This window comes from Pseudomonas sp. S2_F07 (assembly GCF_054668325.1).
Map to the genome: position 1 here is coordinate 5471921 of NZ_CP162758.1, position 115343 is coordinate 5587263.

General features: G+C 60.7%; 101 protein-coding genes and 1 pseudogene (2 of these 102 running past the window's edge). 59 read left to right on the plus strand and 43 right to left on the minus strand.

From position 1 onward, the window contains the following. The 4 genes from AB4O40_RS24800 to AB4O40_RS24815 form a co-directional block, all read right to left on the minus strand. On the minus strand, positions 1–1209 hold the 5' portion of the coding sequence (locus tag AB4O40_RS24800; protein ID WP_409079343.1) for an ABC transporter ATP-binding protein. The gene continues 624 nt to the left of window position 1, outside the view; only the first 1209 of its 1833 coding nucleotides appear in the window; its start codon is at positions 1207–1209; the stop codon falls past the left edge of the window. Between the two features lie 94 nt (positions 1210–1303). Then, positions 1304–1861, minus strand: a complete 558-nt coding sequence (locus AB4O40_RS24805) for a peptidylprolyl isomerase (RefSeq protein ID WP_056721389.1) — start codon at positions 1859–1861, stop codon at positions 1304–1306. A gap of 3 nt (positions 1862–1864) precedes the next feature. After that, complete coding sequence (locus AB4O40_RS24810) at positions 1865–2668, minus strand: alpha/beta fold hydrolase (protein ID WP_056721391.1); 804 nt, start codon at positions 2666–2668, stop codon at positions 1865–1867. A gap of 14 nt (positions 2669–2682) precedes the next feature. Beyond that, positions 2683–3606, minus strand: a complete 924-nt coding sequence (locus AB4O40_RS24815) for a LysR family transcriptional regulator (RefSeq protein WP_008018223.1) — start codon at positions 3604–3606, stop codon at positions 2683–2685. A gap of 49 nt (positions 3607–3655) precedes the next feature. On the opposite strand from AB4O40_RS24815, the gene AB4O40_RS24820 reads away from it, so the two are divergent. The 3 genes from AB4O40_RS24820 to AB4O40_RS24830 all read left to right on the plus strand — a co-directional run bounded on the left by AB4O40_RS24820 (position 3656) and on the right by AB4O40_RS24830 (position 5945). Continuing rightward, positions 3656–3970: a hypothetical protein gene (locus AB4O40_RS24820; RefSeq protein ID WP_056721393.1), complete on the plus strand. Its 315-nt coding sequence runs from the start codon at positions 3656–3658 to the stop codon at positions 3968–3970. A gap of 165 nt (positions 3971–4135) precedes the next feature. After that, positions 4136–4735, plus strand: a complete 600-nt coding sequence (locus tag AB4O40_RS24825) for an FMN-dependent NADH-azoreductase (protein WP_046043697.1) — start codon at positions 4136–4138, stop codon at positions 4733–4735. Between the two features lie 343 nt (positions 4736–5078). After that, on the plus strand, positions 5079–5945 hold the full coding sequence (locus AB4O40_RS24830) for a carboxylate/amino acid/amine transporter (protein ID WP_056721395.1): 867 nt from the start codon (positions 5079–5081) through the stop codon (positions 5943–5945). A gap of 51 nt (positions 5946–5996) precedes the next feature. Here AB4O40_RS24830 and AB4O40_RS24835 read toward each other — a convergent pair whose 3' ends face one another. After that, positions 5997–6884, minus strand: a complete 888-nt coding sequence (locus AB4O40_RS24835) for a LysR family transcriptional regulator (protein WP_056721397.1) — start codon at positions 6882–6884, stop codon at positions 5997–5999. A 158-nt stretch (positions 6885–7042) separates the two neighbouring features. Here AB4O40_RS24835 and AB4O40_RS24840 point away from each other — a divergent pair, with 158 nt between their 5' ends. Continuing rightward, positions 7043–7687 (plus strand): hydrolase, encoded by a 645-nt coding sequence (locus AB4O40_RS24840; RefSeq protein WP_008018228.1) that lies wholly within the window; start codon positions 7043–7045, stop codon positions 7685–7687. A 131-nt stretch (positions 7688–7818) separates the two neighbouring features. On the opposite strand, the gene AB4O40_RS24845 is transcribed toward AB4O40_RS24840, so the two are convergent. Next, on the minus strand, positions 7819–9117 hold the full coding sequence (locus AB4O40_RS24845; RefSeq protein ID WP_056721399.1) for a mechanosensitive ion channel family protein: 1299 nt from the start codon (positions 9115–9117) through the stop codon (positions 7819–7821). Positions 9118–9308: 191 nt separating this feature from the next. On the opposite strand from AB4O40_RS24845, the gene AB4O40_RS24850 reads away from it, so the two are divergent. After that, positions 9309–10649: a DEAD/DEAH box helicase gene (locus AB4O40_RS24850; protein WP_046043701.1), complete on the plus strand. Its 1341-nt coding sequence runs from the start codon at positions 9309–9311 to the stop codon at positions 10647–10649. Between the two features lie 64 nt (positions 10650–10713). Here AB4O40_RS24850 and AB4O40_RS24855 read toward each other — a convergent pair whose 3' ends face one another. The 3 genes from AB4O40_RS24855 to AB4O40_RS24865 form a co-directional block, all read right to left on the minus strand. Then, positions 10714–10989: a hypothetical protein gene (locus tag AB4O40_RS24855; RefSeq protein ID WP_056721400.1), complete on the minus strand. Its 276-nt coding sequence runs from the start codon at positions 10987–10989 to the stop codon at positions 10714–10716. A 177-nt stretch (positions 10990–11166) separates the two neighbouring features. After that, positions 11167–11922: a class I SAM-dependent methyltransferase gene (locus AB4O40_RS24860; RefSeq protein ID WP_162252401.1), complete on the minus strand. Its 756-nt coding sequence runs from the start codon at positions 11920–11922 to the stop codon at positions 11167–11169. Positions 11923–12106: 184 nt separating this feature from the next. Next, positions 12107–12841: a DUF899 domain-containing protein gene (locus tag AB4O40_RS24865; protein ID WP_414913234.1), complete on the minus strand. Its 735-nt coding sequence runs from the start codon at positions 12839–12841 to the stop codon at positions 12107–12109. A gap of 194 nt (positions 12842–13035) precedes the next feature. Between AB4O40_RS24865 and AB4O40_RS24870 the strand changes: the two genes are divergently transcribed. Continuing rightward, positions 13036–13428 (plus strand): hypothetical protein, encoded by a 393-nt coding sequence (locus AB4O40_RS24870; RefSeq protein ID WP_056721407.1) that lies wholly within the window; start codon positions 13036–13038, stop codon positions 13426–13428. Between the two features lie 69 nt (positions 13429–13497). Here the strand turns inward: AB4O40_RS24870 and AB4O40_RS24875 are convergent, their stop codons facing one another. From AB4O40_RS24875 to AB4O40_RS24885, 3 genes are all read right to left on the minus strand, one after another. Beyond that, positions 13498–14367 carry a DUF6279 family lipoprotein gene (locus AB4O40_RS24875; protein WP_056721408.1) on the minus strand — a complete coding sequence of 290 codons (870 nt, stop codon included), beginning with the start codon at positions 14365–14367 and terminating at the stop codon, positions 13498–13500. Positions 14368–14444: 77 nt separating this feature from the next. Beyond that, positions 14445–15167: a TorF family putative porin gene (locus AB4O40_RS24880; protein WP_056721411.1), complete on the minus strand. Its 723-nt coding sequence runs from the start codon at positions 15165–15167 to the stop codon at positions 14445–14447. A 207-nt stretch (positions 15168–15374) separates the two neighbouring features. After that, positions 15375–15563 (minus strand): hypothetical protein, encoded by a 189-nt coding sequence (locus AB4O40_RS24885; RefSeq protein WP_015096330.1) that lies wholly within the window; start codon positions 15561–15563, stop codon positions 15375–15377. A gap of 351 nt (positions 15564–15914) precedes the next feature. Between AB4O40_RS24885 and AB4O40_RS24890 the strand changes: the two genes are divergently transcribed. Both AB4O40_RS24890 and AB4O40_RS24895 read left to right on the plus strand, forming a co-directional pair. Next, entirely contained in the window at positions 15915–16751 is an 837-nt protein-coding gene (locus tag AB4O40_RS24890) for a CvfB family protein (RefSeq protein WP_056721413.1), read from the plus strand. A gap of 221 nt (positions 16752–16972) precedes the next feature. Then, positions 16973–17905 carry a DMT family transporter gene (locus tag AB4O40_RS24895; RefSeq protein WP_056721415.1) on the plus strand — a complete coding sequence of 311 codons (933 nt, stop codon included), beginning with the start codon at positions 16973–16975 and terminating at the stop codon, positions 17903–17905. Here AB4O40_RS24895 and AB4O40_RS24900 read toward each other — a convergent pair. Then, a complete protein-coding gene (locus AB4O40_RS24900) occupies positions 17850–19031 on the minus strand; it encodes an MFS transporter (protein WP_460057568.1) in 1182 nt (393 codons plus the stop codon). The two genes, AB4O40_RS24895 and AB4O40_RS24900, sit on opposite strands and share 56 nt — an antisense overlap. A 104-nt stretch (positions 19032–19135) precedes the next feature. On the opposite strand from AB4O40_RS24900, the gene ptrR reads away from it, so the two are divergent. Beyond that, entirely contained in the window at positions 19136–20029 is an 894-nt protein-coding gene (gene ptrR / locus AB4O40_RS24905; RefSeq protein WP_056721418.1) for a putrescine utilization regulator PtrR, read from the plus strand. A 135-nt stretch (positions 20030–20164) separates the two neighbouring features. After that, a complete protein-coding gene (locus AB4O40_RS24910; RefSeq protein WP_007914492.1) occupies positions 20165–20293 on the plus strand; it encodes a PA1414 family protein in 129 nt (42 codons plus the stop codon). 86 nt (positions 20294–20379) lie between these two features. Here the strand turns inward: AB4O40_RS24910 and AB4O40_RS24915 are convergent, their stop codons facing one another. The 6 genes from AB4O40_RS24915 to speB all read right to left on the minus strand — a co-directional run bounded on the left by AB4O40_RS24915 (position 20380) and on the right by speB (position 26004). After that, a complete protein-coding gene (locus tag AB4O40_RS24915; protein WP_056721421.1) occupies positions 20380–20631 on the minus strand; it encodes a phosphopantetheine-containing protein in 252 nt (83 codons plus the stop codon). Between the two features lie 70 nt (positions 20632–20701). Continuing rightward, entirely contained in the window at positions 20702–21427 is a 726-nt protein-coding gene (locus AB4O40_RS24920) for an MBL fold metallo-hydrolase (RefSeq protein ID WP_056721423.1), read from the minus strand. Between the two features lie 85 nt (positions 21428–21512). Then, a complete protein-coding gene (locus tag AB4O40_RS24925; protein WP_056721425.1) occupies positions 21513–22892 on the minus strand; it encodes a sodium:solute symporter family protein in 1380 nt (459 codons plus the stop codon). Positions 22893–23054: 162 nt separating this feature from the next. Further along, a complete protein-coding gene (locus AB4O40_RS24930; protein ID WP_056721427.1) occupies positions 23055–24566 on the minus strand; it encodes a purine-cytosine permease family protein in 1512 nt (503 codons plus the stop codon). A 55-nt stretch (positions 24567–24621) separates the two neighbouring features. Then, the gene (locus AB4O40_RS24935; RefSeq protein ID WP_056721429.1) at positions 24622–25044 is read right to left on the minus strand and encodes a YybH family protein; all 423 of its coding nucleotides are present in this window, start codon (positions 25042–25044) and stop codon (positions 24622–24624) included. A 9-nt stretch (positions 25045–25053) separates the two neighbouring features. After that, complete coding sequence (speB, locus tag AB4O40_RS24940; protein ID WP_056721431.1) at positions 25054–26004, minus strand: agmatinase; 951 nt, start codon at positions 26002–26004, stop codon at positions 25054–25056. Between the two features lie 344 nt (positions 26005–26348). On the opposite strand from speB, the gene AB4O40_RS24945 reads away from it, so the two are divergent. Beyond that, a complete protein-coding gene (locus AB4O40_RS24945; RefSeq protein WP_007972518.1) occupies positions 26349–27242 on the plus strand; it encodes a LysR family transcriptional regulator in 894 nt (297 codons plus the stop codon). 5 nt (positions 27243–27247) lie between these two features. Continuing rightward, complete coding sequence (locus AB4O40_RS24950; RefSeq protein ID WP_223541617.1) at positions 27248–27844, plus strand: tRNA-uridine aminocarboxypropyltransferase; 597 nt, start codon at positions 27248–27250, stop codon at positions 27842–27844. A 145-nt stretch (positions 27845–27989) separates the two neighbouring features. Here the strand turns inward: AB4O40_RS24950 and AB4O40_RS24955 are convergent, their stop codons facing one another. The 3 genes from AB4O40_RS24955 to AB4O40_RS24965 all read right to left on the minus strand — a co-directional run bounded on the left by AB4O40_RS24955 (position 27990) and on the right by AB4O40_RS24965 (position 33018). Continuing rightward, the gene (locus tag AB4O40_RS24955; protein WP_056721436.1) at positions 27990–29345 is read right to left on the minus strand and encodes an HlyD family type I secretion periplasmic adaptor subunit; all 1356 of its coding nucleotides are present in this window, start codon (positions 29343–29345) and stop codon (positions 27990–27992) included. 9 nt (positions 29346–29354) lie between these two features. Continuing rightward, a complete protein-coding gene (locus AB4O40_RS24960; RefSeq protein WP_056721437.1) occupies positions 29355–31514 on the minus strand; it encodes a type I secretion system permease/ATPase in 2160 nt (719 codons plus the stop codon). A gap of 139 nt (positions 31515–31653) precedes the next feature. Next, entirely contained in the window at positions 31654–33018 is a 1365-nt protein-coding gene (locus AB4O40_RS24965) for a TolC family outer membrane protein (protein WP_056722286.1), read from the minus strand. 588 nt (positions 33019–33606) lie between these two features. On the opposite strand from AB4O40_RS24965, the gene AB4O40_RS24970 reads away from it, so the two are divergent. Beyond that, on the plus strand, positions 33607–44553 hold the full coding sequence (locus tag AB4O40_RS24970) for a retention module-containing protein (RefSeq protein WP_460057557.1): 10947 nt from the start codon (positions 33607–33609) through the stop codon (positions 44551–44553). Positions 44554–44662: 109 nt separating this feature from the next. Here AB4O40_RS24970 and lapD read toward each other — a convergent pair whose 3' ends face one another. The 4 genes from lapD to AB4O40_RS24990 form a co-directional block, all read right to left on the minus strand. Further along, positions 44663–46603: a cyclic di-GMP receptor LapD gene (gene lapD / locus AB4O40_RS24975; RefSeq protein ID WP_409078512.1), complete on the minus strand. Its 1941-nt coding sequence runs from the start codon at positions 46601–46603 to the stop codon at positions 44663–44665. 22 nt (positions 46604–46625) lie between these two features. After that, complete coding sequence (gene lapG, locus AB4O40_RS24980) at positions 46626–47333, minus strand: cysteine protease LapG (protein ID WP_056721447.1); 708 nt, start codon at positions 47331–47333, stop codon at positions 46626–46628. 101 nt (positions 47334–47434) lie between these two features. Continuing rightward, positions 47435–47830, minus strand: coding sequence for a YbaN family protein (locus tag AB4O40_RS24985; protein ID WP_056721448.1), 396 nt, complete (start codon positions 47828–47830; stop codon positions 47435–47437). 10 nt (positions 47831–47840) lie between these two features. Beyond that, complete coding sequence (locus tag AB4O40_RS24990; protein WP_056721450.1) at positions 47841–48428, minus strand: UPF0149 family protein; 588 nt, start codon at positions 48426–48428, stop codon at positions 47841–47843. Between the two features lie 386 nt (positions 48429–48814). Between AB4O40_RS24990 and recQ the strand changes: the two genes are divergently transcribed. From recQ to AB4O40_RS25010, 4 genes are all read left to right on the plus strand, one after another. After that, positions 48815–50941 (plus strand): DNA helicase RecQ, encoded by a 2127-nt coding sequence (gene recQ / locus AB4O40_RS24995; protein ID WP_056721452.1) that lies wholly within the window; start codon positions 48815–48817, stop codon positions 50939–50941. Between the two features lie 118 nt (positions 50942–51059). Next, positions 51060–51494 (plus strand): MarR family transcriptional regulator, encoded by a 435-nt coding sequence (locus tag AB4O40_RS25000; protein WP_007984163.1) that lies wholly within the window; start codon positions 51060–51062, stop codon positions 51492–51494. A gap of 127 nt (positions 51495–51621) precedes the next feature. Next, the gene (locus AB4O40_RS25005; protein ID WP_409078510.1) at positions 51622–52860 is read left to right on the plus strand and encodes a type IV pilus assembly protein FimV; all 1239 of its coding nucleotides are present in this window, start codon (positions 51622–51624) and stop codon (positions 52858–52860) included. A 33-nt stretch (positions 52861–52893) separates the two neighbouring features. Then, complete coding sequence (locus AB4O40_RS25010) at positions 52894–53181, plus strand: Rdx family protein (RefSeq protein ID WP_056721456.1); 288 nt, start codon at positions 52894–52896, stop codon at positions 53179–53181. Here AB4O40_RS25010 and AB4O40_RS25015 read toward each other — a convergent pair. Both AB4O40_RS25015 and AB4O40_RS25020 read right to left on the minus strand, forming a co-directional pair. After that, a complete protein-coding gene (locus tag AB4O40_RS25015) occupies positions 53175–54068 on the minus strand; it encodes a DMT family transporter (protein WP_460057549.1) in 894 nt (297 codons plus the stop codon). The two genes, AB4O40_RS25010 and AB4O40_RS25015, sit on opposite strands and share 7 nt — an antisense overlap. 77 nt (positions 54069–54145) lie before the next feature. Beyond that, positions 54146–54904 (minus strand): AraC family transcriptional regulator, encoded by a 759-nt coding sequence (locus tag AB4O40_RS25020; protein ID WP_056721460.1) that lies wholly within the window; start codon positions 54902–54904, stop codon positions 54146–54148. 134 nt (positions 54905–55038) lie between these two features. Between AB4O40_RS25020 and AB4O40_RS25025 the strand changes: the two genes are divergently transcribed. Beyond that, complete coding sequence (locus AB4O40_RS25025; RefSeq protein WP_056721462.1) at positions 55039–55854, plus strand: UDP-2,3-diacylglucosamine diphosphatase; 816 nt, start codon at positions 55039–55041, stop codon at positions 55852–55854. A 158-nt stretch (positions 55855–56012) separates the two neighbouring features. Here AB4O40_RS25025 and AB4O40_RS25030 read toward each other — a convergent pair whose 3' ends face one another. Next, entirely contained in the window at positions 56013–56603 is a 591-nt protein-coding gene (locus AB4O40_RS25030) for an HD domain-containing protein (RefSeq protein ID WP_056721464.1), read from the minus strand. A gap of 27 nt (positions 56604–56630) precedes the next feature. Beyond that, on the minus strand, positions 56631–56942 hold the full coding sequence (locus AB4O40_RS25035; RefSeq protein WP_008051185.1) for an Mpo1-like protein: 312 nt from the start codon (positions 56940–56942) through the stop codon (positions 56631–56633). Positions 56943–57101: 159 nt separating this feature from the next. Between AB4O40_RS25035 and AB4O40_RS25040 the strand changes: the two genes are divergently transcribed. Further along, a complete protein-coding gene (locus AB4O40_RS25040; RefSeq protein WP_082562887.1) occupies positions 57102–58163 on the plus strand; it encodes an AraC family transcriptional regulator in 1062 nt (353 codons plus the stop codon). Here AB4O40_RS25040 and AB4O40_RS25045 read toward each other — a convergent pair. Then, positions 58120–59574 carry a TrkH family potassium uptake protein gene (locus tag AB4O40_RS25045; RefSeq protein ID WP_056721468.1) on the minus strand — a complete coding sequence of 485 codons (1455 nt, stop codon included), beginning with the start codon at positions 59572–59574 and terminating at the stop codon, positions 58120–58122. The two genes, AB4O40_RS25040 and AB4O40_RS25045, sit on opposite strands and share 44 nt — an antisense overlap. 120 nt (positions 59575–59694) lie before the next feature. Here AB4O40_RS25045 and AB4O40_RS25050 point away from each other — a divergent pair, with 120 nt between their 5' ends. Continuing rightward, positions 59695–60261: an NAD(P)H nitroreductase gene (locus AB4O40_RS25050; protein WP_056721470.1), complete on the plus strand. Its 567-nt coding sequence runs from the start codon at positions 59695–59697 to the stop codon at positions 60259–60261. A 143-nt stretch (positions 60262–60404) separates the two neighbouring features. Here the strand turns inward: AB4O40_RS25050 and AB4O40_RS25055 are convergent, their stop codons facing one another. The 6 genes from AB4O40_RS25055 to AB4O40_RS25080 all read right to left on the minus strand — a co-directional run bounded on the left by AB4O40_RS25055 (position 60405) and on the right by AB4O40_RS25080 (position 64635). Continuing rightward, positions 60405–61748, minus strand: a complete 1344-nt coding sequence (locus AB4O40_RS25055) for a sensor histidine kinase (protein WP_460057540.1) — start codon at positions 61746–61748, stop codon at positions 60405–60407. A gap of 111 nt (positions 61749–61859) precedes the next feature. Then, a complete protein-coding gene (locus tag AB4O40_RS25060) occupies positions 61860–62309 on the minus strand; it encodes a Spy/CpxP family protein refolding chaperone (protein ID WP_056721474.1) in 450 nt (149 codons plus the stop codon). A 207-nt stretch (positions 62310–62516) separates the two neighbouring features. Continuing rightward, a complete protein-coding gene (locus AB4O40_RS25065; RefSeq protein ID WP_056721476.1) occupies positions 62517–63194 on the minus strand; it encodes a response regulator transcription factor in 678 nt (225 codons plus the stop codon). Between the two features lie 7 nt (positions 63195–63201). Beyond that, the gene (locus AB4O40_RS25070; protein ID WP_056721478.1) at positions 63202–63615 is read right to left on the minus strand and encodes a hypothetical protein; all 414 of its coding nucleotides are present in this window, start codon (positions 63613–63615) and stop codon (positions 63202–63204) included. 122 nt (positions 63616–63737) lie between these two features. Then, positions 63738–64037 (minus strand): YciI family protein, encoded by a 300-nt coding sequence (locus tag AB4O40_RS25075; protein ID WP_056721480.1) that lies wholly within the window; start codon positions 64035–64037, stop codon positions 63738–63740. A gap of 1 nt (position 64038) precedes the next feature. After that, positions 64039–64635 (minus strand): septation protein A, encoded by a 597-nt coding sequence (locus AB4O40_RS25080; RefSeq protein WP_056721482.1) that lies wholly within the window; start codon positions 64633–64635, stop codon positions 64039–64041. An 87-nt stretch (positions 64636–64722) separates the two neighbouring features. Between AB4O40_RS25080 and AB4O40_RS25085 the strand changes: the two genes are divergently transcribed. The 7 genes from AB4O40_RS25085 to arfB all read left to right on the plus strand — a co-directional run bounded on the left by AB4O40_RS25085 (position 64723) and on the right by arfB (position 72486). Continuing rightward, positions 64723–65586, plus strand: coding sequence for a PHP domain-containing protein (locus AB4O40_RS25085; RefSeq protein ID WP_056721484.1), 864 nt, complete (start codon positions 64723–64725; stop codon positions 65584–65586). A gap of 13 nt (positions 65587–65599) precedes the next feature. Next, a complete protein-coding gene (locus AB4O40_RS25090) occupies positions 65600–66229 on the plus strand; it encodes an L-threonylcarbamoyladenylate synthase (protein ID WP_156385711.1) in 630 nt (209 codons plus the stop codon). 60 nt (positions 66230–66289) lie between these two features. Beyond that, entirely contained in the window at positions 66290–67048 is a 759-nt protein-coding gene (locus tag AB4O40_RS25095; protein ID WP_460154730.1) for a segregation and condensation protein A, read from the plus strand. A gap of 11 nt (positions 67049–67059) precedes the next feature. Further along, positions 67060–68049: an SMC-Scp complex subunit ScpB gene (gene scpB / locus AB4O40_RS25100; protein ID WP_056721491.1), complete on the plus strand. Its 990-nt coding sequence runs from the start codon at positions 67060–67062 to the stop codon at positions 68047–68049. Positions 68050–68342: 293 nt separating this feature from the next. Then, the gene (rluB, locus tag AB4O40_RS25105; RefSeq protein WP_007984125.1) at positions 68343–69563 is read left to right on the plus strand and encodes a 23S rRNA pseudouridine(2605) synthase RluB; all 1221 of its coding nucleotides are present in this window, start codon (positions 68343–68345) and stop codon (positions 69561–69563) included. Positions 69564–70419: 856 nt separating this feature from the next. Beyond that, positions 70420–71832: an amino acid permease gene (locus tag AB4O40_RS25110; protein WP_223541125.1), complete on the plus strand. Its 1413-nt coding sequence runs from the start codon at positions 70420–70422 to the stop codon at positions 71830–71832. A gap of 240 nt (positions 71833–72072) precedes the next feature. After that, a complete protein-coding gene (gene arfB, locus AB4O40_RS25115; RefSeq protein ID WP_056721500.1) occupies positions 72073–72486 on the plus strand; it encodes an alternative ribosome rescue aminoacyl-tRNA hydrolase ArfB in 414 nt (137 codons plus the stop codon). Here the strand turns inward: arfB and AB4O40_RS25120 are convergent. The 6 genes from AB4O40_RS25120 to phhA form a co-directional block, all read right to left on the minus strand. Continuing rightward, the gene (locus AB4O40_RS25120) at positions 72483–73682 is read right to left on the minus strand and encodes an MFS transporter (RefSeq protein WP_056721502.1); all 1200 of its coding nucleotides are present in this window, start codon (positions 73680–73682) and stop codon (positions 72483–72485) included. The genes arfB and AB4O40_RS25120 overlap by 4 nt on opposite strands. A gap of 99 nt (positions 73683–73781) precedes the next feature. Beyond that, on the minus strand, positions 73782–73967 hold the full coding sequence (locus AB4O40_RS25125) for a hypothetical protein (protein ID WP_046037768.1): 186 nt from the start codon (positions 73965–73967) through the stop codon (positions 73782–73784). A 71-nt stretch (positions 73968–74038) separates the two neighbouring features. Continuing rightward, on the minus strand, positions 74039–74170 hold the full coding sequence (locus tag AB4O40_RS25130) for a hypothetical protein (protein WP_256220589.1): 132 nt from the start codon (positions 74168–74170) through the stop codon (positions 74039–74041). 274 nt (positions 74171–74444) lie between these two features. Continuing rightward, complete coding sequence (locus tag AB4O40_RS25135) at positions 74445–75638, minus strand: amino acid aminotransferase (protein WP_223541123.1); 1194 nt, start codon at positions 75636–75638, stop codon at positions 74445–74447. Beyond that, a complete protein-coding gene (locus AB4O40_RS25140) occupies positions 75638–75994 on the minus strand; it encodes a 4a-hydroxytetrahydrobiopterin dehydratase (RefSeq protein WP_056721506.1) in 357 nt (118 codons plus the stop codon). Before AB4O40_RS25140 ends, AB4O40_RS25135 begins: the two co-directional genes overlap by 1 nt. A 104-nt stretch (positions 75995–76098) precedes the next feature. Beyond that, positions 76099–76890, minus strand: coding sequence for a phenylalanine 4-monooxygenase (phhA, locus tag AB4O40_RS25145; RefSeq protein WP_056721507.1), 792 nt, complete (start codon positions 76888–76890; stop codon positions 76099–76101). Between the two features lie 417 nt (positions 76891–77307). Here phhA and AB4O40_RS25150 point away from each other — a divergent pair, with 417 nt between their 5' ends. The 32 genes and pseudogenes from AB4O40_RS25150 to AB4O40_RS25305 all read left to right on the plus strand — a co-directional run. Further along, complete coding sequence (locus AB4O40_RS25150) at positions 77308–78870, plus strand: sigma-54-dependent transcriptional regulator (RefSeq protein WP_056721509.1); 1563 nt, start codon at positions 77308–77310, stop codon at positions 78868–78870. A 263-nt stretch (positions 78871–79133) separates the two neighbouring features. Beyond that, positions 79134–79874 carry a flagellar basal body rod protein FlgF gene (locus tag AB4O40_RS25155; RefSeq protein WP_056721511.1) on the plus strand — a complete coding sequence of 247 codons (741 nt, stop codon included), beginning with the start codon at positions 79134–79136 and terminating at the stop codon, positions 79872–79874. Positions 79875–79919: 45 nt separating this feature from the next. Further along, positions 79920–80705, plus strand: a complete 786-nt coding sequence (gene flgG, locus AB4O40_RS25160; protein ID WP_056721513.1) for a flagellar basal-body rod protein FlgG — start codon at positions 79920–79922, stop codon at positions 80703–80705. Positions 80706–80757: 52 nt separating this feature from the next. Continuing rightward, the gene (flgH, locus tag AB4O40_RS25165) at positions 80758–81453 is read left to right on the plus strand and encodes a flagellar basal body L-ring protein FlgH (RefSeq protein ID WP_056721514.1); all 696 of its coding nucleotides are present in this window, start codon (positions 80758–80760) and stop codon (positions 81451–81453) included. Between the two features lie 27 nt (positions 81454–81480). Further along, positions 81481–82569: a flagellar basal body P-ring protein FlgI gene (locus AB4O40_RS25170; RefSeq protein WP_056721516.1), complete on the plus strand. Its 1089-nt coding sequence runs from the start codon at positions 81481–81483 to the stop codon at positions 82567–82569. Between the two features lie 11 nt (positions 82570–82580). Beyond that, positions 82581–83870 (plus strand): flagellar assembly peptidoglycan hydrolase FlgJ, encoded by a 1290-nt coding sequence (flgJ, locus tag AB4O40_RS25175; RefSeq protein WP_056721518.1) that lies wholly within the window; start codon positions 82581–82583, stop codon positions 83868–83870. Positions 83871–83893: 23 nt separating this feature from the next. Next, positions 83894–85939, plus strand: coding sequence for a flagellar hook-associated protein FlgK (flgK, locus tag AB4O40_RS25180; RefSeq protein ID WP_056721519.1), 2046 nt, complete (start codon positions 83894–83896; stop codon positions 85937–85939). A gap of 13 nt (positions 85940–85952) precedes the next feature. Beyond that, positions 85953–87524 (plus strand): flagellar hook-associated protein 3, encoded by a 1572-nt coding sequence (locus AB4O40_RS25185; RefSeq protein ID WP_056721521.1) that lies wholly within the window; start codon positions 85953–85955, stop codon positions 87522–87524. Positions 87525–87640: 116 nt separating this feature from the next. After that, positions 87641–91233 (plus strand): annotated as a pseudogene (locus tag AB4O40_RS25190) (glycosyltransferase). A 279-nt stretch (positions 91234–91512) separates the two neighbouring features. Further along, positions 91513–92286, plus strand: coding sequence for a glucose-1-phosphate cytidylyltransferase (gene rfbF / locus AB4O40_RS25195; RefSeq protein WP_056721524.1), 774 nt, complete (start codon positions 91513–91515; stop codon positions 92284–92286). After that, the gene (gene rfbG, locus AB4O40_RS25200) at positions 92268–93350 is read left to right on the plus strand and encodes a CDP-glucose 4,6-dehydratase (RefSeq protein ID WP_460057520.1); all 1083 of its coding nucleotides are present in this window, start codon (positions 92268–92270) and stop codon (positions 93348–93350) included. The genes rfbF and rfbG overlap by 19 nt, the downstream gene beginning before the upstream one ends. Further along, entirely contained in the window at positions 93347–93907 is a 561-nt protein-coding gene (locus AB4O40_RS25205) for a dTDP-4-dehydrorhamnose 3,5-epimerase family protein (protein ID WP_460057517.1), read from the plus strand. Before rfbG ends, AB4O40_RS25205 begins: the two co-directional genes overlap by 4 nt. Further along, positions 93904–95130 (plus strand): methyltransferase domain-containing protein, encoded by a 1227-nt coding sequence (locus tag AB4O40_RS25210; RefSeq protein ID WP_460057514.1) that lies wholly within the window; start codon positions 93904–93906, stop codon positions 95128–95130. Before AB4O40_RS25205 ends, AB4O40_RS25210 begins: the two co-directional genes overlap by 4 nt. After that, entirely contained in the window at positions 95127–96248 is a 1122-nt protein-coding gene (locus tag AB4O40_RS25215; protein WP_460057511.1) for a DegT/DnrJ/EryC1/StrS family aminotransferase, read from the plus strand. The genes AB4O40_RS25210 and AB4O40_RS25215 overlap by 4 nt, the downstream gene beginning before the upstream one ends. Further along, the gene (locus AB4O40_RS25220) at positions 96245–96910 is read left to right on the plus strand and encodes an acetyltransferase (RefSeq protein ID WP_409078502.1); all 666 of its coding nucleotides are present in this window, start codon (positions 96245–96247) and stop codon (positions 96908–96910) included. The genes AB4O40_RS25215 and AB4O40_RS25220 overlap by 4 nt, the downstream gene beginning before the upstream one ends. A 30-nt stretch (positions 96911–96940) precedes the next feature. Beyond that, on the plus strand, positions 96941–97669 hold the full coding sequence (locus AB4O40_RS25225; protein WP_223541117.1) for a cephalosporin hydroxylase family protein: 729 nt from the start codon (positions 96941–96943) through the stop codon (positions 97667–97669). A gap of 52 nt (positions 97670–97721) precedes the next feature. Further along, entirely contained in the window at positions 97722–100643 is a 2922-nt protein-coding gene (locus AB4O40_RS25230) for a TIGR00180 family glycosyltransferase (RefSeq protein WP_460057507.1), read from the plus strand. 125 nt (positions 100644–100768) lie between these two features. Continuing rightward, on the plus strand, positions 100769–101959 hold the full coding sequence (pseC, locus tag AB4O40_RS25235; protein ID WP_460057504.1) for a UDP-4-amino-4,6-dideoxy-N-acetyl-beta-L-altrosamine transaminase: 1191 nt from the start codon (positions 100769–100771) through the stop codon (positions 101957–101959). Next, positions 101959–102579: a pseudaminic acid biosynthesis-associated methylase gene (locus AB4O40_RS25240; RefSeq protein WP_056721545.1), complete on the plus strand. Its 621-nt coding sequence runs from the start codon at positions 101959–101961 to the stop codon at positions 102577–102579. Before pseC ends, AB4O40_RS25240 begins: the two co-directional genes overlap by 1 nt. After that, positions 102576–103283, plus strand: a complete 708-nt coding sequence (gene pseF, locus AB4O40_RS25245; protein ID WP_056721546.1) for a pseudaminic acid cytidylyltransferase — start codon at positions 102576–102578, stop codon at positions 103281–103283. Before AB4O40_RS25240 ends, pseF begins: the two co-directional genes overlap by 4 nt. Continuing rightward, positions 103280–104785 (plus strand): UDP-2,4-diacetamido-2,4,6-trideoxy-beta-L-altropyranose hydrolase, encoded by a 1506-nt coding sequence (gene pseG, locus AB4O40_RS25250; RefSeq protein WP_409078499.1) that lies wholly within the window; start codon positions 103280–103282, stop codon positions 104783–104785. Before pseF ends, pseG begins: the two co-directional genes overlap by 4 nt. Then, a complete protein-coding gene (pseI, locus tag AB4O40_RS25255) occupies positions 104778–105830 on the plus strand; it encodes a pseudaminic acid synthase (RefSeq protein ID WP_056721551.1) in 1053 nt (350 codons plus the stop codon). The genes pseG and pseI overlap by 8 nt, the downstream gene beginning before the upstream one ends. Before the next feature lie 226 nt (positions 105831–106056). Then, a complete protein-coding gene (locus AB4O40_RS25260; RefSeq protein ID WP_056721553.1) occupies positions 106057–106983 on the plus strand; it encodes a ketoacyl-ACP synthase III in 927 nt (308 codons plus the stop codon). A gap of 90 nt (positions 106984–107073) precedes the next feature. Next, on the plus strand, positions 107074–108366 hold the full coding sequence (locus AB4O40_RS25265; RefSeq protein WP_223541112.1) for a motility associated factor glycosyltransferase family protein: 1293 nt from the start codon (positions 107074–107076) through the stop codon (positions 108364–108366). Continuing rightward, a complete protein-coding gene (locus AB4O40_RS25270; protein WP_056721556.1) occupies positions 108363–108629 on the plus strand; it encodes a hypothetical protein in 267 nt (88 codons plus the stop codon). The genes AB4O40_RS25265 and AB4O40_RS25270 overlap by 4 nt, the downstream gene beginning before the upstream one ends. A gap of 244 nt (positions 108630–108873) precedes the next feature. Continuing rightward, on the plus strand, positions 108874–109725 hold the full coding sequence (locus AB4O40_RS25275; RefSeq protein ID WP_056721558.1) for a flagellin domain-containing protein: 852 nt from the start codon (positions 108874–108876) through the stop codon (positions 109723–109725). A 73-nt stretch (positions 109726–109798) separates the two neighbouring features. Further along, positions 109799–110152: a flagellar protein FlaG gene (locus tag AB4O40_RS25280; protein WP_056721560.1), complete on the plus strand. Its 354-nt coding sequence runs from the start codon at positions 109799–109801 to the stop codon at positions 110150–110152. 83 nt (positions 110153–110235) lie between these two features. Beyond that, a complete protein-coding gene (fliD, locus tag AB4O40_RS25285; RefSeq protein ID WP_056721561.1) occupies positions 110236–111672 on the plus strand; it encodes a flagellar filament capping protein FliD in 1437 nt (478 codons plus the stop codon). Between the two features lie 129 nt (positions 111673–111801). Further along, positions 111802–112197 (plus strand): flagellar export chaperone FliS, encoded by a 396-nt coding sequence (gene fliS / locus AB4O40_RS25290; protein WP_460057492.1) that lies wholly within the window; start codon positions 111802–111804, stop codon positions 112195–112197. Between the two features lie 10 nt (positions 112198–112207). Further along, positions 112208–112504, plus strand: a complete 297-nt coding sequence (locus AB4O40_RS25295; RefSeq protein ID WP_056721566.1) for a hypothetical protein — start codon at positions 112208–112210, stop codon at positions 112502–112504. 172 nt (positions 112505–112676) lie between these two features. After that, positions 112677–114152 (plus strand): sigma-54 dependent transcriptional regulator, encoded by a 1476-nt coding sequence (locus AB4O40_RS25300; RefSeq protein ID WP_046037712.1) that lies wholly within the window; start codon positions 112677–112679, stop codon positions 114150–114152. A gap of 110 nt (positions 114153–114262) precedes the next feature. After that, positions 114263–115343 carry the 5' portion of a sensor histidine kinase gene (locus tag AB4O40_RS25305; protein ID WP_056721567.1) on the plus strand. It continues 131 nt past the right edge of the window, so 1081 of the gene's 1212 nt are visible here — the first part of the coding sequence; its start codon is at positions 114263–114265; its stop codon lies off the right edge, out of view.

Genomic DNA, 115343 nt, shown 5'->3' on the forward strand with positions numbered 1-115343 from the left:
GGTCGATTTGCCGGCGCCGGACGGGCCGATCAGGCCGATTTTCTCGCCAGCCTTGATGGTCAGGTTGAGGTCGCCGATGATCCCGCTCTGCTTGCCGTAGTGGAAATCCACCTGTTCGAATCGCACTTCGCCACGGGCCACCGCCAGGGGTTTGGCCTGGTCGCGGTCGGTGATGCCGACCGGTTGCGAGATGGTCTGCAGACCGTCCTGCACCATGCCGATGTTTTCGAAGATGCCGGTCACCACCCACATGATCCAGCCGGACATGTTGACGATGCGGATCACCAGGCCGGTGGCCAGGGCAATCGCCCCGACGCTGATCAACGACTGTGTCCACAACCACAGGGCCAGGCCGGTGGTGCAGACGATCAGCAAGCCGTTCATGCTGGTGATGACCACGTCCATGCTGGTGACCACGCGGCCGGCCAGTTGCGCTTTTTCGGTCTGCTCCTTGATGGCTTCGCGGGCGTATTGCTGTTCGAAGTTGGTGTGGGCGAACAGTTTCAGGGTGGTGATGTTGGTGTAGCCGTCGACAATCCGCCCCATGAGTTTGGAGCGCGCATCGGACGCCACCACCGAGCGATCCTTGACCCGTGGCACGAAATAGCAAAGGGCGGCGATGAAGGCGAAGATCCATGTCAGCAGCGGGATCATCAGGCGCCAGTCGGCTTCGGCGAACAGCACCAGGGAACTGATGGCGTAGATCAGCACATGCCACAACGCATCCACCGCCTGCACGGCGGAATCGCGCAGTGAGTTGCCGGTTTGCATGATGCGTTGGGCGATGCGCCCGGCGAAGTCGTTCTGGAAGAAATTCAGGCTCTGCTTGAGCACGTAGCTGTGGTTTTGCCAGCGGATCATGCTGGTCATGCTGGGACTCAGGGTCTGGTGCACCAGCAGGTCATGCAGGCCGACAAATATGGGGCGCAGCACCAGCGCAACCACCACCATCCAGGTCAGTTCGAGGGCATGATCCTGGAACAGACTGACGTTTGGCGTGCCTTGGGCCAGGTCGATGATGCGGCTCAGGTAGCTGAACAGCGCCACCTCGATCAAGGCACCAATCAGGCCGACGATCAGCAGGGCGGCGAAGCTCGGCCAGACCTGCTTGAGGTAATAAGTGTAGAAAGGGAAAACCCGGTCCGGCGGAGACGCCGTCGGTGCTTCACGGAAAACATCGATCAGTTTTTCAAAGCGGCGATAAAGCATTGGTTGTTCACCCGCGAACGGGCTCTCCTTTTAACGTGTTGAGCGTTGCCGGCAGACACCGGCAACGGCTCGGACATCCTTGTCCAGCTTAGTCTCAGTCGATGCGCTTGGCCGACTTGATGAACACCGGGTCCGCCGGCACGTCTTTCATGCCGCCACGGGCGGTGGTTGGCGAGTTGACGATGATGTCCACCACGTCCATGCCTTTGACCACTTTGCCGAACACCGCGTAGCCGTCGCCCTGGTCAAGGAAGTCGTTGTCCTTGACGTTGATGAAGAACTGGCTGGTGGCCGAGTCAGGCACCGACGTACGGGCCATGGACAAGGTGCCGCGCACGTTATGCAGGCCGTTCTTCGATTCGTTCTTGATCGGTGCGTTGGTGTCTTTTTGCTGCATCTGTTGAGTGAATCCGCCGCCCTGGACCATGAAGCCCGGGATCACCCGGTGGAAAATCGTGTTGTTGTAGAAGCCTTTGTCGACGTACTCAAGAAAATTCTTGGTACTGATCGGGGCCTTGACCGCGTCCAGTTCGATTTCGATCTGGCCGTTGGTGGTGTCCAGCAGCACATGCGGTGCCTTTTCCGGCGTCGCGGCCATCAGGTTGGCGGCAAACAGGACGGAGCCTGCGGCGAGGGCGATTTTTTTCAGCATGGGTCAGTGATCCTGAGTGGTGGTATCGACTGCGGTCAGAAACTCCAGCAGTGTTTGGTTGAAGTGTTCCGGCTGGTCCAGCGGCGTGGCGTGGCGTGAATCGGCGATCACCACCAGCCGCGCGTCGGGCAGCAGTTTTACGTAGTTTTCCTTCAGCGCCACCGGCGTGTAGTCACGGTCGGCGCTGACGATGAGGGTTGGACAGGTGACCTTCGAAAGTCGTTCCTGAACCCCCCAGCCGACAATGGCGTTGAAGCTGGCGAGATAAGCATGTTTGTCGTTTTTTGCCCAGCGCTCGGCCATTTTTTGTCGCAAGTCGGCCTGCTCGGGTTTCGGGAACAGCTTGCCGCCCAGCGCCTTGCCGATGGTACCCAGGCTAAGGGCGCGCATCAGGCTCCAGCGCTTGAACCACTGCCAGTAATCGTCGCGGCTGCGCAGTTTGACCTCTGGCGCGCTGTTGACGATGCATAGGCTTTTGAGCAGTTGTGGCTGATCCACGCCCAGCTGGAAGCCGATCATGCCGCCCATGGACAGGCCGACATAATGTGCCGGACCGAGATTGAGGTGTTCGATCAATGCAATCAGGTCGGCGCTGAATCCGGCAATGCTGTAGCGCTCCCGGGGTTTGTCCGAACGGCCGTGACCGCGCACATCCGGGACGATCACCCGGTAGCGGGTGGCCAGTGTCGGGATCTGTTTTTCCCAGTCCAGGGTGCTGGAGCCCAGGCCATGGACCAGCAGCAGCGGCGTGCCGTGGCCATATTCCTCATAGTGCAGGTTGCAACCTTCGTGTTCGAAATAGGCCATGCATACACTCCGTGTCAGGCTTGTTCGGGGGCGGCGAACGGTGCGTCCAGTGGTGCGGTGTCAAAGGTACGCAGCAGTTCGATGAGAATCTGCGTGGCCGGCCCCAGCGGTTTGTCCTTGTTCGAATACAGGTAGAAGCTCGGGTTACGGCTGCCGCCCTGATCCAACGGTAGCAGCTTGAGCGTGCCTTCCTTGAGTTCCCGTTCGATCATGTGCCTGGGCAGCCAGGCAAAACCCAGGCCGCTGCTGACGAAGGTCGCGGCGGTGGCCAGGCTGCCGACGGTCCAGCGCTGTTCGGCGCCGAGCCAGCCGACGTCCCGCGGTTGCTGGCGGCCTGAGTCGCGGATCACCACCTGCATCTGGCTTTCCAGGTCCTGGAAGCTCAGTTCGCGGTTGAGGCGGTGCAAGGGATGCTCCGGGTGGGCGACTGCGACGAACTCGACGTCGCTCAATTCCGCGCCCAGGTAACCGGGAATACTGAAGCCCGTGATGGCCAGGTCGGCCACGCCTTCGAGCAAGACTTCCTCCACCCCCGACAGCACTTCCTCACGCAGGCGCACCCGGCAGCCACGGCTTTGCGGCATGAACGCGGTCAAGGCGCGGACGAGGCGGGCGCTTGGGTAGGCGGCATCGACCACCAGGCGCACTTCGGCTTCCCAACCCTGCTCCATGTGATGGGCCAGGTCTTCGAGTTGGCTGGCCTGTTTCACCAGTTGCCGGGAGCGGCGCAACAGCACCCCGCCGGCTTCGGTCAGTACGGCTTTGCGTCCGTCGATGCGCAGCAACGGCACGCCAAGTTGATCCTGCATGCGGGCCACGGTGTAGCTGACTGACGATTGCGAGCGATGCAGCGCCTCGGCGGCCTGGGCGAAACCACCGTGATCGACCACGGCCTGCAGCGTTCGCCATTGATCGAGGGTCACGCGGGGCGCTTTCATGTTGAGCTCCTCTTGTCCTAAGCTGGCAGCCCTTATTGGAGGCTGCCGAATGAAAAAAATCTGTTGTGTGCTGCTGGCGCTGCTGCCGCTGACGGCGTTTGCTTATCCGATTGATGTGCAGAAGAACCTCAACGGAATGAAGATAGACTTTGAAACCTTCGACACCGACAGCGATATCGGCTCCATCCGGGTCGCCAACTACGGCGACGTCGATGCGAGCTGCAAGGCGGTTTTCAGCAATGGCCCGGAAGCCCCCCGCACTCGCAAGATCGATGTACCGGCCGGCAAACACAAAAACGCCACGGCCAAATTCAGCCGCAACATCATCAAATTGCGCATCGAGCTGACCTGCACCCCGAAATGACGCCAGGCTCTTCTGTGGGAGCGAGCCCGCTCTCACAGGGTATGCAGAGCTTATAAACGAATTTCTTGATGGGTTATAGCAGTTATTTGCGCTTTTTCATCGATATGACTCTGTTTAACCTTCACTCCATCGACCTACCGCATTCTCAGATGGAGGCTACATCCCATGTCCCGCGTTCTGATCATCGAAAGCAGTGCCCGTCAGCAAGACTCGGTTTCCCGCCAGTTGACCCAGACCTTCATCAGCCAGTGGAAAGCCGCTCACCCGAATGACCAGATCACCGTCCGGGACCTGGCCGTCAAGCCCGTGCCGCACCTGGACATCAACCTGCTGGGTGGCTGGATGAAGCCCGCCGAGCAGCGCAGCGACATCGAGCAGGCGTCCCTGGAGCGTTCCAACCAGTTGACCGATGAATTGCTCGCTGCCGACGTACTGGTCATGGCCGCGCCCATGTACAACTTTGCGATCCCCAGCACCCTGAAAGCCTGGCTCGACCATGTGCTGCGTGCCGGCGTGACCTTCAAGTACACCGAGACCGGTCCGCAAGGCCTGCTCAGCGGCAAGCGTGCCTATGTGTTGACGGCTCGCGGCGGCATCTATGCCGGCAGCACCGCCGATCACCAGGAACCGTACCTGCGCCAGGTCATGGGCTTCATCGGCATCCACGACGTGACGTTCATCCACGCCGAAGGCATGAACCTGGGCGGCGACTTCCAGGAGAAAGGCCTGAACCAGGCGAACGCCAAGCTTTCGCAAGTGGCCTGACCGGTTAATCGCCAGATAATCGCTGGATGGTCTAGTGACCTGGCGCAACCCTTCAAGCCTGTACGCGCATCGAACCTCCCTTCGCACTTGTTGCTCCTGAGTGCCCTGGCCCGATTGAACGCTTTAGCGAGATCGGGCTTTTTTTTGCCTGCGATCTGACGAACACCTGCAAAACCCTGTGGGAGCGAGCTTGCTCGCGATTGCGGTGTGTCAGACAAGGTGTTGTCGACTGACACTCAGTCATCGCGAGCAAGCTCGCTCCCACAAGGAATTTGTATTATTTGGGTGTTCGCGATCAGCAGCAAAAACCGCTATCGTCGCCGCCATTCGAAATGAGGCGAGCATGGGCTATCTACTTTTTGTCACGCTGATCCAGGCGTTTTCCTTCAGTTTGATCGGCGAATACCTGGCCGGTCATGTCGACAGTTACTTCGCCGTGCTGGTACGCGTGTTGCTGGCGGGGCTGGTGTTCATCCCGCTGACCCGCTGGCGTTCGGTGGAGCCGGCATTCATGCGCGGCATGCTGTTGATCGGCGCGTTGCAGTTCGGCGTGACCTATGTCTGCCTGTACCTGAGCTTTCGCGTACTGACGGTGCCGGAAGTGTTGCTGTTCACCATCCTCACGCCGCTGCACGTGACCCTGATCGAGGATGCGCTCAATCGTCGTTTCAATCCATGGGCCCTGGTCGCGGCTCTGGTGGCGGTGGCGGGGGCGGCGGTGATTCGCTTTGACCGGATCAACCCGGACTTCTTCATGGGCTTCCTGTTGCTGCAACTGGCCAACTTCACCTTCGCTGCCGGGCAGGTGCTCTACAAACATCTGGTCGCGCGTCATCCGAGCGATCTGCCGCATTACCGTCGCTTCGGCTTCTTCTACCTCGGTGCTCTGGCGGTGGTGTTGCCGGCGTTTCTGCTGTTCGGCAAACAGGACTTCCTGCCTGAAGCACCGTTGCAATGGGGCGTGCTGCTGTTCCTCGGACTGGTCTCGACCGCTTTGGGTCTTTACTGGTGGAACAAGGGGGCGTGTCTGGTCAGCGGCGGGACCCTGGCGGCGATGAACAACCTGCATGTGCCAGTGGGGCTGCTGATCAATCTGCTCATCTGGAATCAGCACGAAGAACTGGGGCGGTTGTTGCTCGGCGGTTCGGTGATTTTGCTGGCGGTGTGGATCAGTCGGTTGGGCGTACGCCAGTCGTTGGTGGCACGCTGAACCCTGTGGGAGCAAGCCCGCTCCCACAATAGATTGTGTGATCTTCGAAAATCACTTCGGCGCCAGTTGCCCCACCAGAAACTCGATAAACGCCCGGGTCTTCTGTGGCACCCGCCGCGCCGACGAATACACCGCATTGATGGTGATCGCCGGGGCCTGCCATTCACACAGCACTGGCACCACTCGCCCGGCCGCCAGCGCATCCTCGACGATGAAGTCGGGCAGCAGGGCGATGCCCATGCCGGCTTCGGCGGCCTGGGCGAGCAGGTCGCCGTTGTTGGCGTGGAGTGGGCCGGTGACGTTCACCCGTTGGGTATCCTTGCCATTGCACAGTTGCAGGCTGACACCGCTCTGCAGATACCCGTAGTTCAGGCATTGATGGGCGCGCAGATCCTGCGGAGTCTGCGGAACGCCCGCGCGCTCGAGATAAGCCGGGGATGCCACCATGATGCGTGGTGCGGGTGCCAGTTGCCGGGCGATCATCGTCGAGTCGGGCATGCTGGCGATACGGATGGTCACGTCAAACCCGCCCCGCACCGGGTCGACCTGCTGGTCGCTGAGCACCAGTTGCAACTCGATGTTCGGGTGCTGTTCGTGAAACAGCGGAATCAATGGCCCCAGCCGCCGAAGACCGAACGACATCGGCGCATTGACCCGCAACACACCGCGTAACTCACCGATGCCGTCACGGGCGCGTTGCTCGGCCTCGTCCAGTGCCGCCAACACCTCCCGTGCAGCATCGAAATACTCGGCCCCGGCTTCGGTCAGGTGCAGGCTGCGGGTGGTGCGTTGCAGCAATTGCACACCGATGGCTTCTTCCAGCGCCTGAATCTGTTTGCTGACTTTCGAGCGCGGCACATCCATGGCCCGGGCGGCTGCGGCGAAGCCGTTCTCGCCGACCGTGACGACGAAGGCGCGCATGCATTCGATGCGATCCATATTGTCCCTTTTTTAGAATCAATGTTTCTCGATTTTAGGTAATTGTCCCTTTTATCGCCAGCCCCTAAAGTGACATCCAAGCCGACAACAACGCCGCAGAAGGCACGGTCGACTACCCCCTCACCCATTCGAAGTATCGACATCAAAAGGAACGCGCCATGTCTATTCGTGAACTGCTCAACCCAACCAACTCCGCCCTGATCCTGATCGACCACCAGCCGCAAATGGCTTTCGGCGTGCAGTCCATCGACCGTCAGACCCTGAAGAACAACACCGTGGGCCTGGCCAAGGCGGCGAAGATCTTCAACGTGCCGACCATCTACACCTCGGTCGAAACCGAAAGCTTCAGCGGTTACATCTGGCCCGAATTGCTGGCTGTGCACCCGGATCAAAAGCCGATCGAACGCACTTCGATGAACTCCTGGGAAGACAAGGCACTGGTAGACGCGGTGAAAGCCACCGGTCGCAAGAAGCTGATCATTGCCGCGCTGTGGACCGAGGTGTGCCTGACTTTTCCGGCATTGGAAGCCCTGGCTGAAGGCTATGAGGTGTACATCGTCACCGACGCCTCCGGCGGCACCAGCAAGGAAGCCCATGACATGTCGGTGCAACGGATGATTCAGGCCGGCGCGGTGCCGGTGACCTGGCAACAAGTGTTGCTCGAATACCAGCGTGACTGGGCGCACAAGGATACTTACGAGGCGGTGATGGAACTGGTGCTGGAACACAGCGGCGCGTACGGCATGGGCGTGGATTACGCCTACACCATGGTGCACAAGGCACCGCAGCGGCAGGTGAAGTAACCCGCAAATTCTGAAAATGATGTAACCCCTGTGGGAGCGAGCTTGCTCGCGATTGCGGGCTGTCAGACGACACATATGTTGACTGACACGCCCTCATCGCGAGCAAGCTCGCTCCCACAGGTTTTGTGGTGTTACACCCTGCGCTTTTCAGCTTCGGGAATATGGCTCGCCCCCAGCACCGCCGGCAATACTCCCGCACGCAAATCCATACCGCTCGGCTGCTGATACAGGCTCAAGCCAAACTCCGGCAGCACCGCCAGCAGGTAGTCGAAAATATCCCCCTGAATCCGCTCGTAATCAGCCCACGCCGTGGTGCCGGTAAAACAGTAGATTTCCAGCGGAATACCCTGGGCCGTGGTCTGCATCTGACGCACCATGCAGGTCATGTTCGGCTGGATCCCCGAATGACTCTTCAGGTAGGCCAGCGCATAGGCGCGGAAAGTGCCGATGTTGGTCATCCGCCGACGGTTGGCCGACATGGCCGCGACGTTGCCCTGGGCTTCGTTCCAGGCCTTGAGTTCGGCCTGTTTGCGGGTCATGTAGTCGGTGAGCAAGTGCACCTGGGACAGCTTCTGTTCTTCGTCGTCACGCAGAAAGCGTACGCCGCTGGCGTCGATGAACAGGCTGCGTTTGATTCGGCGGCCACCGGAAGCCTGCATGCCGCGCCAGTTCTTGAACGACTCCGACATCAGGCGCCAGGTCGGGATCGAGACAATGGTCTTGTCGAAGTTCTGCACCTTGACCGTGTGCAGCGTGATGTCCACCACATCGCCGTCGGCGCCCACCTGGGGCATCTCGATCCAGTCGCCGACCCGCAGCATGTCATTGCTGGTCAGTTGCACGCTGGCGACGAACGACAGCAGCGTGTCCTTGTAGACCAACAGGATCACCGCCGACATGGCGCCCAGGCCTGACAGCAGCAACAGCGGCGAGCGATCGATCAGTGTGGCGACGATGATGATCGCGCCAAACACGTACAGCACCATTTTCGCCAATTGCACATAGCCTTTGATCGAGCGGGTGCGGGCGTGCTCGGTGCGGGCGTAGATGTCCAGCAGGGCGTTGAGCAGGGCGCTGACCGCCAGCAGCAGAAACAGGAAGGTGAAGGACAGTGCGACGTTGCCGAGGAAGTTCAGGCTGGTTTTGCTCAGGTCCGGCACCAGATTGAGGCCGAACTGGATCACCAGTGAAGGGGTGATCTGCGCCAGGCGATGGAACACCTTGTTCTGTAGGAAATCATTGACCCAGTGCAGGGCCGGCTGGCGGCTGAGCATTTTTGCCGCGTGCAGAATGAGGTAACGCGCCACCCGTCCGAGGAACAGCGCAATCGCCAATAGTAGCAACAGCGACAGGCTGGAGTGCACGAGCGGGTGCTGGTCGAGGGCACCCCAAAGGTCCAGGACGTTGGTCCAGAGCTGTTTGATATCCATGGTTGAAACGATTCTTCTATAAGGCACGAGAGGGGATTAGAGCATTTAAGACGCTTTGTATTACGTTTCGGGAAAAATCAGGCAACAAAAAACCAACTGTTTACCGCCATTTGTATAAAGAAACTCGGCCTGAGCGCTCGAAACCGTTACCCTATGCAGCTGTTTTTTTGCATTTCTTCGAGGTAGCACCCGTGTTTTCCCAATTCGCCCTGCACGAACGCCTGCTCAAAGCCGTGGCCGAGCTGAAATTTGTCGAGCCAACGCCTGTGCAAGCCGCGGCCATCCCGCTGGCGCTCCAGGGGCGTGACCTGCGGGTGACGGCGCAAACCGGTAGCGGTAAAACCGCTGCATTCGTTTTGCCGATTCTCAACCGTCTGATCGGCCCGGCGAAAATCCGCGTCAGCATCAAGACCCTGATCCTGCTGCCGACCCGCGAACTGGCCCAGCAGACCTTGAAGGAAGTTGAACGCTTCTCGCAGTTCACCTTCATCAAGTCCGGCCTGATCACCGGCGGTGAAGACTTCAAGGTCCAGGCCGCCATGCTGCGCAAGGTACCCGACATCCTGATCGGTACCCCGGGCCGGATGATCGAGCAATTGAACGCCGGCAACCTCGACTTGAAAGAAGTTGAAGTGCTGGTGCTCGACGAAGCCGACCGTATGCTCGACATGGGCTTCGCCGACGACGTTCAGCGTCTGGTGGACGAGTGCACCAACCGTCAGCAGACCATGCTGTTCTCCGCCACCACCGGTGGTTCGGGCTTGCGCGAGATGATCGCCAAGGTCCTGAACAACCCTGAGCACTTGCAGCTCAACGCGGTCAGCCAGCTGAACGAAACCACTCGCCAGCAAATCATCACCGCTGACCACAACCAGCACAAAGAACAGATCGTCAACTGGTTGCTGGCCAACGAGACCTACCAGAAAGCCATCGTGTTCACCAACACCCGGGCCATGGCCGACCGCATCTACGGCCGCCTGGTGGCGCAGGAATACAAGGCGTTCGTGCTGCACGGCGAGAAAGACCAGAAGGATCGCAAGCTGGCGATCGACCGCCTGAAGCAGGGCGGCGTGAAAATCCTCGTGGCCACCGACGTCGCAGCCCGTGGTCTGGACGTGGACGGCCTGGACCTGGTGATCAACTTCGACATGCCACGCAGCGGTGATGAGTACGTGCACCGTATCGGTCGTACCGGTCGCGCCGGCAACGATGGCCTGGCCATCTCGCTGATCTGCCACGGCGACTGGAACCTGATGTCGAGCATCGAGCGCTACCTCAAGCAGAGCTTCGAGCGCCGCACCATCAAGGAAGTCAAAGGCACCTACGGCGGACCGAAAAAGGTCAAGGCCTCGGGCAAGGCTGTTGGCGTGAAGAAGAAAAAGACCGACGCCAAGGGCGACAAGAAAAAAACTGCCGCCAAGACCCCGACCAAGCGCAAGAGCGCCAACCGGCCCAAGAGTGATTCCCTGGTCAGCAAGGACGGCATGGCCCCACTCAAGCGCCGCAAGCCGGAAGCACCGGCGGCTGAGTAAGTCGTTGTAGACGATCAGTGAAAAACCCGGACAGTGTCCGGGTTTTTTTATCCCTGGTGTTTTATCAGCCTTCGGCTTTCTTCTCGGCAGACTCCAGTTCCTTCAAGCGCTGGTCGATCAACTGGCACTTGTCCGGCAGGTCCTTGGCGGCAGTGCCCAGATCCATCTTCTGCAACTCATCATTGATCTCCTTGGCCTTGGTCGGATTTTGCTCGGTGAGCCTTGCCACTTCCCGGGCCAGTTGCTCGCGCTTGGCAGTGGCTTCGTCGGGGGTGCAGGCCCAGGCGGGCAGGGCGCAGGCGAGGGTGATAGCGAGGGTCAGCTTGCTCAGGGTTTTCATAAGCGTCCTCTGTTCCGGCAACGGCAGATATCCGGTTGAGGGGACAACGGCAAGAAAAGTTCAGCCGAGGTGGCGGATAAGTCTGGTATAGGGTGGCCAACAAAAAACCGGACAATGTCCGGTTTTTCTACACTCGGCAAAGTGATGAAAGAGTCGTTCCGTTTACTCAAGCCTCGATCACTTGACCGCAATGAATCCTCTTTCCATCGAGATATGCTTGTTTCCATATTTATGAAAAATCGGTACTACCCGTGCCGAGGCACTGCAGACTTTCTGTAACAGATCGATGGGACGCTGGCCCATGGCCGCAATCTCCCACTCAGCGCCTTTCAAGAACGGCACGCCATAATGGAAGCTTCCAACTGTTGAGAAGCCGATCTCATGTAATGTTTTTTCGATGAGTTCCCTGGAGTGAAATACGTGTTTCGACCAGTTTTCAGGGCACCAGTTTTTCCACAGTTGCGCGCCAACAGCTTCCATGTTCGGCATCGAAAAAAGCAGCCTGCCGTTACTCTTCAAGGCGGAAAATGATTTCTCAAGCATAGGCCTTGGATCAATGAAATGTTCCAGGACACCCCAGTGAACGACGGTGTCGTATTGCTGGTCGGGTGTCCAGTTGCATATGTCGGCGTTGAGGAAGTGGCCTGAGCATTGATTGATATCAAACAGCTCCTTGACTACTTTCAGACCTTCATCGGAGAAATCGAGCGCAGTGACGTCTGCGTCCATCCATTTATTCATGGACAAGAGGCGTTTGTTTTCACCGCCACCTCCCAGTTCCAGAATACGAGTGCCCTTGATCGAGCCAAGCCGCGCATGAATCAACCTGGCGAAGAGGCCATTTTTCCCGTAGTAGAAATCTGAACCGCTCAATGCAGACAGCGAGGACTGTGCAGGGGACCACACACTGTCCCAATAGCTTTCGTCAGTCACTTTATTCTGGTCTTGTCGTCCTGACACAGTTCTCTCCAATAGTTTTTTTAGTGTTGTAACTGTCAGAAAGTCTTGAGCGTAGCTTAAAGAAATGACAGTTCACCGGTCATTTCATCGGCTGAGCACTATTTCTTTTCGGGCGGATCGGGCGCTCTTCGCGAGCGGGCCCGATTCAGTTTCAAGGCTAACCCCCATGGCAGCAACCAGGGTTAGCCTGTTCTTCGTACCGGTCGTGATGCCGCACCCACTCCATGATCTCGTCCTCGTTGCGGCCCTTGGGCGTCAGGTCGAGGTAGTTGTAGGCGCCGACCAGCATGTCCAGGCCCCGGGCATAGGTAGAGTAGGTATGGAAAATTTCTCCGGCGTCATTGCGATAAAACACGCTGAGACCGGGGAGTTCTTCTTCGGCGCCGTCGGTTTTTTCGTAGTTGTATGTAGCCTTTCCGGCGGCGACGTCTTCAGCTCGGGCGGTGACGCCAAAGTCGTAGTTGAAATCGCAGCCTTCGGACGACACCCAGTCGAACTTCCAGCCCATGCGCCGTTTGAAAGCCTGGAATTCGGCGAACGGTGCGTGGGAAACCACTACCACGGCCACGTCATGGTGGGCCAGGTGCTGGTTGGCGCCGTCGATGTGATCGCTCAGGTACGAGCAACCAGGGCAGCCTTCATCCCAGCCCTCGGCGAACATGAAGTGGTAGATCACCAACTGGCTGCGCCCCCCGAACAGGTCCGCCAGTTTCAGTTCGCCGTCGGGCCCCTGGAAATGGTAGTCCTTGTCGATTTTCACCCAGGGCAGGGCGCGGCGTTCGGCGCTGAGTCTGTCCCTTTCCTTGGTGAAGGCTTTTTCGTGGGCCAGGTGCTGTTTGCGGGCGGCGAGCCATTCTTCCCGCGATACGACGGGATGGTTCTGAATGTTCATGTTGTTTTCTCCTGCATGGGGCGGGGAGGTGACTTACACAGACTAGTCGTTTGGCTTGCGTGGATTTCGACATGCCGTCGGTCGGTCGTCTGCAAACGCCCGGCTGAACGGCGGGCGGGCGTACCGGTCACAACCTGTAAGGTCCGTGCAATTGCACGGGCATCAATCGAACGGGCACCGGAGGTTGAATCAGGATGACGACTTACAATTGGGACTTGATTGAGCGCTTGCTGCATGAAGTGCAAAACAGTGCGGGCCACAGTTTTACGCCGCGGCCTTACGCCGAACAGCATGCCGCGCAGAAGGCTGCGGAAGGTGAGCCGATTGAAAATCTTGATCACTTGAAAACGGTGGCTGGAGAGTACGAAAAGTTACTGCTGGCGCGTGGCTATATCGAACCGCGACCGGAGGACGAAGGTGGTACGGGCACCAATTACATTCTGACGGCGCGGGGTTCGCGTTTGTTGAGCCTGATCGACAGCAGCATCCCCGGCAATGATCACCCGCGGCAGGTGCTGGACGAACAGGAGGATGCGCTGGATGAGGTGACGTTCGATGAGGTGGCGTCGAGGGCGCAGATTGCCTGATGTTCTCATGCAATCCTGTGGAATCACCCTGTGGGAGCAACTCGCTCCCACATTGGTCTTGTGTTGTCCTCAGCCTTGTTTCCCGGCTTTCAGGCACTTCAAGTCGCTGAAGTCTTTCCTCACACCCTCGATTTTCTTCAGCAACCGTGCGCGTTGGCTCGGCGTGCTTTCAGCCATCAGATCCACGAACAGTGAACGCGCCTGGGCTTCGGTGTTGGCAAAGGCCTGCCGATAGGCGGGTGTCCACAAGCTCTCACGATTGACCAGAAGTGTCTCGATGCGTTGTGGGAATTCGGGGCTCTGGCGTTGGGCAACAGCTGCACTGAACTGTTTCTGCCAATGGACGCGGTTGGCAAGCCACTGGGTGTTCTGCTCGCCCAGGGTCCTGGACCATGTGGCTACCCGTTGTTGCTGGGTAGTGTTCAGAGGCCCGAGCCAGTCGTTCAGGCGCTTCTCCATGCGCGCGCCGCGTTCCTTGATCTGCTGGTCGAGGGAAGGTTTGAGGTATTCCTGCTGGCGTTTGCGCTGGTCCTTGGCAAAGGCGTCGTTCATTTCGGCGACTTGCTTGTCATCCAGCCCTTTCAGCAACTCGATGGCCGACGGGGTGATTTCCCGCGCGGTCTCGGCGATCGCCTGTTCGGCTTCGTGGGCGCGGGCTTGCAAGGCTGCATCGGTGACCTGGTTGGTGGTGATCATGGTTTGCAGACGGTCCAGCCAGTCGAGGTAGCCGGGCAGTTGGGTGGTGCAGTGCCAGCTCAGGTGTTCCTTCAAGCGTTCGTCCAGCCAGCTTTTTTGCTCGCCGTTCATGTCCAGGTAGTCACTGAGCGTCCACGGGATGATCACATCGAGATTGCGGTAGGCCAGGCCCACGCGGCTGCACGCGCCGAGGGCAAGGGCAACTATCAGCATAAAGGCGATATGTTTGAACCAGCGGGACATGGGCGAGTCCTTGCGAAAGCCAGTCTTCGGTGTCTGATTCTCATGTGAACCCAAGAGGAGCCCGGCAGTTCAGCCGATCAATAGAACGCGTGTTCGGCCTTGAGCGTCACCAGCCCGTCGCACTGGTTGTTGTGCCCGGCATAGGCCGAGCAACCGCTGCCGCTCAGGTTGGAGTCACTGTAGATCAGGTCGAGGTCGATGCCCATGAACGGGCGGGACAATTTCAGCGACCAATCGGTAAAACTGCCTACATACCCGCCATCCACCGCCACTGGCGTATTGAATTGGTGGGTGGTGTATTTCAGGCTGATGCCTACACCGAAAGGTTGATTGCCGCTCAAGTCAGCGAACAGAGTGTTGTTCTGTTTGTCCGGGTCATTGCTGAAGGCGATGCCGAATCGGCTGCCGAGCAAGGTCAGGCCGCCGAACAGTTCCTGGCTGTCAGGGGTCGTGACTTCGGGGTAGCTGTAGCGGATCAGGCCCACTTCGTAGCCGAGGGTTTGGTCGAAGGGTTGTTTAAAACCCATGTAGGAATCGATCTCGAGGTCTTTCCCCGGGCTGATCCCCACGCTGGGCGACCATTGGCCCACGTAGAAACCGCTGTCGTGGCTCAGATCCAGGCCGCCGTGGAACGAACCGACGGCCGACGGTTTGACCAGGCCCTGGGCCATGCTGCGGGTGGGGGTGGTGCCGAGCTTGAGGTCGAAGCCCCCCAGCTCACGCTGAAAGATTTGTGCGTGTGCCACGGAGCAGGCCAGCAGGCTGGCGAGCAATGCCGATAGATAGAAAGGTTTGAACATGCGTCACTCCATGAACAGCGAGGACAGGCTGGCGGGCCCGCTGAAACGCTTGATCCAGACGTGTGCAAGAATACCGGCGAATGATCGGCAATGAAGGCCGTTCGTCGATTTCCGAACGATTTGAAGGAGTGGCGGGGGGAATAACGAGGGTTCCAGTCCAAGCGCTTCGAAGCTCAAAGCGCTTTGGGACCAGGTGACGCGGGGGGATTACTTTTTGCCCAGGGTGATCTGCTTGGACGGGCCGAACGTCTGGCCGCTGACGCCTTTGGCAATTTGCTGGATTTCACCGCCGGACTTGAGGAACGCAGCGATCTGGCTGTTGATCGATTCGCTGGTTTCGACGGCTGGAGCTGGCTTTGCTTTGCTGGTGGATGCTTTTACGCGCATGGCGGCCATTAACCTGTAGAAAATTAACTTGGCCAGGCATCGTACAGGAATTACCTGATAATTGCTTGGCAAATATCCCCTCGGCATATTCTTGAGGACGGGGTAATCAGTCACCGGACAATATCCGAAATATGCACCTAAGCCGCTGTTTTAACTAAAAACATTGCCCGAAAAAATATCGTGTTGCGCTTGCCTGGGCATGGCGTAAATGCCCGGAACGGCCTGACGAGCGGCCAGACGCGGGATGAAACCCCGGGAAAATTAAGGGTTTCAGAGGATTTTCTCGCGCCACCGGGCCGGCTGCCGAACGCAGCGCTTAAAACCGGGTAGAATGCCGCCCACGCAATGAGGGTATTGGACATGGCTTTAGTCGGGCGTTACAACAGTTTGCAAGTGGTTAAACACACTAACTTCGGTTTATATCTGGACGGTGGCGCGGATGGCGAAATCCTTCTGCCTAATCGTTATATTCCAAAAGATATTCCTACCGAAGATGAAGACTGGCTCAACGTTTTTATTTATCTGGACAGCGATGACAAACTCATCGCAACTACTGAAAAACCGAAAGTTCAAGTCGGTGAATTCGCCAGTTTGAAAGTTGTTGAAGTCAACAGCATCGGCGTATTCCTGGACTGGGGCTTGCCGAAAGACCTGTTGCTGCCGTTCTCCGAAGAGAAGCGCCAGATGACGGCGGGTGAGTATGTGGTGGTGCACGTCTATCTCGACAAGCACACCCGTCGCATCACCGCGACCGCGCGCCTGGACCGCTACCTGGACAAGACCCCGGCCAACTACACCGCGGGCCAGGAAGTGGATCTGCTGGTGGCCGAAGCCACGGACATGGGTTTCAAGGCCATCATCAACAACAAGCATTGGGGCCTGATCCACAAGAACGAAATCTTCAAGTTCATGCGCGCCGGTAAAGAAGAAAAGGGCTTCATCAAGGAAGTTCGCGCCGACGGCAAGATCAGCCTGAGCCTGCAACCGGTCGGCCAGGAAGCGGCCACCAGCCTGAACTCGAAGATCCTCGCCAAGTTGCGCGAAAACAACGGCAGCCTGGCGGTGAGCGACAAGAGCGATCCGGCATTGATCAGCAGTCTGTTCGGTGTCAGCAAGGGCAACTTCAAGAAGGCCATCGGTGCGTTGTACAAGAACGGCCAGATTGTCATTCATGCCGATCGTATCGAGCTCAGTTGACCCCACTCTGACGTGTAGGAGCTGCCGAAGGCTGCGATCTTGATTTTTAGAGATCAAAAGATCGCAGCCTTCGGCAGCTCCTACAGGGGCATTTTCTGGCCTTCTGGTTAATAATCGACAACATGATTCATCGCCCCGGTGATTTCTTTTCAACGAGAAGGCCGGGGTTTTGCTTTTTTCTGCCGAGTCTTTGCCATGGATTGTGTCTTCGAGGTGTTCCGGTGAGCGCCACCCGGCGCAGCACCGACGGGTTTGCCCTGCAAGTGATGGTCGGGTTGTGCCTGGTCTGGGGCGTGCAGCAGGTGATGATCAAGTGGGCGGCGGCCGATATCGCGCCGGTGATGCAGGCGGCCGGACGTTCCGGCATGTCGGCGTTGCTGGTCGGGCTGCTGATCTGCTGGAAGGGTGGCTGGAACCAGGTGGGGGCGACCTGGCGCGGCGGTCTGTTGGCCGGTGCCTTGTTCGGCCTGGAGTTCTTCTTCATTTCCGAAGGCCTGCAACTGACCACGGCGGCGCACATGTCGGTGTTCCTCTACACGGCGCCGATCTTCACCGCCTTGGGAGTGCACTGGTTGCTGCCCAGTGAGCGATTGCGGCCGCTGCAATGGCTGGGGATTGTCCTGGCCTTTATCGGGATTGCCATTGCGTTTGCCGGCGGGGTGTCCTGGGACAACCTTGATTACCGCATGTTGATGGGCGATGCCCTGGGCGTGCTGGCGGGTGCCGCCTGGGGCGCGACCACGGTGGTGGTGCGCGCCTCGCGCCTGTCGGAAGCGCCGGTGACCCTGACGCTGTTCTATCAGTTGATTGTCGGCTTCTTCGGCTTGTTGTTGATTGCGCTGCTCAGCGGCCAGATCACCCATGTCAGCCTGACTCATGTGGCGGTGGCCAGTGTGCTGTTTCAGGGCGTGGTCGTGTCGTTCTTCAGTTACCTGATCTGGTTCTGGCTGCTGCGCCGTTACCTGGCGGCCAACCTCGCGGTGTTTTCGTTCATGACGCCATTGTTCGGCGTCACCTTCGGCGTGGTGCTGCTCGGCGAGGAACTGAGCCTGAACTTCGTCATCGGTGCCGTACTGGTATTGGCGGGCATCACTTTTGTCAGCGCCGAGCAGTGGTTGCGCCGTCGTTTGCGCAAAGCTCTTGGGCAGCACTGACCGGCGCGAGCAACAGACCGCCGGCGAGCAACAAGCCGCAGCCAGCGACTACCAGTGCCGGCTGCAAACCGCCACTGAAATGACTGCTCAGCGCCGCCAGCAATGGTCCGCTGAGCTGGCCCACGGCAAAGCAGGCTGTCAGCAGGCCGGCATTGCGCTGGGTGGCATGGGGCGCCAGTTCCCGGGAGCGTTGCATCACCAGTTGCATGCAGGCCAGGAACGGCGTGCCGCACAGGATCACACCCAACGCCAGGCCTGGCCCGTTACCCAGCAGGCAAGCGAACACGCCAGCGGCTTGCAGCCATAACGTCGCCATCAACCAGTGACCGGTGGCGCGAGGTTTTTGCCGCCGCAGACACACCAGCACCACACCGGTTGCCGCCGCCAAACCAAAGCATGGCCAGAACAGGTCGGCCTGCCATTGGCCATGGAATTGCGCATTGGCCATTTGCGACAAAAAAGTCGCCGGAATGATGTAGCCCAATCCGTACAAGGCATAGATCCAGCCCAGGCGAGCGATACCTTGATTACCCGAGGCGCTGGCGCTGGGCGCAGCAGTCGCGGTGGCACCCGGTTGTGGCAGGAACGGCAGGAACCCCAGCAGCATCGCCAGCCCTGCGGCGGCGTACACCAGCCACAAGGTGGCGGAAGTCTGGCCCAGCAGATTAGAGCCCAGGGCCAACAGACCTGTCAGGAAAATCCCCAAACCCGGCCCGGCGAAGACCAGGGCGCCGAGCCGAGGTCGACCGGCCTCTGCTGCGAGTGGCTGGCTCAGGGCGGTAATCATCACCAGCACCCAGGCGCTGGCCACGCCGGTGCCAAAACGCAGCAGCAGGTGCGACCAGAAACCATTGGCCCAGAACGACGCCAGGGTCAACAGCACGCAGAGCCACAATCCGCCGAGCAAGCGCCGGTGCACTTGCGCCGGACGCCGGGAAAACATGGCGTCCACCGCACCAATGAAATAACCGAGGTAGTTGGCGGCGGCAATCAGTCCGGCGGCGGTCAGGTCGATCTGGCCTTCGCTGAGCAGGTGCGGCAGTTGCGGTGTCAGGGCAAAACGGCCGATGCCCATGGCCATCATCAGGGCAACGAAACTGGCGGATAAGCGGATCAGGGGAGACATGGTCTGGATTCCGTCTGGAGGATCAATGACCGTCAGGCTAGGACTGATTGACTTTCTTTAAAAATGAATAATAGTGAGTAACTTGTTCTTTTTTGGAGAATATCGTGGAGTTCAGCCAATTGCGCATCTTCCAGGCAGTGGCGGAAGAAGGGTCCATCACCCGGGCCGCAGAACGGTTGCATCGAGTGCCGTCGAACCTGTCGACCCGGCTCAAACAGCTGGAAGAGCAACTGGGCGTCGAACTGTTCCTGCGCGAACGTCAGCGCTTGCAGTTGTCGCCTGCGGGAAAAGTCCTGCTGGACTACACCGCCAGGCTGTTTGCCTTGCACGATGAGGCCAGCGCGGCAGTGCAGGGCGGTCAACCGGCGGGCGACTTCGTGCTCGGCACCATGTACAGCACGGCAGCGATTCACCTTCCGGGGCTATTGGCGCACTACCACCGCTTGTATCCGGCAGTGAACCTGCAAGTACAGTCCGGGCCCAGCGGTGAACTGCTCGAAGGCCTGCTCACCGGCCGGCTCGATGCGGCGCTGGTGGATGGCCCCCTGGAGCTGGCCGGTCTCGACGGGGTGCCCTTGTGCGACGAGCGCCTGGTCCTGATCAGCGAGGCCGACCATCCGCCCGTGCGCAGCGCGCTGGATGTGCAAGGTCGTTCGGTGTTCACCTTTCGCCAGGGCTGCTCCTACCGCATGCGCCTGGAGGCCTGGTTCGCCCATGACCACGCGGCCATGGGCCGGGCGATGGAGATCGAGTCCTATCCGGGGATGCTGGCATGTGTGATTGCCGGTTCCGGTGTGGCGCTGATGTCGGAGTCGATGCTCGCCAGTCTGCCGGGCCGCGAGAGTGTGGCCGTGCATCCGTTGGCCGAGCCGTTCGCCAGTGCGACCACCTGGCTGATGTGGCGCAAGGGCATGGTCGGGGCCAACCTGAATGCCTGGATCGAGCAGCAACAGGTGGTTTTTCCGCCGACACGGGTGCGGGCACAGGACATTGCCTGAACACAGGCTGATTGTGATGGATTCAGTAACAGATCATTGTGACTTTGCGCGAGCATTGCGTAGGACTTCGGACTATTATCTGTACGAAGGGGCTACAGAACTTTGGCCGCTCGGCACTACCCTGAAGGGGGCACCATGAAAGAGAAAATCCAAAACTGGCTGCATGACCTGGGCGTCGCTCTCGGCTTGATCGAGCCGCCTCTGCAACCCGTGCCAATTCGTACTGACGACGAACAACGTCGACGCCAGCAACGACGCCGGTAATGGCAGATATCATCTGACAGGTGATAGGTTTCCAGTGGCGAGGGAGCAAGCTCCCTTGCCGCTTCGTGTACGTTTGATCACCAGCCTTAGTACCGCCCGATCTCCAGCAAAAACCGGCTCAAATCATTCGCCGTCCTGGCGGTCTTGAGCATCCGGTCTTCCTCCACGGTAAACGCCGTGACACCCAGTTCATCTTCCAGATGGAAGATCAGCTCTTCGATATCATTTTTATCCAATCCCAACTGCGCCAGGCTGGCGTTGTCGTCGAAGTCGTCCCGACCTTCCAGCAGGCGGCTGATGTAGCGATGTACGACAGCACGAAGGGCGGCTTCTTTCATGATCGTTCTTCGAGGAGGCGGGTGTCGTTCTTCCTGCCGGTGCAGTTCCTGTCGTTGAGTACAGCAGGCTTTAGCCGTGTGAGCGCTGCCATTGGTCAATCATGTTGCGTAAGTGCTCCCCGGAAAAACTCCCGAAATGCCCGCCATGCACCGTGCGGATTGACAGCCCGTGCAAGCGTTGCAGGCTGCGGGCGTAGTCATCGAGGTTGGAGTGGTAGGCGTCTTCGATCAGCGGGCCGTCGTAGATGATGTCGCCACTGAACAATGTTTCGGTGGCGGCTTCGTACAGGCAGATGCCGCCCGGCGAGTGTCCCGGTGTGTGCACGACCTGCAATACCCGGTTGCCCAGGTCCAGCACATCCCCATCTTCGACAAACCCTGTGGCCGGTGCGGCCTTGACCCGGTATTCGGCGTAGCACAGCGGGCAATCGGGGTGCGCCTCGAACATGTCGTCGCCGACGAAGGCTTTACTCAGGTCGTTGTCGCCATCGGGCGCCGCGAGAATGTCCGCCTCGGCCGGATGCACCAGGCGTTCAGCGAACTCGTGATGACCGGCGATGTGATCGAAATGGCAGTGGCTGGCCACGGCCACCAGTGGCCGTTCGGTGATCCACGGCAGTTGCTCGCGCAGGCTGACCAGGCCCGAGCCGCTGTCGAGCAGCAGGTCTTTGTCGCGGCCCTGGATGTGCCAGAGATTGCAGCGGTAGAAAGGCCGGATGTAGGGCTCGTGAATCAGGCGGATGCCGTCGCTGAGATGTTTGACTTCGAACCACTGGTCACGGCTGACGATCTTCATGAGCAGTTTTCTCCAGACGAAAAAAAACGAGTGTGGCAACCGACGCCACACTCGTCGAAGAAAGCATCAAGTCGTTATGTTCAGCTTAGGCCGCGCTGGCCACAGTCACCGGGCGACGGGACAGCAGGCTGACAGCAACAAAGCTCACCAGGCCTACACCGAGGCTGTAGTAGATCGGGGTGTTGGCGTCCAGTCCGTCCTTGAACATGAACAACAGCGCGGTGGCGAAGCCCATGCCCATGCTGGCGATAGCGCCGGCGGTGGTGGCGCGCTTCCAGAAAATCGCACCCATCAGCGGGATCAGCATGCCGCCTACCAACAGGTTGTAGGCCAGGGTCAGGGCGCTGATCACGTCGTTCACGATCAGGGCGATGCCCAATACCACGATGCCGGTCAACAGGGTGAACAGGCGGTTGATCGCCAGGCTCGACTGTTTACCGCCACGCAGTTTCGGCAGCAGGTCTTCGGTCAGGGTGGTTGCAGCGGCCAGCAGGCCGGCGCTGGCGGTGGACATCATGGCGGCCAGTGCGGCAGCGATCACCAGGCCACGGATACCGTCCGGCAGGGACAGTTTCACAATCGCGGCGAAGGCGTTGTTGACGTTGTCCAGGTCCGGGATCAGAACGTGGGCAGCCATGCCGATCAGGGCGCAGGCCAGGCCGTAGAGGATGCAGTAGATACCGGCAGCGGTACCGGCAACCTGAGCCACTTTGGCGGTCTTGACGGTGAACACTCGTTGCCAGATGTCCTGACCGATCAGGATGCCGAAGAAGTAGATCATGAAGTAGGTGATGATGGTGTCCCAACCGATGGTGGTGAAGCTGAAGCTCGCCGCCGGCAGTTTCAGCACCAACTCATCCCAGCCGCCGACGCGGTACAGGCAGATCGGCAACAGGATGAACATCAGGCCGACAGTCTTGATCACGAACTGGACGATGTCGGTCAGGGTCAGGGACCACATGCCGCCGATCGCCGAGTAGACCACCACCACGCCGCCGCCGAGCAGTACCGAGATCCAGAACGGCAGGCCGAACAGCACTTGCAGCACGGTGCCGATTGCCAGGATCGAGGTCACGCCGATCATCAGCGCGTAGGCCAGCATGATTACCGCGCTCGCGGAGCGGGCCATCGGGTTGTAGCGTTTTTCCAGGACCTGGGTAACGGTGTAGATCTTCAGCTTCAGCAGCGGTTTGGCGAGGAACAGGTTCAGCGCCACGATCCCGCAACCCAGGGCCGCACACAGCCAGAAACCGGAGATGCCATGCACATAGCCCAGACGCACGGTGCCCACGGTGGACGCACCGCCCAGGACGGTGGCAGCCATGGTGCCCATGTACAGGCTTGGGCCGAGGTTACGACCGGCGACCAAAAAGTCTTCGTTGGTCTTGGCCTTGCGCATGCCGTAGTAGCCGAGTATCAGCATCGCGGCGGCGTAGATGAGTACGACGAATAAATCCAAAGCCATTATGGCGTGTCTCCGATTGTCTTTTTTATGTGAGGCTGAAAATCAATCCCTGTGGGAGCGGGCTTGCTCGCGAAAGCGGTCTGTCAGTCACATCAATGTTGGATGTGCTGCCGTCTTCGCGGGCAAGCCCGCTCCCACAGGTAGTGCGTTTAGTTCATTGAATCAGGCGGCTTGACGCATCGCCGGTTTAGCGAGCGAATCCGTGCTCTTGCTGCGAGGGTCGTTCGGACCGAACACAGCGCTCGATTCCGGGAACAGGCTCAGCAGCGCCAGGTACACCAGCGAGGCCAGGCCCAGGGTCACCGGCAGGCTGATGTCGATACCACCGGCCATTTCGCCCAGCGGCCCGACAAACTGGCCCGGCAGGTTCACGAAGCACAGGCCGACGGCCGCGCTCGGGATCCAGGCGCCCAGGCCACGCCAGTTCCAGCCGTGGGTGAACCAGTAGCGGCCACCTTTCTCGCCACGGGTGAACACTTGCAGGTCATCCGGGCAGTAGAAGCCGCGACGCACCAGCAGGCCGATGATCATGATCACCATCCACGGGGTGGTGCAGGTGATGATCAGCACGGCGAAGGTCGACACGCTCTGCACCAGGTTGGCCGCGAAGCGCCCGATGAAGATGAACGCAATCGACATCACACCGATCAGCAGCGTGGCCTTGACCCGCGACAGCACCCGAGGAAACACGCTGGACATGTCCAGGCCGGTGCCGTAGAGCGAGGTGGTGCCGGTGGACATGCCGCCGATGACCGCGATCAGGCACACCGGCAGGAAGAACCAGCTCGGCGATACCGCCAGCAGGCCGCCGACATAGTTGTTGGCCGCAATGTAGTCCGGCGCCTTGACCGCTACGATGGTGGCGGTGACGAGGCCGAACAGGAACGGAATCAGCGTGGCGAGTTGCGCGGCAATCACCGATACCATGATCCGGCCTTTGGGCGTATCGCGCGGGATATAGCGCGACCAGTCACCGAGGAACGCACCGAAGGAGATCGGGTTGCTCATGGCGACCAGTGCTGCCCCGATGAACGCAGCCCAGAAACCGGCCTGGCCCATGGCGACGGTGCCGGCGTACTGGCTGTCGAATGCAGGGGCGAACGCGAAAACCCCCAGCAGGAACAGCAGGCTGGCCGCCCACACCGCAATGCGGTTGACCCACAGCATGAAGCGGAAGCCATAGATGCACACGGTCAATACCAGCAGCGCGAACAGACCGTAGGCCAGGCCCAGGGTCAGATCGGTTTCCGGCAGATCGATCAGGCGCTTGGCACCGCCCACCAGCGCATCGCCCGAACTCCAGACGGAGAGCGAGAAGAACGCGATTGCGGTCAGCAACGACAGGAAGGAGCCGACGATTCGCCCGTGCACGCCGAAGTGTGCGCCGGAAGAGACGGCGTTGTTGGTGCCGTTGATGGGGCCGAACAGGCCCATCGGCGCCAGGATCAGCGAACCGAGTACCACGCCCAGCACAATCGCCCAGACGCCCGCCTGAAAGGACAGGCCGAACAGTACCGGGAAACTGCCGAGCACGGCGGTGGCAAAGGTGTTGGCGCCGCCGAAGATCAGGCGAAACAGATCGCTGGGCTTGGCGTCACGCTCATTGTCCGGGATCTGTTCGACCCCGTTTGTTTCGATGCTGCTAAGGCTTTTTTCGTTGTTTTTGTTATTCATGACCAGCTCCGATCATAAAGGCGCGCTCATCGTGCGTGAGCATCACCTGTGTTGGCTAAGGGGGTGGCAGCCCTTCCGGCATCGCGGACAAATGTTCGTGGCAGGCCAGCCATAGGCCTTGTTGTTCTTGGCCAGACGCTTGTTTCTTGAAAACAATCGTCTCGCGCTCCTGGCTGAAGTGTTGCTCCCCTTGCATGCGCAACTCGGTGGCCACGTCATGGATGAAAATCGCCACGTCACCCTGCAGGCTGACGAAAGCGTTGCTTGAGGTGCACGAGAGCACCTCGAAGCCATCCTCGGAGCGCCAGCCGTCCCACATCGCCTGATAGGCGTCGCGCGACAGCAGGGGCTGTTCGAGGGTGTAGAAGACGAAGCTGGCTTCAACGCTGAACGCGCCGAAGTAGGCTTCGCGATCGTTACGGGCAAAAGCGGACACCAGATCGGCGGCGGCTTTGAGCACCTGATCACGTTCGTTCATGACCGATCCTCAGCGGTGGACTACGCCAGGCAGTACGCAGAGCATTTCGTACAGCAGGTTGGCGGCCAGCAGCGAGGTGTTGCCGGTGGTGTCGTAAGCGGGCGAGACTTCTACCAGATCGCAACCGACCAGGTCGAGGCCTTGGCAGCCACGAACGATCTCGATCGCCTGAATGGTCGTCAGACCGCCGATTTCCGGGGTACCGGTACCCGGTGCCCAGGCCGGGTCGATGCCGTCGATGTCGAAGCTCAGGTACACCGGGCCGCCGCCGACTTTCTCGCGGACTTCAGCCATCAAGGGCTCCAGCGATTTGTGCCAGCACTCTTCAGCCTGAACCACACGGAAGCCCTGGTTGCGGCTCCAGTTGAAGTCGTCAGCGGTGTAGCCCTGGGCGCGCAGGCCGATCTGCACGACGCGGTCCGGATCCAGCAGGCCTTCTTCGACAGCGCGACGGAAGGTGGTGCCGTGGGCGATCTTCTCGCCGAACATGTGGTCGTTCACATCGGCGTGGGCGTCGATGTGCACCAGGCCGACCTTGCCGTGCTTTTTATGAATGGCACGCAGGATCGGCAGGGTGATGGTGTGGTCGCCGCCCAGGGTCAGCGGGATCACGTCGTGTTCAAGGATGTTGTTGTAGGATTCTTCGATGATCCGTACGGCATCCAGCAGGTTGAACGTGTTGATTGCGATGTCGCCGATGTCGGCAACCGACAGCGAGTCGAACGGGGCAGCGCCGGTGGCCATGTTGTACGGGCGGATCATCACCGACTCGGCGCGGATTTCGCGAGGTCCGAAACGGGTGCCGGGGCGCAGGGAGGTACCGATGTCCAGGGGCACGCCTACAAAGGCAGCGTCCAGGCCGGCAGCGGTATTCAAATGGGGGAGTCGCATCATGGTGGCGATGCCGCCGAAGCGCGGCATTTCGTTGCCGCCCAGTGGTTGGTGAAGAATCTTGTCCACGGGTAGGGCCTCATCGTCGTTGTTTTATTTATGTCGGTTGCCGTTAACGGGAGTACGGGCGAACCTTGTGGCGCCGATTCTGCGAAATGTAGTGACCGGGAAGAATCGCTACGGGCAAATACTTAGTTCAGATTTTTCTAAACTAATGCGCGAGAGATCGATAGACTTCACCGCAACACGAAAGCTGCAGATAAACCTGTAGGAGCTGCCGCAGGCTGCGATCTTTTGATTTCCAGCGGTCTCAGATCGCACAGAGTCAAGATCAAAAGATCGCAGCCTGCGGCAGCTCCTACTGGGCTGTAGCCAGAGCCAGCTGAAATTCGAGCGGTGTTTGGAGAGTCCCAATGGCCAACGCTTTACCCGACCTGAAACTATTGCGCATCTTCGTCAGCGTGGTGCGCCATCAGGGGTTCGCCAACGCCCAGCAGGAACTCAATCTCTCGACGTCGGCCATCAGCACCTACATGAGCCAGCTCGAAGCCGCCCTCGGCCTGGTGCTGTGCCATCGCGGCCGTGGCGGTTTCAGCCTGACCAGCAAGGGCGAGCTGTTCCATCAGGAAACCCTGCGCCTGTTGGGCGAACTCGAAGGCTTCGAGCAGTACGCCGCCGCCCTCAAGGGAGAGTTGCGCGGTACCTTGAACCTCGGGGTGATCGACTCCACCGTCAGTGACAAGGCCCTGCCGTTCGCCGAAGCCATCGGCGCCTACAGCCAGGAGCACCCGGCCGTGCACTTGCACCTGTCGGTGATGAGCCCTTATGAATTGCAACTCGGGGTGCAGGACAACCGTCTCGACCTGGCCATCGGCGCGTTTTCCACGCGCATGAGCGGCCTGGTGTACATGCCGCTGTACCGTGAACAACACTGGTTGTATTGCAGCACGCGGCATCCTCTGTTCAACGAGCGGCGCATCCCCGAGCAAGTCATCACTCAACAGCGCATGGTCGGTCGTGGCTACTGGAGCCAGGCCGAACTGGCGCGCCACGGGTTCAAACACAGCGCAGCGACGGTAGAAAGTATGGAGGCCCAGTTGATCCTGGTGCTGTCCGGCGCCTACATCGGCTACCTGCCGGAGCACTACGCCCAGGCCTGGGCCGACAAGGGTGATTTGCGGGTGTTGCTGCCGGCGACCTTCGGTTATCAGGCGCCGTTCTCGATGATCGTGCGTCGGGGGCGCAGCCGCGAGCCGCTGATCCAGACATTCCGTGATTTGCTTAAAGCCCAACTGAATCAGGCATAAAGACGATGTCCAGAGTTCAATGTCCGCGCTGCCTGCGCCCGCAAAGCCACTGCCTGTGCCCGTTGATCCCAAGCCTCGACAGCCGCACCCGGGTACTGTTGTTGCAGCATCCGAGCGAAGTGAATCATGCGTTGAACACCGCGCGTCTGGCGGCGCTTGGGTTGAAGAATGCCGAGTTGATCGTCGGCGAGGTGTTCGAGGATTTGCCGACGCTGTTGAATCAGCCGGGGTATCGGGCGCGGTTACTGTTTCCCGGCGAAGATGCCCAACCGATGCAGGCGTGTGCCGCGACGGACGAACCCTTGTTGCTGGTGGTTCCCGACGGCACCTGGCGCAAGGCGCGCAAGATGTTGCACCTCAATCCGCTGCTGGCGGCGTTGCCGAGGGTGACGCTGGCCGAGGGCGGCGTGTCCCGCTATCGCCTGCGCAAGGCGCCGGGACCGGGGGCGTTGTCGACGGTGGAGGCGATTGTGCAGGCGCTGGAAACCCTCGAAGCGCCGGCGACGTTTGCGCCGTTGTTGAAGCCGTTCGAGGCGTTGATCGAGGGGCAGATTGCGGCGATGGGGGAGGAGGTTTACCAGCGTAACCATGGACCGAAATAGTCGGTGCCTGTCATGGCCCCATCGCGAGCAAGCTCGCTCCCACAGGGTTACTGGCGTTCTCAGAATTTGCGTTCGACGCGGACACTGTGGGAGCGAGCTTGCTCGCGATGGCGGCAGATCAGTCACCGCAGATTCTGGATACTGCCTACCGCTCCCGCATCGCCTCGGTCCGCGCTTTCAACACCGGTTTAAGCAAGTAATCCAGCACCGTTTTCTCCCCGGTAATAATGTCCACCGTCGCCACCATCCCCGGAATGATCAGTAGCGGTTTCACATCCCCGCCCAAATGGTTTTTGTCAGTACGCACCTGAATCAGATAGAAACTGTTGCCCTTGTCGTCGGTGATGGTGTCGGCGCCGATCAGTTCCAGCTTGGCGCTCAGGCCGCCGTAAATGGTGTAGTCGTAGGCACTGAACTTGACCATGGCTTTCTGGCCCGGATGCAGGAATGCAACGTCCTGCGGGCGGACCTTGGCTTCGATCAGCAGGTTGTCTTCCAGCGGCACGATTTCCACCATGTCACTGCCGGGCTGGACCACGCCGCCGATGGTGTTGACCTTCAATACCTTGATGATGCCGTGCACCGGCGAGACCACGGTGGTGCGGGTCACGCGGTCGTCGATGGCGATGCTTGATGCCGTTATTTTCGACAGGTCGGTGCGTTTCTCATTCAGCTCTTTGGCGGCTTCCGAGCGGAAGGTTTGCTCCGACTCGTCGATCTTGCTTTTGATCTCGTTGATCGCCGATTCCGCCCGGGGAATCGCCAGGGTGGTGGCGTTCAGCGAGCCGCGAATCTCCACGGCGCTGCGTTTGAGCCGGAGGATTTCCACCGGTGACACCGCGCCGGTGCCCACCAGCGGTGTGGACATGTTCATCTCTTGTTGCAGCAGCGCCAGGCTCGAACTGAATTGGCCCTGTTTCGAGCGAAACTCCGCCAATTCCTGGGTTTTTTGCCGAAGTTGTTCGCTGAGAGTACGCTGCTCGCTGGCCAGTCGCCGTTGCCGTTGCTCGTAAAGTGAGCGCTCGTCTTCGGCCACTTGCGGGGCCTTGGCGATCACTTCTTCTGACAGCTTGAACGGCCGGCCTTCGGCTTCGGCCGAAAGCCGTTCGACCTGCGCGGTCAAGGCGTAGCGATCGGCTTCGCTTTCACCCTTGTTCGACAGGTAGCGGGTGTCATCCAGACGCAGCAATGTATCGCCCTTGTTCACCATTTGCCCTTCGCGGACGAAAATTTCAGTGACGATGCCGCCCTCCAGGTTCTGGATCACCTGGACCTTGCTCGACGGAATCGCCTTGCCTTCGCCCATGGTCACTTCCTGCAACACGGCGAATTTGGCCCAGACCAGCGCGCTGACCAGCAGCGCGGCGGCCAGCCACACGGTGATTCGCGACCAGCGCGGTGAGTCCTGCAATGAGGCGCCGGCGGTTTCCGGCATGAACTCGGTCTCGGCACTTTTGTTGAAACTGTCGAAGTAGCCACGGGATCCTTGATCGGCAGACATGGGCTACTCCTAGACGGCCGCAGAGCCGACACGGCCCTTGCGCAGTGCATCGATGACAGCTTCCTTCGGACCGTCGGCGACGATCCGTCCGCTGTCCAGTACCACCAGCCGGTCCACCAGGCTCAGCATCGAGGTTCGGTGGGTCACCAGCAGGATGGTTTTGCCCTGGACCCAGTCGTGAAGTTTTTGCCGCAGGACGTCTTCGCTGCTGTTGTCCATGGCGCTGGTGGGTTCGTCGAGCAGCATGATGGGCGGGTCGAGCAACATCGCCCGGGCCATCAATACGGCCTGACGCTGGCCGCCGGACAACAGTTGCCCGCGTTCGCCCACGGGCCGGTCGAAGCCTTGCGGGTGTTGCCGGGCCAGCTCGGTAACGCCGGTCATTTCCGCCACTTCGAGCATGCGTGAGTCGCTGATATAGCGCGCGCCGAGGGTCAGGTTATCGCGCAGGCTGCCGGCCAGAAGCGGCAGGTCGTGGGCGACGTAACCGATTTGATGGCGCAGGTCGGCGACGTCCAGTTGCCGCAGGTCCAAGCCATCGAGCAGCAGTTGGCCTTCATCCGGTTCGTAGAAGCCCATCACCAGGCGCGCCAGGGTGCTTTTGCCTGAGCCGCTGCGACCGATGATGCCGACGCGCTCGCCGGGTTTCACACTGAAGCTGACATTGGCCAGGGCGGGAGTACTCTGGCCGTTATAGTGGAAGGTCACGCCGACAACATCCAGCGCGCCTTGCAGTTGGGTGCGCTCCAGCGGCCGTTGTCTGGCATCGCGCTCCTGGGGCAGGCCCATCAGCGCATCGGTGCTTTTCATGGTCAGTTGCGCTTGCTGGTAGCGGGTGATCAGGCCGGCGATTTGCCCCAGTGGCGCCAGTACCCGACTGCCGAGCATGTAGCTGGCCACCAGGGCACCGACGCTCAGGTTGCCGGCGATGATGCTGTAGACCCCGGCGACGATGGTGGCCATGCCGGACAGTTGCTGGATGAACAACGTGCCGTTGGTGGCCAGGGCCGAGAGGTTGCGTGCGTGGCTGTCGAGACGGGTGAGGGCGCCGTGGGTGCTTTCCCATTTGTGCTGGCGTTCGCTTTCGGCGCTGCAAGCCTTGAGGGTTTCCAGGCCACTGAGGGTTTCGATCAACAGTGCCTGGCGTTCGGCGCCCAGGCTGAGGCTTTTCTGCACGGTATCGCGCAGGCGCACCTGGATCACCATGGCGAAGATGATGGTGAGGGGGAACGCCAGTATCGGGATCACCACCAGCCAGCCACCGAGCAGGCCGATCACCAGCAGCATCAGCAGGCAGAAGGGCAGGTCGATCAGGCTGGTGAGGGTCACGGCGGTGAGAAATTCCCGCAGGCCCTGGAAGTCATGAATGCTTTGGGCGAAGCCACCGATGGTCGCCGGCCTTGCCTTCATCGCCATGCCGGTGATGCGCTCGAACAGGGTGGCCGACAGGATCACATCGGTTTTCTTGCCGGCGGTATCCAGCAAGTGCGCACGCACGACCCGCAGCACCAGTTCGAAAGCGGTGCCGATCAGCAAGCCGATCGCCAGCACCCACAAGGTCGAAGTGGCCTGGTTCGGCACCACGCGATCGTAGGTTTGCATCACGAACAGCGGCACCATCAGGCCCAGCAGGTTGATCAGGAAACTCGCCAGGATTGCATCGCTGTACAGCCATTTCGACAGCTTCAGCGTATCGCGAAACCAGGCCTGCACCCGAGGCACCAGTGGCGAGCGCAAGTCTTCGAGTTCGTGGCGTGGCCGGGCAAACAACGCCTGGCCACTGTAGTGTTCGGCCAGCTCCTCGGGGCTGAGCCATTGTTCGCCACCGTCGGCTTCGCTGGGCAGGATCAGCACCTTGCCGTCCTCGCCATAACGGCGCAGCACGGCCGTGCGGCCGTTGTTGAGCAACAGCAGCACGGGCAGGTTGAGTGGGGAGATGTCCTTGAGGTCGCGGCGCAGCAAGCGCGCCTGCAAACCGGCCCGGGCCGCTGCACGGGGCAGCAGGTCCAGGCTCAGGCGTTGGTGTGCCATGGGCAGCCCGGCACTGAGGCTGGCGCGACTGACCGTCGCGCCGTGGAGTTTGCAGAGGATCAACAGACCGTCCAGAAGCGGGTCATCGAAGCTCAGGCGCGGATCGACACCAGTGTTGCCGGGTTCCATGCTGGTCACATTGATTGCTCCCGTTGCTCTGCGGCAATCGACAGATATCTGCATATCTCACTGTAGGAGCTGCCGCAGGCTGCGATCTTTTGATCTTGATTGCTCAAAAGCAAAGTCAAAAGATCGCAGCCTGCGGCAGTTCCTACGGTTATTTCATTTCAGGCAGACGAGCTTCGTTTTTCACTTCGGTCTGGGCGATCGCGTCGGCGGGCAGTACGACCCGTTGCTTGCTCAGCAACTGGCCCATGTTCGCCAGGACACGGTACATAGAGAACTCTTCGGTATAGCGCACTTCGGTGTAGCGACGGTTGGCGTTGTAGAGCTCGTTTTCACTGTCGAGCAGGTCCAGCAGGGTCCGTTGGCCGAGGCCGAACTGATCCTGGTAGGCGATGCGTACACGCTTGCTGGTGTCGGCGTACTCACGGGCGGTCGGGGTTTGTTTCTTGGCATTGACCATGGCGTTCCAGGCCAGGTGAATGTTCTCGTTGAGCTGGCGCAAGGCATTGTTACGGATGTCCATGGCCTGGTTGATCTTGTGCGAGTCGGAGGCCAGGCGCGCCTTGTCGCTGCCTCCACGGAACAGGTTGTAGTTCATCACCACGCCAACCCGCCATTCGTTGTCGTGACCTTCGTCACCCTGCACGTTGTTGTTCGCGCCTACTGCCGCCTCGGCGTCCAAGCGCGGGTAGAACGGTGACTTGGCGACTTCGTACTGGCTTTCGGCCGATTGCACGTCGGCCTGGGCGGATTTCAGGTAAGGGTTGTTTTCCACCATGCTCTGCTGGGCTTCGGGCAGGGTGGGGGGGACTTCGCCGCGAATCGACGGCGGGGTTTCGAGCTCATCGGGCATGCGCCCCACAACGGCATAGAAGTTCGACTCGGCGTCGGCCAGATCGACTTCGGCGGTGTCGAGGTTGTTTTCCGCCAGTGCCCGGCGAGCGCTGGACTGGTCGGCATCGGCGTTGCTGCCCACGCCGCGCTGGGTGCGCAGGCCGATCTGGTCGTTGACCCGCAAGTGCGCTTGCAGGTTGTTCTTGGCCAGTGTCACCAGTTCGCGGCGCTTGAGGACTTCCAGGTAAACCTCGGTGGTGCGCAGGGCCAGATCCTGAGCCGTACCCTGAGCGTAATAGGCTCGCGAGTTGACCACGCCTTTGGTGCGCTGGACTTCATTTGAAGTGTTGAACCCGTCGAAGAGCATTTGCCGCAGGCGTAATTCCGATTGGGTGTAGTTCAAGGTTTCTGTGTTGTGTCCGCCGGGAGTGAGCGCCCGGGTATTGGTGTTATCGCTGTACCCGCGCCCGTAAGCGGCGTTCAGATCAACCGATGGATAAAAGCCCCCTTTGGCGACCTTTACGTCCTCATCCGCCGACAGTCGGCTGTCTACACGGGATGCCAGTTCCGGGTGGGTCGCAATGGTGCTCTGGATCGCTTCGGTCAGCGTCATGGCCTGAGCCTGGGACGAGCAGGCCATGGCCAAAAGAACCGCGCTGCAGAGGGGGGTTAATAGGCGCATGTACATCTCCCTGATTCCTGATGGTGCTTATCTGTCGCCAATTATTTGACGACATTTATAGGTAAAGTTGTTTCACATCTTTAACAAAAGAGCTAAGAACATTCTGGAGCGTAGCTAAGAAATTTTTTTCATAACGCTTATGCCAAAAAAAACTTATGCGCTCTGCGAAATCCAGCACATTGTTCAACTCGAAAGCCCTTGTTTTACGAGCTCTCTGGCGCTTATCGAGGGTTTGAGGAAAGTTCCAATCCACTTATCGACAAAGAGCGGAGAAGTGCTGGAGGGGAGGGACGCGAGCGATCTGGTGGTGACGGTTTTTTGTCACTTGAGTGATTCAAGATCGTTACGCATCGCTCACAGGCAAGGTTGTTGCGCACAGGGATCCGATGCCATTGATTGCAGAGGGGTTTTCCCGAAATCGTAAACAGCGCCGCGAGCGACTGGCTGGGCGAGATCGGTGCCGGGGCCACGGCTTACTCAAGTAATCCGGCACCCGGTGCACGATCCGCCAGACAACCCGCTCGAGCCATGAGCACGTTCTTCGCACAATCAAGGTGCCGACAGCGGTTGGCAGCGGAGGAAGTGCACATGGCAACGCTCATCGGAATCGTCAGTAAGGTCATCGGTCAGGTATTCGCGGTTGCGAGCGACGGCACCCGGCGTGCTTTGGTCGAGGGGGACCGGCTGTTCGCTGGCGACCAACTGACCACTGGCGCTGAAGGCGCGGTGGCGGTGCATCTGCAAAATGGCCAGGAACTGACCCTCGGGCGCGACAGCAGCATGCAGATGACACCGCAGTTGCTCGCCAATCAGATTCCCCATGTGGACTCACCTGAAGCCCTGACGCCGAGCGAAGCGCAACTGACCGATGTCGAACAGCTGCAAAAAGCCATCGCGGCGGGCGACGACCCGACCCAAACCGCCGAAGCCACCGCTGCCGGGTCCGCCACGACTACCGGTGTACCGGGTGGCATCCCGGGCAGTGGCCATAGTTTCGTCATGCTCGAGGAAGTGGGTGGGCGAGTTGATCCGGTCATCGGCTTCCCCACTGCCGGGTTCAATGGCATTCCCGAACTTCCCGAAGAACGCCTGAACGCTAATCCGGACAATGCTGTAGCGGAGCAAGCCCCTGTTGTGCCGCCGGTGGTTGCGCAGGTGCCGAACAATCCGGTCACTTTCGAAGACCTGTCGGAACAGAACGGCGAGCGGACTGTCAACGAGGCCAACCTGGCCGATGGTTCGGCGAGGAACGAAGGCTTACTGACGCGAAGCGGCACCTTCACCATCAATGCGCCAGACGGGCTGAGCAGCCTCAGCATCGGCGCGATCAACTTGATCAGCGGCGGCGTTGCGGCAGGTTTCCCGCAGTCGCTAACCTCCCCGTTGGGCGGCACGCTGACCGTCACCGGTTTCGACCCGGCCACGGGCGTGGTCAGTTACAGCTACACCCTCAACCGTGCCGAATCCCACGCGAGTGGCGAGGGTGCCAATAGTCTTGTCGAACACGTCACCGTGGTGGCCAGCGACAGCAATGGCGACAGCACTACCGGCACAGTGACAATCAACATCATCGACGACGTACCGCAAGCAGTCGATGACAACAATGGCACCGCCTCGGAAACCCTGCTGACCCTCAATGGCAACGTGCTGGGCAACGACGTGCAAGGCGCCGACCGCGTGACGGTTGGGGAGAATAGCGGCCCCATCACCCCCGGCACCTTCACCGGCACCTATGGCACCCTGGTGCTGAATGCCAATGGCACTTACACCTACACGCTGAACACCAGCGATGCCGATTTCAAGGCGTTGCACGGCGGTGGCGACGGCACCGAAACCTTCACCTACACCCTCACCGATTCGGACGGCGACAGCAGCACCGCGAACCTGGTGCTGCAGATCCACAACAACGATGACCCAGTAATCCTCAACGGCCTCAACGTGTATGGCGGTGAACTGACGGTCTACGAGAAAAACCTCAGCGACGGCAGCAACCCGGATGCACCGGCGCTGACCCAGAACGGCACTTTCACCGTGACGGCCCTCGACGGCGTGACGACCCTGACCGTGGGCGGTATCGCCGTGGTCACCGCTGGTGTGGCGGCGGGCTTCCCGCAATCGATCACTACGCCGCTGGGCAGCACCCTGACCATCACCGGATTCAACGCGGCGACCGGCGTGGTGAGCTACAGCTACACACTGGTCGATAACGAAGCCCACTCGACCGCCAACGGCGCCAACACCTTGCCCGAACAGCTCGCCGTGACCGTGGTGGATGACAACGGCACCACTGCCACGGGCAACCTCGACGTGAACATCGTCGACGACCTACCCAACGCCGTGGGCGACAGCAACGCCAGTACCGCTTCGGAAACCCTGCTGACGTTGAACGGCAACGTGCTGAGCAACGACGTGCAAGGCGCCGACCGGGTAACGGTTGGTGAAAATGCCGGACCGGTCACCCCCGGCACCTTCACCGGCACCTACGGCACTTTGGTGCTCAATGCCAACGGCACTTACACCTATACCCTCAACACCAGCGATGCCGATTTCAAGGCGTTGCACGGCGGTGGCAACGGCACCGAAACCTTCACCTACACCCTCACCGATTCGGACGGCGACAGCAGCACCGCGAACCTGGTGCTGCAGATCCACAACAACGATGACCCGATCACGATTGGCGGTTTGAATGTTGGGGGCGGCGAGCTCACCGTCTTCGAGAAAAACCTCAGCGACGGCAGCAACCCGGATGCACCAGCCCTGACCCAGAGCGGCACTTTCACCGTCACGGCCCTCGACGGTGTAACCACCCTGACCGTGGGCGGTATCGCCGTGGTCACCGCTGGTGTGGCGGCGGGCTTCCCGCAATCGATCACTACGCCGCTGGGCAGCACCCTGACCATCACCGGATTCAACGCGGCGACCGGCGTGGTGAGCTACAGCTACACACTGGTCGATAACGAAGCCCACTCGACCGCCAACGGCGCCAACACCTTGCCCGAACAGCTCGCCGTGACCGTGGTGGATGACAACGGCACCACTGCCACGGGCAACCTCGACGTGAACATCGTCGACGACCTACCCAACGCCGTGGGCGACAGCAACGCCAGTACCGCTTCGGAAACCCTGCTGACGTTGAACGGCAACGTGCTGAGCAACGACGTGCAAGGCGCCGACCGGGTAACGGTTGGTGAAAATGCCGGACCGGTCACCCCCGGGACCTTCACCGGCACCTACGGCACTTTGGTGCTCAATGCCAACGGCACTTACACCTATACCCTCAACACCAGCGATGCCGATTTCAAGGCGTTGCACGGCGGTGGCAACGGCACCGAAACCTTCACCTACACCCTCACCGATTCGGACGGCGACAGCAGCACCGCGAACCTGGTGCTGCAGATCCACAACAACGATGACCCGATCACGATTGGCGGTTTGAATGTTGGGGGCGGCGAGCTCACCGTCTTCGAGAAAAACCTCAGCGACGGCAGCAACCCGGATGCCACGGCGCTGACCCAGAACGGCACCTTCACCGTCACGGCCCTCGACGGCGTGACGACCCTGACCGTGGGCGGTATCGCCGTGGTCACCGCTGGCGTGGCCGCCGGCTTCCCGCAATCGATCACTACGCCGCTGGGTAGCACCCTGACCATCACCGGATTCAACGCGGCGACCGGCGTGGTCAGCTACAGCTACACCTTGGTCGATAACGAAGCCCACCCAACTGCCAATGGTGCCAACTCACTCCCTGAGCAGTTCGCCGTCACCGTGGTCGACGACAACGGCACCACCGCCACCGGTTCACTCGACGTCAACATCGTCGACGACCTGCCCAACGCCGTGTACGACAGCAACGCCAGTACCGCTTCGGAAACCCTGCTGACCCTCAACGGCAACGTACTGAGCAACGACGTGCAAGGCGCCGACCGCGTGACGGTTGGTGAAAATGCCGGCCCGATCACCCCCGGTACCTTCACCGGCACCTACGGCACTTTGGTGCTCAATGCCAACGGCACCTACACCTATACCCTCAACACCAGCGATGCCGATTTCAAGGCATTGCACGGCGGCGGCAACGGCACCGAAACCTTCACCTACACCCTCACCGATTCGGACGGCGACAGCAGCACCGCGAACCTGGTGCTGCAGATCCACAACAACGATGACCCAGTAATCCTCAACGGCCTCAACGTGTATGGCGGTGAACTGACGGTCTACGAGAAAAACCTCAGCGACGGCAGCAACCCGGATGCACCGGCGCTGACCCAGAACGGCACCTTCACCGTCACGGCCCTCGACGGCGTGACGACCCTGACCGTGGGCGGCATCGCCGTGGTCACCGCTGGTGTGGCGGCGGGCTTCCCGCAATCGATCACTACGCCGCTGGGCAGCACCCTGACCATCACTGGGTTCAACGCGGCGACCGGCGTCGTGAGCTACAGCTACACCCTCAATGATAACGAAGCCCACCCAACTGCCAATGGTGCCAACTCACTGCCCGAGCAGTTCGCCGTGACCGTGGTCGACGACAACGGCACCACCGCCACCGGTTCACTCGACGTCAACATCGTCGACGACCTGCCCAACGCCGTGTACGACAGCAACGCCAGTACCGCTTCGGAAACCCTGCTGACCCTCAACGGCAACGTACTGAGCAACGACGTGCAAGGCGCCGACCGGGTAACGGTTGGTGAAAATGCCGGCCCGATCACCCCCGGCACCTTCACCGGCACCTACGGCACCCTGGTGCTGAATGCCAACGGCACCTACACCTATACCCTCAACACCAGCGATGCCGATTTCAAGGCATTGCACGGCGGCGGCAACGGCACCGAAACCTTCACCTACACCCTCACCGATTCGGACGGCGACAGCAGCACCGCGAACCTGGTGCTGCAGATCCACAACAACGATGACCCAGTAATCCTCAACGGCCTCAACGTGTATGGCGGTGAACTGACGGTCTACGAGAAAAACCTCAGCGACGGCAGCAACCCGGATGCACCGGCGCTGACCCAGAACGGCACTTTCACCGTGACGGCCCTCGACGGCGTGACGACCCTGACCGTGGGCGGCATCGCCGTGGTCACCGCTGGTGTGGCGGCGGGCTTCCCGCAATCGATCACTACGCCGCTGGGCAGCACGCTGACCATCACTGGGTTCAACGCGGCGACCGGCGTCGTGAGCTACAGCTACACCCTCAATGATAACGAAGCCCACCCAACTGCCAATGGTGCCAACTCACTGCCCGAGCAGTTCGCCGTGACCGTGGTCGACGACAACGGCACCACCGCCACCGGTTCACTCGACGTCAACATCGTCGACGACCTGCCCAAAGCCGTGTACGACAGCAACGCCAGTACCGCTTCGGAAACCCTGCTGACCCTCAACGGCAACGTACTGAGCAACGACGTGCAAGGCGCCGACCGGGTAACGGTTGGTGAAAATGCCGGACCGGTCACCCCCGGCACCTTCACCGGCACCTACGGCACTTTGGTGCTGAATGCCAACGGCACCTACACCTATACCCTCAACACCAGTGATGCCGATTTCAAGGCGTTGCACGGCGGTGGCGACGGCACCGAAACCTTCACCTATACGCTGACCGACGCCGACGGCGACAGCAGCACCGCGAACCTGGTGCTGCAGATCCACAACAACGACGATCCGGTGGTCATCAACGGCCTCAACGTGTATGGCGGTGAACTGACGGTCTACGAGAAAAACCTCAGCGACGGCAGCAACCCGGATGCCACGGCGCTGACCCAGAACGGCACTTTCACCGTGACGGCCCTCGACGGCGTGACGACCCTGACCGTGGGCGGCATCGCCGTGGTCACCGCTGGTGTGGCGGCGGGCTTCCCGCAATCGATCACTACGCCGCTGGGCAGCACGCTGACCATCACCGGATTCAACGCGGCGACCGGCGTGGTCAGCTACAGCTACACCTTGGTCGATAACGAAGCCCACCCAACTGCCAATGGTGCCAACTCACTCCCTGAGCAGTTCGCCGTCACCGTGGTGGATGACAACGGCACCACCGCCACCGGTTCACTCGACGTCAACATCGTCGACGACCTGCCCAACGCCGTGTACGACAGCAACGCCAGTACCGCTTCGGAAACCCTGCTGACCCTCAACGGCAACGTACTGAGCAACGACGTGCAAGGCGCCGACCGCGTGACGGTTGGGGAAAATAGCGGCCCGATCACCCCCGGGACCTTCACCGGCATCTACGGCACCCTGGTGCTGAATGCCAACGGCACTTACACCTATACCCTCAACACCAGCGATGCCGATTTCAAAGCCCTGCACGGCGGCGGCAATGGCACCGAAACCTTCACCTATACGCTGACCGACGCCGACGGCGACAGCAGCACCGCGAACCTGGTGCTGCAGATCCACAACAACGATGACCCGATCACGATTGGCGGTTTGAATGTCGGGGGCGGCGAGCTCACCGTCTTCGAGAAAAACCTCAGCGACGGCAGCAACCCGGATGCACCAGCCCTGACCCAGAGCGGCACTTTCACCGTCACGGCCCTCGACGGTGTAACCACCCTGACCGTGGGCGGTATCGCCGTGGTCACCGCTGGTGTGGCCGCCGGCTTCCCGCAATCGATCACCACCCCGCTGGGCAGCACGCTCACGATCACCGGCTTCAACGCGGCGACCGGCGTGGTGAGCTACAGCTACACCCTCAATGACAACGAAGCCCACTCGACCGCCAACGGCGCCAACACCTTGCCCGAACAGTTCGCCGTGACCGTGGTGGATGACAACGGCACCACTGCCACGGGCAACCTCGACGTGAACATCGTCGACGACCTACCCAACGCCGTGGGCGACAGCAATGGCACCGCTTCGGAAACCCTGCTGACGTTGAACGGCAACGTACTGAGCAACGACGTGCAAGGCGCCGACCGGGTGACGGTTGGTGAAAATGCCGGACCGGTCACCCCCGGCACCTTCACCGGCACCTACGGCACTTTGGTGCTGAATGCCAACGGCACCTACACCTATACCCTCAACACCAGCGATGCCGATTTCAAGGCATTGCACGGCGGCGGCAATGGCACCGAAACCTTCACCTATACGCTGACCGACGCCGACGGCGACAGCAGCACCGCGAACCTGGTGCTGCAGATCCACAACAACGATGACCCAGTAATCCTCAACGGCCTCAACGTGTATGGCGGTGAACTGACGGTCTACGAGAAAAACCTCAGCGACGGCAGCAACCCGGATGCCACGGCGCTGACCCAGAACGGCACCTTCACCGTCACGGCCCTCGACGGCGTGACGACCCTGACCGTGGGCGGTATCGCCGTGGTCACCGCTGGCGTGGCCGCCGGCTTCCCGCAATCGATCACTACGCCGCTGGGTAGCACCCTGACCATCACCGGCTTCAACGCGGCGACCGGCGTGGTGAGCTACAGCTACACACTGGTCGATAACGAAGCCCACCCGACCGCCAACGGCGCCAACACCTTGCCCGAGCAGTTCGCCGTGACCGTGGTCGACGACAACGGCACCACTGCCACGGGCAACCTCGACGTCAACATCGTCGACGACCTGCCCAAAGCCGTGTACGACAGCAATGCTTCAACGGCCTCGGAAACCCTGCTGACGTTGAACGGCAACGTACTGAGCAACGACGTGCAAGGCGCCGACCGCGTGACGGTTGGGGAAAATAGCGGCCCCATCACCCCCGGGACCTTCACCGGCATCTACGGCACCCTGGTGCTGAATGCCAACGGCACTTACACCTATACCCTCAACACCAGCGATGCCGATTTCAAAGCCCTGCACGGCGGCGGCAATGGCACCGAAACCTTCACCTACACCCTCACCGACGCCGACGGCGACAGCAGCACCGCGAACCTGGTGCTGCAGATCCACAACAACGATGACCCGCTGGTCATCAACGGCCTCAACGTGTATGGCGGTGAACTGACGGTCTACGAGAAAAACCTCAGCGACGGCAGCAACCCGGATGCACCAGCCCTGACCCAGAACGGCACCTTCACCGTCACGGCCCTCGACGGCGTGACGACCCTGACCGTGGGCGGCATCGCCGTGGTCACCGCTGGCGTGGCCGCCGGCTTCCCGCAATCGATCACTACGCCGCTGGGTAGCACCCTGACCATCACCGGATTCAACGCGGCGACCGGCGTGGTCAGTTACAGCTACACCTTGGTCGATAACGAAGCCCACTCGACCGCCAACGGCGCCAACACCTTGCCCGAACAGTTCGCCGTCACCGTGGTCGACGACAACGGCACCACCGCCACGGGTAACCTCGACGTCAGCATCGTCGATGACCTGCCAAGCGCCAAACCTGACTCGTCGTCGGTAGTGGAGGGCGGCAGCGTCAACATCAGTGTGCTGGGCAACGACGTCAGCGGCGCCGATGGTCCGGCGACAGTGGTCGGCGTACGTGCCGGCGGCAATACCTTGACCTCGGCCATTGGTGGGCTGGGTAGCCAGATCAACGGTACCTATGGCTACCTGACCCTCGATGCCAACGGCAACGCGGTGTATCACAGCAACCAGAATTCCGTCGGCGATCTTGGGGCCACGGATACGTTCACCTACACCGTGCGTGATTCCGATGGCGATGAAAGCACCACCACCATCACCATCGACGTCGCCAACAGCACGATCAAGGCCAACCCCGACAGCGACGTGACGGTCTATGAAAAAGCCCTCGACCTGAGTCAGGGCGGGCAGGACCTGGCCGCTGGTACGGTCACCGGCAGTGACCCGGGCAATACGGGCGAAACCGCGTCCGGGACCCTGGTCGGTTCGGTCTCGGGTGCCAGTGGCGCGCTCACCTACACCCTGGTTGGCAGCGCCATCGGCACCTACGGGCAGATCCTGATCAACCCCGACGGTAGCTACACCTACACCCTGACCTCGGCACCGAAAACCTCGCCGAACGCCAACGACGGGCCGAACAGCCTGAGTGAAAGCTTCACCTACAAAGCCACCGATGCGCTGGGTAACAGCAGCACCAGCACCATCGTGGTCAGCATCGTCGATGATGTTCCCAAGGCGGTGGCAACGGATCGCTCGGTGGCGGCGGTGGAGATCGATTCCAACCTGCTGATCGTGCTCGACGTCTCCGGCAGCATGGCCGACCCTTCCGGCGTGTTGGACGCGTCGGGCGCGAGCCTGTCACGCCTGGCCCTGGCCAAGCAGGCCATCAGTGCCTTGCTGGATAAATACGACGACCTGGGCGATGTGAAAGTGCAGCTCGTCACCTTCAGCAGCAGCGCCACCGACATGACCTCGGTGTGGGTGGATGTCGCGACCGCCAAGACACTGCTGGCCGGCCTCACCGCGAACGGCGGCACCAACTACGACGCGGCCGTGGCGACCATGCAGACTGCGTTCAACACCTCGGGCAAACTCACCGGTGCGCAAAACGTCGGCTACTTCTTCTCCGACGGCAAGCCCACCACCGACCAGGAAATCGGCACCGCCGACGAGACCGCGCTGAAAACCTTCCTCGATGCCAACAACATCAAGAACTACGCGATTGGCCTGGGCAGCGGCGTGAGCAACGCCAACCTCAATCCACTGGCCTATGACGGCAGCAGCCATACCGACACCAATGCGGTGGTGGTGACCGACCTCAACCAGCTCAACTCGGTGCTGTCCGGCACGGTGATCGGCGCACCGGTGACCGGTTCACTGCTGGGCGAAGGTGGCACATTCGGCGCCGATGGCGGCTTCATCAAGACCATCACGGTGGATGGCACCACCTACACCTACGATCCAAGCGGCAACAGCAATCAGGGCTTGCTGAGCTTCAGCGGCGGGCTCAACCACGGCACGTTCAACACCGTGGACAACACGTTGAGCATTTCCACCAACAACAGCGGCACCCTGCAGATCAATCTCGATACCGGTGAATACGCCTACATTTCGCAGAAAACCACGTCGGTGTTGATTACCGAAAACATCGGATTCACCGCCAGCGACAACGATGGCGACCTGGCCAGCTCCACCCTGACGGTCAAAGTCATACCGAACGCACCGCCAGTGGCGGCTGATGATAACGTCATCACCAACGTGCTCTCGGGCACTGTCGTGGTGCCGGGCGAACTGTTGCTGGCCAACGACACCGACCCCAACGGCGATCAACTCTCGGCGACACCGACTTCGTTCAACACCGGCTGGATCGCCGGGGACGCGGACTTCACTGGAACCGGCGCGATCAGCTTCGCCGGTCAAAACAACAATCCCGCCAACAAGAGTCTGGCCAACGTGCGCAGCGCCTTTGAGGCCAACGCGGCGACCATGACGGCGCTGCTGGTGGTCAGTGGCTATCTTGGCGCGGCGAACAACTCCAATGGCAACAATGAAGACCTCATCACGGTCAAGCTGAAACAGGGTGAGACGCTCAACCTCGATCACAACCTGGACCCTGGGCACATCACGATGGAGTATTCGCTCAACGGTGGGGGGTTCGTAAGCATCGCCGATGGCGGCACCATCACCGCAAGTGCGGATGGCACTTACCAGATCCACCTGACCAACATCACCAACACCAGTGGCAGCGATACGAATTCGGCGGAAAACTATCAGCTGACCATGACCGTAAACTACGCCGGAGCACAGGCCGTCATCACGGACTACCACGGCACCTACACCGCCAACGACAACCACGGCGGCAGCGACTCGGCCAACCTGACCATCAGCTATCAGGAAGGCCACACCCTTACCGGCACCAGTGGGGATGACGTACTGGTGGCGGGCACGGGCAACAACATTATCAATGCCGGCGACGGCAACGATGTGCTCACTGCCGGTTCCGGCAACAACGAGCTGCATGGCGGCGCCGGCAACGATCTGCTCTTCAGCGGCCAGGGCAATGACATCCTCGATGGCGGCACGGGCATCGACACGGCCAGTTACGCCCATGCCAGCGCCGGGGTGACTGTCGACCTCAGCCTGCTCACTGCGCAGAACACCCTGGGCGCGGGCTCGGACACCCTGACCGGTATCGAAAACCTCACCGGCTCGAACTTCAACGACACCCTGACTGGAGGCAACACCAACAACGTGATCAACGGCGGCCTGGGCAACGATATCCTCAACGGCGGAGGCGGGGATGACTTGCTGATCGGTGGCCTGGGCAACAACACCCTCACCGGCGGGGCGGGGACCGATACCTTCCAGTGGCTCAAGGGCAACAGTGGCCATGACGTGATCACCGATTTCACGCCCGGCACCGACAAGCTCGACCTGTCGCAACTGCTGCAAGGGGAAAACGGCACCACGGCTTCGCTGGATGACTACCTGCACTTCACCGTCATCGGCAGCGGGCCGTCGACAGTGACCAGCATCGACGTCAGCGCCATGGCCGGCGCCGCGCCGAACCAGACCATCGACCTGGCCGGCGTCGATCTGGCCAGCCACTACGGTGTTACGCCGGGGGCGGGTGGGGTGATCGCGGGCGGGCATGACACAGCGACCATTATCAACGGCATGCTCAATGATCATTCGTTGAAGGTGGATACGGTGTGAACTGAAACCTGCCAAAAAACCCGCCACCCCGGGAAGGGGGCGGGTTTTTTTTGCCCGGGACAAAGGTCGATGTCCGGTCAGGGGTTACTGACCCTCGATGTACCCATTATCACATTGGCTCTGGCGTCCCGATCAATCGACCCATGGCCCCGAATATTCCCAACTCCCTGATTACCTCCAGTTCCCCACGGGTCTCGACCATTTCCGCAATCAGCGGCAAATCAATGCTGTGGGTCGCGCGGAAGATCGCGTCGATGAACAGCCGCTTGTCAGGCTGCTCGTCGATGTTGCGAATGTAGGCCCCATCGATTTTCAGGTACGCCAGGCCCAATTGGGTCAGGTTGCCGATCTGACTGAAGCGCCCGCCAAAGTGTTGCAGGCCGATTCGGTAACCGGTCTTGAGCAATGAGCTGCAAAGGTTTTGCAGCACTTCGGGGGAAGGCAACTGGCGTTCGTCGATTTCCAGGATCAGCAACGGCGCCAGTTCCGGCAGGGAGTCGAGCAGATCGAGGATTGTTCGCCATTGCACCGGATCGCGCAGGGTGCTCCCGTACAGGCTCAGTGCCAAAGGCCTGCGGTTGACCACCAGGTCGTCCAGCGTGGCTTCGAGCATCGCCAGGTCGAACCGTCCCGACCAGCCGAGACGCTCGATCCACGGCAGGAAATGCCCGGCGGCAATCGCCTCGCCCTGCGGGTCGAGCAGGCGTGCGAGCACTTTGTGATGCAGCACCTGGCGGGTGTCGGTGCATTGCACGACGGGCTGGAAGTACAACTGCATTTTGCCTTCGGTCAAGGCATCGTCGATCCAGGTGCGCCAGTCGTGCTGGGAGTGATTCGGTGCCGTATCACGATGACTCAAATGGACCCAGGGGCGTTCGGGATGTTGCCGCGACTCCGTCAGCGCCTGATCAAGGCGCAGGAGTACGGTGCTGATCGGCTCACCGGGGCGGTAGGCGACAACGCCCAGATGGGCGACCGGCATGCAATCGCTGGCACCGGTCAGGCGCAGGTTCTCCAGGCTGACGCTGACATCGGCAGCCAGGCGCGCGGCACTTTCAGCATCCAGGCCCGGTGTCAGCAGGCTGAATTCGCCGCCACGATTGCGCGCCGCCAGCCAGGTTCGACGCTCCGGCAATTGAGTCAGGCGCTTGAGCAATTCGCCGACGGCAGTGATCAGCGCGTCAGTCCGTTGGCCACCCAGGCGTTGATTGAGGCCGTTCAGGTCGTTGATTCGCAACATCAGCAAATGGCCATCTCGGCTCTGTTCGCACACGCGTAAATGGTCGGCCAGTTGCTCGTCGAACAGGCGTCGGTTGGCCAGGCCGGTGAGGCTGTCCAGATAGGATTCGGCCCGCAGTTTTTCGCTGCGCGCAGCCTCCTCGACGAACAGCGCCTTGAGCTTCTCGACCATCTGGTTCATCGCCAGCACCACCCGTTTCAGTTCCGGTGTGCGTGGCAGTTTCGGCAGGCTGATAAACTCGCGTTTGCTGATGGCCTCGGCTTGTCGGACCATGCTGTCGAGTGGGCGAAATTGCCGGCGCAGCATCCATCCTCCAATCACGGCGCTGAACAGCCCGCACAACAGCAACCAGATCAGGCTGCCGAGGGTGCCGTCCCAGAGCTTGGCCAGGGCGAATTGCGGATTGCTCAGCACTTCGACCCGTGCCAGTTGTTCCCAGCCGCGCATGATCAAGGCATCGCCACCTTCCGGGCGCAGGTCGACCAGGTTGACGAACCAGTCAGGCACACCCTTGATTTTCGTCGGTGCAGTGCGTTCCACCAGGGTTTGCTGATCTTTGAGCCTGATGACGCGAATGCTGCTGAAATAGCCGCTGTCGAAAATCGAACTGACCATCAGTTCCATCATTGCCGGGTCATCGACCTGTGCCGTCAGCGACAGCCCCAGCGCGGTGGCCGCGTCCTGGGCGTGGGCACGCAGTTGGCTGAGCGTTTGTTCGCGGGAGCTTTCCAGGCTGGCAAAAAAACTGCCGCTGAACGCCACCAGCAGGAACAGACAGATGGCCAGGAACAACTGTTTACGCAGTGTCATGCTTCGCTCCTTGCCAAGGCGGTTAGCCGTCGCCGATGTCGAACCCTTCGGCCTGCATCTTTTTCAACACTTCCTGCCAGCGCGACAGCTTTTTCGAGTCGCCGCTGCGCTGGCCGCCATTCTTACCCGGCAGGTACAGGCCTTCGGCGTTGAAGGCGTATACCGGTAGCAAGTCTTTGCGTTGGGAGGCGGGGCGGATATCGCCGATCAGGTTGTCCAGCACCAGTGGGTCACTCGTGGGAGTGCTGTAGAACGTCAGCACCATGTGCGCCTGGTTCTGGCTCAAGGCCTTGACGTAGGTGATGCGCAGTTTTTCGCTGGGAATACCGAGCCGGCGCAGGCTGAAATACTTCGCCAGGGCGTAGTCCTCGCAATCGGCGGCGCCCTTGATCAGGGCTTCGACGGGCGTGGCCCAGTAATCGGTCTGTTGCCAGATGCGCGTGTCGTCCTGGAAGTCCAACTGCTGATCGAAGAAGCGGTTCACCGCGTTGAGCTGCTCGCGTTCGGGAGCGCCGCGTGTACTTTGCAGCATTTGACTCCAGGCCTCGATCCGACTTCGTGCCGCTCCGAGCGGGCCGTATTGTTTTTCAACGGTTTGCAGAATCCGCGCAAAATCCCAGTCAGCCCGGACCCCGTTGAATACGGTCAGTAGCAAACCAGCCAGCAGCAACCCGCCGCCGAGCCGAAGTCGGAGCGTTGGCCATCCTGGACTACGCAGACTGCGGGCCATGTCTGGCTGCTCGAGTGTAGGTGGGTGAAGTTTAGGTGGTGTTTTGGGCGCGGGAGGGCAGGTCGTCGGACGGGGCTCGCCACAAAGGGCCAAGGGCGACTTCAGGATTTATGCAGGGTTTTCTGCTTGAGGATGTAGATGGTCACGAGTACTGCACTGGTCAGCATGAAGCACCGTGCCCAAGGCAGCGGTACCAGGTAGCAGGAGAGCAGGATGCTCGCCCACATCAGGCCAATGGCGTAGACCTTGCCCCTGAGCGGAATGCCGTTGCCATCGAGGTAGTCGCGGATCCACGGGCCAAGCCGTGGATGCTCGACCAGCCATTGATAAAAGCGCGGGGAACTGCGGGCGAAGCAGGCGGCCGCCAGTAGCAGGAAAGGGGTGGTGGGCAATACCGGCAGGAAAATCCCGATCACCCCCAGCGCTACGCTCAGCCAGCCGATGGCCAGCAGCACGTAGCGCAACATCAGGGGGCGGTTGCCTATGGGGTTGTCCATAGGCAGAACCTTAGTGGTGGCGAGGCTTGAGAATCGCCGGTTTTTCGTCTGGTGCGTTGCACAGCAGGTACAGCGCGGTCAGGGCTTCCGGGATCTGTACAATCATGTCGTCCATCAGGTTGGCATCTTTGGCGATGTCTTCGAACTCCGGCTGCTCGTCGAACAGGCCCGAACCGACCATGATCGGCAACAGCATTTCGCTGACTTCTTCTTCGGCGCTTTCGAACCAGGCCGCTTCGCGCAGGAATACACCTTCCATGAAGCCGATGCACCAGCCGCGCAGGTCGGAATCATCCGGGTCGTCGCCCAGGTCCAGGTCGCATGGCAGCTCGAACTCTTCATCGGAGGCCAGCTGGCGAGCGATGTGGGCCTTGAGGCCGATCAGCGTGGCTTCGATCTCTTCACGCTGGGCTTCGCCACTGTAATGCGGTTCTTCGGCGAACAGCGCGTCGATCCACTCACGGTCAGGAACGGTTTCGGAACAGATCGACAGCGCGGTGAGGTAGCCGTGGGCGGCCACGTAGTCCAGCGCCTCGTCATGCAGTTCATCAGCGTCGAGGAAGACTTGCAGGCGGGTTAGTTGCTCAGCGAAGGACATTAAAGGACTACCTTGGGGAATGTTCGATGCGGGAATTCTAGGCCTTCTTGAGCACTTGGGCCAGCCGCACGGCATATTTGCACCTTTGTGGGAGCGGACTTGCTCCGGGCGGCGTTCCGACGAAGGCGGTGTGCCAGGTTGCATTAATGTCGACTGACACTCCCTCTTCGCGAGCAAGCCCGCTCCCACAGTCCGATTGTGTGAGTCTTATCAGCGGTGCCCTTTGCCGGACGGGGCTCGGGTATACTCGCGCGTTTTGTGATGCCCTGCTGGCGTCACGGCTGAAATGTGAAGCGTCATGCAATGCGCACTTACGATTTATCGGTGCAGCGTCGCGGGTTCTGAACCAGCCTTGCAGGGATGTTTCGGTGATTTTTGGAGTTTCTATGCTCGAACAGGCTCAACGCGTCCTCAAGGACATCTTCGGCTACGACAGTTTCCGTGGCCGCCAGGGTGCAATCATTGAGCGCGTGGCCAGTGGCGGCGATGCCCTGGTCCTGATGCCTACCGGTGGCGGCAAGTCCCTGTGCTTCCAGGTCCCGGCGTTGTTGCGCGAAGGCCTGGCCGTGGTGGTCTCGCCGCTGATCGCACTGATGGACGATCAGGTCGCCACCCTCGAAGAGCTGGGCGTGGCCGCCGCCGCGTTGAACTCCACCCTCAGTGCCGAGCAGCAGCGCGACCTCGCCGTCCGCATCCGCCGCGGTGAAGTGAAAATGCTCTACCTGGCGCCGGAACGTCTGGTCCAGCCGCGCATGCTGTCCTTCCTGCAGGGGCTGGACATCGCCCTGTTCGCCATCGACGAAGCACACTGCGTATCGCAATGGGGCCACGATTTCCGCCCGGAATACCTGCAGCTGGGCCAGTTGGCGGAAATGTTTCCCGACGTGCCGCGCATCGCCCTGACCGCCACGGCCGACAAGCGCACCCGGGAAGAAATCGTCACCCGCCTGCACCTGCAGGACGCCGAGCGCTTCCTGTCGAGCTTCGACCGGCCGAACATCTTTTATCGCATCGTGCCCAAGGAACAACCGCGCAAGCAGTTGCTGGCATTCCTCGCCGAGCGTCGTAGCGATGCGGGCATCGTGTATTGCCTGTCGCGCAAGAAAGTCGAGGAAGTCGCCGCGTTCCTCAGCGAGCAAGGCTTCCCGGCGTTGCCATACCACGCCGGCCTGCCCAACGATCTGCGGGCCTACCATCAGAAACGCTTCCTCAACGAGGAAGGCCTGATCATGGTCGCCACCGTGGCGTTCGGCATGGGCATCGACAAGCCCAATGTGCGTTTCGTCGCGCATCTCGATTTGCCGAAATCCCTTGAGGCCTATTACCAGGAAACCGGTCGTGGCGGCCGTGACGGCCTGCCGGCGGATGCCTGGATGGCCTACGGCCTGCAAGACGTGGTGATGCTCAAGCAGATGTTGCAGAACTCCGAAGGCGACGAGCGTCACAAGCGCCTGGAACAGCACAAGCTCGACGCCATGCTCTCGCTCTGCGAAGAAACCCGCTGCCGTCGGCAAACGCTGCTGGCCTACTTCGACGAAGACATGCCCGAGCCTTGCGGTCATTGCGACAACTGCGTCGACGGCGTGCAGACCTGGGATGCCACCGAGCCGGCGCGTCAGGCGCTGTCGGCGATCTACCGCACCGGTCAGCGCTACGGCGTCGGGCACCTGGTGGATGTATTGCTGGGCAAGGACAACGAAAAAGTCCGCAGCTTCGGCCATCAGCACCTGTCGGTGTATGGAGTTGGCAAGACGATGGCGGAGGGCGAATGGCGTTCATTGTTCCGCCAATTGGTGGCCCGTGGTCTGGCGGACATCGACCTCGAAGGCTACGGCGGCTTGCGCCTGAGCGACAGTTGCCGGCCGCTGCTCAAGGGCGAAGTGACCCTGGAGCTGCGCCGCGATCTCAAGGCGCAAACCGTGGCGAAAAGCAGCAAGAGCCAGGCGAGCCAGCTGGTCCGTGGCGAAGAGCGCGAACAATGGGAAGCCTTGCGCGCCCTGCGTCGCAAGCTCGCCGAAGAACATGGCGTGCCGCCGTACGTCATCTTCCCCGATTCGACCTTGCTGGAGATGCTGCGCAGCCAGCCGACCTCGCTGGCGGAAATGGCCACGGTCAGCGGTGTCGGCGCGCGCAAGCTGGAGCGTTACGGCGAGGCTTTCCTCGAAGTGCTCGGCGGGCAGGTCGAGGCGCCGAAACCGGTGGCCGATGTACGTCACGAACTGATTACGTTGGCGCGGGCCGGCATGACACCGGTACAGATCGCCGGTCAGTTGCAGTGCTCGGAAAAGAATGTCTACACCATGCTGGCTGAAGCGATCGGCAAGCAGCAGTTGTCGTTGGAGCAGGCGCTGGATCTGCCTGAAGACCTGATGGGTGAAGTGCAGGACGCCTTCCTCGACGGCGAAGGCGAGTTGCCGCCGGTTTCCGAGATCGCCGCACTGTTCGCAGGCAGGGTGCCGGAAGGGGTGTTGTACTGCGTTCGGGCGGCCTTGCAGTCGGAATTCGAGATTTGAGACATCTGCGTGCTGATGTAACGATTCACTACAGATCAAGCCTTGCCTCAAATCGAGGCTCATGCTTAGCTGACTAATAATTAGTTTTTATTTATTTCAGTCTAATCATGAGTGTTTTATGCCGTTAACCGATCAACACCGCTTTGGCATGCAATTGGCCCAGATGTCCCGTGGCTGGCGTGCCGAACTGGACCGCCGACTGGCGGGCATGGGCTTGTCCCAGGCACGCTGGCTGGTGCTGCTGCACCTGGCCCGTTTCGAAGAAGCACCGACCCAGCGTGAGCTGGCACAAAGCGTCGGCGTCGAAGGCCCGACCCTGGCCCGCTTGCTCGACAGCCTGGAAAGCCAGGGCCTGGTGCAACGCCAGGCAGTGCTGGAAGACCGTCGGGCGAAGAAAATTGTGCTCTGCGCGCCGGCGCGTCCCCTGATCGAACAAATTGAAACCATTGCCACGCAACTGCGTCACGAACTGTTCGAAGGCGTTGATGAGGCGGATTTGAAGGTGTGCATGCGGGTTCACGGGCACATCCTGGGTAACCTTGAAAAGTCTTGAGGCATAACCGAACGCCAGGTTTATGAGAGACCGCATCGGGCAGACTATAAGAACTACTCGGCAATATCGTGTTCGTAACGGATGTACGAACCCGTGCGGATGGTTTCTGTAGATCTCAAGGATGCTCATGCTCAAGTGTTGGCGATTGGTTTTACGCGGTGGTTCTCAGTGGTTGCTGGCCGGGGCTGCTGTCACATACTCGGCATGGGCGCCTGCGCTGGGCCTGGGTGAAATCACCCTGCATTCGGCGCTGAATCAACCGCTGCGTGCCGATATCACAATGGTGGATACCGCCGGCCTGGAGGAAAACCAGCTGTCGGTGAGCCTGGCAACGGCAGACGAGTTCAGCCGTGCCGGGGTCGACCGGGCATTTTTCCTCAACGACCTGAAGTTCACTCCGGTGCTGCGCGGTAATCGCCGCGTGATCCAGGTGACCTCCGCCAAACCGGTCAATGAACCCTTCCTGAATTTCCTTGTGCAGCTCAATCAGCCGAATGGGCGATTGTTGCGCGAGTACACGGTTTTGATCGATCCGCCGGGTGCGCCAGGGGTTGTTCCCGCCGCCGATGAAGCGGTTTCCATCTCCCCGGCGTCCGCATTTCCCCGTGTTCAACCGGTCCTGGCGCCGTCACCCGTGGTCAAGGCACCGCCAGAAACGGACGTCGCCGTTGTTGATCCCGCTATCGAACAACTGGCCGCCAGCACCCTGCAAAACCACGAGTTGCAAACCACGGTCGATGAGCTCAACGCGAAGCTTCAAGGCCAGGATGAGTTGATCGCCAGCCAGAAAAAACAGTTGGCCGAACTGCACACCCAACTGGCGGAGCTCAAGAAGGTAAAGGCTCAACCCATTGCCTCCGACGCAGTGCCGCCAGCCCCCGCCATTGCTGAAAAAACCGGGTTTGGCTGGCTGCCGATTGCCGGTATGTCGGCGCTGATAGCGTTGCTGGCGCTGGGCTGGTTTGTTCGCCGCCGGCGCCAGCAACATCAGGCCGCAGCTTCAGAGGCGCTGCCGTCGCAGCCGGAACCGCTGGCGGAGCTTTATGCCGAGCCAGTGACGTGGCCCACCGTCAGGCAACCCGTCGCGGTACCGGCCAACGATGAGCTTGAGTGGGTCGACAGCAGTCGTTCCACCTCGGTCGCTGCTGCCGTGGCGGTGGTTCCGGGTTTGGCGATGTCCGGTGAATCCGCCATTGATGATGAGTACCGGCTCAACCTGGAGGAGTTTTCCTTGGCGTCGAGTTGGGACCTGATCAGCCCCAGCGGGAACCCGCAGCCGGCTGCTCCGGCCATGATCGAGCCAGAGTTCGAGTTGGAAACGCCATTCGCTCCGCCGTCTCGACAGTCACCGGTCGGGCTATCATAGCGGCGTCGTCAAACTCTGGAGTCAGGCCCCATCATGACCGTCAGCAAACCGGAAATCATCATCACCTATTGCACGCAATGCCAATGGCTGTTGCGTGCGGCCTGGCTGGCCCAGGAACTGCTCAGCACCTTTGGTGATGATTTGGGCAAAGTCTCTCTGGTGCCGGGCACCGGCGGGGTCTTTCATATCTACTGTGACGCCGTACAGATCTGGGAGCGCAAGGCGGACGGAGGCTTCCCCGAAGCCAAGGTACTCAAGCAGCGGGTCCGTGACCAGATCGACCCGGACCGCGACCTGGGGCACAACGACCGCACTCAGTGAGACGCGGCCTCGGCTGCAACGGCCTTCTTGCTTGTGCCACTTGAGAACCGGCTGGACACCACAATCGCCACAATGATCAGCGCGCCCCCCAGCAACATGCGCAGGGTCGGGTTTTCGTTGAACAGCAACCAGGCGACGGTGATGCCGTAGACCGGCTCCAGGGCGAACACTATGGCGGCAGTGCGAGCCTTGATCACCGCGAGGCTGGCGACGAACAGGCTGTGGGCTACACCGGTACAGAACACACCTAGCAGGCCGATCCACAGCCAGTCGATGGCGCGCACTTCGCTCAATTGAGGCGCCGCCACCGGCAGCAGGCACAGGGCAACCACCACGTTCTGGCACAGCGCCGCCTGGACCGGCGGGACTCGACCGGAACTGGCACGGTTGGTCAGTGACAGCAGGGCGAACAACAAACCGGAACCCACGGCCCACAGCAGGCCGGTGGTGGCGCCGCTGGCCAGGTCAAAGTCGGGTGTGACCAACACTAGGCCGACACTCACCAGCAGCACCAGCACAATCTCATTGGCGCGAATGCGCTCGCGGAAGATCAGCCCTTCGAGGATCACGGTAAAGGCCGGGAAGCTGGCGAAACCGAGCGTCGCTATCGCCACGCCTGCGACTTTCACGGCAATGAAGAAGCTCACCCAGTGTCCGGCCAGCAACAAGCCGCTGAGCAGCAGTCGACGCCAGTCCACGGCCTCGAGTTTCTGCCAGCGCGTCTGGCTGGCGAACCGTGCAAAAAACGCCAGCGCGAGCACCGCAAAGGCGGCACGGCCGAACACGATGATCGCCGGGGACGCGGCGGCCAGTTTGCCGAACACGCCAGTCAGGCCGAACATCAATGCGCCGATATGCAAGGCGCCAAGGGCGGTACGGGGAGTCATTGCAATCCTTAACGACAAACGAACAGAGGCCTCATTGAAGCGCGTAATGGCCCATCAAGTCTGTCGGCAAACTCGCGTTATTTGTCGCCAGTCTCGCGCCGCAGTTTTCCGGGCGATGCCCCGAACTCGCGCAGTACCGCCGCCGCGAAGGCACTCTGGGAGCTGTAGCCGACACGGCTGGCAATTTCGCCGATGGGCAGTGCCGAGTTGCGCAGCAAGCCCACCGCTATGTGCAGGCGTCGGCTGCGGATGTAGTCCATTGGCGTCTGCCCGCATTCGGCCACGAACCGTGCATGCAGACGGGCACTGGAAAGACCGGCCACCCGGGCCAGGTCGGCCACTTGCAGCGGGTATGCCGCGTACTGATCGATGTGCGCGTCCAGCGCCGCATAGGGCAGACGCCGACCGCCGACGGCTTCGGGCCTGACGTTGTTGAGACTGGCCAGCAACAGCACCGCGCCTTGTTGAGCGATCAGCGGATCATCCACCGGACTGTTCGCCAGCCAACTGACCAATTGGCTTTGCCCGGCATTCAGGGGTAGGCGCCCGGCGTTGTCGAGCAGGCGTCGGCTGGGCTCGGCGTGATCGCCCAACGACTGGGCAACCCATTGTTCGCTTGGCACATCCAGCACCAGGCAGCGGCTGCCATTGGCGCTGCCACAGGCGTGATGCGCTCCGGAGGGCACCACCACGAAACTCTGCCGGACCACCTGGCTGCCCCGCCCGTCGACCTCGAAATCCAGGGCGCCAGAAAGCCCGAACACCAGTTGCGCGTGTTCGTGGCTATGGACGATCAGGTCGTGGCTGTATTGGCGAAGCGTGAGGATCGGTCTCATCGCGGGTCTCCCGGCTCAGGGCGTCAGTCTACACCGAGCGGGCCTGTAAGCGCTGTCACAGGACTGACTTGACGCTGTCATGGACCATTAACCGGCTCGGGGCAGACTTGGCAAAACTTGCCAGAGGGTTGCCCATGACCAGCGCCGAGCTCGCCAAACCCACCCGTAAGCAACGCGTACGGACTTTATGGATTTCCGACGTGCATTTGGGCACCCGGGATTGCCAGGCTGAACACCTGTCGCGGTTTCTCAAGGGCTACCACGCAGACAAGATCTATCTGGTCGGCGACATCATCGACGGCTGGAAACTGCGCGGCGGCATGTACTGGCCGCAAGCGCACACTAACGTCATCCGTCGCCTGCTGACCATGAGCAAGCGCGGCACGGAGGTGATCTACGTCACCGGCAACCACGACGAATTCCTGCGCCGCTATTCGAAGCTGATCCTGGGCAATATCCAGTTGGTCGACGAAGCCGTGCACGTCACCGCCGACGGCCGGCACCTGCTGGTGATCCATGGCGACCAGTTCGATGTGATCACCCGTTATCATCGCTGGCTGGCGTTTCTCGGTGACTCGGCCTACGAATTCACCCTGACCCTCAACCGCTGGCTCAATCATTGGCGCGCGCGATATGGCTACGGCTACTGGTCGCTGTCGGCCTACCTCAAGCACAAGGTGAAAACCGCGGTCAGCTTTATCAGCGACTTCGAAGAAGCCATCGCCCATGAATGCGTCAAGCGCGAGCTGCACGGTGTGGTGTGCGGGCACATTCACCATGCCGAGATTCGCAAGGTCGGCGAGGTGGACTACCTCAATTGCGGCGACTGGGTGGAATCGTGCACCGCCCTGATCGAGCACTGGGATGGTTCGATCGAGTTGTATCGCCTGGCGGATGCCCAGGCGCGCGAGGCGCAGTTGAAGGCGGCCAGGGTGGCAGAGTTGGCTTGATCATTCAGTGCCTGTGCTGGCCTCTTCGCGGGCAAGCCGGATCGCCGCACCGCCGCTCCCACAGTGGGCGAAGGTGAGCACAAGATTTGTGACCGCCTGATAACCTGTGGGAGCGGGCTTGCTCGCGAATGGACCGCGAAGCGGTCCCGCTGGATCTGTCAGGTTGGCGAATGTTCTTCCATCGCCGCCTTGTAGATCGAATTCCTGGGGTGCGCAAACAAGCGCTCCATCATCGGCTCGAAAAAGCTCAACGGCAGCGTGTCGTACACCGGATCAAACGCCGCTGCATCGTATCTGGCGCAGAATTCGACGGTCGCCTGGTACTGCGGATGCTCCTGGAATTGCTCGCGCAGATGCCGGTCCATGCCCAGGTGATGGAAGAAGTAGTAGCCCTGGAAAATCCCGTGCTTTTCCACCATCCACAAGTTCTCGGCGCTGACGAACGGCTTGAGGATCGCCGCCGCGATGTCCGGGTGATTGTAGGAGCCCAGGGTGTCGCCGATATCGTGGAGCAGGGCGCAGACCACGTACTCTTCGTCGCGACCATCGCGCCAGGCGCGGGTGGCGGTTTGCAGAGAGTGGGTCAGGCGATCCACCGGGAAGCCGCCAAAATCACCCTCCAGCAACTTCAGGTGCGCCACGATCCGTGCAGGCAATTGTCTTGCGTAGGCACTGAAGTCCGCGGCGATGATCGCCCAGTCCTCCTGAGTGCCGTCCTTCATGTGGGTGAAGCGGGCATTGGCATTCATCGGCAACTCTCTTGTGACGGATGTCAGCTAGAACGGAACGCGCCCCAGGACCATGTCCCGGTACATGACAAAATCGCCGAGCAGGCTATAGAAGGGGTGTTGAAACGTGGCCGGGCGGTTCTTCTCGAAGAAGAAATGCCCGACCCAGGCAAAGCTGTAGCCTGCCAGTGGCAGGGCCCACAACAGCATCCAGGCTCCGCGACCAATGGTCAGCGTCAGAATCAAGATAACCAGGGTCGTGCCGATAAAATGTAAACGGCGACAGGTGCTGTTGCTGTGCTCACTGAGGTAGTAAGGATAGAACTCAGCGAAGCTGTTGAATCGTTTGACGTTTTCCACGACAGCGATCTCTGTGGTTATTGTTCTTGCTGCAAGTTGTTCTGCGGGTAGTTTATTTGAGTCTAGAGTGATCAATGGCATCAGCCACTGACAATAGGCGCCACTTTAGTATCCTTCGGTCAATAGCCGTAGCATGCGGCCACCATGTAAGAAAACGCCATGAGCGAACGAACGACTTCTGCAAGCTGGGCGATGGGGATTGTCAAAGCGCTGGAGATGGACGGCCTGGATTGCCGGGCCCTGTTCAAGCAGCTGGGGCTCGACTACGCGGCACTGGACGATCCGGACGCACGCTTCCCGCAAGACTCCATGACACGGCTGTGGCAGCGCGCGGTCGAGCTGTCCGGCAATCCGGCCATCGGCCTGAACATGGGCAAGGTGGTGCGACCGGCGCAGTTTCATGTGGCCGGTTACGCTTTGATGTCCAGCCAGACTCTCGCCGAAGGCTTTCAGCGTCTGGTGCGCTATCAGCGGATCATTGCCGAAAGTGCCGACCTGAGTTTCAAGCTGCTGGAAGAAGGCTACGCGCTGATTCTGACGGTCCATGGCGATCATCTGCCGCCGACCCGGCAAAGCGCCGAAGCTTCGCTGGCCTGTGCCTTGGCGCTGTGCAGCTGGTTGACCGGGCGTACGTTGCAACCACGCAAAGTGTTGCTGCAGGGTGCCGAGCCGGCCAACCTGGAGCCCTATAAGCAAGCCTTCCATGCACCGCTGGTGTTCAACGCGCCCTACGATGCGCTGATTTTCGAGCGCGCCGATATGGAAGCGCCGCTGCCAACGGCCAACGAGGCCATGGCGCTGCTGCATGACCGCTTTGCCGGTGAGTACCTGGCGCGATTTTCCGAAAGTCGCGTAACCCACAAGGCGCGGCAGGTGTTGTGCCGCCTGTTGCCCCAAGGCGAGCCCAAACGCGACACCGTGGCGCAGACGCTGCATCTGTCCCAGCGCACCTTGCAACGGCGCTTGCAGGAAGAGGGCACGAGTTTTCAGGCGCTGCTGGACGATACCCGGCGTGAACTGGCCGAGCAGTACCTGGCGCAACCGAACATGACCTTGCTGGAAATTGCCTACTTGCTGGGGTTTGCCGATCCGAGCAACTTCTTCCGTGCATTTCGGCGCTGGTTCGATGCCACACCCGGTGAGTACCGGATGCGGCTGATGCAATCGGCTGACGCGATCAATGACGCCAAAATGCCGGAATACAAAGCACAAACACCGTAATGATCTCCAACCGGCCCAGTAGCATGCCGAACGAGAGAATCCACTTGGCGGCATCCGGCAGGGTGGCGAAGTTGCCCGCCGGGCCGATGGTTTCGCCGAGCCCCGGGCCGACACCGGACACCGTACTGGCTGCGCCAGTGAGGGCGGTCATCCAGTCCACGCCGAGCAGCGACAGCAGCAGCGCAATCACGCAGATGGTGATCGCAAAGAAGAACGAAAAGGTCAGGATCGACCGCACGATTTCTTCGTCGAGGCGGTGACCGTTGTACTTCTGCTTGATCACCGCCCGCGGGTGAATCAGCTGGTTAAGGTTGGCCTTGAGCAGGATATAGGCCACCTGGAAGCGGAAAATCTTGATCCCGCCCGCGGTCGATCCGGAGCAACCGCCGACAAACCCCAGGTAGAAGAACAGCATCAACGAGAAATTGCCCCACAGGCTGTAGTCCCCCAGTGCAAAACCGGTGGTGGTCACTACCGACGTCACGTTCAGCGCCACATGCCGCAATGCCTCCAGCCAATGCAGCTGGGTAGTCCACCAATACCAGGTGCCGAGCACCAGCCAGGTCACCAGCAGCATGCCGAGCAGGCCTTGAACCTGTTCATCCTTGATCAGCGCACGACGGTTACCACGCAACGTGGAGACATACAGGGTGAACGGCAGGGCACCGAGAATCATGATGACGATCGCGACCCAATGCACCGCAGGCTCCGGCCACTTGGCCAAGGACTGGTCTGAGGTGGAGAAACCGCCGGTGGAGATCGCCGACATCGCATGGTTGATGGCGTCGAACAGGCTCATCCCGGCCCACCAGAACGCCAGGCTGCCGACAATAGTGATGCCGACGTAAGTCGCAACAATCAGGCGCGCCACCATGTGCGAACGGGGCATGACCTTTTCGGAACGGTCCGAAGATTCGGTCTGGAACAGTCGCATGCCACCGATGCGCAACAGCGGCAGGATCGCCACCGCCATGCCGATGAAGCCGATGCCGCCGAGCCAGTGCAGCAACGAGCGCCACATCAGGATGCCCGGGGACATAGTGTCCAGGCCGCTGAGTACGGTTGCACCAGTGGCGGTGATGCCGGACATGCTTTCGAAGAATGAATCGGTGTAGCTGATGTGCTGGGTCAGCAGGAACGGCAGCGCGGCGAAGATGCACACCACCAGCCAACTGCTGACGGTGAGCAGGTACATGTCCCGGGGGCGCAGGTGAATGTGTTCCGGGCGCCCCGGAATCACCAGCGCCAAACCAGCGACAAAGGTAATCATGCTGGCCCAGAGGAACGACGGCAGATCGCTGGTGCGGTCGAAAACGACCAGCGTGGCCATGGGCACGACCATGGAGATCGCCAGCGTGATCAGGAAGATGCCGATGATGAAACCAATGATCCGTAAGGTCGGCAACGCCATGAGGTCCGCTCGGCTGATAGTGGAAGGGCGCCATTCTACCTGCGGGGCAGGGCATGTAAACCGGCACTGCTGCAGCAGTTACCGCTAGAATAGCCGCACATATTTTTCAGGAGGTGGCCGATGCAGGCTCTCGACGCTTTGCTCAACCGTGTTTCCGTTCCGCGACTGATTGACCCTGCACCCACCGCCGAGCAGCGCGAGGTGCTGTTTGGCGCCGCCATGCGCGCTCCGGATCACGGTCACTTGCAGCCTTGGCGTTTCCTGACGGTGGAAGGCGCGGCGCGTGAGCAGATGGGCGAGCTGCTGGCTGAAGCTGCGAAACTTTCAGACAGCGAAGTCGGCGAAGCTGCCATCGACAAGGCGCGCAGTGGTCCGTTGCGGGCACCGTTGGTGGTGGTTGTGATTGCTCGCGTGCAGGATCACGTCAAATATCCGAAGTCCGAGCAATTGCTGGCGGCGGGCTGCGCGGCCCACGGGATTTTGCTCGCGGCCTATGCGCAGGGCATTGGCGCGGTGTGGCGTACCGGTGACCTGGCTTACTCGGCCCATGTGGCCAAGGGCTTGGGCCTGGCAGAAGGGGAAGAGGTGATTGCCTTCCTGTATCTGGGCACGCCGCAGAAAGAACCGCGAGTGGCGGAGAAAGTCGATCTCGCCGAATTCGTCAGCGCCTGGCCCGGCAAGGCCTGACACCACACATCAGTGTGGGAGCGGGCTTGCTCGCGAAAGCAGTCTGTCATCCAACATAGATGTTGAATAGTTAGCCGCTTTCGCGAGCAAGCCCGCTCCTACATTGGTTTTGTGTCGTTTGATCCTGTCGTGTCGGTCCAGGCTCAGGGCTGCACGGCAGCCCCCGGCACCAACGGCAATTCCAGGCTGGCAATGAACCCGCCCTCAGGGTGATTGGCCAGCACCAGGCTGCCGCCATGTCGCTCCGCCGCGCGGCGGGCGATGGCCAGGCCCAGGCCGTGTCCGGCCGCTGTTTGCCCTGGCGCCCGATAGAACGGCTCACCGAGCTGGCTCAAATACTCGGCACTGACCCCCGGTCCGTGATCGCGTACGGTCACGACGATCCGTTCACCCTGACGCAGGGCCTGCATTTCGATCGGCAGGCCATCCACCGGATTGAAACGCTGGGCGTTGCGCAGCAGATTGTCCACGGCCCGTTCGATCATGGTCGGCCAGCCCTTCAGATTCAGTTGCGACTCGGCTTCGAGGTGGACGAGTTGCTCGGGTGAACCGAGTTGCGCATCCTTTTGCAGGCTATTGAGCAAGGCGTTCAGGTCCACCTCTTCGGCACTGGCGTTATCGGAGTCGACCCTCGCCAGTACCAGGATTTCGCTGATCAGCGCTTCCAGCCGGTCGCACTCGCGGGTCAGGCGCGGCCACAGCTGTTCCCGTTCCTGCGGGGTGGCCCGTTCGGCCAGTGCCAGCGCGATACGCAGACGGGCGAGGGGTGAACGCAGTTCGTGGGACACATCCCGCAGCAGTTGCCGCTGACTGCCAATCAGGCTTTGCAGGCGCGCGCCCATGCGATTGAAGTCGTTGGCCAGGACGCCGAACTCATCGCGGCGGTTGGCCAGCTTGACCAGGCTGTTTTGTTGATAGGTGGTTTGTCCCAGGTCATGCACCGCTCCGCGTAGACGGCTGAGCGGGCGAGTGATGGAAAAGGTCACCAGCAGGCTGAACAGGGTCAGCACCACCAGGGCGATTCCCAGGGCACTGAGCGGCCAGAGCAGGCTCTCTCGGTGCCAGGCATCCAGTTCCGGGTGCGGGATGCGGTAGATGAACAGGAAGGTGTCACCGGTTTTTTCGCTGGTGAATTCATCGGTCAGGCGCCGCCACGGCAGGCGTCGGTCCTCGTTGTTCTGGCGCGCCTCAAAGGCCGCCGCGCGTTTCGGGAAGGTACCGCGCACCACCGGATCGCCGCTTTCGTTAAGCACCTGAACGTCGATGTGATACTGGCGTTTGCGTTGCTGGAGAATGTCCTGGGCGGCGTCTTCGCCCTGGCTTTCATAGGTTTGCGTCCACTCTTCGGCCAGCGTGTTGAGACCCGGGTGGCGGCTGAGAATCCAGGCGTCCTGGTTGAGCATGTGTCCGAGCAGGATGGAAAGCCCTGCAACCAGAGCGATGGCCAGCCAGAAGCTGGCCAGGATACGCCAGAACAATGAACGCACAGGAAATCCTCGAACAAACGTCAAGCCATGTGGGAGCAAGCCCGCTCCCACATTTAAATTGCGTGGTGTCAGGCCCAACGGGGTTGAGCCGTTGGGTCCGGGGTTAGCGCATTATTGCGCTTTTTGCGGTTGTTGCGCTTTCCAGGCCTTGAACTCGGCCCACTCGGCGCGACGTTCAGCCTGTTTTTTCTGGATCTCGTCGAATTTCTTCTGTTGATCCGGTTTCAGCAAGGCGCGCACGTCCGCTTCAGCCTTCTTGTGGTTGGCGGCCATCTCGTCCTTCATGGCTTTCTGGTCGGCTGGCGAGAGCTTCTCCAGGTACTTGTCGACCAGTTGCTTACGCTCGTGCATTTGCTCGCCCATGATCTTGCGGATCTGCTCGCGCTGTTCGCGGCTCAGGTCCAGTTCACTGTACGGGCCTTTGCCGTGCATGCCGTGCATCTGGCCGCCGTGGCGCGAACCGTCCATCGACCCATCCATGGGGCCCGCGCCTTCCGGCATGGCCATGGCAACGGTCGGCAGGGCAGCAGCGAACATCAGGGCGATAAGAGTCTTGCGCATGGTGTATCTCCTTGTCTCGTTCCCGGTACGTTCCGGATGAGTGCAGATTACGCAGATCAAGGTCAGCGGCGGTCAGCGGAGGGTAAAGCTTGGGTAAAGATGGTTTTGCGCCGCCCTGACAAACCCGTAGGAGCTGCCGAAGGCTGCGATCTTTTGATCTTCAAAGCCAAGGTCAAACGATCGCAGCCTGCGGCAGCTCCTACGGGGTCAGAGGCTGTAGTAGTAGCCGCGGCTGCGCAGGGCGACGATGCGCGGTCGGCCATCGGGGTGTGGACCGATCTTCTTGCGCAGGTTGCTGACGTGCATGTCCAGGCTGCGGTCGTACAGGGTCAGCTTGCGGCCAAGGGCGATCTGCGCCAGTTCCTGCTTGTCCAGGGGCTCGCCGGGTTGCTTGAGCAAGGCTTCCAGCAGGCGGCTTTCGGAGACGGTGAGGGTAAATTCCTGTTCGTCGATGCTGACCACGCCGCGGACCGGGCTGAAACACAGGTCGCCCAGTTCGATCTGGCTGGACACCGCCGCCGGGTGGCTACGACGCAGGACTGCGCGCAGGCGGGCGGTCAGTTCCCGTGGGTCGCAGGGCTTGGCCAGGTAGTCGTCGGCGCCGAGCTCCAGGCCGAGGATACGGTCCAGGGGCTCGCCCCGGGCCGAGAGCATCAGCACCGGCAAATCCGGGTGATCGCTGCGCAACTGCTTGAGCAGTTCCAGGCCGCTGCCATCGGGCAGCATCACATCCAGCACCACGGCCGCCGGAGCGGTTTCGGCCAGCGCACGACGTGCGCTCTGGCCGTCGTGACAGGCACGTACCTGAAACCCTTCCTGGCTCAGCCAACTGCTCAGGAGCTCACACAGCTCCTGGTCATCATCAATAAGTAACAGCTCGCTCATGACTCACTCAATTTAGCCATTGTCGACGTTTTCGACTTGCTCCACTGGCGAAGATACCGCAGAGCAGAGCCAATAGCGCTACCCCGGCGCCAATGACGAACCATTGTTGCTGGTCGGTCAGCAGGCGCGGCAGGGGACTGCTGGCCTGGGCTTCCTTGAGTTGCAGCTTCAATCGCTGGTTCTCCTGGCGCAACCGGGCCAGCAGCGGGCTTTCGCGTTCGCTATCGGCAGTTTGCAATTGCTTGTTCAGTTCTTCCCGTTGCCGTTCGCTTTCTTTCAAGCGTTGCTGTAACTCGGTGATCTGGCTGCCGGCGCTCAAGGAAAACGGCGTCGAATTACCGCCCTCGACACTTTCCTCACCGTGGGCAGGCGCCCCGATCGACAACGTGACCAACATCAGGCACAACGGACCCTTGCGCATGGCGACTCCTGGTTCCAATACGAGTATTGGGGAAGTTGTCGGCCGGCAAACGAGAATAATGAGCGATTGAGAACGCGATGAACCGATATGGTTCACCGCGTGGGGCAGTTGAAAGAAGAAAGTTACGGAAGGACTTGCTTGAACGGTTTGACCAGAACGTTGGCGTAGACGCCCGCGGCGATGTACGGATCGGCGTCGGCCCAGGCCTGGGCGGCGCTCAGGGAGTCGAATTCGGCAACGATCAGGCTGCCGCTGAAACCCGCCGCGCCCGGATCATTGCTGTCGATCGCCGGGTGTGGGCCGGCCAATACGATGCGACCTTCGCCTTTGAGCACTTGCAGGCGCTCCAGGTGTGCAGGCCGTGCGGCCAGGCGGGCTTCCAGGGAGTTGGCGACGTCTGTGGCAATGATTGCGTAAAGCATGTCAGTCCTCGGTTTTTGGCGTTGTGGTGTCGGCATCGTGCAGATGGCGGGACAGGTAAATGCCCTGGCCGACCAGGAACAGCAGAGTCATGCCCAGGCTGCCGAAGACCTTGAAGTCGACCCAGTAGCTCTGGAAGGTGAACGCGACAAACAGGTTGGCGGCACCGCAAAACAGGAAGAAGGCGATCCAGGCGATGTTCAGGCGCGTCCAGACCGGCTCCGGCAGGGTCAGCGCGTGGCCCATGATGCGCTTGATCAGCAGGCTGTCACCGACGAAGTGGCTGCCGATGAACGCCAGGGCGAACAGCCAGTTGACCACCGGGGCCTTCCATTTCAGGAACGTCTCGCTGTGGAACGCAAGCGTCAGGCTGCCGAAGACCAGGCAGGCGATCAGGGTCAGCCACTGGCTCTTCTCCAGCTTGCGCTGCTTGATGAACAGTGTGCCGTAGACCACCAGGGAACTGACGATCAGCATTGCGGTGGCGCTGTAAATACCGCCTACAGTGAACTCATGACCGGCGATGTCGACGACCCGTGGGTCGATTTTGAAGACGATGAAAAACAGCAGGAGCGGGATGAAATCGATGAATTGTTTCACAGTGGCAGCCAGAAGCAGGATGTGGCGGCATAATAACAAACATATGGGCGCGCGATAGCGCCAGCTGATTTGAGGTTACAAAGCCCTGTGAATGTTGATTTGCACTGCCATAGCACGGCCTCCGATGGCGCCCTGGCGCCTGCGGTTCTGGTGGCGCGGGCGTTCGAGAAAGGCGTGCGAGTCCTGGCCTTGACCGATCACGACACCCTCGAGGGCCTCGACGAGGCCCGGCACGCGGCTACCGCGCTGGGGATGCAACTGGTCAACGGCGTCGAATTGTCCTGCACCTGGGGCGGCGCGACCATTCATGTCCTGGGCTACGGTTTTGACGTGAATGCCGCGCCGTTGGTCGAGGCCATCGCCAGATTGCATGATGGCCGCTGGCTACGCTCCGAGGAAATCAGCCGCAAACTGGCGCTCAAAGGCATGCCAGGGGCGCTGGATGGCGCTCGGGAGATCCAGCAGGAGCTGGGCGACAGCGGTAACGCGCCGGCCCGCCCGCATTTCGCCGACTGGATGGTGCGTGAAGGTTTTGTCAAGGACCGCGCCGAGGCGTTTCGCAAATGGCTGGGTGCCGGCAAGCTGGGCGACGTCAAGCAACACTGGCCGACTCTGGAGGACACCGTCGAAACCCTGCGCGCGGCCAAGGCCTGGGTCAGTCTGGCACACCCATGGCACTATGAATTCACACGCAGCAAGCGCCGTCGTCTGATTGCCGACTATATTCAAGCGGGGGGCCACGCCATCGAAGTGGTCAATGGTTACCAGCCTGCCGAGCAAGTGGGCAGCCTGGCCATCCTGGCCCGCGAGTTCGGTCTGCTGGTCAGCGCCGGCAGTGATTTTCATGGCCCTGGAGGCTGGTCGGAGATCGGTGAATACCGGCCGCTCCCGGAGGATCTGCCGCCGCTATGGTGTCGATTCAAACATGACCCAGTTATTGCCGCCGTCTGAACAGGTAGAGAATGTGAGTCAATTTTTCCAGATTCATCCGGAAAACCCGCAGGCGCGCCTGATCAAACAGGCTGTCGAAATCATCCGCAAGGGCGGGGTGGTGATTTATCCCACGGACTCCTCCTACGCCATAGGTTGCCAGATCGGCGACAAGGTGGCCGTGGAGCGCGTTCGACGCCTGCGACAGCTGGATGAGAAGCACAACTTCGCACTGATCTGCAGCGACCTGTCGCAACTTGGCCTGTTCGCCAAGATCGACACCGGCACGTTCCGCATTCTCAAAGCCCATCTGCCGGGGCCCTATACCTTCATTCTCAACGCCACCCGCGAAGTGCCGCGGCTGTTGTTGCACCCGAAGAAACGTACCATCGGCCTGCGCGTGCCGAGCCACCCGATTGCCCTGGCGCTGCTGGCTGAACTGGGTGAACCGTTGATGAGCGTGACCCTGATCATGCCCGGCGATGAAGACCCGTTGACCGATCCGCACGAAATGCGCCAGTTGCTTGAACACCAGGTCGATCTGATCATCGATGGCGGCTTCGGCGGGATCAAGGCGTCCACGGTGATCAGCCTTGCCGACGGCGAGCCGGAAGTCATTCGCGTTGGTTGCGGCGACCCTGCGCCGTTCATGGTCGAGGCCTAGATGTCTGCAGTAGAACCCGTCGACAGTCAGGCCGGGGCCCAGCAAGAGCTGCCTTTCGCCATGGTCTATGGCCAGGCGGTCATGGAAATGCCGCTGGACCTGTACATCCCGCCGGATGCCCTCGAGGTCTTTCTAGAGGCGTTCGAAGGCCCGCTCGACCTGCTGCTGTACCTGATCCGCAAACAGAACATCAACATTCTCGACATCCCTGTGGCGGAGATCACTCGCCAGTACATGGGCTACGTCGAGTTGATGCAGTCGGTGCGCCCGGAACTGGCCGCCGAGTATTTGGTGATGGCCGCGATGCTGGCCGAGATCAAGTCGCGGATGCTGCTGCCACGGGCCGAAACCGTCGAAGACGAAGAGGACGACCCCCGCGCCGAACTGATCCGCCGCTTGCAGGAGTATGAACGCTTCAAGGCCGCGGCCGAAGGCATCGATGGCCTGAGCCGCGTCGGTCGTGATGTGGTGGTGCCCAAGCTGGACGCCCCTGAAGCCCGGGCACGCAAGCTGTTGCCGGACGTGCGCTTGTCAGAGCTGCTGTTGTCCATGGCCGAAGTCTTGCGCCGTGGCGACATGTTTGAAAGCCACCAGGTCAGCCGCGAGGCGTTGTCGACCCGCGAACGCATGAGTGATGTGCTGGAACGCCTCAAGGGCGGCGGGTTCGTGCCGTTTGTCGAGCTGTTCACCGCTGAAGAAGGGCGCCTGGGGGTGGTGGTGACCTTTATGGCGATCCTTGAATTGGTCAAGGAATCCCTGGTCGAGCTGGTGCAGAATGAGCCATTTGCCGCGATCCACGTGCGAGCCCGAGCCGAATAACGAGTCGAAACATGAACCTGACTGAACCCCGTGATCTGGCACCCTTGCTTGAAGCCTTTCTGTTGGCCTCGGGAAAGCCGCAATCTTTGGAAAGCCTGTTCGAACTCTTCGAGGAGGGTGAGCGCCCGGAACCACCGGTCTTCAAGAAGGCCCTGACGATTCTCGCCAAGTCCTGCGATGGCCGCGCCTTTGAATTGAAGGAAGTGGCCTCGGGGTATCGCCTGCAGATTCGCGAGAAATTTGCGCCGTGGGTCGGGCGCCTGTGGGAAGAGCGCCCGCAGCGTTACTCTCGGGCGATGCTGGAAACCATGGCGCTGATTGCCTATCGCCAGCCGATCACCCGTGGCGAAATCGAAGACGTGCGGGGCGTGGCGGTCAACAGCAACATCGTCAAGACCTTGATGGAGCGCGAGTGGATCCGCATCGTCGGCTACCGCGACGTGCCCGGTAAACCGGCGATGTTCGCCACCACCAAGGCGTTCCTCGACCACTTCAACCTGAAGAACCTCGACGACCTGCCGCCGCTGGCGGAACTGCGCGAGCTGGAACCGGACCCGGTGCTCGACTTCGACGACGCCCCCGTACCCGCCGGGTTGCAAGAGTTGGCCGATGCCAGCGCCGAGCCGGAAGAACCCAAGGAAGAAACCAGTTTCCACACGCTGTTGCTGGAACTGGACAGCATGGAGGAGGGGATCAAGACCGACTTCGACGACTTGCTGCGTGATGGTGCGCCGCCTGAGTTCGATCCGGAACAGTCGGTCATCGAGCCAGAAGTCGAAGCGGCACAACCCGAGCCTGGGCCGGAAGGCGAGCCTGAGCCGGAGACTGAGCCGGAGCAGGACGACGATATCCTCGGCGTTGCCGAAGCCCGGGAAAAACTCCTGGCCGCCGTTGCCGCCCTTGAACAGCCGAAACCCGAGCCGGAGCTGTCGGACGAAGAGGCCGAAGCCCAGGCCCTGGCTGAAGCCATCGAAGCAGAGCGTCGCCAGTTCGAAGATTGATACGATTCTCATGAACAATGGAGATTCACTGTGGGAGCGAGCTTGCTCGCGATGGCGACAGGTCAGTCGCTTCGATGTCGGATGTGCCACCGTCATCGCGAGCAAGCTCGCTCCCACAGGGTTTTGTGTTCGTTAGCAAGTTGCGTGTCACCGGTCGGCGGAAAAACAAATAACCTTGCCTTGATCAGCTAGTCTCTGATGCGCAAACGCCCTCATGCGCGTATGATTCGCGACCCTTCGGCGATCCCTTCGCCCAAGTACCCAGTTTTCAGACCACACCGGGAGGTGCCCAGATGAGTATCAAAGACCAGCAAGACGACCAGCCAATCGGCCCAGCAGGCGAAAAACTGCAGAAAGTCCTCGCCCGTATCGGCGTCGGCTCGCGCCGTGACGTGGAAGCCTGGATCAGCCACGGCCGCATCAAGGTCAACGGCAAAGACGCCACCCTTGGCCAGCGCGTCGACATGCACGACGCTATCACCATCGATGGCAAGGTGATCAAGCGCGAAGAGGCCGCCGAGTCGGTGCGCCGCGTGATCATGTACAACAAGCCCGACGGCGAGATCTGCACCCGTGTCGACCCGGAAGGCCGTCCGACCGTGTTCGACAAGATGCCGCGCCCTAAAGAGGGACGCTGGATCAACATCGGTCGTCTGGACATCAACACCACCGGTTTGCTGATGTTCACCACCGACGGTGAACTGGCCAACCGCCTGATGCACCCTTCCTACGAAATGGACCGTGAATACGCGGTACGTGTGCGTGGCGAAGTCGATGACGAAATGATCGAGCGCCTGAAGGCTGGTGTTGTCCTCGAAGACGGCCCGGCAAAGTTCACCGACATCAAGCAGGCGCCAGGCGGTGAAGGTTTCAACCACTGGTATCACTGCGTGGTGATGGAAGGTCGCAACCGCGAAGTTCGTCGCCTGTGGGAATCCCAGGGCCTGGTGGTCAGCCGTCTGAAGCGCGTGCGTTTCGGTCCGGTGTTCCTCAACTCCGACCTGCCGATGGGCCGCTGGCGCGAAATGAGCCAGTACGAAGTCGACATCCTGAGTGCCGAAGTTGGCCTGACGCCGGTCGCGATGCCGCAGATGAACGCCAAGAGCAAGGACAAGCTTGACCGGATGCAGCGCAAATCGTCGCGTCCAATGGCCAAGACCGAGCGCGTGCGTACCCTGCGTCCAGCCGCTGGGGCTCCTGCCGCTCCTGTTGCTCCACGGGCAAGCCGCGAGCCGCAGATCGAAGGCGAGCGTCCGGGGCGCAAGCCGGCTGCCCGTCAGGACGGCGAACGCGGTCCGCGCACGCCACGTCCGGCCAATGGCCGTACCGAACGGGGCGAAGGTCGTGGTACGCCGGTAGCCGATCGCCCGGCCGACACCAAGCGCCCGGCCAAGCCAGCGCCGAAGCGTCCGGGGATCAAACTGGTCGACGGCGATACCCCATCGGGCAAGCGCCGTGGCGCACCGGCCGGTTCGGGCCAGCGTCCAGGCTTTGGTCGTCGCAAGCCTGAGTAATCGGTAAGCGCTTCATAAAAAAACGCCAACCTTCGGGTTGGCGTTTTTTTTTGGGTCAGGCTTCAGTGGTGAGGTGTTTTCAATGGCCTCTTTGCGGGCAAGCCTGCTCCCACAGGGGGGGCGGAGTTGTTTGGTCGAAATGCGATCCATTGTGGGAGCGGGCTTGCCCGCGAAGGCGATAGCGGCAACACCACACTCTCCCGAATGGAAACCCGATGTTACGGCTTGTAAAGAAATCCTGACAAAAATCACGGATTAGCCCCGTGGAATCGCCATTCCCCGAATGCCGTAAGAAAACGCTTACGCAACAGCGTCTTCCTTCCTCCTTCCAGCCCTCTGGCCCGCTTGTTTCACCGCTCCATGCAGGGTGTTATGCGCGCCATGCCTGTCGTGCAGGTGCATAACAAAAAGGAGGCGCAATGAACGCCGTATTCCATCTCCATCTCTCTGCGAGGGGCGGTTTTCCTGCCTTTCCCGTCGATGATCCGCAAGGGTCTGACCCATTTTTTGCAGCCGCCCGAGCCTCTCGGGGCGGACACAGGCAATCCCGGCCATAGACACGCTTGTCCAGCGGGTCTGGCAGCAGGGGGTTACAGGTGTACAATGCGCCGCGTTTTACCTGTGACCTCCTGCGCATCTGCGCAAACCTCAAGGCTATCCGCCTTGTTCACTCCGTCGCGTCACGAGCGTGTCGGGTTCGATTTCGTCACAGATAAAAACAAACAGGTGACGCATGACCGTTGTAATTACGCTGAACTCCTGGTGCCTGCGCTGGGGTTTGATCGGTGCCGCTTAACGCCTTTCTTGAGCAGCAACGTCTACTGAACATCATCAAACCTTGCGTGAGACCCTTTTCATGAGTGGACAAAACCCGCAATCAGGCGAGCTGAAACGCGGCCTGAAAAATCGCCACATTCAATTGATCGCCCTCGGTGGCGCGATCGGTACCGGCTTGTTCCTCGGTTCGGCCGGGGTACTGAAATCCGCCGGTCCGTCGATGATCCTCGGCTACGCCATCTGCGGCTTCATCGCCTTCATGATCATGCGCCAACTGGGTGAAATGATCGTCGAGGACCCGGTGGCCGGTTCCTTCAGCCACTTCGCGCACAAGTACTGGGGCGGCTTTGCCGGCTTCCTGTCGGGCTGGAACTGCTGGATCCTGTACATTCTGGTGGGCATGTCGGAGCTGACCGCGGTCGGCAAATACATCCACTACTGGGCACCGGACATCCCGACCTGGGCCTCCGCAGCTGCCTTCTTCGTGCTGATCAACGCCATCAACCTGGCCAACGTCAAAGTGTTCGGCGAGGCTGAGTTCTGGTTCGCGATCATCAAGGTCGTGGCGATCGTCGGCATGATTGCCCTGGGCAGCTACCTGCTGGTCAGCGGTAATGGCGGCCCGCAAGCAGCGGTCAGCAACCTGTGGTCCCACGGTGGCTTCTTCCCGAACGGCGTCAGCGGTCTGGTGATGGCCATGGCGTTCATCATGTTTTCCTTCGGTGGTCTGGAAATGCTCGGTTTCACCGCTGCCGAAGCCGACAAGCCGAAAACCGTGATCCCGAAAGCCATCAACCAGGTGATCTACCGGATCCTGATTTTCTACATCGGTGCCCTGGTGATCCTGCTGTCGTTGACGCCGTGGGACAGCTTGCTGACCACCCTGAACGCCTCCGGTGATTCCTATAGCGGCAGCCCGTTCGTGCAAGTGTTCTCGATGCTGGGCAGCAACACCGCCGCGCACATCCTCAACTTCGTGGTCCTGACCGCGGCGTTGTCGGTGTACAACAGCGGCACCTACTGCAACAGCCGCATGCTGCTGGGCATGGCCGAGCAGGGCGACGCGCCGAAGGGCCTGGCGAAGATCGACAAGCGCGGCGTGCCAGTGCGTTCGATCCTGGCTTCGGCCGCCGTGACCCTGATCGCGGTACTGCTGAACTACCTGATCCCGCAGAACGCGCTGGAACTGCTGATGTCGTTGGTGGTTGCTACCTTGGTGATCAACTGGGCGATGATCAGCTACTCGCACTTCAAGTTCCGCCAGCACATGAACAAGACCAAACAGACGCCGCTGTTCAAGGCTCTGTGGTACCCGTACGGCAACTACATCTGCCTGGCGTTCGTAGTGTTCGTCCTTGGCGTGATGCTGTTGATTCCGGGGATCCAGACATCGGTGTATGCGATTCCGGTGTGGCTGGTGTTCATGTGGGTCTGCTACGGCATCAAGAACAAGCGCAGTGCTCAGCGTGCCTTGCAGGCCGTAGTGGAGTAACTCCGCGCAGAAACAAAAAACCCGGCCAAGTGCCGGGTTTGTTGTTTTCAAGGTTAATACAAAACCCTTTGTGGGAGCGGGCTTGCTCGCGAAAGCGGTTTAACCGTCAGCATTCAAGTCGACTGACACTCCGCATTTGTCGGAGCGCCGCCCGGAGCAAGCCCGCTCCCACATTGGTTCTGCTGCGTTCCTGACACTCATTCGCGGTATCCTGCACGTTCTGAATACGGACGCTTTTCCATGCTGGTGATTTCCAACAACGTGCAGCTGCCGGATGCCGAGATCGAGTTGACGGCCATTCGCGCCCAGGGCGCCGGTGGGCAGAATGTCAACAAGGTCTCAAGTGCCGTGCACCTGCGCTTCGACATACCTGCGTCGTCCTTGCCCGAGTTCTACAAGGAACGGCTGCTGGCGCTGCGCGACAGCCGCATCACCAGCGACGGTGTGTTGATCATCAAGGCCCAGCAGTACCGGACGCAGGAGCAGAACCGCGCCGATGCGCTGTTGCGGCTGACCGAGTTGATCCAGAGTGCCACCAAGGTCGAGAAAAAGCGTCGCCCGACCAAGCCGACCCTCGGCTCGAAGACCCGCCGACTCGAGTCAAAGTCCAAGCGTGGCAACATCAAGGCCGGACGTGGCAAGGTCGATTTCTAGCGGGCGTCCCGCGCTTCGCGTTGCTTCGGTGCCTGTCGGTACAGGTAAAGGCTCAGCAGCAAACCGCTGAGTGCAGCGAGCGCGGCGAACAGGAAGATCGATGCAAAACCAAATCCTGCCGCAATCGCACCGGCGAGCGGTCCGGTGATCCCCAGCGACAAGTCGATGAACAGCGAATAGGCGCCGACGGCTGCGCCTCGGCTGGATGCGGGGACAAGGTTGACCGCCTCCACGCCCAGTGCCGGAAATACCAGGGAAAAGCCGAAGCCGCTTAGCGCCGCGCCCGCCAGAGCCCAATGGGCATCCGGTGCCAACCACAGCAACAGCAATCCCAGGGTTTCCACTGACAGGCAGGCAATGGCCACGCGAAAGCCGCCGAGGCGGTTGATCAGGTTGCCGAACAGCAGGCGCGCGCCGATGAAGCTGGCGCCGAACAGGCTCAGGCACAGCACCGCGTTGTCCCAGTGTTGAGTGGCGTAATACAGGGTGATGAAGGTGGCGATTGTGCCAAAACCGATGGAGCCCAGGGCCAGGCCGCAGCCGTGGGGGAAAACCCGCCCGAGTACGTGCATGAACGGCAGGCGCTCACCGGCAACGATCGGCGCGGCTGTTTTCGGCCAGGCCAGCAGCAGACCGAGCACGGCCAGCAAAACAATGCTCACCCCCATGCTCCACAAACCCAGTTGATGGACGAGCAATACGCCCAAGGGCGCGCCGACAGCCAGTGCTCCATAGCTGGCGATACCGTTCCAGGAGATGACCTTGGCCGTGTTCGCCGCGCCGACCCGGCCGATGCCCCAGCCAATCGAGCCCGAGCCCACCAGGCTTTCGGCACTGCCGAGTACCAGGCGGCCGATCAACAGGCAGATCAGGCTCAAGGTCGGCAGGCTCTGGGTCCAGGCCGAGAGCAACATGAACACCCCGCTCAAGCCGCAACCGGCCAGGCCATACATCACAGCCAGCTTGCTGCCCTTGTTGTCGATGATCTTCCCGGCATAGGGGCGGCTGAGCAGGGTGGCCAGGTATTGCACGCTGATCACCAGCCCCGCGATCACCGCGCCGAAGCCCAGGTCGCTGTGGACGTAACCGGGCAATACGGCCAGGGGGATGCCGATGTTCAGGTAGCCGATGAAGGTGAAAAGGACGATGGAGACAACTTGCAGCGTGACCGCCAGGGGGCGCTGGTTTTCGGGCATGGGTAAAGGTCCACGGTAAAGCAGGATAGATAGGCTGCTTATGATAGCGGTGTGGACGGTCACAGGTCGTGAAAAAGTAAAACTATTTGCCGGGCGGCGTCATTCAGGTTTGGCGGGAGCGACCAATTGCGTGGTGACCAGGGCGGCCAGCGCATTTTCCTGGGTGCCGAAGCGGGCGAGCAAGGTGGCTTGTTTCTCGGGGGAGAGGCGGTTCCAGATCTCGATCATTTTCTCGGCGGTGCCGATCAGGACGCTGGCCTGCGCTTCACTGAATTCATCGGTCATGGTCAGGCTCATTTCAGGCAGTGTGGAAAGCGCATGGTAGCGCTTTCCACACGGTCTGTGCGGCGGGTGTTTCAGTCTTCTCTGTCAGCCTGGCGGCTGTCAGTGGCTTCTTTCGGCTCGGGCTGTTGGGCTCCGGCTTGCTGCGTGGTCGTCTGCTCAGGTTCGTGCAGGCTTGGGAAGGGGAGATTAGGAATCTCGTGCATGGTTGCGCTCCTCGCTAAGTCTGTTGATAGATCTGGTAGATCCGCGCTTTTTAAAAAGCTTGGGCAGGATACAGCACTGAAAATGACAAACGGACTTTTATATCCATTTGTTTCGACGGATGGGATTGTCTAGACATGACTGGAGGAGCGACACAAAACAAATGTGGGAGCGAGCTTGCTCGCGATAGCGGAGTGTCATTCAACGGTGATGTTGACTGATAGACCGCTATCGCGAGCAAGCTCGCTCCCACAGGGGGCTTGCAGTGTCTGATGGTTACTTGCAGACGCTGGCAATCGCCTCGGCCAGCAGATCCAGGCGCGTGGCATCAATCCCCGCCACGTTGGCCCGGCCCGAACTGACCATGTACACGCTGTGATGATCCCGCAGGTTCTTCACTTGCTCAGGCGACAGGCCGGTGTAGGAGAACATCCCGCGTTGCATGCCAATGTGCGCAAAACGCTCGCGCAAACCGTGAGGCTCCAGTGCTTCCACCAGACCGCTGCGCAGTTGGGCGATACGCAGGCGCATGGCTTCCACTTCGTCAGCCCAGAGGTTTTTCAACTCTGTGTCACCGAGGATGGTCGCGACCACGGCAGCGCCGTGATCCGGCGGCGTCGACCACAGGTTGCGGGCGATGTTGGCCAGCTGGCTGCGGATGTCGGTGAGCTTGTCGGCGGTTTTCGCGCAGACAATCAGCGCGCCGGTACGGTCGCGGTACAGGCCGAAGTTCTTCGAGCACGAACTGGTGATCAACAGTTCCGGCAACTCGGCGGCGAACAACCGGGTCGACCAGGCATCCTGTTCCAGCCCGTCGCCGAATCCTTGATACGCGAAGTCGATCAGTGGCAGCAGTTCGCGCTTGCGTACGACCTCCAGCACCCGCTGCCAGTCATCCCGGGACAGGTCGAAACCGGTCGGATTGTGGCAGCAGGCGTGCAGCAACACCACGTCACCCTTGGGCGCTTCATTGAGCGCCGCCAGCATGCCGTCGACATCGAGACGGTTGTCACTGCCCACGTACGGGTAGTGGCTGACCTTGACCTTGGCTGCCGCGAAAATCGTTTCGTGGATCGGCCAGGTCGGGTTGCTCAACCATACGCCGCGCCCCGGCAGGCATTGGGCGATGAAGTCCGCGCTCAGGCGCAAAGCCCCGGTGCCGCCCGGCGTCTGGGTGGCGCCGGCGCGTTGTGCGCTGATCAGTTTCGAGTCGGCACCCAGCACCAGCTCATTGATCGCTTTGCCGAACGCCGGTTCGCCGTGACCACCGATGTAGGTCTTGGTGGACTGGCGATCCACCAGGCGCTGCTCGGCCAGCTTCACCGACTGGAGAATCGGCGTCAGGCCCTGGGCGTCCTTGTAGACCCCCACGCCCAGATCGAACTTGCGCGGATTCGGGTCCTGCGCATAGGCCTCCATCAGGCCCAGGATCGGGTCGCCAGGCACTCGACCGATGGCGTCGAAATGCATTACTTGCGCCCCTCGGCATTCTTCGCCACTTCGTCAGTGCGCGCGGCCATGATGAAGTCGTTGCGGTGCAGGCCCTTGATCGAGTGGCTCCACCAGGTCACGGTCACTTTGCCCCACTCGGTCAGCAGGCCTGGGTGGTGGCCTTCGGCCTCGGAGATTTCACCGACGGCGTTGGTGAACGCCAGGGCGTGCTTGAAGTTCTTGAACAGGAAGACCTTTTCCAGCTGCATGATGCTGTCGCGTACTTCGATGTTCCAGTCCGGGATCTGCTTGATCAGGATCGGCAATTCTTCGTCGCTGACTTGTGGGGCGTCGGCGCGGCAGGCTTCGCAATGGGCTTGAGTTAATGCGGTCATGATGTGTTCCTGAAATCGAATGTTGGAAAATCGGCCCTCAGTGCTACCACGCTAATCCAAAGCGATGGTTTCTGACAGGCTCACTTGATTTTAAAAGCGGCGGATCACGCGGCTTTTGGTTTTGGCGGAAATTTCGGTGCGTGCAGACCCATCTGCATCGCTTGCTTGACCATGCCCATGATGTCTTCATGAGCGAGGTCGAACAGACGCTTGAGATTTGGCAATGCGAAGTACACTGGCTGCAGGATGTCGATGCGGTAGGGCGTGCGCATGCATTCCAGCGGATCGAACGCCTGATGCTCAGGCTCGTCCGACAGGCAATACACGGTCTCTTTCGGAGAAGACAGAATGCCGCCGCCGTAGATGCGCTGGCCTTGCGGGGTGTCGACCAGACCGAACTCGATGGTCATCCAGTACAGGCGCGCCAGGTACACGCGTTCTTCCTTGGTCGCCTCGAGGCCGAGCTTGCCGTAGGTGTGGGTGAATTCAGCGAACCACGGGTTGGTCAGCAGCGGGCAGTGACCGAAGATCTCGTGGAAAATGTCCGGCTCTTGCAGGTAGTCCAGTTCTTCGCGGGTGCGAATAAAGGTCGCCACTGGAAACTGCTTGCTGGCCAGCAATTCGAAAAAGGTCTGGAAGGGAATCAGTGCGGGAACCCGGGCAACCTGCCAGCCGGTGGTTTCACCGAGGACCTTGTTGATTTCGCCGAGTTGAGGAATGCGGTCGTGGGGCAGTCCGAGTTTTTCGATACCGTCCAGGTACTCCTGGCACGCACGCCCTTCGATCACTTTCAGTTGACGGGTGATCAGCGTGTTCCACACCGCGTGTTCTTCGGCGGGGTAGTCGATAAAACCTTGCGCATCGGGCTCGCGAGCCACGTATTGCGTCTGCTTCATGCTGCTCTCCTGCTAGGGGATTTCGTTCTTGTTATGTACTGCTATGGACCTAGAAATACCCCAAGGATTGCATTGTTGCAGCAGGTGAGCAGCGACACGCGTAGGAAAAAACCGTAAATTTCGTAAAGTTTTCGTTACGAATTGGTCGCGATCGCGCAGCTATTGAGATTTCCCGGTTTGAAAAACGCTTTGCCTGTCACATAATCTTGACGACTATCTGAGCGACTCGAAAGAAAAATGCGATCGAGCGCGCACCGCAATACCCCTGTGGGAGCGGGCTTGCTCGCGAAAGCGCTGGCACGTCCAACATTGATGTATCAGGCAGGCCGCCTTCGCGAGCAAGTCGAATCGTCGCACCGCCATTCCCACAGGGTTTGCGTTGATACCAACCTTATTCATCGCTTTTCGGGTCTTTATATGCGTATCAAAGTCCACTGCCAGAACCGCATCGGCATCCTGCGCGACATTCTCAACCTGTTGGTGGAGTACGGGATCAACGTGGCCCGCGGTGAGGTGGGCGGTGAGCATGGCAACGCCATCTACCTGCATTGCCCGAACCTGATCAACATTCAGTTCCAGGCCTTGCGTCCGAAATTTGAAGCGATTGCCGGGGTGTTTGGCGTCAAGCGTGTAGGACTGATGCCCAGCGAGCGTCGGCACATGGAGCTCAATGCACTGCTTGGTGCGCTGGAATTCCCTGTGCTGTCGATCGACATGGGCGGTTCCATCGTCGCGGCCAACCGGGCAGCGGCGCAGTTGCTCGGGGTGCGGGTCGACGAAGTGCCGGGGATTCCCCTGTCGCGCTACGCCGAGGATTTCGATTTGCCGGAACTGGTGCGTGCCAACAAGTCGCGGATCAACGGGTTGCGGGTCAAGGTCAAGGGCGATGTGTTCCTGGCCGACATCGCGCCGCTGCAATCGGAGCATGACGACAGCGAGGCCATGGCTGGCGCGGTGCTGACGCTGCACCGCGCCGACCGGGTGGGCGAGCGCATCTACAACGTGCGCAAGCAGGAGCTGCGTGGTTTCGACAGCATCTTCCAAAGCTCGAAAGTCATGGCCGCCGTGGTGCGCGAAGCCCGGCGCATGGCGCCGCTGGATGCGCCGCTGTTAATAGAAGGGGAGACTGGCACCGGCAAGGAATTGCTGGCGCGGGCCTGCCATCTGGCCAGTCCTCGTGGGCAATCGCCGTTGATGGCGCTCAACTGCGCCGGTCTGCCGGAGTCCATGGCCGAGACGGAATTGTTCGGTTACGGCCCCGGTGCATTCGAAGGGGCGCGGGCCGAAGGCAAGCTCGGGCTGCTGGAACTGACGGCGGGCGGTACGCTGTTTCTCGATGGCGTCGGGGAGATGAGCCCGCGCTTGCAGGTGAAATTGCTGCGCTTCCTGCAGGACGGCTGCTTTCGCCGTGTAGGCAGTGATGAAGAGGTCTACCTCGACGTGCGAGTGATCTGCGCGACCCAGGTCGACCTGTCCGAATTGTGCGCTCGCGGCGAGTTCCGCCAGGACCTCTATCACCGCTTGAATGTGTTGTCGCTGCACATCCCGCCGTTGCGCGAATGCCTCGACGGTTTGACGCCGCTGGTGGAGCACTTCCTCGACCAGGCCAGCCGGCAGATTGGTTGCCCGCTGCCGAAACTGGCCCCGGCGGCCATGGAGCGGCTCAGTCATTACCATTGGCCGGGTAACGTACGGCAACTGGAGAACGTGCTGTTCCAGGCGGTTTCCCTGTGCGACGGCGGCACGGTCAAGGCCGAGCACATTCGTTTGCCGGACTATGGCGTGCGTCAGCCCCTTGGCGACTTTTCGCTGGAAGGAGGGCTGGACGAGATCGTTGGGCGTTTCGAGAAGGCGGTGCTGGAGCGGCTGTATTCCGAGCATCCGAGCAGTCGGCAGTTGGGCAAGCGCCTGGGGGTTTCGCATACCACCATTGCCAACAAGTTGCGTGAGTATGAGGTGGGTAAGGACAACAGCATTTAAGATCAAAAGATCGCAGCCTTCGGCAGCTCCTACGTCGAACCCTGTAGGAGCTGCCGAAGGCTGCGATCTTTTGATCCGTTGCCGCGAAGCGGCATGACACCGCCGGTTTTTCGTCTCTGATACAAATCACCATTCCCTTCTGATTCCTCAAAGTCCCCTGTTTGCCGGGCCTCGCGCTGCCAAAAACAAGTTGGTCTGCAAATTGCTTATGGCTCAGCAGTACAGCAGTGGGCGGCAAACGTCCGGCAGGCAGAGGAAAGAGTGTGGACAAGTACCTTTATGTGGCAATGACCGGCGCCAGCCAGAATGCACTGGCGCAAAAGGCTCATGCCAACAACCTCGCGAACATCTCCACCAACGGTTTCCAGAAAGACCTGGAGCAAGCCCGTTCGATGCCGGTGTTCGGTGACAGCTTTCCGGCGCGTGCGTTTGCCATGTCCGAGCGCCCGGGCACGGATTTCTCCCCTGGTTCACTGGTGGAAACCGGTCGCGACCTCGACGTTGCCGTGCAAGGCAACGGCTGGATTGCCGTGCAGACGCCCGATGGCACTGAAAGCTACGTGCGCACCGGCAGCCTGAACGTTGACGCCCTGGGCGTGTTGCGCGCCGGCAACGGCATGCCGGTCATAGGCAATGGCGGGCCGATTGCCGTACCGCCGGAGCAGCAGATCGAAGTCGGCGAGGATGGCACCATCAGCATCCGTGCGTTGGGCGAAGGTCCCCGGGTGATGGCGGAAGTCGACCGCATCAAGCTGGTCAACCCGGACCTCAAGAACATGACCAAGGGTCTGGATGGTTCGATCCATACCAAGGACGGCCAACCGGCGCAGGCCGATGCCAACGTCAAGCTGGTGTCCGGTTTCCTCGAGTCGAGCAACGTCAATGCCGTGGAAGAGATGACCTCGGTACTGGCCTTGGCCAAGCAGTTCGAGCTGCACATCAAGATGATGAACACCGCCAAAGACGATGACCAGGCCATGGCTCGGGTCTTGCAGATCAGCTAATTACCAGAACGTCGCGCCGTAAAACAGGCGCACGAGGAGAATCGAATGCTTCCGGCTCTATGGGTTGCCAAGACAGGTCTGTCCGCCCAGGACACCAACCTGACGACCATTTCCAACAACCTGGCCAACGTGTCGACCACGGGTTTCAAACGTGACCGCGCCGAGTTCCAGGATCTGCTCTACCAGATCAAGCGCCAGCCTGGCGCCCAGTCGACCCAGGACAGCGAACTGCCGTCGGGCCTGCAACTGGGTACCGGTGTGCGCATCGTCGGCACCCAGAAAAACTTCACCGCCGGTAGCCTGCAAACCACCGAGCAGCCGCTGGACATGGCCATCGACGGTCGCGGTTTCTTCCAGATCCTGCAACCGGACGGCACCACGTCCTATACCCGTGACGGTACGTTCCACCTGGACTCCAACGGCCAGATCGTCAATGCCAGCGGCTTTGCCCTGGAGCCGGCCATTGTCATTCCGAACGAAGCGCAGACCTTCACGGTCGGCCGCGACGGCACCGTGTCCATCACCGTTGCCGGCAACCCGGCAGCCCAGGTGATCGGCAACCTGCAAACCGCCGACTTCATCAACCCGGCCGGCCTGCAGGCCGTGGGCAACAACCTGTTCCTGGAAACCGCCGCCAGCGGCGCGCCGCAAGTCGGCACTCCGGGCCTGAACGGTTTCGGCTCCACGCTGCAGAACACCCTGGAAACGTCCAACGTCAGCACCGTTGAGGAGATGGTCAACATGATCACCACCCAGCGCGCCTACGAGATGAACTCCAAGGTGATCTCCACCGCCGACCAGATGCTCTCGTTCGTAACGCAGAATCTGTAATCAAGTCTATGTGGCGGCCATTGGGCCGCCTGCAACACCGTGAGGTAGGGTCATGAATCGCTATGTATTTGTTCTGGCACTGAGTGGGATCACCGCGCTCGCAGGTTGCGTGCCTGCGACGCCCAAGCCCAATGACCCTTACTACGCTCCGGTGTTGCCGCGCACGCCGTTGCCGGCGGCCGCGAACAATGGCTCGATCTATCAGGCCGGTTTCGAACAGAACCTGTACACCGACCGCAAGGCGTTCCGGATCGGTGACATCATCACCATCACCCTGAACGAAAGGACCCAGGCCAGCAAAAACGCCAACTCGCAAATTGGTAAGAACAGTAAGGCCAACATCGGCCTGAGTTCGCTGTTCGGCAGCAGCGCCACCACCAACAACCCGTTCGGCGATGGCGACCTGAGCCTGAGTGCCAGCTACGAAGGTGACCGCGCGACCAAGGGTGACAGCAAGGCGGCTCAGGGCAACACCCTGACCGGTTCGATCACGGTCACCGTCGCCGATGTGTTGCCCAACGGCATCATCGCGGTACGCGGCGAAAAGTGGATGACCCTCAATACCGGCGACGAGCTGGTGCGGATTGCCGGCCTGGTTCGCGCCGATGACATCGCCACCGACAATACCGTGCCGTCGACCCGTGTCGCCGATGCGCGCATCACCTACTCGGGCACCGGTTCGTTTGCCGATGCGAGTCAGCCAGGCTGGTTCGACCGTTTCTTCCTCAGCCCGCTGTTCCCTTTCTAGGTGGCTACGTTGAATTTCAGAAGTCTCATGATGGCTGCGTTCCTGATGTCCGCAGCGTTCAACGTTCAAGCCGAGCGCCTGAAGGACATCGCCAGCATTTCCGGCGTGCGTTCCAACCAATTGATCGGCTACGGCCTGGTGGTCGGGCTAAACGGCACCGGCGACCAGACGACGCAGACCCCGTTCACCCTGCAGACCTTCAACAACATGCTCTCGCAGTTCGGCATCAAGGTGCCGCCGGGTTCGGGCAACGTGCAGTTGAAGAACGTCGCGGCGGTGTCGATCAGTGCCGATTTGCCGGCGTTCGCCAAGCCGGGTCAGCAGGTCGATATCACTGTTTCATCCATCGGTAACTCCAAGAGCCTGCGTGGCGGCACCTTGCTGTTGACGCCACTCAAGGGTATCGACGGTAACGTCTATGCGGTGGCCCAGGGCAACCTGGTGGTCGGCGGTTTCGATGCGGAAGGGCGAGACGGCTCGAAGATTACCGTCAACGTTCCGTCGGCCGGTCGCATCCCCGGTGGTGCGTCGGTGGAGCGTTCGGTGCCGAGCGGTTTCAACCAGGGCAACAGCCTGACGCTGAACCTCAACCGTTCTGACTTCACCACCGCCAAGCGCATCGTCGACAAGATCAACAACATGCTCGGCCCTGGCGTGGCCCAGGCCATCGACGGCGGTTCGATTCGCGTGACCGCGCCGCTCGATCCGAGCCAGCGCGTCGATTACCTGTCGATCCTGGAAAATCTCGAAGTCGATCCGGGCCAGGCGGTGGCCAAAGTCATCATCAACTCCCGCACCGGCACCATCGTGATCGGCCAGAACGTCAAGGTTTCCCCGGCCGCCGTGACCCACGGCAGCCTGACCGTGACCATTACCGAAGACCCGATCGTCAGCCAGCCCGGCCCTCTGTCCAATGGCACGACGGCGGTGGTACCCCGTTCGAAGGTCAACGCCCAGCAGGAAGCCAAGCCGATGTTCAAGTTTGGCCCCGGCACCACCCTCGACGAAATCGTACGGGCGGTGAACCAGGTTGGCGCGGCACCGGGTGACTTGATGGCGATCCTCGAAGCGCTGAAGCAGGCCGGCGCCCTGCAAGCCGATCTGATCGTGATCTGAGGACGGCCATCGTGGATATGCGCAAGAGCGGTCTGGTCAGCAGCAGCGATTCGGGCTCCTATTCGGACCTCAATCGCCTGAATCAGCTCAAGGTCGGCGACAAGAACAGCGACGGCAATATGCGCAAGGTGGCGCAGGAGTTCGAATCGCTGTTCCTCGGTGAGATGCTCAAGTCCATGCGCTCGGCAACCGAAGCGCTGGGGCAGGACAATCCAATGAACACGCCGGCGGCCAAGCAGTACCAGGAAATGTACGATCAGCAGCTGGCCGTTTCCATGTCCCGCGAGGGCGGTGGTATTGGTTTGGCGGACGTGCTGATGCGCCAGATGTCGAAGAACAAGCCGTTGGCGCCGGGCGAGGCGGCCGCTGCATCGCTGGCCAAGCAAGAGGCTGCCAAGGCCGCCGTGCAGACACCGGTGGCGGCCGGCACGGTGGCAATCAATGGCCCGTTGTCGCGGGTCAATGGCCAGCGTCCGTTGTGGGCTTCGCGCTCAATCCATACGCCACAAGAGGCGGGCGAGGGTGCTCATCGCAATGACATGGCGCTGATCAATCAGCGACGCCTGGCACTGCCACCGAAACTGGCTGACCGGCTGTTGGCCGGGCTGGTGCCTTCGGCGACGACCGCTGCCACCACGATGCTCAACCGGACAGCCTTGCCAGAGCGCACGACGAACACCGGCACGGGGCCGCTGCACAACGGCGACTGGCTGGCGACCGCGCAACAATCCTCCTCTGGAGGCATGCAGATCTACGGTCGCGCCATGGCGCAGATTCCGCTGGCGCCGGCGAAGAAAGCCTTCAGTTCCGCCGACCAGTTCGTCAACACCATGTTGCCGATGGCCAAGGAGGCCGCCGCACGGATTGGGGTCGATCCACGTTACCTGGTGGCTCAGGCGGCCCTGGAAACCGGCTGGGGCAAGTCGATAATGCGTGCCCAGGACGGCAGCAGCAGCCACAACCTGTTCGGCATCAAGGCCGGCAATAGTTGGCAGGGCAATTCGGCGCGGGCGATCACCAGCGAATTCAGGAACGGGCAGATGGTCAAGGAGACGGCCGAGTTCCGCTCCTACGACTCCTACAAGGACAGTTTCCACGACCTTGTAACTTTGTTGCAGACCAACAATCGCTATCAAGATGTCGTGAAGTCGGCCGATAACCCAGAACAGTTTGTACGCGAGTTGCAGAGAGCCGGTTACGCAACCGATCCGAACTACGCGAGCAAGATTTCGCAGATAGCCAGGCAGATGACGAGTTACCAGAACTACGCTGCGGCGGGCGTTTCCACTACGCCTTTATAGGCACAAGGTATAAGGTCTGAATCATGAGTTTGCTCAATATCGGGATGTCGGGGCTGAGTGCTGGCCATAACTCGTTGGTGACGACTGGCAACAACATTGCCAACGTCGACACCGCCGGGTACTCGCGCCAGCAGTCTGTGCAGAGCACCAAGGGCTCGATTCAGTACGGCAATGTGTTCATCGGCACCGGCACGACGCTGGCCGATGTGCGTCGCGTGTATAACTCGTATCTCGATTCGCAGCTGCGTACCGCCACCTCGCTCGACAGCGAAGCTACGTCGTACAACGCTCAGGCCACGCCGCTGGACGCCACGCTTTCCGATTCCAACACCGGGCTGACCGGTGTGCTGCAAAAATTCTTCACGTCGATGCAAGGCGTTTCGACCTCGGCCACCGACGACACGTCCCGCCAGTCGGTGCTGACCGGTGCCCAGGCCTTGTCGGCGCGCTTCAATTCGATTGCCAAGCAGTTGAACGACCAGAACACCAACCTGAACGGCAGCCTGGGCGACATGGCGGATCAGGTGAACAAGCTGTCTACCACTATTGCCACGCTCAACCAGAAGATTTCCGAACTCTCCACCGGCACCAATCAGCCAAACGACCTGCTGGACTCGCGCAACGAAGCCGTGCGTCAACTCTCCGAGCTGGTCGGTACCCAGGTGGTCGAACGTGGCAGCAGCTACGACATCTACATCGGCAGCGGCCAGCCCCTGGTAGTGGGTAATACCACCAATACACTGCAAACCGTGCCGAGCCAGGGCGATCCATCGCGCATGGCGCTGCAGCTGAATCGTGGCTCCAGCACCATCGACGTGACCGCGGTGGTCAGCGGTGGCGAAATCGGTGGTCTGCTGACTTACCGCAAGGAAGTGCTCGACCCTTCGCTCAATGAGCTGGGGCGCGTGGCGCTGGTGGTGGCCGACCAGATCAACAGCCAGCAGGCGCAAGGCATCGACAAGAACGGTGATTTCGGCGCGGCGATCTTCAACAACATCAACAGTGCCGCCCTGATCAGTCAGCGCAGCATTGCGGCGGCTGGCAACAGTGCCGGCTCCGGCAACCTGGATGTCACCATCAAGGACACCGGCAGGCTGACCGCCAGCGACTATCAGGTGACGTTCACCAGTGCGACCAACTACACCGTCAAGCGCTCGGACGGCACCGACATGGGATCGTTCAGCACCACGACCACACCGGCTCCGGTGATCGATGGCTTCAGCCTGAACCTCAACGGCGGTGCGCTGAGCGCCGGCGACTCGTTCAAGGTGACGCCGACCCGTGGCGCGGCGGCCGGTATCCAGGCCGTGCTCACCGACCCGAAAAAAATCGCCGCGGCAGCCCCCTTGACCGGCGTGACCAGTGCCAACAACACCGGCACCTACACTCAGCCGACACTGACCAGCACCCTCGATATCTACAACCCGGCGGCCCAGGCAGAAATGCAGACCGCGCTCAAGAGCTCGACGCCGGTCAAACTGGTGTTCGGGGCGGCCAGCGGCGGTAGCCAGACCTACAACATGGTCGATTCCAAGGGTAATTCGATCGGCACCGGCACCATCGTTCCGGGCCAGAGCAACACCCTGAACCTGAAAGTGGGCATGGTCGATGCCAGCGGTGCTCCGGTCATGGACACCAGCGTCACGCCGGCCGTGCAGAAGACGTTCACCGTGCAGACCACGGTGGGCGCCACGCCAGCCAGCGGCGAAAGCTTCACCATCAACCTGACGGGCGCGGCGTCTTCGGACAACCGCAACGCTCAGGCACTGGTCGGACTGCAAACCAAACAGACCGTCGACACCGGCACGGCGAGCAAGGGCATCAGCCTGACCGATGCCTACAACAAGCTGGTGACCAACGTCGGCGCCAAGGCTGCCCAGGGCAAGTCAGACAGCGAGGCCACCACGGCGATCCTGGCCAACGCCAAGGGTGCGCGGGATTCGAACTCCGGGGTCGACCTGGATGAAGAAACCGGCAACCTGGTCAAGTACCAGCAGTACTACACCGCGTCTTCGCAGATCATCAAGGCGGCGCAGGAAATTTTCACCACACTGATCAACAGCCTTTAAGGAGTCGTAATTCATGCGCATTTCCACCGCCCAGTATTACGAAATCACCGCTGCCAACTACCAGCGCAACTTCAACAAGGCCATCGCGACCAGCAACGAAGTCAGCAGCCAGATCCGCGTCAACACTGCCGCCGATGATCCGATCGGTGCCGGTCGTTTGCTGCAACTGGGTCAGCAGAGTGCGATGCTTGATCAGTACGGCACCAACATCAACACCACCAAGAGTGCGTTGAGCCTGCAGGAAACGACGCTCGACTCCATCGGTACCGCTTTACAGCGTGCCAAGGAACTGGCTCTCGCCGCCAGCAATGGCATTGCCACCGACGCGGACCGCAAGGCCTACGCGTCGGAGTTGGGCCAGATCCAGCAACAGGTGCTGGGCCTGATGAATTCCAAGGATGCAAGCGGCAACTACCTGTTCTCCGGTTCGAAAACCGACACCGCGCCTTACTCGCAGAACGCCGACGGCACCTACAGCTACAACGGTGACCAGACCACCGTGGACCTCGGCATTGGCGATGGCATGACGGTCGGGACCAACACCACAGGCTGGGATGCGTTCCAGCAGACCATCAACACCAGTCGCACCCAGACCACCATGACCGCTCCAGCGGTGGATGCCGGCCGCGTGGTGCTGTCCAACGGCACGGTCGGCACCAGCTCTACCTACAACGCGAAGTTCACCGGCGGCCAACCCTATACCGTCAGTTTCCTCAGCAGCACCCAGCTGAAGATCACCGACTCGCTGGGCAACGACGTGACCGCCGAAGCCAGCCAGAACGGTCTGATCAGCAACTCCAATGGTGCCAACCAGACGGTCAGTTTCCGTGGCGTCGACCTGAAGCTGAACATCAACCTCAAAACCGGTGATACCAACCCGGATGCGGTGATCGCCGGCCACAGTTTCAACCTGTCTTCCACGTCGGATAGCTTCAACACCTCGCGCAGCGCCGGTAACCCGTCGACCGCGGTCATCACCGGTTCCAGCGTGACCGACCCGGCGGCTTACACCAACGCCTTCCCGTCGGGCGGGGCGATCCTCAAGTTCACCAGCGCGACCGCTTTCGACCTGTATGCGGCCCCGATCACCGCCGACAGCAAGCCGGTGTCGTCGGGCACCGTATCCAGCGGCAACGCTACCGCCGCGGGCGTGACCTTTGCCTTGGGCGGTGGTGCCCCGGCGTCTGGTGACCAGTTCGTGATCCAGAACAACAACCATCAGACCCAGAACGTGCTCGACACCCTGGGCCAGATGATGACTGCGCTGAACACGCCAATCGACGGCGACGCGGTGGCCAAGCAGAAGTTTCTCGGCGCCATGGAGTCGGGGATGGGCAACATCGACAGTGCGGCCAACCAGATCGGCTCGGCCATCACCACGATCGGTGCCCGCGGTCAGGCACTGGATAACCAGACCGCGACCAACGAGAGCCTGACCCTGGCGAACAGCGCCAGTCAGAAGTCTATTCGCGATTCGGATCCGGCCGAAGTCATGACTCGCCTGACCTTGCAGCAGACCATGTTGCAGGCGGCGCAGCTGGCGTTCAGCAAGATTTCCCAGCTGGGCCTGTTCAACAAGATCTGACGGTGGTCGGGCGCGCAGGCGCCCGATGGCCTTGCCCCTTCAGTATTTATCGTCTTTTTTTGCGGTAACAAAGGGCTCGCTTTTCAGGGCGGGCTCGCGCCGCCTGTGAGCCTGCCGTGAATTCACTCCCGCTTGTCAGCCTGGTCATTCCCGCCTTCAATCCGCGCTTTTTCGGTCGTGCCTTGCACACGGCTGTGAGCCAGAGCTACGGCAATCTGGAGATCATCGTTTGCGATGACAGTCGCGGCCGTGAGATCGAAGACATCGTGGCTTCGCTGGTCGAGGAAGGGGCGACCGTGCGCTATATGCGTAACCCGCGGACCCTGGGGCTGGTGGGTAACCTGCAGGCTTGCCTGGAGCAGGCGCAGGGCGAGTACATCAAGTTTCTTTGTGATGACGACCAGTTGTTTTCGGCTTGCATCGAGCGTCAGGCCCAGGTGCTCATCGACTGCGCTGACGTCAATCTGGTCGTGGCCCAGCGCCTGCTCTGGGATGCCGACGACATGCCACTGCCGTCGCGCCTGGAAAACACTCCGCTTTCCCCGGTGGGCGGGATATTCAAGGGCGAGGACCTGCTGGCGATCTTCGAAAACTTCCCGGTCAACATCCTCGGTGGTTTCAGCAACGCCATGTTCCGTCGGGCTGATGTGCTCGAACTGTTTCCAGCACTGACTCAGCCCGGCCATTGCTTTGTCGCGACCCTCGATTTCGCCTTGTACGTCTGCCTGATGCGGCGCGGCAACCTGGCGGTGTCCAATCACGTGCTCGGCATCGAGCGCCTGTACCCCGAGCGTTTGAGCAGCCAGCAGTCGATGAAGGACGCAGCCGAAACCGAACGGCAGTGGCTGTCGCAGATGCTCAAGGCCCGTAGCGGCGAATCAGCGCCGGCGCAGGGCTGGGTGCGCTATCTGCCACTGACTCGGGCGGATGAATCGCCACGGGTTTGGGAGGAGTTGCCACTGAGCCGGACCCTGGGCACCAAGCAGACCACCCAGGACTGGCATGTCGGCATCGCCAGTGTCAGTTTCGCGCAACTGTATGCCCAGTGGCTGGCGTGCCGCGCTCTCACCGAGGGTCAGCGCGAGCTGCTGGCGGATACGCTGGAGGGGTGGCCAACCCGACCCAGAATCGTTCCGATCATCATCGATGAGCAAGGCAGCCGTTCGGCGCTGGAACTCACCCTGCAATCGCTGGTGGATCAGGAATACGCCCCTGAGCTGACGCTGGTGCTTTCGGCGTCTTGCACGGAAGCCGTGCTGGACGAGCGTGTGTTCCGCATGCCGTTGCAGGACGACTGGCAGCAGCAGATCAACGCGCTGTTACCGCAACTGGAAGGCACTGGCTGGTTCTATCTGTTGCGTGCCGGTGATCGCCTGGTGGCGCCGGCCTTGCTGGTCATGGCTGAACGCATTGCGCTGTCGCGCACGCTGACCTGCCTGTACAGCGACGAAGGTGGGCTGCATCAGGGGGAGTCGGCCGAGCCTGCATTCAAGCCAGACTTCAACCTGGACCTGATGCGCAGCTATCCCTACGTGGGGCGTGCGCTGGCATTCGAGCGCGAGCAATTCCTGGCGCTGGGCGGTTTCGATTCGGTGTACGGCGAATTGGCGCCACACGATGTGTTGTGGCGAATGGTCGAGAGTGCTGGCACGCACGTGGTCGGGCACATTTCGGAGGTGTTGCTGGAGTCGGCGTTCGACCTGGCCAAATGGCTGTCGCTGCCGCAAGTGGTGGACACCAATCCACGGTTGCTTGAGGCGCACTTGCAGCGCCTGGGTGTCGCCCACGACATTCGCCAGGGCAGTTCGGCGCTGCTCAATCGGGTCGACTATCTCCATGCGGATCGGCCGCTGGTGTCGATCGTGATCGTCAGCAAGGACCAGACCCTGGCATTGCAACGCTGTGTCGAGAGCCTGCTGGAGAAAACCGCCTACGGCGAATACGAGTTGCTGTTGGTGGACAACGGCAGCGAGAGCGCCGAGGCGCTTGACTGGTTCGCCGGCATGTCGCAGCTGGGCAGCGACCGGATCCGGGTGCTGCGTTGCGAGTTGCAGGGCAATGCGGCGGCGGTGCGCAACTTCGCCGTCAAGCAGGCCGCTGGCGAGTACGTGCTGATGCTCAATCCCTACACGGTGATCACCCAGGCGCAATGGCTGGGTGAACTGCTCAATCATGCGCAACGTCCGGAAGTCGGCGTGGTGGGGGCCAAGCTGTTCAACCCCGATGGCCGCGTGCTGCGCGCCGGCCTGATTCTCGGGTTGCAAGGGCCGGCCGGGGTGCCGTTCCATGGTGAGATGTTGCACGCAGCGGGGTACATGTACCGCTTGCAGGTCGCTCATAATTACAGTGCTGTCGGCGGCGATTGCCTGATGGTGCGCAAGGCGGTCTTTGACGCGGTCGGTGGCCTGGATGAGCAGGGCCTGGCGCAGTCCCTCAACGAGGTCGACCTGTGTTTGCGCGTCGGCCAGGAAGGTTACCTGGTGGTCTGGACGCCTCACGCTCAACTGGCGTTGGGCGCGCAACCGGCGGTGGCTGCGCAAGAAGGTGACCAGGCCCGGGGCGAGCAGGAGCAGGAGGTTTTCTATAAGCGCTGGCTGCCGATCGTGGCCCGTGATCCGGCCTACAACACCAACCTGACATTGCAGGGATTGGGCGGGGCAAGCTTCAGTCTCGAGCCCGGCTTGCGATCTGGTTGGAGCCCGTTTTCCAAGGCTCAGTTGCCGAAGATTCTCGCGTTGCCGGTCAACGCGTCCGCCATCGGCCATTACCGGGTCACGCAACCGTTGATCGAGCTTGAGGCCGCCGGCAGGGCGCACGGACGCATTCATTACAACCTGCCGACCATCATTGAAGTTGAGCGCCATTCGCCTGACGTGATCATCTTGCAGGGGCGCTATTCCGAAGGTCCGATCAACGAAATCCCGAGCCTGCAAAAATACTCCAGCGCGCGACGCATCTATGAGCTCGATGACTTCGTGATCAACGTCCCGCACCGCAATGCGCATATCCGCAATATGCCGGGCAAGGATGAAATGGAGGCGCTGGTCCGGCGCGCCATCGGCATGTGCGATCGCGTGGTGGTGTCCACCGAGCCGCTGGGTAACGCGCTGTCGGACATGCATCAGGACATTCGCGTGGTGCCCAACATGTTGGCGTCGCACTTGTGGACCGATCTGCGCAGTCAGCGCCGCACCTCGAAAAAGCCTCGGGTCGGCTGGGGGGCGGCACCAGCCACCACGGTGACCTGGCGGTCATCGCCGATGTGGTCCGCGAACTGGCCAATGAAGTCGACTGGGTATTCTTCGGTATGTGCCCGGACGATTTGCGCCCGTACATGCATGAGTTTCACGGGGTGATCGGGCTGGACGTGTACCCGGCCAAACTGGCCAGCCTGAACCTGGATCTGGCATTGGCACCGTTGGAGTTCCACATCTTCAACGACTGCAAGAGCAACCTGCGGCTACTGGAGTATGGTGCTTGCGGTTACCCGGTGATCTGCACCGACACCGAGGCCTATCGCGGCTACCTGCCGTGCACCCGGATCAAGACCAACTCCACGGATGAATGGCTGCAGGCGATCCGCATGCACCTGGCCGATCCCGACGCGAGCTATCGCATGGGCGATGAGTTGCGCGAGATCGTGCTGCGTGACTACGTGCTGCGCGGCGACAATTTGCGCTACTGGGAAAATGGCTGGCTGGCGGACTGACCGTTCGCGCATCCATCCGGAACAGGCAGGCGACCTTGAGTCGCCTGCCTTTTTTTGCCGCCAGACTTTGCAATCAGCGTTGAAGATGCCCGCCAGGCATTGCCCGGTAGCGGATTGAAAGAGCTGGCGCGTTTCCTGCAAGTCCCCCTTATATCGCCATAAAACGAGCACTTGCGGTGAGTCCGGATGCGCTCTGAACGGCGGCAGGTTTAACCCAGATGGCCCGCAAAAGCTTGATACAGCTTGGCTGAGCCCTGTGACGAACAAGAGGGAAAGGGGATGAAGGCAGTTATTTTGGCGGGTGGCCTGGGTACGCGGATCAGCGAAGAGTCGCACCTCAAGCCCAAGCCGATGATCGAGGTCGGCGGCAAGCCAATTCTCTGGCACATCATGAAGCAGTACTCCGCTCACGGAATCCACGATTTCGTGATCTGCCTTGGCTACAAGGGCTATGCGATCAAGGACTTCTTCGCCAACTACTTCCTGCACACCTCCGACGTCACGTTCGACATGTGTAACAACCGCATGGATGTTCACCAGAACTACAGCGAGCCATGGCGCGTCACGCTGATCGACACCGGCGAAGAGACCATGACCGGCGGCCGTTTGCGCCGCGCCCGACGCTACCTCGAAGACGAACAGGCCTTCTGTTTTACTTATGGCGACGGTGTATCGGACCTCAATATCGGTGCATTGGTGGATTTCCATCTCAAGCACGGAAAGTTGGCGACCGTCACCGCGGTACAGCCGCCAGGCCGCTACGGCGCGCTTAATCGCGATGGCGACAAGGTCCTGGGCTTCACTGAAAAACCTCGCGGCGACGGTGGCTGGATCAACGGCGGGTTCTTTGTCCTGTCGCCCAAAGTGCTGCCGTTGATCGACGGCGACGACACCTCTTGGGAGTCCGGCCCGCTGGACGGCCTGGCCGAGCGCGGCGAGCTCATGGCGTTCCAGCACGACGGTTTCTGGCAACCGATGGACACCCTGCGCGACAAGAATCACCTCGAAGCATTGTGGCAGAGCGGGGAGGCCCCATGGAAGCAATGGGACTGAGCCCGCAATTCTGGCGCGGCAAGCGGGTGCTGGTCACCGGCCATACCGGTTTCAAGGGCAGTTGGCTGACGTTGTGGCTGCAAAGCCTGGGTGCCGAAGTCAGCGGGTTTTCCCTCGATCCGTCCACCGAGTCGAGTCTGTTCGAACTGGCGCGGGTGCATGAAGGCATCAACGATCAGCGCGGCGACTTGCGTGACCTGGGCGCTTTGCTGGAACTGATCGCCGAGACCCAGCCGCAAATCGTCCTGCACCTGGCGGCACAGCCGCTGGTGCGTGAAGGTTATCGCGACCCGTTGGGCACGTACTCCAGCAACGTCATGGGCACGCTCAACCTGCTCGAGGCGATCCGTCAGGTGGGCGGCGTGCGCGCCTGCGTGCTGGTGACCACCGACAAGGTCTACGCCAATCAGGAATGGCTGTGGCCGTACCGCGAAAACGAAGCGTTGGGCGGTCACGATCCCTACAGCAGCAGCAAGGCGTGCTGCGAATTGCTGGCGCAATCCTATGCCGCCTCGTTCTTTGCGCCGCAAAAGCACGCCGAGCACGGTTTGGCGTTGGCCACGGCGCGTGCCGGCAACGTGCTCGGCGGTGGCGATTTCGCCCCGGAGCGGCTGATTCCCGACGTGCTGCGGGCGTGGTCGGCTGATGAGCCGGTGACCTTGCGCTATCCGCAGGCGGTGCGCCCATGGCAACACGCGCTGGAACCGCTGGCCGGCTATCTGCAACTGGCGGCCGGCTTGTTCGAGCAAGGCCCGCAATTGGCTGGGGCGTGGAATTTCGGTCCCGGTGAAGCGGACATGTGCAGCGTCGGTGAAGTGGTCGAACTGCTCGCCAGCCGCTGGCCGCAAGCACGTGGACTACGTATCGAACCGAGCGATATGCATGAAGCCGGCCTGTTGCGCCTGGACAGCAGCCGCGCCCGTCAATTGCTCGGCTGGCAACCGCGCTGGTCGCTGCAGCAGTGCCTGACCCAGACCCTGGATTGGCATCTGGCGTGGCAGAACGGCGACGACATGCGCGCCGTCAGCCTGGCGCAATTGAACCTGTACCGAGGCACGCTGTGAGTGAATTTCTGTTGAAAGCGTTGCCGCTGAACGGTTTGTTCAGCGTGCAGCACAAACGCTTCGAGGACGAGCGCGGGCACTTTTCCCGGTTGTTTTGCGAAGGCAGCCTCAATGCGTTTGGCCAGGCGTTTCATATCCGCCAGATCAATCACTCCTGCACCCGCGAACGCGGCAGCGTGCGTGGCCTGCATTACCAGAGTGCCCGAGCGCCGGAAGCCAAATTGATCACCTGCCTGCGCGGTGAGGTCTGGGATGTCGCGGTGGATCTGCGTCCCGACTCCGAGACCTTCCTGCACTGGCACGCCGAACACCTGCGTGCCGGCGATGGTCGCAGCCTGTTGATTGCGGCCGGGTTCGCCCATGGCTTCCAGACCCTGAGTGCCGACGCCGAGCTGCTTTATCTGCACAGCAACGACTACGCGCCGGAACACGAAGGCGGGTTGTCGGTGCTCGATCCACGGCTGGCGATTGCCTGGCCGTTGCCTGTCAATAATCTGTCGGCGCGCGATGCGAGTCATCCGGCGCTTGATGAACACTTTGCCGGAGTGCGTCTATGAACTGCCGAGGTTGCGCCGCTGCGCTGACCCTGCCGCTGATCGACCTGGGCACCTCGCCGCCGTCCAACGCCTACGTGCGTGCCGACCAGCTGGAGCAGGCCGAACAATGGGTGCCGTTGAAGGTTGCCGTGTGCCAGCAGTGCTGGCTGGTGCAAACCGAGGATTACACCAGCGCCGACAGCCTGTTCGATGCCGAGTATGCCTATTTCAGTTCGTTCTCCAGTACCTGGCTGGCCCATGCCGAGCGCTATGTGGCCGAGATGGTCGAGCGCTTCGGCCTGACCGGTGACAGCCGTGTGGTGGAAGTCGCCGCCAACGATGGTTACCTGTTGCAGTACGTGGACGGGCGCGGCATTCCTTGCCTGGGCGTCGAACCGACTCGCAGCACCGCGCAAGCGGCGCGGGAAAAAGGCCTGGAGATTCGTGAACTGTTTTTCGGTCGTGACACCGCCGCGCAATTGAAAAACGAAGGCTGGGGCGCCGACCTGATGGCCGCCAACAACGTGCTGGCGCATGTGCCGGACATCAACGATTTCCTTGGCGGCTTCGCGACCCTGCTCAAGCCGACGGGGGTGGCAACCTTCGAATTCCCGCAGTTGCTGACCCTGATGGCCGGCCAGCAATTCGACACGCTGTACCACGAGCATTATTCCTACCTGTCGCTGACCGCTGTGCAGACCTTGTGCGAGCGCAATGGCCTGCAAGTGTTCGACGTCAGCCAACTCCCGACCCATGGCGGTTCCCTGCGGGTGTTCGTCCAGCGCCTGGACGGCGAGCCTCGCGACGTGCAACCGGCGGTCCGGCAACAGCTGCAGGCCGAACTCGCCGCCGGGGTGAAAACGCCGGAGTTCTACGCGACCCTGACGCCCGCCGCCGAACGCATCAAGCATGACCTGCTGCGCTTTTTGTTGCAGGCCGGGGCCGATGGCAAGCGCGTGGTCGGCTACGGCGCCGCCGCCAAGGGCAACACCCTGCTCAACTACGCCGGCGTCAAGCCGGACCTGCTGGCCTGGGTGGCCGATGCCAACCCGCACAAGCAAGGCAAGTACCTGCCCGGTAGCCGTATTCCGATCGTGTCGCCAGCACAGATCGACATCGAAAAACCGGACTACGTGCTGGTATTGCCGTGGAACCTGCTGGATGAGATTACCCAGGCCTTTGCCGGCATCCGTGCATGGGACGGTCGTTTTGTCATTGCCATTCCCGAGTTGATCATTCGATGAGCCGAATTCATTACACCAAGCCCAGCGTCGGAGAGCTGGAAGCCGACTACGTACTCGATGCCGTCCGCCATGGTTGGGGAGAGCGCTGCTACGAGTACCTGACGCGCTTCGAAAAGTCCTTTGCCGAGCACGTGGGGGCGACGTACGCGATCGCAACCTCCAGTTGCACCGGCGCGCTGCACATGGGCATGGCGGCGTTGGGCATCGGTGCCGGCGATGAGGTGATCCTTGCCGATACCAACTGGATCGCTTCGGCCGCGCCCATCACCTATCTGGGGGCGACACCGGTGTTCGTCGACGTGCTGGCGGACAGTTGGTGCCTCGACCCGCAGCAGGTTCGCCGGGCGATCACCCCGCGAACCAAAGCGATCGTGGCGGTGCACCTCTACGGCAATCTCTGCGATATGGACGCGTTGCTGGCCATCGGCCGCGAGTTCGGCCTGCCGGTCATCGAAGACGCCGCCGAGGCGATTGGCTCGCAGTGGCGTGGGCGGGCCGCCGGTTCGCTGGGCGCGTTCGGCGCGTTTTCCTTTCATGGCACCAAGACCATGACCACCGGCGAAGGCGGCATCTTCGTGACGTCGGACAAGGCCCTGTATGACCGCGTACTGACCCTGTCCAACCATGGCCGGGTGGCGGGCAGCAGCAAACAGTTCTGGCCGGATTTCCTCGGTTTCAAATACAAGATGAGCAACCTGCAAGCGGCCGTCGGTTGCGCACAGGTTGAGCGGATCGACGAGTTGATCGAACGCAAGCGAGCGATCTTCGCCAACTACGCCCAGGCGCTGGCGCCGTTGCCGGGCTTGTCCATGAACCCTGAGCCCGAACACGCGCGCAACGGTTACTGGATGCCCACCGTGGTCTTTGACCGCGAGCTGGGGATTACGCGGGACATGTTGATCGCAGCCTTCCAGGCCGCCGATATCGACGCGCGGGTGTTCTTCTGGCCGCTGTCGTCCTTGCCGATGTTCAGCCAACTGACGGCTGACTCGCCCGTGGCGCATGCGCTGCCTGAGCGCGCGATCAATCTGCCGAGTTACCACGACATGACCGATGACGATCAGCACCGGGTCATCGAGGTGCTGCGCGCGCTGGTACTCAAAAGGACCCGGCTATGAAGGTTTACCTGCTGGGGGCGGCCAATCCTGAAGCGGTACGGATGATCCTCACCCTGAAACGCAGTCAGCCGGACGTGCAGTTCGCCTTTCTCGATAACGATCCGGCCAAGCAAGGCACGCTGTTTCATGGCGTGCCGGTGGTGGGTGGCACCGACAAGGTGACCGAGCTGAAAGGCCCCGACACACGCTTTGTCAATTTGATCACCGGCAGCACGGCGCTGCGTTACCGGACCACCTGTGAGATCGTCGAGGCCGGTGGCACCCTGGGCAACTTCATCCACCCGGGCATCGATCTGACGATGATCACGATGGGCGTCGGCACCTATCTGCAAGAGGGCGTGATCATGCAGGCGCAAGTCTGCCTGGGTGACAACACCAGCATCAGCGCCGGCTGCGTGGTCGGGCATGAGGGGCAGATCGGCCATTCGGTGTTCATGGCGCCGGGTGTCTGCATTGCCGGTTGTGTCGAGATCGGCGACGGCACCTTCATCGGCACCAACGCCACGATCCTGCCGCGTTTGCGCATCGGCCGCTGGGTCACCATCGGTGCGGGTGCCGTGGTGACCAGAGACGTTCCAGACTACGCGGTTGTGGTGGGCAGTCCCGCCAGGACCATCAAGACCAATCCTGTTTCCTTTCAAGACGGTCGGGTTTTCAACTAACCGCCGCGACTAATTTCCGGAGAGTCTGTAATGAATCCTCATGAGCAGTTTCGTGAAGAAGTAAAAGAGAACATCGAAGGCCTGCAACAGGACAAAGCGTTGCAAGCCACGTCGCTGGACTGGGTCGGCACGACCGCCAAACACAAGTACACCTACAACTTCAGCTGGATGGGCCGCCCGATCATTCAGTTCCCCCAGGACATGGTCGCCATGCAAGAGATCATCTGGGCACTGCGGCCGGACATCATCGTCGAGACCGGTATCGCCCACGGCGGTTCGCTGGTGTTTTACGCCTCGATGCTGGAACTGATCGGCCATGGTGAGGTGCTGGGCGTCGACATCGATATTCGCCAGCACAACCGTGAGGCAATCGAAGCGCACCCGATGAGCAAGCGGATCCGGATGATCCAGGGGTCGAGTATCGATCCTGCGATCGTCGAACAGGTTCGCCAGCGCGTCGAAGGCAAGAAAGTGCTGGTGGTACTGGACTCCAATCATACCCACGAGCACGTCCTGGAAGAGCTGCGGGCCTATGCCCCGATGACCTCGGTGGGCAGTTACTGCGTGGTGATGGATACCGTGGTCGAAGACATGCCCGAAGATGCCTTCCCGGACCGCCCGTGGGGCAAGGGCGACAACCCGAAGACCGCGGTATGGGCCTACCTGGAAGAAAACCGCGACTTTGAGATCGACCAGGCCATTCACAGCAAGCTGCTGATCACCGTCGCGCCGGATGGTTATCTGCGCCGCGTGCGGTAAACGACAAGACATCGTTGGGTTTTTTCGGCGATTCGCCGATGTGGGGAAATGTATGCAAGGCAATAATTCTGAACACGGGTTGGCACTCAACGAACAGTTGACCGTGGTGCTGATGTCTCACGAGCGGCCGGCGTTCTTGCGTCGCGCTGCACGTTTCTACAGCGGCTTGCCTTGCAGGATTCTGGTGCTGGATTCTTCGACTGAAGGTCAGCCAAGCCTGGCCGGACAGTTTGAAAATGTGGATTACCAGCATGTCCCGCAGTTTGGCTACTGGGGGGTTCGTGCCAAGCTGGCTTTTGGCGTGGAGCAAGTGACCACTGCGTTCATGGTGTTCGCCGCCGACGATGACTTCCATGTGCATGACGCCCTGCACGCAGCCGTGGCATTCATGGAGGCCAATCCCGACTACGGCCTGTGCCATGGCTACAGCATGATGTACCTGTCACAACCCAACAGCGTCAGCTACTTCCGGCGTGACAAGAAAGTCTGCGAAGACTATTGCTCCGAGCACGCCGAGGAGCGTGTGCTCGATTACATGCACCAGTACCTCCCGCCATTCTATGCAGTCCAGCGCACAGACCTGGTACGTGACTGGTATCAGGCCATGCCTCACGATACGTCCTTCCAATGGCAGGAAATCGGTCACACGTACTACATGCTGGCGCGGGGCAAGGCGCGAATTCTGCCGATCCCGTATGTCGTGCGCGAGATGAACTACGGGTACTCGGATCACAACACCGAGATCTTCCACACGCTGGCTCATACGGATACCAGGACGGTCGCCGAACGTGAAGCCTTTGCCGCTTTCCTCTTCGGGCTGCCGACTCAAGTTCAAGGCGAGGACCCAGAGCGAGGCAGGCAGTTCGCACTGCAAAGCTTCGAAACCCTGGCCGATAGCCTGCGCACGGGCCGGGCGCTGACAACAGAGCTGATTTTCGAGTCTGCGTGGACCAGTGTCGAGACTGGCCCTGTGCGCCGTTTCGGTCCAAAGCAATACGTCGAAATGCCGTTCTACAATCAGCAGTTTTTCGATCAGTTGACCCAGTTCGAATTCCTGTTGCACGCCATGCCGGCCGGTCGTGTCCAGTTGCAAGGCCTGGAAGGCGTCTGGACGCGGCAACAGAGCCTGATGCAGGCGCGTAACAATGACACACCGGAAAGCGTGGTCGACCGTTTGTGGCAAGCCCACGACAGCAACGTGTTCAACCGTACGGTGGTCAAGCGCCTGGCGGCGCAGCTCGAATTGCTGGGCGAAGAGGAGGAAGCGCAGGCCATGAGTGACTGGGCCGCGCGTCTTGAGGCGGTGTCGGTCGAAGGCAACAGCGCGACATTCGACAAGATGCTCTCCGGTCGACTGCTCAAATGGCTCGCGCCCCGCCAGCCAGAGGCTGACGAGGCTGAGTCGATCAACCAGTACCTGGCGGCCAACGACGGTGGTCCGCAGTTCGGGATCTTCCTGCTGGACCTGGATAACGATATCGACAAGCTGCAAGTCTCTCTCGACAGCCTGCTCGAAGGTCACGGCAAGGCATTCAAGATTGTGATCTTCACTACCGGTGAAGCACCGGCGGCGACCACGGCGCAGAACACCTTGCACTTTGTCCGTGTCACGCAAAGCAACTATGTCGACAAACTCAACCAGAGTGCTCGTCAGTCGCCTTGCGACTGGTTGATGCTGGCTGAAGCCGGCGACGAGTTCACCGCTGGCGGCCTGTTGCGCGCCAGCCTGGAGCTGTTGTCGGATGAGCAATGCCGCGCCGTCGCCACCGACGAAATCCAGCGCACCTCAGAAGGCGCACTGGTGGATGTATTCCGTCCGGGTTTCAACCTTGATTTGCTGCAAAGCCTGCCGGCCTTGATGGCGCGTCACTGGTTGATCCGTCGGGAAGTGTTCATTGAAGTCGGCGGCTACCAGCCAGACTTCAGCAAGGCCCTGGAATTCGACTTGCTGCTGCGCATCATCGAGCAGGGTGGCCTCAACGGGCTGGCCCACCTGGACGAACCGCTGGTGATTGCACGGGCGCCGGCACTGGAAGAAAACGCCGATGAACGCCTGGCGTTGTTGCGCCACCTGGGCAATCTTGGCTACAAGGCCAAGGTCACTTCGACGTTGCCTGGCACTTATCAGATCGATTACCGCCATACCGAACGCCCGCTGGTGTCGATCATCGTGCCGGCCGGGGATGACTTGGCGGCGTTGCAACAGTGCCTGCAAGCGGTGTTGCTGCGGACCCGCTACATCCAGTACGAAGTGCTGATCGCGCTCAACCCGAATCAGTCGGCCGAGGTCAACGATTGGCTGGGCACCTACCAGCATCCGAAAGTCAGCGTGCTGCGTGCCGACCAGAGCCTGAGCGACGTGGCGTTGTACAACGCCACCAGTCAGCAGGCGCAGGGCGAGTACCTGGTGCTGTTGGCCGCCGACAGTGAAGTGGTCAATCCGAACTGGCTTGAGTCGCTGCTCAATCACGCCCAGCGTCCGGAAGTCGGCGTGGTTGGTCCCAAGTTGATCGACCGCGACGGCAAGGTCACCCAGGCCGGGCTGATCCTCGGCATGAACGGTGGCGTGGGCTCAGCCTTCGTCGGTGAAAAACATGACGCCGAAGGTTACCTGCACCGCTTGGCGCTGGAGCAGAACTACTCGGCGGTGTCGAAGGTGTGCCTGATGGTGCGCAAAGCGTTGTTCGACGAGCTGGACGGTCTGGACAGCATGACCTTCGCCGACGGCTTGAGCGACGTCGATCTGTGCCTCAGGGCCGGTCAGGCCGGCTACCTTACCGTGTGGACACCGCTGGTACAGGTCATTCACTCGGGTGAAGTGCCACAGGTGCCGCAGGCCCTCGATGCGCTGCGTGACAAGTGGGCGGCAGCTTTTGCCCAGGACCAGGCCTATAACGCCAATCTGGCCTTGAGCGGCAAAGGCTTTGCCCTGGGCGAAAGTGCTTCGGTGAACTGGGCGCAGATGCTCGGCTAGGCCCGGCGAACAGGTATAAGGATTCAAGGCATGTTCAACGGAAAATCGATTTTCATCGCAGGCGGGACCGGTTCGTTCGGGTGTCGGATCATCCGGAACGCGCTGGTGCGTGTCTGGTTGCCAGCATGATTCCTTACGCTCGGCAAAGCCTTGATCAGGCGGATATCGACGCCGTGGTCGGTGTATTGCAGTCTGACTGGCTGACCCAGGGGCCGACCATCGAGCGCTTTGAGCGGGCGATGGCTGAACGCTGCAAGGCCGGCTTTGCCGTGGCGGTGTGCAATGCCACGGCGGCCCTGCACATCGCTTGCCTGGCGGCGGGGCTCGGCCCGGGCGATTGGCTGTGGACGACACCGAACACCTTTCTCGCCTCGGCCAACTGTGGTCGCTACTGCGGTGCCGAGGTGGATTTTGTCGATATCGACCCGCTGACCTGGAACCTCGATGCCGCTGCGCTGGCCGTCAAGCTGGAACGGGCCGAGCGAGAAGGCCGGCTGCCGAAAGTGCTCGTGGCCGTCGCGTTCTCGGGGCAGAGTTGCGACATGCGCAGGATTGCCGCACTGGCCAAGCGCTATGGCTTTACCGTGATCGAAGACGCGGCCCATGCCGCTGGTGCGTCGTACGCCGGGCGCCCGGTGGGTTGTGGCGAGTTTGCCGCGATGACCGTGTTCAGCTTTCATCCGGTGAAGATCATCACCAGCGCCGAGGGCGGCATGGTCATGACCAACAGCCCGGAACTTGCCGAGCGTTTGCAACGCTTGCGCAGCCACGGCATGACCCGGGATCCGCAGCAGATGACCGGACCCAGCCACGGCCCCTGGTACTACGAACAGGTGGAGCTGGGTTTCAATTACCGCATTACCGACCTGCAAGCGGCCCTCGGTTTGTCGCAGTTGAACAAACTGGATGAATTTATCGAGCGGCGACGTGAACTGGCGGCGCGTTATGAGCGCTTGCTGGGGTATTTGCCGCTGACCCTGCCCGGTGCACAGCCCGAGGCTGAGTCGTCATGGCATCTGTATGTGGTGCGCCTGCAGCTCGATCAGATCGGTCTCACTCATCGTGAGGTGTTCGAGGGATTGCGAGCTGTCGGGGTCGGCGTGAACCTGCACTACATTCCCGTGCATTTGCAGCCTTACTATCGTGATCTCGGGTTCGCCGAGGGTGATTTTCCCCAGGCCGAACGTTACTACGCCGAAGCCATCAGCCTGCCGTTGTATCCGTTGCTCAGTGATGAGCAGCAGGACTATGTGGTCGAGCAGATGCGGCAGCTGATCGAAATAATCCAGCCATTGCGGCGGGTGGGAAATGTGTGATGCGTGAGCTGACCGAGCAGGAAGCTTTCTGGCAGGGAGAATTCGGCAACCAGTACGTTGAGCGCAATGTCGGGCAGCCGCTGGTGGCGGCCAACCTGGCGTTGTTTGCCAAGGCACTGACACGGGTCGGGCACATCGATAGCCTGGTGGAGCTGGGCACCAACGCCGGCAACAACCTGCAGGCACTGCGCCAACTGTTGCCGCGCTGCGAGTTGTTCGGCGTGGAAATCAACGCCAGCGCTTGTGCCGCGGCCCGGGCGTTGGATATTGCGCACATCTGGCAGGGTTCGCTGTTCGATTTCCCCCGGGAACGCACCTTCGACCTGACCCTGAGCAAAGGCGTGCTGATTCACCTGGCACCGGAGTTGCTGCCGGCCGCGTATGCGCAACTGTATGAGTTGAGCCAGCGCTACATACTGATCGCCGAGTACTACAACCCGGTGCCGATCGAGGTCCCGTATCGCGGCAACAGCGGCAAATTGTTCAAGCGCGATTTTGCCGGTGAAATGCTCGATCGCTATGACGACCTGCAACTGGTTGATTACGGTTTCGGTTACCGCCGCGATCGGCAATTCCCGGTGGATGACATCACCTGGTTTGTCCTGGAAAAACGCCGTTGAACAATGTTGCCATCATCCCGGCTCGCGGTGGCAGCAAACGCATACCCCGCAAGAACCTCAAGCCGTTCGCCGGAGTGCCGATGATTGCCCGCTCGATTCAGGTGGCCCTGGAGTCCGGGTTGTTTTCCCGGGTGGTGGTGAGCACCGACGACGAGGAAATCGCCGGGCTGGCGCGGGACTGTGGCGCCCAGGTACCCTTCATGCGCCCGGCGGCGCTGGCCGATGACTTCACGGGCACCGCGGCGGTGATCGCCCATGCCCTGCAAGCCTTGCGCGAACAAGGGGACGAGTTTGATCGCGCCTGCTGTATCTACGCGACCGCGCCGTTGTTGCAATCGCGATTTCTGGTCCAGGGGCTGAGCCTGCTGGAGCAGCATCCGGACAAGTCGTTCGCCTTCTCGGTGTGCGACTTCGGTTTCCCGGTCCAGCGAGCCCTGACCCTTGACGATCAGGGTGCATTGACGGCGCTGTATCCGCAGTACCGTGATACCCGCTCCCAGGATTTGTCGATCGCCTATCAGGATGCCGGACAGTTCTACTGGGGGCGTTGCGATGCCTGGTTGCGGGGCGAGGTGCTGTACTCGCCGTACAGCCTGCCAGTCATCCTGCCGCGTCATCTGGTGCAGGACATCGACACACCGCAAGACTGGAAACGCGCGGAATACCTGTACGCCGCGCTGAAGGCCGGAGGTGAATTGCAATGAGAGTACTGATTCGCTCCGATGCCTCGCCGACCATCGGCAGCGGCCACATCGCACGCTGCCTGTGCCTGGCCCGGGTGTTGCGCAGGCAGGGCAGTCATGTGGCGTTCGCCTGTCGCCTGTTACCGGGGCATCGACTGGAGGCATTGCGGGTCGAAGGTTTCGAAACCTTCGCGCTGCCCGAACGCTACAGCGATGAAGACCCGCAGCAAGCCATCGAATCCATGCTGCCATGGCAGGCCGATATCGCCGCGCTCGAACCGCTGCTGGAGCACCAGCCGGCATTTGACTGGATCATTGTCGACCACTACGGCCTCGATCATCACTGGCAGACGGCCGCCCGGCGCTTTGCGCCACGGATCGCCGCGGTGGATGACCTCGCCACGCGGACCTACAGCGCCGATTTGCTGCTGAACCAGAACCTCTCGGGCACACCAGAGGCTTATACCTCGCTGCTGGCACCGGGTTGCCGGACGTTGTTCGGTCCCCGGTATGCGATGTTGCGCGACGAGTTCTGTTGCCCGGCCATCGAAATCAAGCCCCGGGCCAAGCGTGTGCTGGTGAATTTCGGCGGTTTCGACGCGGCCATGCAGACCCATCATGCAATGCTGGCGCTGGCGGACTTTGCTGAGCTGGAAGTCGATTTTGTCGCCGGGGCGGATAATCCGGCCTGGGCGCAGATGCAGGCGTTGGCGGCGAGTCGCCCGAATTGGCGGCTGCACAGTTTCGTCAGCGACTTTTATCGATTGATGAGCGAAGCCGACCTGTTTGTCGGGGCAGGAGGCGGCACCAGTTGGGAACGGGCGGCCATGGGGCTGCCGACGATTTGCATTGCCGTGTCGAACAACCAGCAGGCCAACGGCGAGGTCATGGCGGCCGCGGGTGCCCATGTGTTCATGGGCGGGCGCGAGCAGGTCAGTGTCGAGCAACTGCGCCTGGCCATTGGCCTTGTCGCGGGTAACCAGGGTTTGCGCCAGAGCCTGGCCCGGCAATCGCGACAACTGGTCGATGGCCGGGGGGCGCAGCGGGTAGCGGTTGCGCTGGCCGGCGCGGTGCTGAGGATGCGCCCGGCGACCCTGGGAGATGCACAGCTGTTGTTCGACGGGCGCAACTGTGAGGCCGTGCGCCGTTGGTCGCTGCAGACCGGCGTGATCGAATGGCCAGCGCATCAAAACTGGCTGACGGCGAGCCTGAGCAATCCCCGGCGGCTGTTGTTGATTGCCGAGGCCGATGACGGCCCGGTCGGTGTGCTGCGTTATGACCTGCGCGGTTTTACCGCCGAGGTGTCGATTTATCTGTTCGAAGGCCGGTTCGGCCTGGGTTGGGGCAGGGCGCTGCTGGCCCGTGGAGAAGCCTTTGTGAAGGTCCATTGGCCAGAACTGGAGTCGCTCACCGCCCAGGTGTTGCCCGCTAACCAGCCGTCGCTGAACGTCTTTCGCGAAGCCGGTTTTACCCAGAGTGCCTGCGCGTTCACGCGCGTATTGAAGGATCACGCAGATGACTAGCTTCAAGATTGGCGAGCGCCTGATCGGTGCCGATGCACCGCCATTGATCATTGCCGAGATGAGCGGCAACCATAACCAGTCCCTGGACATGGCATTGCAAATCGTCGAGGCCGCGGCCAGGGCCGGTGCCCATGCGTTGAAGCTGCAAACCTATACCGCCGACACCATGACCCTGGACCTGGCCGAGGGCGAGTTTTTCATCAAGGATCCGAACAGCCTGTGGGCCGGTACTTCGTTGTACGCCTTGTACGAAAAGGCCCACACGCCTTGGGAATGGCATGCGCCGATTTTCGCACGCGCCAAAGAGTTGGGCCTGCTGGCGTTCTCCACGCCATTCGATGAGAGCGCCGTGGACTTCCTCGAAAGCCTCGACGTGCCGGCCTACAAGATCGCCAGTTTTGAAAATACCGACTTGCCGCTGATCCGCCGGGTAGCCGCGACGGGCAAGCCGCTGATCATTTCCACCGGCATGGCCAGCATCGCCGAACTCGATGAAACCGTGCGCGCCGCCCGCGAAGCCGGGTGCAAGGACCTGGTGCTGCTCAAATGCACCAGCACCTATCCGGCATCACCCGCGAACAGCAACCTGCGCACGATCGGGCATTTGCGCGAGTTATTCGATTGCCAGGTGGGGCTGTCCGATCACTCCATGGGCGTCGGAGTGTCCGTGGCGGCGGTGGCATTGGGGGCAACGGTGGTGGAAAAGCATTTCACCCTCGACCGTGGGGCCGGTGGTGTCGACGCCAGTTTCTCGCTGGAACCCTCTGAACTGGCCAGCCTGGTGATCGAAACCGAGCGCGCCTGGCAAGCCATGGGGCAGGTGCATTACGGCCTCACCGAGGCTGAGCGCCCATCCCTGGTGTACCGTCGATCGTTATATGTGATCAAGGACATGGCGGCTGGCGAGCCCTTCGACGGGACAAACGTGAGAGCCATCCGTCCGGGGCTCGGGCTGGCGCCCAAGCATGCGCAAAGCCTCCTGGGACGCCGTGCCCGCCAGGCCATCCAGCGTGGAACAGCGCTGGACTGGTCGTTGGTCGAATGACCCGTTGCCGGGCAGATTCGGCAAAATAGAGTGACCTGCGAGTCATAACGCGCATCTTCACTGTATTGTATTGACCGGGAAGATGGCGCCTGACCCTTTATCGGGATCAGTGATGGCCCTCTACGCTTCCCGGCCGTCGCCTTGGGGCGACGCAGATCCTGGTTTGTCGGCGCCCCTCGATTCCTGCGAGTGGTGGTATTGGGCTGTTTATTATTGGGAAGCCGTAATGATTGGCATAAAGAGCATTGCGAGCTACGTTCCTGTAGCCGGCGTGGACAATTACGCACAAGGTGCAAAATTCGAGAAGGATGAAGAGTTCATCCTGGGCAAGATCGGTTCGGCCTTCCTGCCGCGCAAGGGCGTTGATCAGGAAACTTCCGATCTGTGCGTTGAAGCGGCCAATGCGCTGTTTGCCAGCAACCCTGATCTGAAACGCGAATCCATCGATGCGTTGATCGTCGTCACCCAGAACGGTGACGAAGAAGGCCTGCCACATACCGCAGCCATCGTGCAGGACAAGCTCGGCCTGCCGACTAACGTCGCTGCGTTCGATATTTCGCTGGGCTGTTCCGGTTATGTCTACGGCATCTATGCGATCAAGGGCTTCATGGAGGCCGCTGGGCTGAAGAACGGCCTGCTGATCACTGCCGACCCGTATTCGAAGATCGTCGACCCGGAAGACCGCAACACCACCATGCTGTTCGGCGATGCGGCCACGGCTACCTGGATGGGCGAAAACCCGACCTGGGCACTGGGCAAGGCCAAGTTCGGCACCGACGGTTCCGGCGCTCCACATTTGAAAGTCACCGACGGCGTGTTCTTCATGAACGGCCGCCAGGTATTCAACTTTGCACTGCTCAAGGTGCCGGCGCATTTGCATGAATTGCTGGGCGAGTCGCAATTGAGCGCTGATGACATCGACGCGTTCTGCATTCACCAGGGCAGCGCGGCGATTGTCGATGCAGTCGCGCGGCGCTTCGAAGAGTGCCCGCAGAAGTTCATCAAGGACATGGTCGAGACCGGTAACACGGTGTCGTCGAGCATTCCATTGCTGCTGGAAAAGCATATTCTCGATTCCGAATGGAAGCGCGTTGCGCTCAGCGGTTTCGGAGTGGGGCTGTCATGGGGTTCGGCGATCATCTATCGTCCTTGAGTGAAGGTCTTTTAATAAAAAGGCCGGTACAAAAAAGCGCTCAAGGGTTAACCTTGAGCGCTTTTTTGCTTGTATGGAATGCGAGGTAGCATGAGCGAATGCTTTGAAGACAATGCTCAGGTTATCCAGCGGCGCTGGCCGTCGCTGTATGCGCGATTGAAAACGGAAGATCGCCTGGGTATCGAGGTCAACCTGATCGAAGGTCGGGACTCGACGTTGTGCGTAGGCGGCATCCAGCTCACCAGCCGTCATGATCGTCTGCACGAGGCCCGCCTGCAGGCGGCCAGCCTCCCGCTCGACAAACCACAGCTGCACGTTTACGGCACCGGTTTCGGCGATTTGCCTTCGGTTCTGCTGGAGCGCGCCGGGCTTGAAAAGCTCTATGTCCATATTCTAAACGGCGCACTGTTCGCGCTGGTGTTGCAACTGATCGATCAGCGTCAATGGCTGGGCGATCCGCGCGTGCAACTGTTGTATGCCGGCGATATGTCGGACATCTGCACGCCGTTTTTTGCGTTGCCGGCCGAAATGCTGCTGGCCGATGACTTCAGTGCGAAGATTCGTGATCGCCTGGTCAGCGAAGTGCACCTGAGTTTCAATAATCGTGATTTCGACCCGCAGTCGCCAGTCATTGTGCAGCGCTTGCACGATACCCTCGAAGTGCTGCTGTCCGATGATGATGTGGCGCAGCTGTTTGGCACCTGTCCCGAGCGTGAAATCTATGTGATCGGCACAGGGCCAAGCCTTGAAGGGAATTTCGAGCGCTTGGCCGCCATGCGCAATCAAGCGTCGCGACCGCTGTTCATCAGTGTCGACACCGCCTACAGACCCCTTCGCGAGCACGGGATAAAACCTGACCTGGTCGTGAGCATCGATCAGCGCATCAGTGCGCTGCACTTGCCGTGCAAGGACTCCGAAGACATTCCGCTGGTGTACTTGCCGTTGAGCGATCCAGACATGCTCAAAGCCTGGAAAGGCAAGCGTTACGGCGGTTACTCCGCCAGCCCGGTCTACGCCGCGTTGCGTGAGCAACATCCGCGCGGGCAGCTCTACGTCAGCGGCAGCGTAATCCACCCTGCGGTCGATCTGGCAGTGAAGATGGGCGCGCAACGCATCACGCTGTTCGGTGCCGATTTCTCCTTCCCCATGAACAGGACCCATACCGGCTGGAACGATGGTGACCTGGGGCCGCCAGTGAACCAGGCCAGGCACTGGGTGCACGATGGTCATGGGCAGAAGGTCAAGACGCAGCTCAATTTCCGCAGTTACCTGTGCGAACTCGAGCGTTACATTGCCAGGCATCCCGAGGTGCTTTTTTTCAATAGCAGCCGGGCAGGGGCGATGATTGCCGGTACGCAGTTCAACCAGGATTTCGTGCAATGAAGTTTCAAGCGAAAGGCATCGACGGCAGCCGGCAGTGCGCGGGATTGTTTCGCCTGGGACGTGATGTCGAAGCGGCGTTGATCATGGTTGATCTGTTCGATGAGACGCAGCGCCTGTTTGCGCGGGCGCCCCAGGATGTACAGCAGGCCTGGGCCTTGATGCTCAGGCAAATGCTGGACTGCCAGGAGCGCCAGGATTGGCTGGGGCTCGCTGACTTCATGGAATATGAGTTGGTCGATTTACTGGAAAGACTGCCGGCCTGAAATGGGCGGCGACAGCTTTGGCACGGGCCTTTGTGGGCTGGACAGTTTCATGGCGTCATTTTTTTACGGTTGAGGGGGCGCTAAGCCCTTGTTTTCTCGGGGGTGGCAGGGTGATGGCAATTTTTTTTAAAAAGCCCTCAAGCAACCTGCCAACCCGACGATAACTATTACGAAGGTTCTCTAGGCCATACCCGGCGGTTGCCAGGGCCGGAAGCCGCAGTACCCAACCAACGAGGAATTCGTCATGGCTTTAACCGTAAACACCAACACCACGTCGCTGGGCGTCCAGAAAAACCTGAACCGTGCTACCGATGCGCTTTCGACCTCGATGCAGCGCCTGTCTTCCGGCCTGAAAATCAACAGCGCCAAGGACGACGCCGCCGGCCTGCAGATCGCAACCCGTATGGCTGCACAGATCCGTGGTGGTACCCAGGCAATCCAGAACGCCAACGACGGTATCTCCGTTGCCCAGACCGCTGAAGGCGCTCTGCAGGCTTCGACCGACATTCTGCAGCGTATGCGTGAACTGGCTGTTAAAGCACGTAACGGTACCAACAGCACTGCTGACCAGACCGCTACCAACTCCGAATTCGCTCAGATGTCTGACGAAATCACTCGTATCTCTGCCTCTACCAACCTGAACGGCAAAAACCTGCTGGACGGTTCGGCTGGCACCATGCAGCTGCAAGTTGGCGCCAACACTGGTTCGGCCAACCGCATCGACCTGGTACTGAGCTCCAAGTTCGACGCCGTTTCCCTGTCTGTAGGCAGCGGTACTGTTGTTCTGACCGGTGCAACTTCCGCCACCCTGTCGGCCAACATCGACAACGCGATCACCGCGATCGACGCCGCACTGGCAACGATCAACGCCACCCGCGCAAACCTGGGTGCTTCGCAAAACCGTCTGACCAGCACCATCTCCAACCTGCAGAACATCGTGGAAAACACCACTGCTGCACAAGGCCGTGTACAAGACACCGACTTCGCCGCAGAAACCGCGAACCTGACCAAGCAGCAAACCCTGCAACAGGCTTCTACCTCGGTTCTGGCTCAAGCCAACCAACTGCCTTCCGCTGTACTGAAGCTGCTTCAGTAATTTCGGAATGAGTTTGGGCGGGGGAGTGTGCTTGTCACGCTCTCTCGCTTTTTTACGTTAAGAGGTGATGGGCATGGAGATGAGCGTAAAGCTTGGCGTGTCTTATCCGGCTCCCCAGCCAGCGAGCACCGTCACGGATAAGGCGCCGGAAAAGCCTAAGGCCGTCAGCGTGGCTCCGGAGGCGGACGAGAAGCCGGACAAGGATGACACCCATCTGAAGCAGGCGGTGCAGCAGATCGAAAAGTTTGTACAGTCGATCAAGCGCAATCTGGAGTTCTCGATCGACGAGCAATCCGGAAAGGTCGTTGTCAAAGTGATTGCAAGCGAAACGGGTGAAGTCGTGCGACAGATCCCCTCCGCGGAAGCCCTCAAGCTGGCGGAAAGTCTGAGCAATGCGAGCCACGTATTGTTCGACGCCAAAGTCTGATAGCTGGCATGAATAGTGTTTGTACGTTCTTTGGACGCAGGTAAAGGTCAAAAGAGTGGCAGCAACCTGAAGGGAGACTAAAAATGGCAAGTCCAATTTTGCCGGGTACGGGCCTTGGCTCTGGCCTGGATATCGGTGCGATCGTTACTGCGCTGGTCAACGCCGACAAATCGGCGAAACAGACGCAGATCGATACTCAGACCAAAACCAACACGCTGAGGATTTCCGGTGTCGGTTCTCTGAAAAGCGCACTGACGGCCTTTCAGACGGCGCTGACCAATCTCGGCAGCAAGACCAATCCTGCGTTTGCGGGCTTTAGCGCAACTTCGGGTACCCCGTCGATTCTGGGGGTGACTTCCGACAATACCGCCGTTGCCGGCACTTACAGCGTTGTTGTGAATAATCTGGCCACCAGCTCGAAAGTAGCCAGTGCTTCTTTTGCCGGCGGTGCCGCCAGTGCCATTCCGAGTGGTACTCTGAAAATCAGTCAGAATGGCACTGATTACGATGTCACAATTCCGGCCAATGCGACCTTGCAGAGCACCCGGGATGCCATCAACTCTGCGCAGGCGAGCAATGGTATTTCTGCCAACATCGTGACCGACAGCACCGGTGCATCGCGACTGGTGATCAGCTCCAGCAAGACCGGTGCGGGTTCCGACCTTGTGGTCAGCGGTATCGCCGGCCTTGAAATCGACGGTACCCAACCGATGGGCAGCAACCCTTCGGCTTCAAGTTCAGGGGCTGTCAGCGGGGTTGCAGTGGATGCATCGCTGACTATCGACGGCTTGGCGGTGACCAGCAAGAGCAACACGGTTACCGGTGCAGTCAGTGGCCTGACCCTGAACCTGACGTCCGCCAGCACCGGTACGCCGCCAGCGGCTGCGACCGTCACTGTTGCGACCAACACCACCGGTTTGCAGACATCGATCCAGTCGTTCGTTGATTCCTACAACACCCTGATGAACACCATCAACACGCTGTCCAGGGCGACAGCGGATGCCGATGGCAACCTGACGGTTCAGGCGGCATTTACCGGTGACTCGATGCCGCGCCAACTGATTTCCGATATCCGCGGCGTACTGACGGCTCCCGGTGCGGGCGGCCCATTGGCCGTGTTGTCGCAGCTCGGCGTGATGACGGACGAGAAAACCGGCAATCTGGCGTTCAACACGACGACGTTCAACAAGGCAATGACCACTGGCGGCATGAGTGGCCAGGTGCAGCAGCTGTTCAATGGCACCAATGATACCAACGGCCTTTTGGCGCGCATGGGTACTGCTATCAAGCCTTATGTGTCCACGGGCGGGTTGCTGGATCAGCGCAATACCAACCTGCAGAGCCTCAGCAAGAACCTTTCGAACCAGCAGTTGGCGCTGGACTTGCGTGTCGAGAACATGACCAGGACGCTGACCGCCAAATACAACGCAATGGACCTTTTGGTCGGGCAAATGAAGGCAACGGCGACCAGCATCACCTCGTTCTTCACGTCCTTGAATGCACAGAAGTCCAACAGCTAGTCATGAGCTGACGACAAAAACCCGGCTCCGCATTTTCGCGTGTGCCGGGTTTTTGTCTTTTGATCTAAAGTTTTTTGATGCGCAGACGATACACTGGTCATACGAGTCATTGTGGTAATGAGGTAGAACATGAATCCAATGTTAGCCCTTCGGCAGTATCAGAAAGTGGGTGCGCACGCCCAGACGTCCGAAGCCAGTCCGCATCGATTGGTGCAAATGCTCATGGAAGGTGGCCTGGATCGCATCGCGCAGGCCAAAGGTGCCCTGGAGCGCAAGGATGTTCCCGGCAAGTGTGTATCGATCGGCAAGGCGATTGGCATCATCGGTGGCTTGCGTGAAGGCCTGGATCTTGAAAATTGCGCTGATACCGTGGGCGAACTCAACAGTCTCTACATCTACATGATGAAGCGCCTGGCCGAGGCCAACATCAGCAGTGATCCGAAGATTCTCGATGAGGTCGCGGGCTTGCTGCGCACGGTCAAAGAAGGCTGGGACGGTATTGCTGAGCCAGGTCCGCAGTTCTAAGGAGATCGCCATGAGTCTTGTATTGCAGCGAATAGAACAAACTCGTGAAGCGCTGGTCGGTGCCTTGGCCGAGCGCGACTGGGAGGCCATCGGTCAATTGGACCTCGATTGCCGTTCCTGCATGGAAGACGTCATGAGCGAAGCTTCGCTGGACGAAGAGGTTCTGCGTAGCAATCTTGAGGAGCTGCTGTATGTCTACAAGCAGTTGCTTGAGGTGGCGATGGGTGAGAGACAGGCGATAGTCGATGAAATGTCTCAGATCCAGCAAGCGCGGAACGCAGCAAAGGTTTACCATCTGTTCGGTTAATTAACCCCAAGTTAATCCAGACATGTGCGCCATAAATTTGACTGTGCACGGTTTTTTGACTTAACTAGTGGCTGTTCCAGATTTCAGTCGTCTTCAGGCATATTTGTGCCTGCAAGCGTTTAGCTTGCCCCAGCATTTTGGGCATCGAGTTGACTAGGGAAGTTGCTATTGCATGTGGCGTGAAACCAAAATTCTGCTGATTGATGACGATAGCGTCCGCCGCCGCGACCTGGCGGTGATTTTAAATTTTCTTGGCGAAGAAAATTTACCCTGCGGTAGCCATGACTGGCAGCAGGCTGTCGGCTCTTTGTCGTCAAGTCGTGAAGTGATCTGTGTCCTCATCGGGACGGTCAATGCTCCTGGTGCACTTCTGGGCTTGCTTAAGACACTGTCGACATGGGATGAGTTCCTTCCGGTTTTGTTAATGGGCGATAATTCTTCCATTGACCTGCCGGAAGACCAGCGTCGGCGGGTGCTTTCGACCCTTGAAATGCCGCCCAGCTACAGCAAGTTGCTCGATTCGCTGCACCGTGCCCAGGTCTATCGCGAGATGTACGACCAGGCCCGCGAGCGCGGTCGTCATCGCGAACCCAATCTTTTCCGCAGTCTTGTCGGCACCAGCCGGGCGATTCAACACGTGCGCCAGATGATGCAGCAAGTCGCCGACACCGATGCCAGCGTGCTGATCCTCGGTGAGTCCGGCACCGGCAAGGAAGTGGTTGCGCGCAACCTGCATTACCATTCCAAGCGCCGCGAAGCGCCGTTCGTACCGGTCAACTGCGGGGCGATCCCTGCCGAGTTGCTGGAAAGCGAATTGTTCGGCCACGAGAAGGGCGCCTTCACCGGGGCGATCACCAGCCGCGCCGGTCGATTCGAACTGGCCAACGGCGGCACCCTGTTCCTCGATGAAATCGGCGACATGCCGCTCCCGATGCAGGTCAAGTTGCTGCGCGTGTTGCAGGAGCGCACCTTCGAGCGCGTGGGCAGCAACAAGACCCAGAGCGTCGACGTGCGCATCATTGCCGCGACCCACAAGAATCTCGAAAGCATGATCGAGATCGGTACCTTCCGCGAAGACCTGTACTACCGCCTGAACGTGTTCCCGATCGAAATGGCGCCGCTGCGTGAGCGCGTCGAAGACATTCCGCTGCTGATGAATGAGCTGATTTCGCGCATGGAGCACGAGAAGCGCGGTTCGATCCGTTTCAACTCGGCGGCGATCATGTCGCTGTGCCGCCATGGCTGGCCGGGCAACGTCCGCGAACTGGCCAACCTGGTGGAGCGCATGGCGATCATGCATCCATACGGCGTGATCGGCGTAGTCGAGTTGCCGAAGAAATTCCGCTACGTCGACGATGAAGATGAGCAAATGGTCGACAGCCTGCGCAGCGATCTGGAGGAGCGCGTGGCCATCAACGGCCATACCCAGGACTTCACCGCCAATGCCATGCTGCCGCCGGAAGGCCTGGACCTGAAGGACTACCTCGGTGGCCTGGAGCAGGGGCTGATCCAGCAAGCGCTGGATGATGCCAACGGTATTGTGGCTCGCGCAGCCGAGCGCCTGCGCATTCGTCGTACCACGCTGGTGGAAAAGATGCGCAAGTACGGCATGAGCCGTCGTGATGGAGACGAGCAGGCGGATGATTGACGCCTGTTTTTCAACTCATTCATTTATAAGCAGTTTTTTTTAGGCACGGGTATTGCTACGTCCCTCGCAACGTTCCGTTTCACTGACGGTCAGCCAAGCGAGAGAGCACGATGCCCCAAGCCGCCCAGATGTCTCCTGTCCCTGATGCTTCGCGGCAACCGTCCTCCGCGGAGCAGGCGAGCCGGCTTGGCCTTGAGCAGGCATTCGCGCTGTTCAATCAGATGTCCAGTCAGTTGACCGATTCCTACAGCATGCTTGAAGCCCGGGTCACCGAGCTCAAGGGTGAATTGGCGGTGGTCAGCGCCCAGCGCATGCAGGAGCTCGCAGAAAAAGAACGCCTGGCCAACCGCCTGCAAAACCTCCTCGATCTGTTACCCGGCGGTGTCATCGTCATTGACGCCCAGGGCATCGTGCGCGAAGCCAATCCGGCGGCGTGCGAGTTGCTGGGGCTGCCGCTGGAGGGTGAATTGTGGCGCCACGTCATTGCCCGCTGTTTTGCGCCGCGCGAAGACGATGGTCATGAAGTCTCCCTCAAGGATGGTCGGCGCCTGTCGATCGCCACGCGCTCGCTGGACGCCGAGCCTGGCCAGTTGGTGTTGCTCAACGACCTGACCGAAACCCGCCATCTGCAGGATCAACTGGCCCGTCATGAGCGGCTGTCGTCGCTGGGGCGCATGGTCGCTTCGTTGGCTCATCAGATACGCACGCCGTTGTCCGCCGCGTTGCTGTATGCCAGTCACTTGACCGAGCAGGAGCTACCGGTCGCTACCCAGCAACGCTTTGCCGGGCGTCTCAAGGAGCGCCTGCACGAACTGGAGCACCAGGTGCGCGACATGCTGGTCTTCGCCCGGGGCGAGTTGCCGCTGACCGACCGGGTGACGCCGGGCCAATTGATGCAATCGTTGCAAGCGGCGGCGTTGACCCACGTACAGGATCTGCCGATCCGCTGGCAGTGCGACAGTCATTCGGGGGAGTTGCTGTGCAATCGCGATACCCTGGTCGGCGCGATCCTCAATCTGATCGAGAACGCCATTCAGGCCAGTGCCGGTCAATTGCGCCTCAAGATTCACCTCTACACCCGCGGCAACAACCTGCGTCTGTGCGTCAGTGACAGTGGCTCCGGTATCGATGCCGCGGTTCTGGCGCGATTGGGCGAGCCCTTTTTTACCACCAAGGCCACCGGCACGGGTC

Excerpts from the sequence above, each read along its gene's own strand:
- AB4O40_RS24805 (WP_056721389.1), bottom strand. The coding sequence starts at position 1,861 with ATGCTGAAAAAAATCGCCCTCGCCGCAGGCTCCGTCCTGTTTGCCGCC.
- AB4O40_RS24825 (WP_046043697.1), top strand. The coding sequence starts at position 4,136 with ATGTCCCGCGTTCTGATCATCGAAAGCAGTGCCCGTCAGCAAGACTCG.
- AB4O40_RS25270 (WP_056721556.1), top strand. The coding sequence starts at position 108,363 with ATGAAGTTTCAAGCGAAAGGCATCGACGGCAGCCGGCAGTGCGCGGGA.
- AB4O40_RS25045 (WP_056721468.1), bottom strand. The coding sequence starts at position 59,574 with ATGGCGTTGCCGACCTTACGGATCATTGGTTTCATCATCGGCATCTTC.
- AB4O40_RS24820 (WP_056721393.1), top strand. The coding sequence starts at position 3,656 with ATGAAAAAAATCTGTTGTGTGCTGCTGGCGCTGCTGCCGCTGACGGCG.
- AB4O40_RS24840 (WP_008018228.1), top strand. The coding sequence starts at position 7,043 with ATGTCTATTCGTGAACTGCTCAACCCAACCAACTCCGCCCTGATCCTG.
- lapG (WP_056721447.1), bottom strand. The coding sequence starts at position 47,333 with ATGGCCCGCAGTCTGCGTAGTCCAGGATGGCCAACGCTCCGACTTCGG.
- AB4O40_RS24935 (WP_056721429.1), bottom strand. The coding sequence starts at position 25,044 with ATGAACGAACGTGATCAGGTGCTCAAAGCCGCCGCCGATCTGGTGTCC.
- AB4O40_RS25005 (WP_409078510.1), top strand. The coding sequence starts at position 51,622 with ATGCTCAAGTGTTGGCGATTGGTTTTACGCGGTGGTTCTCAGTGGTTG.
- AB4O40_RS24950 (WP_223541617.1), top strand. The coding sequence starts at position 27,248 with ATGTCCAGAGTTCAATGTCCGCGCTGCCTGCGCCCGCAAAGCCACTGC.
- AB4O40_RS25225 (WP_223541117.1), top strand. The coding sequence starts at position 96,941 with ATGAATCCTCATGAGCAGTTTCGTGAAGAAGTAAAAGAGAACATCGAA.
- AB4O40_RS25040 (WP_082562887.1), top strand. The coding sequence starts at position 57,102 with ATGAGCGAACGAACGACTTCTGCAAGCTGGGCGATGGGGATTGTCAAA.
- AB4O40_RS24945 (WP_007972518.1), top strand. The coding sequence starts at position 26,349 with ATGGCCAACGCTTTACCCGACCTGAAACTATTGCGCATCTTCGTCAGC.
- AB4O40_RS24885 (WP_015096330.1), bottom strand. The coding sequence starts at position 15,563 with ATGGCCGCCATGCGCGTAAAAGCATCCACCAGCAAAGCAAAGCCAGCT.
- AB4O40_RS24955 (WP_056721436.1), bottom strand. The coding sequence starts at position 29,345 with ATGTCTGCCGATCAAGGATCCCGTGGCTACTTCGACAGTTTCAACAAA.
- AB4O40_RS25265 (WP_223541112.1), top strand. The coding sequence starts at position 107,074 with ATGAGCGAATGCTTTGAAGACAATGCTCAGGTTATCCAGCGGCGCTGG.
- AB4O40_RS25240 (WP_056721545.1), top strand. The coding sequence starts at position 101,959 with ATGCGTGAGCTGACCGAGCAGGAAGCTTTCTGGCAGGGAGAATTCGGC.
- AB4O40_RS24970 (WP_460057557.1), top strand. The coding sequence starts at position 33,607 with ATGGCAACGCTCATCGGAATCGTCAGTAAGGTCATCGGTCAGGTATTC.
- AB4O40_RS25015 (WP_460057549.1), bottom strand. The coding sequence starts at position 54,068 with ATGACTCCCCGTACCGCCCTTGGCGCCTTGCATATCGGCGCATTGATG.
- arfB (WP_056721500.1), top strand. The coding sequence starts at position 72,073 with ATGCTGGTGATTTCCAACAACGTGCAGCTGCCGGATGCCGAGATCGAG.
- AB4O40_RS25150 (WP_056721509.1), top strand. The coding sequence starts at position 77,308 with ATGCGTATCAAAGTCCACTGCCAGAACCGCATCGGCATCCTGCGCGAC.
- AB4O40_RS25210 (WP_460057514.1), top strand. The coding sequence starts at position 93,904 with ATGAACTGCCGAGGTTGCGCCGCTGCGCTGACCCTGCCGCTGATCGAC.
- AB4O40_RS25280 (WP_056721560.1), top strand. The coding sequence starts at position 109,799 with ATGGAGATGAGCGTAAAGCTTGGCGTGTCTTATCCGGCTCCCCAGCCA.
- fliD (WP_056721561.1), top strand. The coding sequence starts at position 110,236 with ATGGCAAGTCCAATTTTGCCGGGTACGGGCCTTGGCTCTGGCCTGGAT.
- AB4O40_RS24990 (WP_056721450.1), bottom strand. The coding sequence starts at position 48,428 with ATGTCCTTCGCTGAGCAACTAACCCGCCTGCAAGTCTTCCTCGACGCT.
- AB4O40_RS25275 (WP_056721558.1), top strand. The coding sequence starts at position 108,874 with ATGGCTTTAACCGTAAACACCAACACCACGTCGCTGGGCGTCCAGAAA.
- AB4O40_RS25050 (WP_056721470.1), top strand. The coding sequence starts at position 59,695 with ATGCAGGCTCTCGACGCTTTGCTCAACCGTGTTTCCGTTCCGCGACTG.
- AB4O40_RS25065 (WP_056721476.1), bottom strand. The coding sequence starts at position 63,194 with ATGAGCGAGCTGTTACTTATTGATGATGACCAGGAGCTGTGTGAGCTC.
- AB4O40_RS25125 (WP_046037768.1), bottom strand. The coding sequence starts at position 73,967 with ATGACCGATGAATTCAGTGAAGCGCAGGCCAGCGTCCTGATCGGCACC.
- AB4O40_RS24810 (WP_056721391.1), bottom strand. The coding sequence starts at position 2,668 with ATGGCCTATTTCGAACACGAAGGTTGCAACCTGCACTATGAGGAATAT.
- AB4O40_RS24900 (WP_460057568.1), bottom strand. The coding sequence starts at position 19,031 with ATGTCTCCCCTGATCCGCTTATCCGCCAGTTTCGTTGCCCTGATGATG.
- pseC (WP_460057504.1), top strand. The coding sequence starts at position 100,769 with ATGATTCCTTACGCTCGGCAAAGCCTTGATCAGGCGGATATCGACGCC.
- AB4O40_RS25300 (WP_046037712.1), top strand. The coding sequence starts at position 112,677 with ATGTGGCGTGAAACCAAAATTCTGCTGATTGATGACGATAGCGTCCGC.
- fliS (WP_460057492.1), top strand. The coding sequence starts at position 111,802 with ATGAATCCAATGTTAGCCCTTCGGCAGTATCAGAAAGTGGGTGCGCAC.
- AB4O40_RS25220 (WP_409078502.1), top strand. The coding sequence starts at position 96,245 with ATGAAGGTTTACCTGCTGGGGGCGGCCAATCCTGAAGCGGTACGGATG.
- rfbF (WP_056721524.1), top strand. The coding sequence starts at position 91,513 with ATGAAGGCAGTTATTTTGGCGGGTGGCCTGGGTACGCGGATCAGCGAA.
- rfbG (WP_460057520.1), top strand. The coding sequence starts at position 92,268 with ATGGAAGCAATGGGACTGAGCCCGCAATTCTGGCGCGGCAAGCGGGTG.
- flgK (WP_056721519.1), top strand. The coding sequence starts at position 83,894 with ATGAGTTTGCTCAATATCGGGATGTCGGGGCTGAGTGCTGGCCATAAC.
- phhA (WP_056721507.1), bottom strand. The coding sequence starts at position 76,890 with ATGAAGCAGACGCAATACGTGGCTCGCGAGCCCGATGCGCAAGGTTTT.
- AB4O40_RS25070 (WP_056721478.1), bottom strand. The coding sequence starts at position 63,615 with ATGCGCAAGGGTCCGTTGTGCCTGATGTTGGTCACGTTGTCGATCGGG.
- AB4O40_RS25110 (WP_223541125.1), top strand. The coding sequence starts at position 70,420 with ATGAGTGGACAAAACCCGCAATCAGGCGAGCTGAAACGCGGCCTGAAA.
- AB4O40_RS24870 (WP_056721407.1), top strand. The coding sequence starts at position 13,036 with ATGACGACTTACAATTGGGACTTGATTGAGCGCTTGCTGCATGAAGTG.
- AB4O40_RS25030 (WP_056721464.1), bottom strand. The coding sequence starts at position 56,603 with ATGAATGCCAATGCCCGCTTCACCCACATGAAGGACGGCACTCAGGAG.
- scpB (WP_056721491.1), top strand. The coding sequence starts at position 67,060 with ATGAACCTGACTGAACCCCGTGATCTGGCACCCTTGCTTGAAGCCTTT.
- AB4O40_RS24875 (WP_056721408.1), bottom strand. The coding sequence starts at position 14,367 with ATGTCCCGCTGGTTCAAACATATCGCCTTTATGCTGATAGTTGCCCTT.
- lapD (WP_409078512.1), bottom strand. The coding sequence starts at position 46,603 with ATGACACTGCGTAAACAGTTGTTCCTGGCCATCTGTCTGTTCCTGCTG.
- AB4O40_RS24965 (WP_056722286.1), bottom strand. The coding sequence starts at position 33,018 with ATGCGCCTATTAACCCCCCTCTGCAGCGCGGTTCTTTTGGCCATGGCC.
- AB4O40_RS25295 (WP_056721566.1), top strand. The coding sequence starts at position 112,208 with ATGAGTCTTGTATTGCAGCGAATAGAACAAACTCGTGAAGCGCTGGTC.
- AB4O40_RS25215 (WP_460057511.1), top strand. The coding sequence starts at position 95,127 with ATGAGCCGAATTCATTACACCAAGCCCAGCGTCGGAGAGCTGGAAGCC.
- AB4O40_RS25120 (WP_056721502.1), bottom strand. The coding sequence starts at position 73,682 with ATGCCCGAAAACCAGCGCCCCCTGGCGGTCACGCTGCAAGTTGTCTCC.
- AB4O40_RS25260 (WP_056721553.1), top strand. The coding sequence starts at position 106,057 with ATGATTGGCATAAAGAGCATTGCGAGCTACGTTCCTGTAGCCGGCGTG.
- AB4O40_RS24815 (WP_008018223.1), bottom strand. The coding sequence starts at position 3,606 with ATGAAAGCGCCCCGCGTGACCCTCGATCAATGGCGAACGCTGCAGGCC.
- AB4O40_RS24865 (WP_414913234.1), bottom strand. The coding sequence starts at position 12,841 with ATGAACATTCAGAACCATCCCGTCGTATCGCGGGAAGAATGGCTCGCC.
- AB4O40_RS24985 (WP_056721448.1), bottom strand. The coding sequence starts at position 47,830 with ATGGACAACCCCATAGGCAACCGCCCCCTGATGTTGCGCTACGTGCTG.
- AB4O40_RS25060 (WP_056721474.1), bottom strand. The coding sequence starts at position 62,309 with ATGCGCAAGACTCTTATCGCCCTGATGTTCGCTGCTGCCCTGCCGACC.
- AB4O40_RS24855 (WP_056721400.1), bottom strand. The coding sequence starts at position 10,989 with ATGAAAACCCTGAGCAAGCTGACCCTCGCTATCACCCTCGCCTGCGCC.
- AB4O40_RS25020 (WP_056721460.1), bottom strand. The coding sequence starts at position 54,904 with ATGAGACCGATCCTCACGCTTCGCCAATACAGCCACGACCTGATCGTC.
- AB4O40_RS25010 (WP_056721456.1), top strand. The coding sequence starts at position 52,894 with ATGACCGTCAGCAAACCGGAAATCATCATCACCTATTGCACGCAATGC.
- recQ (WP_056721452.1), top strand. The coding sequence starts at position 48,815 with ATGCTCGAACAGGCTCAACGCGTCCTCAAGGACATCTTCGGCTACGAC.
- AB4O40_RS25135 (WP_223541123.1), bottom strand. The coding sequence starts at position 75,638 with ATGCATTTCGACGCCATCGGTCGAGTGCCTGGCGACCCGATCCTGGGC.
- AB4O40_RS24930 (WP_056721427.1), bottom strand. The coding sequence starts at position 24,566 with ATGAATAACAAAAACAACGAAAAAAGCCTTAGCAGCATCGAAACAAAC.
- AB4O40_RS25230 (WP_460057507.1), top strand. The coding sequence starts at position 97,722 with ATGCAAGGCAATAATTCTGAACACGGGTTGGCACTCAACGAACAGTTG.
- AB4O40_RS25140 (WP_056721506.1), bottom strand. The coding sequence starts at position 75,994 with ATGACCGCATTAACTCAAGCCCATTGCGAAGCCTGCCGCGCCGACGCC.
- AB4O40_RS24835 (WP_056721397.1), bottom strand. The coding sequence starts at position 6,884 with ATGGATCGCATCGAATGCATGCGCGCCTTCGTCGTCACGGTCGGCGAG.
- AB4O40_RS24910 (WP_007914492.1), top strand. The coding sequence starts at position 20,165 with ATGAAAGAGAAAATCCAAAACTGGCTGCATGACCTGGGCGTCGCTCTC.
- AB4O40_RS24830 (WP_056721395.1), top strand. The coding sequence starts at position 5,079 with ATGGGCTATCTACTTTTTGTCACGCTGATCCAGGCGTTTTCCTTCAGT.
- AB4O40_RS24845 (WP_056721399.1), bottom strand. The coding sequence starts at position 9,117 with ATGGATATCAAACAGCTCTGGACCAACGTCCTGGACCTTTGGGGTGCC.
- AB4O40_RS25095 (WP_460154730.1), top strand. The coding sequence starts at position 66,290 with ATGGTCTATGGCCAGGCGGTCATGGAAATGCCGCTGGACCTGTACATC.
- AB4O40_RS25075 (WP_056721480.1), bottom strand. The coding sequence starts at position 64,037 with ATGCTTTACGCAATCATTGCCACAGACGTCGCCAACTCCCTGGAAGCC.
- AB4O40_RS25185 (WP_056721521.1), top strand. The coding sequence starts at position 85,953 with ATGCGCATTTCCACCGCCCAGTATTACGAAATCACCGCTGCCAACTAC.
- pseG (WP_409078499.1), top strand. The coding sequence starts at position 103,280 with ATGAGAGTACTGATTCGCTCCGATGCCTCGCCGACCATCGGCAGCGGC.
- flgG (WP_056721513.1), top strand. The coding sequence starts at position 79,920 with ATGCTTCCGGCTCTATGGGTTGCCAAGACAGGTCTGTCCGCCCAGGAC.
- AB4O40_RS25130 (WP_256220589.1), bottom strand. The coding sequence starts at position 74,170 with ATGCACGAGATTCCTAATCTCCCCTTCCCAAGCCTGCACGAACCTGAG.
- rluB (WP_007984125.1), top strand. The coding sequence starts at position 68,343 with ATGAGTATCAAAGACCAGCAAGACGACCAGCCAATCGGCCCAGCAGGC.
- AB4O40_RS24915 (WP_056721421.1), bottom strand. The coding sequence starts at position 20,631 with ATGAAAGAAGCCGCCCTTCGTGCTGTCGTACATCGCTACATCAGCCGC.
- AB4O40_RS25025 (WP_056721462.1), top strand. The coding sequence starts at position 55,039 with ATGACCAGCGCCGAGCTCGCCAAACCCACCCGTAAGCAACGCGTACGG.
- AB4O40_RS25000 (WP_007984163.1), top strand. The coding sequence starts at position 51,060 with ATGCCGTTAACCGATCAACACCGCTTTGGCATGCAATTGGCCCAGATG.
- AB4O40_RS24880 (WP_056721411.1), bottom strand. The coding sequence starts at position 15,167 with ATGTTCAAACCTTTCTATCTATCGGCATTGCTCGCCAGCCTGCTGGCC.
- AB4O40_RS24920 (WP_056721423.1), bottom strand. The coding sequence starts at position 21,427 with ATGAAGATCGTCAGCCGTGACCAGTGGTTCGAAGTCAAACATCTCAGC.
- AB4O40_RS25170 (WP_056721516.1), top strand. The coding sequence starts at position 81,481 with ATGATGGCTGCGTTCCTGATGTCCGCAGCGTTCAACGTTCAAGCCGAG.
- AB4O40_RS24925 (WP_056721425.1), bottom strand. The coding sequence starts at position 22,892 with ATGGCTTTGGATTTATTCGTCGTACTCATCTACGCCGCCGCGATGCTG.
- pseI (WP_056721551.1), top strand. The coding sequence starts at position 104,778 with ATGACTAGCTTCAAGATTGGCGAGCGCCTGATCGGTGCCGATGCACCG.
- flgH (WP_056721514.1), top strand. The coding sequence starts at position 80,758 with ATGAATCGCTATGTATTTGTTCTGGCACTGAGTGGGATCACCGCGCTC.
- AB4O40_RS24890 (WP_056721413.1), top strand. The coding sequence starts at position 15,915 with ATGGCTTTAGTCGGGCGTTACAACAGTTTGCAAGTGGTTAAACACACT.